Here is a 115,343-nt window from a genome sequence, read left to right on the forward strand (position 1 = left end):
TACACAAATTCAGCCTGAAAAACAATCTTTTACAAAAAAGAGTGCAACAAAAAATGTTCAACTTTCGAGCATTAATACAATTGGCCCTAGTAATCCGATGTTGGGTTCCTTCTCAATTTTGGTTATCGAATCGAATATAAAAAGGCTAGATATGTTTCCACTGGTATAAATCCAGAAAAAGCATCTAGCCTCTTATCGAATCAATTAGTCTCTGGGTGCAAGAAATTTTAGCAACAGGGGTGGCGTTATAGTTCTAGCATTACACCACGGGACGACTTTTGTCGGTCCCCATAGCGACCTAATTTCTTGCTCTTGGAGGTGGCATATTTAACTAGTTAATTTAACTGTTTAGGCCACCGATTTCCGAAGTCTCTTTGTGGTAAGCACGTCAACACAATCAAAGCAATCGCTCCAACAAAGGGAATAATCCCCAGTAAAACCCACCAGCCATGCATTTTAATATCATGCAGGCGCCGAATTATTGCGGTAAAAACAGAGATCCAATAATATCCCAAACTAATTGCCATCGCAACGCCAAGGATGGAACTCCAATAAAAATCATTAACTGGCATTTTTATGATTGCAAATACTAATAAACCAACAATTACGAAGGCTGTGATTGTCATGCCCAAAAAGCCCCACCAAAAGTCCTTCCGACTCATTCGCTTAGCGCCAACAAACAAATCTTGAAAATATAATCTAGTTGAAGAAATTATTCCTGGATGAAAACTTTCATTCCAAACTGATCCATTAATTTGCATTTACCTACTCCTAAATATGAATACCAATCACGAAACCTAATATTCCAAAAACATAAGTTAAAACAAAGTACCAGAAACAACGCCATATTTGATGTTGAAACCATAATTGACTTAACTCCATATTAAAAGTTCCGAATGTGGTGAAACCTCCACAAAATCCAGTTCCTAGCAATAATAATATCGCACCGTTACGAATTTGTGCAGTTAAAATACCTAAGATGATTGCGCCACTAATATTTATCAGCATCGTTATAATCGGAAAGTCGATTTTTATTTTAGCTTGTATTAACGTTAATTCATTTCTAAAAAAGGCCCCGATTGAGGCACCAACCCCAACAATCAAGAAATTTATCACTTTTTACGCCCCTCTCTTTTAACGTAATCATTAAAAGCACGTGACGCTGCCCAATAATTTCCTAAAATTGCTACTAAAAAGCCACCAATCATTGTTATCGTCAGATAAATTAGCAAAAATACCCATTGTCCACTGTTGTAAAGTCGATATGCATCCGCCGTAAAAGTTGAAAAAGTCGTATACGATCCTAATACACCCGTGCTCAAGGTTAAAATAACCCGCTTAGATAAATTAAAACGGTCTTGCAAATAATGAATTAAAAATGGTAACACAAGCGCCCCACTTAAATTGGCAACAATTGTTCCCAGTGGAAAGCCGCTACTTGTTTTAAAAATCAAACTTTCCAAATAACGTAAATCACTACCAATAAAAGCACCAATAAATAAAAATAGAAATACCTCACCTTTTTTTCTCACTCATCACCAAATCCTTTCTAAACAAAACATGGTCAGCTTTCGAGCATTAAGACAAACAAGACCCGTAATCCGATTTTGGATTGCGAGTCTTGTTTGATTTAAACGAAAAAAGCTATGTTTTGTCGCACGTTTACAAGTTTTTCATACTAGTTTATTTTTTGTCAACATCATGTCCGCCGAATTCATTTCGTAAAGCTGCAACAACTTTACCAGTAAATGTATCATCTTCTAGCGAACGGTAACGCATCATCAATGAGGCTGCAATAACTGGTGTTGGAACTTGAAGTTTCAAGGCTTCATCCAAAGTCCACTTACCTTCACCTGATGAATGCATAACACCCTTGATCTCATCTAATTTAGGATCTTTTGAAAAGGCTGATTGAGTCAATTCCATTAACCAACCACGAATAACTGAACCATGTTCCCAAACTTTTGCAACGGCCTCGTTATCATAATCAAATTGACTATGTTCTAATACATCGAAACCTTCCGCAATTGCCTGCATCATACCATATTCAATACCATTGTGGACCATCTTCAAGTAGTGACCACTGCCGGCTTTACCTGTATATAAGTAACCATCAGTTTGAGCGATTCCTTTGAAAATGGGTTCAATATATTCAAAGGTTTTTTCATCGTCTCCACCAATCATGAAGTTACCATCACGATTAGCACCACTCATACCCCCTGATGTACCAACATCGAAGAACTTAATGTTTTTGGCAGTCAAAATTTTGTTGTGTTGCAATGAATCTTTGTAAAATGAATTTCCACCGTCAATAACGATATCATTTTCATCAAGAATCTCACTCAAGGTATCAATGGTTTGGTTCGTTGGGTCCCCCGCTGGTAACATTACCCAAACAATCCGTGGTGCACTCAATGCCGTAACAGCATCTTCTAAGTTATCTTTCACTTGTGCCCCAAGCGTTGAAGCATCATTTCTAGCTCCATCGCTCAAATCAAAAGCAACCACTTCATTACCATTGCGAATCAAATTTTCAGTCAAATTGATTCCCATCTTACCGAGCCCAATCATTGCTAATTTCAAAATTAATCCTCCTAATTTGTCTTATCACAAGTTCTAATTATACATAAAAAAGCCGCACCAAAACCAACATTTTGGTACGACCCGATTGCGTAAGAGGTTGATATCATAAGATTAATTGGCTGACTAGCTCATAAACTTGTTCCACCAATGACCCTTTTTATCATCATTAACTTTTTCATTTACACGTTCTTTGATATTTTCATCTTTTTTAACGCTTGTATTTTCAGCTTTTTCTTCGGCTTGTTGTTTCAAAGTTGTTAATTCAGCCTGAAGTTGTTCTTTAGATTTTTGAGCGTCCGCCAACTCTTGTTGAAGTTCTTTAATTGTTAGCTCACGTTTCTTATTTTCAGATTCCAACTTGGCAACAGTCGTTTGCAATTCAGTGACTTCATCACTTTGCTTAGCCTTACTTTCTGATTTAACGTCAGTTGTTGGATAAATCTGAATGGCAGCAGTTTCAAGGGTCATCTTTGGACCATGACTCAACTTAACCATTTCTTTGAAATCTTCGATATTTTTTTGAGTGTATAGACGGTTGTTTTGACTATTGCGTTCAAAATATTGGCTATTCTCAGTCGTCTTTTCGACTATCAAAGAGTATTTACGTAGCGTTGCAACGCTTATTCCTAAGTCCTTAGCAGCTTGTGCAGGAGTTAATAAATTGTTCGTTTTCACTTTACTCAAAAGGATTCCCCCAAGGTTGTTTCATTCTCTTCATTATAAAAATAATGATTACTAAGTTCAACTACAAAATTGTAGCGTTCCGAAATTAGGAACGTCATAGCTATATTTTAACCATAAAATTGGATATACTAAAGGTGTAAAAAAATAAATTATTTACTCTTGGCCGACACAGTCGGTTTTTCTTTGGTGTATAATTCGTCTTACAAGAATAGAAGGGGAAATCATATATTGTCTAGTTCTGTAATTACAACTAATTTTATTATCATACTGATAACCTTTATCTTTGCCTTCTTCTTCGTTGCTGCTGAATTTGCCCTTGTGCAAACTAGAGCCAGTCAACTGGAAGATGCAATCCAAAAAGGTACTGGTAACAAAAAGAAACTCCAACGAGCATTAATGATGGTCAACAACCTGAACGAGTACTTGTCCACCACACAAGTTGGTACTAGTATCGCTGGTATCATTTTAGGTTGGATCGGTGAAAGTACTATTGAATATCTCTTAGTTGAGGTCTTTGGTTTTGTTCATCTTTCCGCTGGCGGTAGTAGTGGTCTACATGCACTAAGTTCCATTATCGGTGTGCTTCTACTAACATACTTAGAAGTTGTTTTGACTGAAATCGTACCTAAGAATATTTCCATTGATATGCCAATGACAATGTTAATGTTAGTCGTTACACCATTAAGATTCTTCCATTTAGCTGTATATCCATTTGTTTGGTTATTGAATGTGTCAGCTTCCGGAATCGTTCGTTTGATGGGGATGAAACCAGCCGATTCTGAAAACGAAGTCTTTTCACAATCAGAAATTCTTCGTCTTTCCAAATCATCTATTAAAGGCGGTGATATGGAGCCTGATGATGTTATCTTCATGCAACGTGCCTTTGAATTAAATGACAAGGTAGCAAAAGATATCATGGTCGACCGGACCAGTCTTTATGTTGTCGACATAACGGATAAAGTTAAAGATGTTATTAAAGATTATTTACAACAAGGATTTTCAAGATTCCCAGTTGTTGCCGATAACGATAAAGATAAAGTTTTAGGTTACGTTTATGCTTACGATATCGTCCGTCAAAATCAAGTTGATGGTGATGTTGGTATCAGCCGTATTTTAAGATCAGTCAATACCGTTCCCGAAACAATGCCTATCCAAGATATTTTGGATAAGATGATCAAGAAACAAACACCTATCGTCGTTGTTGTTGATGAATATGGTGGTACTAGTGGTATTGTTACCGATAAAGATATTTACGAAGAGTTGTTTGGAACAGTTAAAGATGAAATCGATGATGTTTCTGATGAATATATCGTCAAAAATGACGACGGCTCATACAATGTTTCTGGTAAAACAACCCTTTATGATTTCGAGCGTTACTTTAGAACCGATGTTAAGGAGTTCCAAAAATCAGATATCATTACCGTTGGTGGTTATTTGATTGAGAAGTATCCAAACCTTCAAAAGGGTTCTAAGTTCGATATGGGTAACTTCCACTTCGTCGTTGCTGAATTTGATCACGGTTTTGTTAACTGGTTCAAAGTTTCAGTCGACAAAACAGCCGTTACTAAACAAGATAATTTAGCTTCGTTAACCGACGTTGACGATTTGAAAGAATAATAGTTAGTTTTGGATGCCGCCTCTGGGAGCAAGAAATGTTGGCGCAGTGGGGACCGGTTCGAGCCAAGGTCTCGAACCTAGATTTTGAACTTCGCAAAGTGCGCGAATTTCAAAACTCGTCCCGTGGTGTAATGGCTAAAGCCATAACGCCACCTGCACTGCAGCCAACATTTCTTGCTCCCAGAGACTAATATATTCGTTACTTTTTATATAATGTAACTAACTAATTCGATAAAAAAAGTGCTATGTGATTTTAGATTTAATATAATCAAAAGGCTAGATATTTTTCTGGATTTATACCAAGAAAAATATCTAGCCTTTTTTATACTCGCTTCTATAACCAAAGTTGAGAAAGGACCCGATTTTGGATTGCAGGTCTTATTTAATTTAAGCGGAAAAAGCTATGTTGCTTTGCATGCTTAAGACAAAAACAGCTATATCCTAAGCCCTTCTCTTTTAAATTTCAAAAAAGACAAAACACATTATCACGCCACCCACACTGTATTTTTAAGCCTCTTTAATAGAATAACTGGCCCAAAAGGTTGGAATATTGTAATCATGTAACTTTCCTTCACTGTTAGTATCTTCATACAAGTCAACAATTCGAAAACCGGCTTTTATCTGACCACGTAACTGTTCATTCAATGTATGTGAAAATTGTATTCCTTCTTCTTCAGGAGGAAACTCTTCGTTAACGGAGGGGTCCTTCAGTGGATTATATGGCAAACTATGATAAAGCTTTGTTTCAGTCTTATCAAAAATATAATTAACACCATTATCAAGTCCAACTAACAAACGACCACCAGGTTTTAAAACACGATAACTTTCTTCCCAAACATGTTGAACATCTTCAATATAACAATTGGCAACCGGTTGAATAATCATATCAAAACTGTTATCAGCAAACGGTAAGACCTTCGTCATATCGCCACGAACAATTTCAATTTGATAACCTTCACGGTCAGCCACCATTTTTTCAGCATCCAGTTGTTTTTGTGAGTAATCAAATACCGTACATTCTCCCCCTAAAGCAGACAAGATTGGCATTTGTTGACCACCTCCAGAGGCCAGTCCCAGAATCTTTTGCCCCTTAATTGGATCTGGATACCACTCCTTAGGGATGGCCAAATTAGGTGTTAAGACCAGCTTAAACTCTCCTTTAGTTGCAGCAATATATTCATCATGACTGACAGGTTTTCCCCATTCCCAGCCTTCATTGACCCAACCATAAATAATTTTTGCGTTGTAACTTGTATAATCCTTCATAATTAATACCCCTTTCACAATGCAATTTTTAACATTATAGTCTGAAAATTAACACATCATCAACTAAGTTAAATTCTTTCTCAAATTTGGTCATAAAATCGAAAATAAAAAAGGCTAGATATTTTTTCGTATAAATAAATCAAGAAAAATATCTAGCCTTTTGGGTACAACAAATATCGGCAATAGTGAAAGTTGTATTTGGATTTTAGCTCTTTTAAATTAAAACATAAAAATTGAAAGATTATAAATATGCTTTAAGTCTTGGTGCCCTAGTCGCTATTGGAATAAAAGCAGTTACGAATACAATTTACTTTTCACTGATTCAAAACAAAGAATAAACTAGCCAGAAAAAGCCAGAAAATTAGGTTGCCGTGGGGAACCTAATTTTCTGGATCCTGGAGACTCATCTCCACAGCATATTTAGCTTTCAACCTTTAGTTGTCTCTACTTGGACCGATTAACCTTCCTCAATCCTTCAATTTTATCGAAATCAACTAAGTGTAATTTATTGATAAAAACTATGGCAATAATAATCAACAATGTTAAGAACGAAATTCTGCGACTAGCTTTTTGTGGCAATGTTTCAAAGTAATCAACAATCACTTTACCGCTGCCATTGATAGTTACTTGCGCTAAATTATTATTTTTGGAATCCATTTTAACTTTGGAAACACTCCCCTTTGATTGGGTTGATTGGAATCCATAATAAGAAATGATTGGTAAATCAACTTTAGCATTTTGAGCCTTCTTAAAGTCAAAACTCAAGCGTGTTCCATACTGCTTAAAATCGCTTATTTTGGCTTTACCAGTCATTATCTTAGGTTTATGTGTAGTTCTCTGTAGTTGTCCAAGATTTGTCCCAACGGGTAAATATTCCTGTCCTGCGCCAATACTAAAGGGTGCCTGTTCATTGTACGTGGCATACGTATTGCGTTGTAACGGTGAACCATTAACTAAACGATAACTAGACGATACCGCAAATAGCAGAACCATTGCTATTAAACCAGTTTTTGCATATTTTGACGTGAAAAAATTCAACGGATCAGCCGCTATAACGATGGCTAACAAAATAGTTGCCAACATATCAAAACGCCAAGGGTATTGAATCATCTTCAGCGGAGTATTATTAAAAATCACCCACGGCATAACTTTGGTGCTACAAAGTAACATCAAAATCGCAATGACTGCAAATTGTTTGAGCATCGGATTCTTAATTTTAGTAAAAGATACGATTAGTACAAATGCTGCCACGATAAATAATAAACCAACATTGGGTTGGCCAATGTTATTGTTCAAACTCCAGTTAAGCATATCGGCAACATCTGATGCTCCCTTAGGCAATAAACCACTTGTCTGTGTCAAAACAAACTTGGTGTGACGGACTTGTTCAATCATAGGAACGAAATAAGCTAAGCTTAATAATCCAGAACAAAGTGTTGCCCATAGTAATGACAATAATCGTAACGGATTGTTTTTTAACTCTTTTATTTGGGCAATAGCGATTACCACAATAAAAATAGCTACCAAAATGGGAGAAATGGCATGGGAATAAATAATCCCAGTCATCCCGAAGGCTAAATACAACCAACGTTTGCGATCGCCATAAAAGACTTCATAAATCCCTAAAACAGCTACTGGTAGAAAAATAAGTGCTCCCACTTCACCAATATCTTGTCGAAACAACATATCATGTAAGCGATAAGTCGATAAAGTATAAATAAAACTGAAAACCAAGCTATTGAGATACTTAGGACTGACTTTGTAGTAACAAAGAAAAGCCACCCCAAATGTTAGAAAGTTTAACAGCCAGAAATAACCTACGATTGCTTGAGCACTCGTAAAGCCGGCTAATCGTAAAAAGGCCGCCGGATAAAGCAAAAAATCAGAATAAAAAATATTAACGATATATCCAAAACCATTCATAAATGACATATTTACGAATGGGAAAAATTGGTGTCGTTGAATCGAACGATACAATCCTTCAATTCTCATCATATGGAAACGATTATCGCTTGTTCCCAGATATGCCCAAATTTTTCCCTGACGAATTCCAGTTTGATAAATAGCCAGAAAACTTACTAGTGCAAATAAAGCAATAGTAAAAATAATCACAGCAATTTTTTTAGATCTTTGATTCTTAAAAAGAGTTAATTGCATAAAAATAAATACCCTTCTCTAAAGAAAGTCAAATTTTCACATCATCTGAACTGACTTTCTTCAGACCTTTCTCTGATACATGCAATAACTCTTATTATACTAACTACTTTTGAAACAATGATACTTTATTTTGCATTCTTTTTCTGAAAAGCTATTCCAACCATCAAAATTATAAAACTAATCATCGAAACAATTTGGCTGTCCTTTTGTATAGCCGTCCGATAGTAATTTATCCGAACTGTGCCTGCACCATTGACAATCACTTGACCTAAACCGTTATTAGCTAGATCCATAGTTAATTTTGAAACCTTTCCAGTTGAAACTTTGGCTGAATAACCATAATAACTAATAATCGGTACATCGATTCGGGCCTTATTAGCATTTTGAAACTTAAAACTAAGTTTAGAATCCTGTTGCGAAAAATCACTAATAGTTGCTTGACCTGCCTTTAGCTGGGGTTCATGTGGCGTAGAAATCAGGCCATCCAAACTTGCATCTTTGGGTAAATACTCTTCACCACCGCCGATACTGTAAATATCCAAATCATTAAAAGCTGAATATGTCCGATACTCATCCGGATGTTCCACAATCAAAACTTGCTCCGCTCCGATAACTAAACTTAGAGACACAACCACTAGCAAAACTTTTTTCCATCCCTGACTGAACCATCTGAGCGGATCACTTGCCAAAAAAATCGTAAATAAAATAGAGACTAACATGTAAAAACGCCAAGGGAATTGAATCATGTTGAGTGGTGTATGAACAAAATATTCCCAAGGAAACCACTTTGTAGATAGGAATAACAGTATTTCACCGATAAGGGCAAAATCCCTCAAGGCGGGATTTTTTACAAATTTAATTATGAAGGGAATCGTAATTGCTACGAGCAATAAAATTAAACCGATATTTTGAATATACAAATCATCCGTTACACTCCAATGAATCAAATCTCCCAATTTCATGCCACTCTGTGAAACATCAATTAGTGGCGAATATGTCAATTTAAATTGCGTATGGTGTAACTGTTCAGCCATCGGCAAAAAATAAGCTAATGTCAGCATCAACGCAACTATCCCAGCATAAAACAATGCCAACCAACGTTTAGGTTCTGCCAACAAAACTTTCAAGCGAAAAATTATAACCAATAAAATAAAAACGGCAATTAATATCGGTGATAACGCATGAGCATAAATTACAGCCGTCATACCTAGTGCCAAATACAACCACTGTCGTCTATCACCATAAAATATTTCATAAACGCCCAAAATAACAACTGGTAAAAAAGTTAACGTCAACACTTCTCCTACATCAAAACGACGAACCATATCAAAAATACGATATATCGAAAGTGTATACATTAAACTAAAAACTAGACTCTTATCATATTGATGACTAACATGGTGAAATGCCCAAAATGATAACGATAATGTACAAAAATTCAATAAAATATAAAAAAGCACAAAGGCTTGCACTGCCGTTAATCCTAGCAGACGCATACAAGCAACCGGATATAGCCATAAATTAGAATAAAAAATATTTGAGATATATCCAAAGCCACCCAAAAATGACATATTTACGATTGGAAAATACTGCCCATGTTTCAAAGCTTCATACAAACCTTCAATTCGCATCACATGAAAACGACCATCATTATTCATACCTAAAAAAGACCAAATATGACCATTTAAACTTGTTAAATAAATTGAGAATACACTGACAAAAATAAACAGAACCACCGTCAAACTGAATCTATGTTGAAACATCCATTTTTTCATCATCATTTACCCAGAGAAAAAGGGAACTCAAAGACCATGTCTTCAAGTTCCCTCAATATTTTAAGTTCATTTAACTAAATTGAAATCTTTTAAATACGCCATTAGTCCTAAGACTATGTGTAATTTACACTTGAGCAAGCCAACTATTTATCCAACAAAACAAAGAATAAACTAGCCGGAAGGCGCAAGAAATTTCTGTCGCTGTGCAGGTGGCGTTGGCGCTTTAGCGACTACACCACGGGACGACTTTTGAGACTTGCGGTTTGTGCAAGGCTCAAAATCAAGATTCGAGACCGCCCTTTGGCTCGAATCGGTCCCCATAGCGACAGAAATTTCTTGCGCCTGGAGGCGGAATATCACAATTTAAACAGCATCATAATCAATGATATTGACACTATTATCAATAGTTTCTTTCGTATTAGCAAATATTATCAACTGTGTCTTGGGATTGATCCGTAATGACATTCCCTCATCAAGAAAGTCTTTAGCACTATCTTTAAAATAGATTGTTCCCACAGCACTGTCCAAATGGACTGAATAGTCAGACAAGTCTTCTGAAGAGTCGACCACTAAAATACGAAACTTGGTTAACAAGGCGCAAGTTCCCTCATCTGAAAAGCGTCCAAAGCCATCATCCAAATCTAACAGAAGTTTCTTATCAGCCGAAACATATCGTTCAAGTTTTGCTTGTGCTTCTTTACTTACTTCGATTTTCATTTCTAGCCTCGTTTAATACTTGTATTTGGTCGTACTACCCCACTCTAACAAACTCACGATGAAAACCATGAATATGATAGAAATATAACTGAGTAAAATACCATTTAATACATTATATAGAACATCCCGAATATTGTAATCGATATTGCTTGCGATTAAATCTTGCAGTGGATAATAGGTACATCCCATCAACAAAGCCAACAAAATCGACGTACAAATACCGACAGTTCCTAAATGATGGAAAAAGAGCATATTTGATCCCACCATAATCCGCAAACGAATCGACAATAATACAAAAATCACGGCCGAGACCACCATAAGCACTTTTATCAACCGTTTAATCGTCTGAATCTTGCCAATGACTCGCTCAATTTGTCCTAAGTCATTATTAACAATTTGATTCATGATACCTTCATTACTACGAATGACAGTATCGATCTCACCATCAATATTTAATCCGTATTGTTGTGCTTCTTTTTTTAGCTTAGAACTAATGGTCGCCAAAATAGCACTGCCAACTGTTAATTGAGCATCATCATTGTATACTTCATCCACAGATGTACTAATAATCTTTTTCACGTCATTATTAGTCAGCGTTACAGCTGAAAGGTTTGAAGACACTGAATAACTGTTTACTAAGCGTCCCAACCTTTGATTAGTATAATTTCTGATTAAAGTAACATTAGTTTCGCTACTAACCACTTTTTTGACATAGTTACTGTTCAAAACAGTTGAAAGTGTGATTCCTAGAAAGACGATTACCATCAAGCAAATTGATAGTAAAACTAATGTAAAACCGTGTCTGTTATACGACAATGACTTGCTCATAATATCAATTCTCCATAGCTAGTTTAGCAATCTCCTGTGGATTATTTACGATCCATTCGGAGTTAGCAGCTTTAAGTTCATCATAATCACCAAAACCATATGTAACCCCGATAGCCTTGAGATTATTCTTATGCGCCCCTACAATATCACTGCTACGATCCCCAACCATAACAAGATTCTTTGTATCCAAGTCGACAGATGTTTTCTCTATCCCGTAAGAAATCACATCTTCCTTTAAAGAACGGATTGATTCATCCTCAGCCGCTCCAAAAACGTGTCTAACATATTCTTTCATATTTAATTGATCGATGATTTTTTTCGCAAAAATCTCTGGTTTCGAGGTTGCGATAAAAATCTCTTTATCAGCATGTTTCAAGGACTCCATCATATCATAAATACCGTCAAAAACTTCGTATTCTTCCCAGCCTTCAACTTGATAATACTCACGGAAGGCATTTATACTTTGGTTAATGTATGGGTCGTCTGGAGCAACATGATCATATTTTTCCAACGAAGCACCAATTGTTGGTCCGATAAACGTATGTAACGTTGCATCATCATGTGGAACATAGCCCAAAGTATGATTATACATATACTTCAAACTCTTCATAATTCCCTTTTCGGAGTTAATAATTGTCCCATCCAAATCAAAAAATAAATTGTTCAAATTAAATTCATCCTTTTATGTTAAATTTAAGTTATAAACCGTGTTGTGTTTTTTTATATATTCCGTCTGCAGAGCCGATAATGTTTAACTGGCTGTGCGGACCGACTTGAGCCAAGGTCTCAAGTCTCGGTTTGAAGCCTTGCAAGCAAGTCTCCAAACTCGCCCGGTGGTGTAAGAGCTAAAGCTCTAACGCCACTTTCACTGCCTGTTAAACATTATCGGCTCTTCCGACTAGGTTATTTATTTTTTTTGGTTGAGATTCAACTTTAAATTAAATAGCCAGCAATACAGACATATGATAATTAACAGCTCACACAACTCGTTATGTAAAGAGTATATAGCATTCAGTAGAAAATAACTAACAGTCGTAGGTAGAGTATGGTAAAAATAAAAAAGCCTAATAAATACACCAGTCTCGAATCCGGATTAACTGCTACACAGGTTGATACCAAGGTCAAAGCGGGGCTTACAAACGTCCAAATCAAAAAATTATCACGACCTATTCCCAAAATCTTGGCCGATAACTTATTTACACTTTTTAACTTTCTAAACTTAGTTATCGCTGTCCTAATTTTTTGGACTGGATCATATCGAAATCTATTTTTCTTAGGTCCTGTGATTGCCAATATTATTATTGGTAGTTATCAAGAAATTCGTGCCAAAATAACGATTGATAAAATCAGTCTTGTTAATGCGGCAACTTATACCGTTACCCGCGATGGCACTGAACAAGAAGTTGATATCGCCGATTTAGTTGAAGACGATATTGTCTCCATTAAACGAGGCGATACAATTCCAGCCGATGGTGTTGTCCGCTATTCTAACGGATTACAAACCAATGAATCAAGCATTACTGGTGAAGCCGACACTATCAGTAAGAAAACTGACGATGAAGTCTTTTCCGGTAGCTTTGTCATTGCCGGTCAAGCAAAGATTCAACTAACTCAAGTTGGTCACGAAAGTTTTGTTTCTAAAATTTCGTCAGCTGTCGGTAAGGAAAAACGTTCTGTCAGTGTCTTGATGAAAATTATCAATAACATCATTAAAATTTTAACATATACGATTATTCCTGTTGGGTTAATGTTATTTTTCCGTTCTTTCTTAAAGAGTGGGGATATTTCTAAAGCCATCTTAGGAACATCCGCTTCAGTTATCGGCATGATTCCTGAAGGTCTAGTCTTGTTAACTTCAGTTGCTTTGGCTACCGGAGCTTACAATCTAACCAAACGTCGCATCCTAGTTCGTTCTTTGAGTGCAATTGAAACCTTAGCCCGAGTCGACGTCTTATGTCTGGATAAAACCGGTACTATTACAACTGGTAAATTGACCGTTAAAGAAACTAAAACATATGGTGCCAGTGAACAACAAGTTCAAGCCATTGCACAAAAAATTGTTGACGCAACACAAGAAACGAATGCGACTGCTTTAGCTGTTCAAGCTTTAAATTCTACGCCATTGACAATCGATGTTGAGGAAGTTATCCCCTTCTCATCTGAAACCAAGTATTCTGGTTTTGTTGCAGCAGATGGAGTGCGCTACATTATGGGAGCTCCCGAGTTTATCATCAAAAATCCTTCAACTGAGATTACCAAAACTGTGGAAGACGCTGCTAAACATGGCTTTCGTGTTATCGCCGTCTTAAAAGAAAATCCGCAACAAAAACTTTTGGGATTATTAATGATTTCCGATGAAGTTCGTAAGCAAGCGCCAAGTACATTTAGTTACCTCCGCAATCAGGGTATCAATTTAAAGATTATTTCTGGAGATAATCCCGTAACCGTCGCTAACGTTGCTGCTCAAGCCGGCATTTCATCTGGAAAAGATTACATTGATATGAGTACGGTCACCGAAAAAGATGACTATCACGATTTAGTTAAAACGTATAAAATCTTCGGACGCGTTCGCCCAAGTCAAAAAGCTGATTTAATCAAGGCTATGCAAGATAACGGCTTGACTGTTGGGATGACTGGGGATGGTGTTAACGATGTTTTAGCTATGCGCCAATCCGACTGTAGTATTGCTATTGCCGGAGAAAGTGATGCCGCTGAAGCTTCAGCTGACTTTGTATTATTGAATCGTAATTTTGACTCAATGATCTTTATGCTTAACGAAGGACGCCGAGTTATTAATAACGTTGAGCGAGTCGCCTCATTATTCTTAATTAAAACCATTTACTCAGTTGTACTCTCAATTTTCTTCATCATTTTGGGTACAGGCTATCCTTTCCAACCTTCGCAATTAACCCCAATCAATGCTTTAACCGTAGGAATTCCCACCTTTCTACTAGCCTTAGAACCAAATTACACCCCACCAGCCGGACGATTTATGCGTAACGTTATGGAAATCGCCTTGCCAGCTGCCATTTGTAATATTTTATTGATAATGACAATATCGATTTTGGGAAATCATCTTAACTTTACCTATGAAACAACCTCTACCTTTGCAGTCTTTGCAATCGGTTTGATTGGCTATTGTGCTCTGATTTCAATCAGTAACCCACTGTTCATTAGGAAGAAAGTTATGATAGGAATTTCGATTGCCTTATTCATCGTAACGTTTATCTTTAGTGGCAATACATTTGGATTACAGAGCATTTTAGATTGGCAATACACTTATATTTACGTGGCATTGTTGTTGATCTCATGGCCATTATTTATGTTTATGAGAGAAGTATTAGGTAGAAGAGTTTTCTCTAAGATAAATTGGAAATAGAGAGAGGGCGGAGACAAGGCGGTCAGCTCCCGAGCATTTTCGTAGATTAGTCAATTGCACGCGATTTTGGCGTGTGATTGACTAATCTATGAAAAGCGGAAGGAGTTGCCTTGTCGTAGCCCATTTCAGAGCCACTGCCTATATAAATCAAAAGATATTTTAACAGTCAATGCATACATCAAATAGTTTAGGACAAAACTACTATTGTCTTTAAACATGCAGCATAAACGTGGAACAAAACATAGCTTTTTCCGCTTAAACCAAAAGGTGCCAGCAATCCAAAATCGGATTGCTGGCACCTTTGCTTTAATGCTCGAAAGCTGAACATGTTTTGTTCCACTCTCTATCTCTTAATTCTCCTAAGAACAATCGTACTAACAATCAAAATAATCACCAATGCTGCCCCAATAGTAGTTTGGCTAACATGCAACATACTCAGACCAAAGATGACAATAAAAGCGACGAAGCCCAAAATCATTCCCCGTGTTAATCTGTCCATGGTTTTCCCCCTATTTTTTGAATCTCATAATCAAGGCGATTGCATAGATGACTAGTCCAATCAAAACGGCATAGATAATACTTTGTAAAATACCATTCATTCTCAACGTTGAAATAATAGCAACAACTAACCCAGCTACCATCGCTACAACTAACATTTCAATCATCTGACGCATTCAATCAACCCCTTTACTTTAATACCAAGTGTACACTTTTGTGAAAGCGCAGACAAAAAAATACACTAATAATTAAATTAGTGTATTTTGACAAAACTATTTCAATGTTGAGTCTGATGCTTTAATCCATTCATCAGTTGCAACACGATACATCTTTTGACCTCTAATTGTTGCTGAACGGTCTGTGTACCATGGAGTATTTGTATCTAGGGCACGATCAATGATTACTTGTCCGCGACTGTTATAAACAGGTGTCAAATTTGTGCCATTTGTTGTGGCAACGGTTTGAAGAGGTGTGTATTTATATACATCACTAGCTTTTACATATTCATTTGTAGCGACACGATAGTATTCTACCCCATTGATGGTCAATGATTGATCGATAATCCAGCTTGAACCTTCTGAAAGAACCACATCATTGTTCAATTTACCACTCTTGTCATAAATCTTAATATAACCATTCTTTGGATATCCAGAAACAATGTTATCTTCAGTTTGATCTGATTTTTGAACATAAACAGTTGATTTTGGTGTGTCTTTATCAATCTTATAATTAATATCATCAGCACTGACAAAGGCATATCCTGTTGGGGCTTTAAGAACAATCTTTGATCCATCGGCACCCTTACCAGTTTGAGTACCTACTTCTTTACCAGTATCTTGGTCAACATAAGAAATATTATATGGTGTATCGGCAGCAACGACATACTTAGTTACATTTTGGTTATTCTTCAACAATAAGAATCCATTATCAAGAACTGATGCAAAAGCATAACCATCTGGAGCTGTTAAACCAATATAGTCGCCTAATGCGCCTTCGCTTTTGACTTGTGTTCCCACTTGTTTGCCAGTTGTCTTATCTCTAAATGTTACTGTATATGAAAGATTTCCTACTGTAGTTTGAATTGGCTTTACATAAATATCTTTGTTTGGTTGATCAGCGTTTAATTTTTGTGCAAAGTCGCCTACGTTTACTAATTGATACCCTTTTGGAATACTATTCAAAATAGTAGATGAACCATTATTACCTTTAAGCGTGTCCGTTCCGACTGGCTTACCAGTAATGATACTAATATAGTTAACCGTTGTATTAGCATCTTTAGTAACCTTGAAATCCATTTCAGTAGTGTCAGCGGCTATTTTCTGCGTTTGGTCACCACTAAAGGTATATCCCGTACCATTAGCAACATCTTTATCTATAGTTTCTCCAACTTCGCCTGACTTATCCATAGTGTAAACTGTATTTCCCGTATTAGCGTCCTTAAAGACAATCATATAGTTTATGGCTGTATCGCTGTTATCTGTAACCGTAACATTGCCCTTTCCACTATATGTTATTGCCTCTCCAGTTGCTGAATCATTTACAGTGTTACCCATTGAATCAATGGCAGTAATATTATAATTAACAGATACAGGATTTACTGATGCAGCTGGTGTATCTGTTGTTGTAGCAGAAAATTTTTGACCACTGTTGGCATCTGTAAAGACAAACGGATTTTTAATAGTGGTTGATGTCACAGATTTTCTATCTGGAACTGTTGGCGCACTGTATAGATTAACAGTTCCAGTAGCCGGAATACCATTTCCATAAATATCACTAGGAGTAAACTCTATATCACCACTAGCGGTAATTGAAACAGGGTTTGCGCTCAACTTTGCCGCATTAGTATTTCCATTCGCGTCATCGCCGTTGGTTGTCTTAGCAGTGACTATTTTACTTGAATTATTACCAATTAAATTGCTTATACTCTCATTAGCTTCGTTAGCTGACGTAAAGTTCATCGTTGTTCCTTTACTAAAGGAAACTGTTGGCATGGTTAAATTATATTTTACATTAACTGTTTTTGTTTTATTGTCCGATGTAGTATAGGTAACTGTTTTAGCGAAGCCATGTGAATCTGTGTCACCTATCGTCATAGGAACCAGTTGGCCACTATCATTAACAACATTTAATTCACCTTGTAAAGCTTTCGTAAACTCTGTACTGGATTTCTTACCAAAAATAGGCGCAGCTGTCAGAGTGGTCTCTTTATCAACTAGATCAGAAAACTTAGTCTGTGCATTAACTTTATTTACAGTAGTCTTTGAATCTAATAATTCATTAATTACTTGAATAGCATTTGTAAGTAAACTTTTATCAACAGTCAAAGGACTGTTTGTCGTACTTGTACTTGCAGCTTGAACGACTGAAGTATTTGCCCCTAAAATAGTGCTTGACAGCAAAATACCAGCCAAAACCATTTTCTTATATTTTTTCATAAACACATATCTCCCTGATAAATAATATATATCTACATACCTTAAGAATATCAGTTATGCATAAAAAAAGAAGGCATTTTTTGTCGAAAATGTCTTCTTTTTTCATAAATCTTAAATATTTTTTAAATAATTTTATTTAATAAAGGATTTTATTCTTTGCGACGATGATGCATGAAGTTATCATGGTCTTTTTCCATTCCACATAAATAGACCGCTGACAAGATAACGACCGCAAATAACGCTAATACTGCGTTTGGTTGATTCAAAAAATAGAGTCCAACTCCAAGTACTACTAATACAATGATTGATAATCTCAGCGTGACCCTCGGTATTTTATCTTTCATAAGTAATTACCTCTTTGCTTTGAGATTGTACTACTATTATGAAAGCTTTTTTGACATCACGCAATCACGACGCTCAGAAATTTTACAATTCTTCACCATTTGATTCGATAACTTTTTTGTACCAGTAATAACTCTTCTTTGGTGTCCGGCTGAAATCACCTTTATTGTCATCATCACGGTTAACATAAACAAATCCATAACGTTTAGCCATTTGACCAGTTCCGGCTGAGACCAAATCGATACAGCCCCAAGGTGTATATCCAATCAAATCAACGCCATCCTTGATAGCTTCTTTCATTTGTTCAATGTGACCTTTAAGATAATCAATTCGATAATCATCGTTGATAGATCCGTCTTTTTCAACGGTATCACGGGCACCAAGTCCATTTTCTACAACCATAATTGGAATCCCATAACGACCGTAAACATCATTTAGATACCAGCGAAGTCCTTTAGGATCCATACTCCAGCCCCATTCACTATACTTCAAGTAAGGATTTTTGACCCCAGTTGAAAAGTTTCCAGCCGCTTCACCTTTACTCTCATCGGTCGTCAAAGTATTTGATGAATAATAACTGAAACTATAGTAATCGACCGTTCCTTCTTTCAAAATTTCCGTATCCTCAGCGGTAATATTCAATTTTACATTGTGTTCATTCCAAAAACGTTGTGCAAAGTGTGGATAAGCCCGCGGACTTGAACATCACCACAGTAATAATTATTAATTTCGTTAGCCAATTGCGCCTTCAAAATATCATCCGGATTAGATGTCAAAGGATAGTTGACGTTACCTGCAATCATACAACCAATCATATTATCAGCATTGATCTTGTGACCAATTTTAACAGCTAGAGCACTCGCTACAAATTGATGATGCAACCCTTGCAAATTATTTTGGACATCTTCATCAGACATCTTGGGATTGAAAGGTGCAGCTCCGTCCTTAACTGGCAAGCCCAGTGACATATAGCCACCAAATAACATTCCGATATTGATTTCATTAAAAGTTAACCAGTATTTAACTAAATCCTTATACTCTGTAAACAAAGTTTTCGCATATTTAACATAAAAGTCGATAACTTTCCGACTACCCCAGCCGCCATATGCTTCAGTTAAATGATATGGCATTTCATAATGAGAAATCGTGACCAAAGGTTCAATCCCATATTTATGACATTCCTCAAAAACCTTACGATAAAAATCAAGACCTTTTTGGTTAGGCTTTGCATCGTCGCCATTAGGAAAAATTCTAGTCCACGCAACTGACATACGATAAGTTTTATAACCCATCCCTGCTAATAATTTAATATCTTCTTTATAGTGATGATAAAAATCACTACCTTGATGAGATGGATAATAAGCTCCCTCTTTGATGTCTTTGGTAAAGACACGTGGCTTATCATAAGTTCCACCTAGCAAAAGGTCAGCGGTACTGACACCCTTACCATCAACATCCCAAGCACCTTCATATTGATTAGCAGCAGTGGCACCACCCCATAAGAAATTCTTTGGAAATACACTCATATGCAATTACTCCTTCTTTTTTAACTATGTATATATGGTAACGCTTACCGAAAGAAAAAATAAACAATGAATTTATTTAAAGTAGCAAAACTTACCTGATAATAAACTTTTACCCAAGGCAAAAAGAAACTAACTGGGATGAACAAACATTTCATATACATTGAATTTCAATATATTTATATTGTTTATCGATATAAAATGGCGTAAAATACGTTTAACAAACAACAGGAGTATTTATTATGAAAATCAAAACAACGCTACTCAAATTAGTAACAACTGGAATCGATGCTTTCTTATTATTATTTGCTTTTATGTTAACCATGGGATTAACCTCATCAGTTCATGAACACTCCCTCTTCTTTCTTCAAATTACGACAAGCATTGCACTTTATGCGACCTGTCTCGTTGTTTTTGTCATTAGTTTTTATTTATTTCGTATTTTTCATTTAATTGATCAACGCAATTTCTTTACACAGACGGCCTTGCATTTTGTTAGAGTCGTTCGTTATTTATTCATCACCGCCTCAATCACACTGATGGGTACCTTGCCTTTTGTCTATTACAACGCTGACAAAGGCGATGCCCCTGGCCTAATTTTCATTGCTTTGGCCTTTGTGCTCGTACCTTTGGCCATTGCGGCTTTCATTTCAGTTATGGAAAAAATTCTCATCAATTCTATTAAATTCAAACAAGAAAACGAACTGACAATTTAGGTGACTTATGATAAAAATAAATTTAGATATACTACTCGTTCAACGAAAAATGACTGTAACTGAATTGGCAGAAAAAGTTGGTATTACACAGGCTAATATATCCATCCTCAAAACTGGTAAAGCTAAGGCTATTCGCTTTTCCACGCTCGAAAAAATTTGCCAAGTTTTAGCATGCCAACCGGGCGATATTTTAGAATATGTACCCGACGATTTGTCCAATTGATGTAATTCATTTAACTTCACAAAACTATCACAAATTATTTAAAATATATGAAAACAGCTATGGTAGAATTAATGAAAAGATAAATGAAAGGAGTCTTCAAAATGTCTGAAAAGATAATTGCTGTGGCCCTGGATATCAACAAGATTCCCTATGTTAATAATATTGAAGTTATTTTTACCCCTGGGAAACAAAAAATCTGGTATACATCAAATACCGTTTCCATCGAAATTCCCAGATACATTAAAATTGGTGATAACATTTTAAACAACCTAACTAAAAAGTTTGCAAAAAAATCAAAACGATACAATCGTCTCGAATTTAATTATTTTGCTAAAAAAGTTGCTAAGTCTTTGAGAAAAGCTGAGTATGATGAACTGGTTTTTGAAAATGATCAATTAAAACACCAAGTTATGTCAAAACTCAATAATCAAAAAACATACCGTGTTAGAAATACTAAAAGAGCTTTATCCGCTGAGGGATAAAGCTCTTTTTGATAACTCTATTATTTAATTTCTGTATAGCTATCACGTACTTCAAACAATGAATCAATTGATTCATTCAACTCTGTCATACGAATGGCGTCACCGACTAGGTCTGTCACTGATAAAATCTTTAGTTTATCAAATTTGCATTCGTCAGGAACAACGATTGAATCTGAAACTAAGACGTCCATCAAGATTGAGCTCTCTAGTCTCTTAGCAGCATCCTTAGAAAAGATTGGGTGTGTAGCTGCAGCTGAAATAGTTTTAGCACCAGCAGCTTGGACAGCTTTAGCACTATTAACCATTCTTGTACCTGTATCGATCAAGTCATCAACGATAACACATTGTTTACCGTCAACATCACCGATAATATCAGGAACAACTTCCTCATCTTCAGTTGATCTTTGGTCAACGATAGCAATTTGTGAACCGAAAACTTCAGCTAAAGCACGCGCACGTTTAGTTGAGTTATGATCTGGAGCTACAAAGACGAAATCATCTGGATTCTTGATTTTCTTTTCAAAGTAGCTGGCGAAAATAGGCATAGCACGCAAGTGATCAACTGGGATATCGAAGAACCCTTGGATTTGATCAGCATGCATATCAAGTGCAATCACACGATCAACACTACCTAATTCCAACATGTTAGCAAATAGCTTAGCTGAGATAGGTTCTCTAGAACGAGACTTTCTATCTGAACGAGTATATGCAAAGTATGGTAAGACACAAGTGATTTTGTCTGCACTGGCACGTCTCAATGCATCAACAGCAATCATCAATTCCATAAAGTTATCGTTAACTGGATCTGAAACTGAATGGATAATGTAAACGTCTCGACCACGAATACTTTCATTAATTTGGATGTTAATTTCGCCATCACTAAAGTGTGAAACTGAAGCATCCAATAATGGAATCCCCAAATAGTCAGAAATTCTCTTAGCTAATGGTTTGTTACCATTTAAAGAAAGTAAAGCAATTTTATCTAATGAATTATTAGACATATTGTCCTCCAAAATTATATAAGCACTGGTTTATCAACAGGTTTACCCTCGTTAGCAATAACTAAGCCCATGTCATTATCAGTCAACGGACGGTCTCGATTACGCATTCCCGATTGTGAAACTATTGTAAACTTATACTTTAATTTTACACTCAAACGGAGGTAATTATCCAGTATATATGAATCTATTTTTCCATTTAAATACAGATGATACCCTGGATATTTTTTCATAACGCTTTCAACCGTCGTCTGGTTCTCGGGATTTTTAATTTGTGCAACTGTCAAAGCAATCGCCACGCGTTCCGCAAAATTACCGAGGAACTTGTTCTTCTCATCCGGTTTTAATTGTGGTTTCCCAAATATATTATCTTTGATGTAGTCTTCAACATTAGTCATTTTTTACCCTCCATATGCCATAGTATAGCCGAGATGTCGATGTAATAAAAGAAAGACAAATACTGCTTTATCTTCCGGCAAAAATGTATAATGAACATAAAGAGAAAGGATGTGTTACTTATGGACGAAATGGTATTTTTTAATCCCGGCGATGCAATTGCCAACTCAAAAGACTATGGCGAGGCAGTCCGTGGAGCACAAATTTATAAGGCTAAAGATCCTTATGAATCATCCCTAATTATTGCTGAGGATGTCAGTGACAAGAAGAGTTTTGCTGTTTACTTTGCTAAAGATGAAAAATCAGACGTTAAAGATTCTGATAAGAGTGTGGTTCAATATCACTTGAAGAAGAAGATTTAAAGAACGTGGAATAAGAACGTGGAATAAAGGTTAGATATTTTTTCTTGGTATAAATCCAGAAATAACATCTAACCTTTTTGATTATCTTCAATTTCAAATAATGTGGCTTTTATTTTCTATATCGAATGTTATAATACCTTTTTATTATGTATAAAGAAGGTGTTCAAATGATTTATTCACCACTAAATGAATGTGATGTTCCAACTATCCGTTAATCAACGGGTAGTTCCGTTGATTAATTTCTCAAGAAATTAAATAACGGAAGGAATTTTTCTATGAATTCAAAAAAAGTATTAGGTTCAGTTTTATTAAGTATGTTAGCTTGTATCTGGGGTGGGATGTTTGTTGTCGTCAAGATAATTGTTGACGAAATTCACCCTATCCAATTAGTTTGGTTGCGTTATTTGATAGCGATAATTTTTCTAATGATATTTTCATTATTGAGAAGGGAAAAATGGCATTGGAATTGGTCAGATTTAAGATTGATATTTTTAATTGGACTGATTGGTAATACAATTTCAATTGTTGCTCAAGAAACTGGAACCTGGTTATCCAGCGCTCAAACAGGAGCTGTTATCACTTCAGCAACACCAACATTCATGTTGATCTTTGCTTGGCTAATTTTGAAAGAGAAAATGACTAGTGTAAAAATTATTTCAGTTATTATGGCAACACTAGGCGTAATAATGATTGTGGGACTACACTTGTCTGGAAACTATATTCTTTATGGGGTCTTGTCGCTGATTGTTGCTGCCTTAACTTGGGCCTTAATGTCTGTTTTAGTAAAAAAAGTAAACCATTATAGCTCATTACAGACAACTATTATTTCAACCATGGTGGCTATTGTTTGCTTAACTCCAATAATTATGTTGAATCCCTCAGCATTAGGTAATATTAACTTTTTAAATATTAAAGTAATCCTTTGCTTATTTTATTTGGGTGTTATTTCAACAGCCATGGCCTTTGTAATGTGGAATCAAGGCTTGAAATTAGTTAATGCCAGTTCATCAGGATTATTTTTTCTACTACAACCAATTGTTGGTACATTGCTTGGATGGCTATTATTAGGCGAGAGTATTAGCATTAGTTTTATAGTGGGAACAATTTTAATAATTGGAAGTGTTTGGTTCTCAATTAAATTCACAAAATAGATTCTGCTCTCGAGCATTAAAAAATGGCACCAGTAATCCAGTTTTGGATTGCTGGCGTCATTTATTTTAAGCGGAAAAAGCTATGTTTTGTCCCAAACTCACCATTTAGTTTAAACAAGAAAACTATGTCTGATTATTCATTTACGCCACGAATCTTTAATCACGTTCAATTGAAAATTGTTTGTTAATAATTTGACCAACATCGAGACGTTTACTTGCTGGAACATTTACTGCTCTACCTTTAGTCGTTATTTTATCAAAATTATCCATCCGATAAAGAACGGTTTTATCTTCGTCAATTAAATACATCATGACATAAAAGTGTTGATCCTCATAATGAATACCCAAAGGCACACCAATCTGCACTAAAGAATTATTTTTCTCATTATATTCAAAAGTAATCGATTTTTTAGCAATTATCCATTTAGAAAATTGTTCGACTCTTGGCAAAATTGGACTCGTTACTGATGATGTATAACTTTTATTAGTCATGGCCAGCAACTTCTTAATTTTTGATTGGTCCTCTGTGGCAACTAATTTAATTAGTTTATTTGTCACTTCAGTAAGTTCCTCTTTGGGCATCGCTTGACTATTAATTACAATTTTTAAAATAGCCAAAATTTCGGCTGCATTAATGACGCCATTATCAGTGACGTAATGTTTCTTTTGAGTGCTATCATAATGCAATGTATGATTTTCATTAAAGTACTCATTATCACGAATTGCTTCCAGATCCCGGTGGTAAGTTCGACCTGATTTTCCATAGAGTGCAAGATAACCATCTAAATCAATTTTCTCTCCTTGCAACATTCCCATAAGTACATTAACAACTCTTTCACTAGTGTTCATTTGCTCATCCCCATTTTCTGATACTTAGGATTCATCAAACGGCTTAATGATTAATCCTTATAACAGATTTCAGGTTATCATCATGGTGCGACACATTATGACAATTGACGGTTTTGAGCAAAATTTCTTAAAAAAATGTACTTTTATTTAAAGAAAGACGACTCCAAGGAACTATCCCTCAGAGCCGTCTTTTTAAATAAGCTACTTATTATTCAGAACAATATCTTTCAAAAACCCATTATTAACCATTGTTAAGTTAATAATATTTGGAATTGATTGAAACGCCTCACTCATAGGATTCTTAGCAGTGTTCCATCCCAATCCATCACTTATCCAAACAAAGTCAACATTACTAGCATTCTTTAAACTCGTATTATACATATCACTGAATTCGCCCGCAACGGCTTTTAACTTAGAACCTCCACCATTGTAAAAGTTAGTCTCTATAACAGTGACAATATTAGTATCAGGATTGTAGACGGCCCCATCATATCGCCGACCACCGTTCCGTTTCTTATCCAAAGATTCAGGAACAACTAATCCCCACTTAGACTTTATGCTTCGTGCAGTTGCTTGGGTCGAATATTCAAGATTATTATTCTCTACCAACCGTTTTAAATTTATTTCCAAAATATTTTCATTTTCAGTACCACCACGATTTTTCCGTCCGTTACTATCCAATCCAACTTGAACTCCAAATACGTAATCTACCAGTGAAGAACCAATTTCATTATTTTTAAGCACATCTAACAATCCTGTAGCATCCAAGAATTTAATATAATCATCAATTTTACTTAAATCCGGGTTGATAAAATCAAACTCATTTACTTTCATCTCTCTATCGCCAAAAGAAAATGAGTTCATTTTTTCATCTCTGCTGGCCAACATTATAGGAATAGATCTTAATAATTTAGGTTGTGATAAAAAGAGAGATTTGGCTTCCTCCTTGATATTATTTTTACCCAACAAATAATTCAAAGTGTTTAGGTTTATCTCATGTTCTTTAATGTTATTTCTAACATTTTCCCAATTAACCCAATAAGTAGGTCTTCTATTCGTCGATATCCTTGTATTCATAAAATACTCAAATTTATCATTATTTGATAATTTTAAATATGATTTCAAATTCATTGTATCTTGCCCACTTTCTCATTTCGAAAATCTTCAACCCTATGCTTTGCAATATCCAAAAAATCTTTTTCACTATCTACCCCAATAACTCTAATATTCAAAAGTTTTCCAGCAACTGCAGTTGTTCCTGAACCAACAAACGGATCTAGAACTAAAGATTTATTGTTTGTAGATGCTTCTAACAGCCTAATCATAACCGCCAATGGTTTTTGTGTCGGATGCTTACCAAATCTTTTTTCAGATTTGTTTATTGTCGAAGTAGTCCAGACATCTTTCATTTGCTTATGATTATTTATTTTCCTCATATGATCATAGTTAAATAGCTGCTTACCATCTTTCTTTTTTGCCCAAAGAATTGTCTCAGTGGAATGAGTAAACATCCTTCTACTTAAATTTGGAGCAGGATTAGACTTTTGCCATGTAATATTATTCAATATTTTAAAACCAACTTTTGGTAATAAATATCCAATAATATAAATATTATGCATTGAGCCAAAGATCCATAAAGTACCATTGTCCTTTAAAACACGGTAACTTTCTTCAAGAATCTTGTTATAAAAAGCCTCAACATCCACGTCGCCCTTCTCATCCCATTCTCCTTTATTAACACTAACTTGTTTTCCGCCGCTATTAGACATTCCACCATTGCTTAAAAAATAAGGTGGATCTGTCGCAATCACATCAATAGATTTGTCTGGAAGGCTCGTTAAATATTCAAAAGCATCGGCTAAAACTAGCTTTACATTATTATCCCCGTATACTTGCTCCAATATAAATCTCCTTAACTAATAGCTTGTAATAATTAATTCTCCAACTTTCCCACGTTTACTACCAACAGAATTAATTGCTCGATTTGCCGAAACTTCATATATATTCGCACCAGTATATAATTCTCTAGTTAATTTCGTATCAGAATTACTGAGCATTACTTGAACACCTCTATTTTTTAATTCAAAAAATAGATCACGTAATCTTTTTTGGTCATCTAATGTAAATCCATCAGACGTGTACGAAGTAAAACTAGCGGTTTCTGATAACGGTATATATGGCGGATCAAAATAAACTAAATCTCCCGAAGTAGCCGATTCCACCGCTTTTTCAAAATCACCGTTCTTGAAGGTAATATCGTTTTTATTAAAATAATCACTAATATTAGTAATTAAATCTACATCAACAATTTTAGGATTTTTATATTTTCCATAAGGAACATTAAATTGATTTTTACTATTAACCCGATACAGTCCATTAAAGTCAACACGTAGCATGTACATGACCCTGGCAACTCGTTCAACCTTAGACATCCCGTCAATAGTTGCATCTCTATCATATGCCCTAACTTTCAAATAATACTCTTTACTATTATTTCTTTGGTGAATAGTAAGTAAATCCATCAATTCTTTAGGATCATCTCTAATCACCTCATACATATCAATTAGTGATTTATTCATATCATTTATTACTGCTTTTTGAGGTGCTAAATTGAAGAACACTGCGCCACCTCCAATGAAAGGTTCATAATAACAATTGAAACTTTCCGGCATTAATTCATTTATCTTTGGTAAAAGCTGTCTCTTACCACCAACCCATTTTATGATTGGCTTTAAGTCTACTTTTACTCTATCTTTTTTATCCATTATTTTCCCCAAATTGTAAGTTAATTATCTTACATTCTAAACTACGAAGTTAAAAAATTAAATAACAGGTAAATCCGATTTGAATTTCAGATTTACCTGCTATTTAGTTTTCGCTAATATAATCCAACAATTTATAAAGTGTTTGTTTATTATCATCAGAAATATTAGTTTGTAAAATTTTTTCACTAGTTTGACTTAGCACTGACCCTTCAATATATGGAAAATCATTTACAACCATCTCACGCACATTATCAGCTTTCGGTTCCAAATGAAATTGCAGGCCAACCACTCGATGATTCAAAATAAACCCTTGATTTTCCACTTTATCACTTGAGAAAAGTAATTGAGCATCTTCAGGTATTTCAAACATCTCTTCGTGCCAATGCAAAACGTTCAATTCCTCTGGAATATTAAGGAACTTTACATCACGACGATACACTGGTGCAAAACCAACCTCTTTAGCCGGAGCCTCAGTGACCTGATATCCTAAAGTTTTAACAACTTGTTGTGCACCGTAACAGACACCAAAAATTGGTTTATCTTGAGATAACAATTTCTGAATCAGATCACGTTCTTGTTTGATCCAAGCTAAGCCATCATTGGGGCTCATTGGTCCACCTAAGATAACTAACATGTCGGTTTCGTCAGCGGTTGGTAAATAACCAAATTGATAAGGATGATAAATGAACATTTCATAACCATTCTTTTCTGACCAATCTTGAATCATCCCTGGACCTTCATTAGGCGTGTGTTGTAAAACGTTTATTCTCATAGGAATTCCTTTCACATCAATGGCAATTTTTATTTGGGCATCAGTAGATGAAGTTATTATAGCATGCTTCTTTAACAAGATAATTCAAACAGAAAGAATCTGTTTCATCATATTCTACCCTCACTGCTCATCTGTTATAAATCAAAATTCTTTTCAAATTCACCAATCGCATTATTACTATATGGAATTTCGCAAATAATCGGTGTCGATATTTTTTTCAAAGCAATTGCCCTCGCTTTTATTCTCTCCATTTAATGATACATTCTAGTTACGATAGGTAAAAGTTAGTTTTATTTATATTTTTCTTTAATCAACACTGTATGCCATATTATGACATGATATAACCATATAATTAAGACATTAAAAGATAGCAATGGAGGACAATATCATGAAATTAAATAACATTCATACAAAAACAGTCAAAAATAGTCGCGACTTATTTTTAACTTTACAAAAAGCTAACGAAGCCAATAGCCATATTCAAACAATCATCCTAGAACCTGGCAAATACTTTGCCGACGAAGACAATATTGTCCTATCTGTTAAAAAAAATCTGACAATTAAAGGCAAATATTCTAATGCCAAAGCTACTCATCTAAATTGTGGCTTTTTACTGGGCGATAATAATACTTTGATTCTTAAAAACTTGGCTATCGATTATGATGGCGAAGAATGCAATACCATTGCTCTTTACGATGGTGCTGAATTATATGGCGACAATATTATTGTTGACCGCACAACTGAATCACACTGGGATACGATCTTTTGTAAAGATTCGACACTTTCCTTAAAAAATTCCGAAGTCTTAACTGATCCAACACGTAATATTTGCGGCATTTCCCTTAAAAATAGCCAAATCATTGCGACTCATTCTAATCTGAATGCTCCATTATTAGATAACTCTACTGCCTATTTAAAAGATGTCTTCACTAACTATGCCTTTGCCTTAAAAAATAAATCAAACTTATCATTCACTGACCTAACACTTGATACATCCCAAAATACCGAATTCAGCGATTTCTATGTCGACAACCACTCCACTGTAACTGGCATTAACCTTAACTTACCGAAAAAATATTCTTACATTGATGTAATTAATAGCCATTTTGAAAATACTAATTTTGCCTCTGGTCTCGATAATGTCCGCTGGCGTTTCGATAAAAATTCAACTGTCCTTGCTGATGGCGATGAACCTTTTAACAATTTAGCTTAAAAATAAAAACGACTGTTACGAAAAAAATATTTCGTAACAGTCGTTTTTTATTTTAATCGGTCGTAACAATAACCTGTCCAATCGGACGATCATGTTTCATAATATATTCTTGTGCTGCTTGAATTTCATCCAACTTAAATACTTTAGCGATCGGAATCGTCAAATGATTATCATTGATCAACTTGAACATGTCGTTAACCATTTCATCATTGATATCTACACCATCAAAAGCTGTGACGTACTTACCGGCAATATTTTCAAATGGATCAAAATTATTCCAAATCCATTCTCCAGACAGTAAGCCAATTGTTGTATAGTAACCACCACGTTTAACATGTGACAATGAATCACTGACCACGGGAGCACCGACCATGTCAAGCATGCCATCATAAGAATTATTTGTTTGTAACTTGCCATCTTGGTCAATTACAACTTCATCAGCACCCATATCTAACAACATTTGACTGCGTTCTTTTCGACGAGTAGTTGCGGCAACTTTCAAGCCCATAGCTTTGGCAATAACTAAAGCAGCCATCCCTACACCAGTTGTTCCACCACGAACTAACAACGTTTGACCAGCATGCAATTTAGTTGTCTTCAAGGCACCAAATGCTGTATAAAATGTTTCGGGATAATTAGCAAATTCTACCCATGAACCATCAAAAGTAACCGGATGAATAATTTCATCAGGTACTAAGGCGTATTCTTGTTCACTACCATCAAAGGCACGACCGAAACCACCGTTAACAACCATAATTTTTTGTCCTTTAGCCAATTTACTATTCTTAGAAGGCTGGTAAACTTCACCCACAGCTTCAACGCCAATAACTCGAGGAAATTTAACCGATGGTGACCCACCTTCACGTGTCAAAACCTCATAACGATGAACCGCAAAGGCTTTAATATGAATAACCGTTTGATCCGTAGTAGCTTGGGGAATCGGACGTTCCTCAATTTGCAAAACTTCTGGACCACCAGCTTGGTTAACAACAACTGCTTTCATATTTATATCTCCTCCATATCAAATATTTAATAGCTCTTAATAATATCTACTATAACCCGCAACATTACGTTACTGCCAACGATTAAACCTATCCTTTTTCAAAAAGCTTTTGAAAGCAGCCATCACCCTTAAAATGGTATTCTAAAGGTGTTCGATAGCACAAAAAAAGCCAAGCCTAGACTTGACCTACTATTAATACTAGATATTCTAAAAGATATTACTCAAGGTTGAAGAATTCAAAATATATTCTAAGCCCCAACACTGTAATACTCCAATTACTCAAATCACAAAAGCAGAATAGCTTTAGTTATCAGTATCACAATAATGCTGAAAATTGTTCACTATTGATTTAAAAACAAAGAGTAAACTAGCCGGAAAGAGCAAGAAATTTTGGTTGCTGTGCAGGTGGCGTTAACACTTTAGTGTTTACACCACGGGACGACTTTTGAAACTCGCGATTTGTGCGAGGTTCAAAAGCGAGCCGAAAGACACAAGGCTGTCGGCGGTCCCCATAGCGACCAAAATATCTTGCTCTTGGAGGCGGAATATTTAACTAATCTTCAGTAATTTTCTTAAATCTCGTCTTTTTCACTTCGAGTGCTATCTCGAATTGTTTTATAAACTTTCATTCTCGCAACTCCAACGTCACGGACATTTTCCATCGCAAATTTCTGAGTAATACTGCCTTTGCGGGAAACGTAATGATATAAGGGAATGTTATCTAAATAAAATTTTCTAGCTACTGTCGCATATTCGACATTGAAAACTTGGTCTTCCATCAAATCGAGATCCGTTTGAAAGCCGAGATTATTATCATCAATAATTGAACGGACATAGGCTTTATTCCATGTATAACCCATAACCGTCCCAGTCATTTTAATAATCTGTTTCACGGCCTCATCACGACCAACTATGGAAGTCTGACGCTTAGCAATTTTATTCTTAACTTTGCCATTTTCATTTTCGTTGAAAAAGCCACATGTAACCATATCAACATCATTATCATTAAAGATATCTAAAAAATGATCAACGTAATCGGGTTCAACCCAATCATCACCGTCGATAAAAGTCACTAATTTGCCATCGGCCATTGCAAGTCCGGTATTCCTCGAGGCCGAAACTCCGGAATTTTGTGTATGGCAAACAACAGATATCCAATCATACTTTTTTTCATACAGACGGATTATCTTCTGAGTTTGATCGGTAGAGCAGTCATCCACAATAATTAGATTGAAATTCTGATTAGTTTGAGCAACTACTGAATCAATCGCGCTAGAAATGTAATTAGCTACATTATAAGCTGTCATAATAATTGAAAGTTTATTTTTCACCATAAATCACCTTAGTATTATTTTACTTCTAATGACCTAAAATACGCAACGACTCGGGGAGGAGAAAAAATGAAACGCATATTAAATCTTGAAGGTGCCATAAATTTACGTGAACTTGGTGGATACCCCACTAAAGATGGTACGACAATTAAATATAATAAACTCTTACGTTCAGGGGATATAAGTAACTTAACAGGAAAATCTTTAGCTTACCTTAAAAAATACGGCTTAAAGTATATTGTTGATTTTCGTTCCAACGATGAACAACGTAATTGGGCCGACACCACATCTGATTTCTACAAAATTTATTCTGACCCCGTTTACCCACTCAAAGGCAACGGCGACAAACTTGCAGGCATCCTCAATCGAAATAGTTATAACTATTTAGGCATGATTTATCAAAGCGTCGTCTTAGATGCCCACGGACAACAAGCCTACAAATTATTTTTCGATTTATTATTACATAACGACCAACCAAATACAGCCCTATTGTTCCATTGTGCAGCTGGAAAAGATCGGACAGGTATCGGTGCCCTCTTAATTCTCAAGGCCCTAGGTGTAGACGACGAAACTATTACCAAAGATTATTTATTAACCAATTTAATGTACGAAAGCGACCACGAAATAGACCGCATTTTGAACGATAAATCAGGCAACCAAAGCGTCAACCAAATGAACATGACCGCCGCCGACCTAGAAAGTATCACCTCAGTATTTGATGCCATCGAACATTATTATGGAACCTTTGAAAATTATTTGGACAAGGCACTGGATATTGATGCCGATAAATTAGCTAAGTTGAAGGCTATTTATACGACTAACGATGATAATTAAAACATAACTTCTTGAAGATTATATGTTTTAATCACAATGTTATGATTCTTAAAATATAACAATAACCTACTGTTATTTATCACTCAAAAATAACAGAATACTAGTCGGAAGGAACAAAAAAATTGAGAGTCGCTATGCAGGTGGCGTTAGAGCTTTAGCTCTTACACCACGGGACGACTTTTGAAACTCGCGGTTTTTGCGAGGTTCAAAGTCGAGGTTGGAGACCTTGGCTCCAACCGGTCCCCATAGCGACACTCAATTTTTTTGTTCCTGGAGGCGGCATACCACCAAGCATTTATACCAAATAATCAGCAAGTTAATATCTTGTTATATCAAACTAGGTTGGCAATGGTAATTCCATATTAGTTATAATATTTTTGCAGAGGGGGCAATCTCACCTCTTACAAAAAAATCCAGCTTGTTCCCTCTGCCATTACCAATTTGTACCATTCCCATACCTTACAGTTTGACTAATACAAAACCAACAATCGTTTCCCTCATACATCTTCCCAATGTATGAGGTTTTTTTGTGTCCTTAAAAATAGTATCCTTATACTAACTTAGAGGTCGTCCTAGCAAAAATTTTACCTAACTGCCTGAAGGCGACCCACAATACTCTCTCAAATATTAACCAAAGGAAAATACAATGCACTTTAAAAACAATGCTGGTTTCTACTTACGACTTTTTTCTCTATTGATCGTCATTTCAGAAATAGCTGTCCAAGAACTCACTAATCCGATTAAAGTTTTACTAATGGGAATTGCTCTATTTGTTGCAGTTTCGGAATGTTTATTTTTCAGTCCATGGAGTAATCATCCCAGTGATAAATTTGCGGAATACTTCAGTTACTTTGTTTTTCTTATTTTGGGGATCATTCAATTATTTATTCAACAGTCTTTTCTTATCATCTACTACTACGTCTTAGTTGTGACAACCGCTGAATACACCATTAAACAAAATCCCAAGCCTATACATATTATCGTCATCCAGTTTATTATCTATTTCTCATACTTCGTCATTCCTCGCTCATTGAACTTTAACTACCACTCCTGGGTCGGCTACGTACAAGTGATTCTTTCACCATACACCGTTCAATTCTGGAGTACTTATTTAATTTCTTACTTATACTTAAATCTCTTGACCAAAAATCGTGCTATTGACGGCTTAAACAAAGAATTGATAACTAAAGTCGATCAGCTCCAAGATTACTCCAGTAAAATCAAAGAATTAACTTTAATTGAAGAACGTCAACGTATTTCACAAAATTTACACGACATGCTAGGTCATTCATTGATCGGTCTCAGATTACATTTAGACGCTTTAAACCAAGTTATTGATACCAATCCCGAGAAATCGCACCAGATTCTTGATAAATCTAAGGATATTATTGACCACAGTTTAGTGGAATTGCGTGAAACCGTTAATGAACTAAAGGAAACCAAGGAGTTGGCAGACTTACAAAGCGCCCTCGACGAATTGAAGAACTCTATTTCTGTGACTGAAGAAGTCAAAGTTGATTTAAAAACATACTTCAACGTCAATAAACTAGATATCGCCGTTAAAGATTTAATTTATAAAACATCTCAGGAATTTATTACCAATAGTATTAAACACGGTCACAGTTCACTTATTACTATTAAATTACGTCTCATTGACAATAAAATGACTTTCAATCTTAGTAATAATGGCTTAGATGCCAAAAATATCGTAGCTTCAAACGGTATCAATGGAATTAAAAACCGTGTGGAAAAGCTAAACGGTCAAGTAAACTTTTCTAACAATAAACCAAGTGGATTCAAAACTGACATTACAATTCCGATTGGAGAAAATTTAAATGATTAAAATGATAATTGCCGACGATCAAGCTATTGTTCGTGAAGGATTAAGTTTAGTCCTCGGTTTTGATGAAGAAATTGAAATAGTCTTTCAAGCCAAAAATGGTCAAGAAGCAGTTGACTATCTAGCAGACCATGATTGCGACATTGTCCTGATGGACATCAAAATGCCCGTATTAAATGGCGTTGAAGCCACTAAAGTCATTCATCAAAAATATCCTGACGTTAAAATTCTAGTGTTAACCACCTTCAATGATTACGAATATATTTTCCAAGCCTTAAAAAACGGCGCCAATGGTTACCTCCTAAAAGACACCGATGGCAAGGAATTAATTGCCGATATCAAAAAAGTTCATAACAACGAATCCATCATCGGCAGCCAAATCAGTGATAGCCTAGTAGCCGGACTTCAAAATAACTCGCAACAAAACATGATATCCTCTTTAACACCCCGAGAACTAGAAATAGCCCGAGCCATCGCCAACGGAAAAAGTAATAAAGAAATCAGCACGATACTTTTCTTATCAGAGGGAACCGTTAAGAATTACGTCACAAATATTTTCGAAAAATTACAATTAAGCAATCGCACCGAAGTCGCACTCTTTATGAAAAAATATGATTAAATATGCCGCTTCCAGCTAGTTTATTTTTTATACAGAATAATATTTGACTAAGAGTATATGATGGTTTTAATATCTTTATACTCTGAAAAACTAGAGCACCATAACTTAACTTAAGACTTACTTTTCACCTTTTAGTTGTTAAGTAAAAACACTAATCAAATTGATTGATGTTTTTTTCTATCCTAAAATTAATAATTACAAACTATTAAACTAGCCGGAGGATGCAAGCAACAAAGTCAGCAGTGACAGTGATATTGGGGCTTTAGCCCCTACATCACAGGACGTGTTTTGAAATTCGAGTGGTTTTCTCGAAGTTCAAAACCGAGCCTGGAGACCTTGGCTCCAGGCGGTCCCACAGCAGACTTCGTTGCTTGCATCCGGAGGCGGCACATGACTAAAGTCATATAAATCTTATGACCTATCTCAATTACCCAAAAACAAAAATCATTATATACTTCTAACTGTTGAAAAAATAAATAAACATATTTTACACAAGCAATAAATTTCTAAAAATACAGAAAGAAATTTACAATAAAATGTATATCTAGTTGTGCAAATATGGACAGAACAGGGGTAACTAAATGACCTTACTAGAATTAAAAAATGTAAAGAAATCATTTACGTTAAATAAACAAGAATTTCCAGTTTTAAAGGGTATCGACCTCAAACTTGATCGTGGCGAATTCGTCTCGATTCTTGGTGAGTCCGGTGGTGGTAAAACTACTCTACTAAATACAATTGGTGGCTTGGATTCACAATTCCAAGGGGATATCCTCGTCAATGGTCAATCTTTGAAAAAGGGTTCTGACAAGGCCTTAGACAATTATCGTAGCCACACTGTTGGTTTTGTTTTCCAAAGTTTTCATTTGATCAGTCACTTAACTATTTTGGAAAATGTTATGGTTCCACTTGAGATGTCTTCATTAAGCAAAGCTCAACGAACTGATCGAGCCAAATCATTACTTGCTAAGGTTGGGCTTTCTGAACATCTAGACAAGCATCCCAATCAATTATCAGGTGGTCAAAAACAACGTGTTGCGATTGCTCGTGCCTTAGCTAATGATCCTGAAATCATCATTGCCGATGAACCAACCGGTGCTTTGGACTCCGAAAATACTGAAGAAGTTTTGAAAATCTTGGATGAAATTGCTAAAGAGGGCAAATTGGTTATTGCCGTTACTCACTCACAAATCGTGGCTGATTACGGTACCCGAGTGGTTCACTTGCAAGATGGTAAAGTTGATTCAGATAAAAAGTTGCGCGATTCTTATCAAGCTCCTAACGAGACTCCAAGTGAAAAGAAGATTACTCATTTAAGCTTTGGTGATACTTTCCGTCTAGCTTGGGAACATATGCGCTACACCAAGGGACGAAATATTTTAATCATCTTAGGTGCCGCAATCGGTATTTTCTCCGTAATTTTCATGTTAGGACTGGGCTCTGGTATTACTGGTTATATCAACGGTGAAATGACCAAACAAGTTAATCCCAATGCTATTCAAGTAACTAAAAATGTTTCAAGGGATACAATTGATCCTAACAGTGTCAATATAAGCAATTCTGACGTCAATCGGTTCAAAAAAATCAAGAACGTTAAAAAGGTTGAAAAAGCTTATTTTGCACAATCACCTAAAGTTAATTACAACAATAAGAACGTTGCAGTCCAATTTTTCCAAACTTGGAACGCTACTGAAAAGCCGGACGATATCACTAAGGGTAAAAAACCGGGAAATAATCAAATTATCCTTTTAAAATCTGACGCTCAAAAATTAGATAAAAAGAATTACAAAAACATGGTCGGCAAAACGGTCAAGATGTACGTTACAAGTCTTGATAAAAATAACCAACCTGCCCAAATCACAATGAACTTGAAAGTTTCAGGTATCATCAAATCTGGTTCATCAGCCGTTACATATAACACACTTGAATCAGCCGCTAAAGATGCTAATGTCACTATCAAACCTAACTTTGCGACATTAACAGTTAACAACACTTTAAACGTTAAAACCGTTCAAGAAAAAGTTAAATCTTACAAGACAACAATTGATAAGAAAAAACAAAATCGCTACATAATTACCGGTGTTGGAGCTATTATTGATTCACTAAATACTTACCTCAGATTAGCATTTGATGTCTTAGCCGCTATCGCTGGTATTTCATTGATTGTTTCAGCAATCATGATTATCGTTGTTCTTTACATCAGTGTTTCTGAACGTACACAAGAAATCGGTATTCTTCGTGCCATCGGTGCTAGAAAGAAAGATATTAGAAATATGTTTATTTCCGAGTCATTCTTAATTGGATTACTTTCAGGAGTATTTGCTTCAATCATTGCCTGGCTAGTCCAAATGGGAACCAATTCCATAGCCCAAAACGCCTTTAACGCAACAATTGTCTCAATCTCCCCCGGTAACTTTATCTTCGGTATTGTTATCAGCATTATCATCAGTTTATTAGCTGCTTTAGCTCCATCAAGACGAGCAGCTAAACTTGATCCACGTGATTCATTAACTGATGAATAATAATAAGACGCGTGGTGCTAGTTAAATATGCCACCTCCAAGAGCAAGAAATTTAGGTCGCCATGGGGACCGACAAAAGCCAAGGTCTTTTGTCTCGATTTTGAACCTCGCACAAACCGCGAGTTTCAAAAGTCGTCCCGTGGTGTAAGCACTAAAGTGCTAACGCCACCTGCACAGCGACCTAATTTCTTGCTCTTTCCGGCTAGTTCATTGTTTGTTTTTGAATTAATATTAAATAACTTTAAGTATTATTTTGGCATCAATGACTAGAATTATAGGATATAGAATATGTTCTGAATCTTTTGACTTTAAAGATTATTTCAATTCCATAATCAAAAAACCAACTAGTACCACGAGTGACATAAAGTAACGACTAAGAGAATTTGACAAAATACGGTCACTTTTCTAGCACTAAAAACAAATAGGTTAAGTAATCCAATTTTGGTTATAGAAACGACTAAAGAAATAGGGTGGATAAGTTTTTATTTAATTTTATCCACCCTATTTTTTGATATTATATTCTATTTACAAATCACTTAGACTTCAAATACGTCACATGAAAAATGCTAATACCCTAGTCTCTGGGTGCAAGAAAGGTTGGCAGCAGTGAAGGTGGTGTAATGGCTTCAGCTATTACACCACGGGACGAGTTTTGAAATTCGCGAACTTTGCGAAGTTCAAAATCGAGCCTGGAGACCTTGGCTCCAGGCGGTCCCCACAGCGCCAACCTTTCTTGCACTCAGAGACGGAAGCTAATAACTGATTCTAGATTATTGGCTTCATCAGTTTTAAGAAAAAATAATTATGAGCAAAGTCCCTCAAAATTTTGTATAATTGAGTTTCGGATATACAACATGTGACATTTCTGTGAACTTTCACCGAATGTCTTCCTATAGAATAGGTTGTCTTGTATACTTATTTTGTCAACGTAATGGAGGAATGCTAATGTTTTGTCCAAATTGTGGCCATAAAGTAGACCCAGATCAAAAATTTTGTGATAACTGTGGTTGGGCCCTAAAAAAGAAAAAAGCTGAAGAAACAAACAAAGTAAAAGATGATGACACTGTTCGTTCATTGTCTGAAATTGAAAATGAACTAAATGAAGAAGAACCTGCTAAAGATACTAAATCAGTAGAACAACCTCATTTACAACAGGCACCAGATCAACAACGTGAGTATGGATCATTTGATCATCCTAAGCAAACTACTGCATCAAGGAAGACTACCCCACGTCCAGATCCTGAACCTGCTATGAAGACTTACGAAGGTTCAAATCGTTCTTCTTTCAGTAAATCAAGTGCTACTGAACCAATCGATGATAAGACTCAAGTTTATAGCAAAAATGATTTCAATCCAATTTCCCAAAAGCCTTATAAAAAGGCCGAACAAGTGGAATCATCCAAGAAACCATTTACTGATCCAATTAAAGATCCTATTGGTAATCCTTTCGAACCAACTGAAAGTGAAAAACGTGCTGCTGAAGCTAAACGTAAAGCCGAAGAAGTCGATCCTAATGACGGCTTCATTCATAATATGATGAAATTTGCCAAAAATAATGCTTATATTAGTATTTTGGCAGTTATCATAGCCGCTATTTTATTAGTAGTTAAGAGAAATTACGGTTATATTGCCTTAGCTATCATCATCATTCTATGGTTCCTACTTTCCCAATTGCGTCACGGAAATGAAGTTGGTGCTAACAAAGCGCTTAAACACGAAACTTCTTTGAAGAAAGATTCTAATAACGGTTCTAGTTCCAATACGCAAACATATAACGAACGTCCTGCTCAAACTAAGAAGGAAGCTCGCGATAGATATGAGAATGCCGCTGATCGATTAAAACCAAATCATAAGACAACTACTCAAAAAGTAATTATCTTTTCATCATTTATTGGGTTCATTGCCTCAGTTGCAGGCCCATTCCTTGATGGACTCTCACTATCAGGAACCATTGCCAACGCCGCTAACTACACCGCCAATAACCTAGGTGCACAACCAACTTGGATAACAAATGGATTCTCAGCAATCCGCTTGATCTGTTTCCTTTCACCAGTTATCGCCTTAATTGCAGGTTGTTTCAGATCACGCGGTAGTATACGTTTGGTAAGAATCTTTACTTTCTTACCAACTGTCCTTTACGCCGCATTATATGCAGCCTTAAACACAGGCTTAGTAAACTCATCAGCTATTACTGGCCAAGTAGTAGTAAACGCCAGCCGTTCCTTTGGAATGAGCTTCTACGTCCTACTAGCTACTTCAGTTATTTCATTAATAATGGCTTATACTTTACGTCCTAGAATTAAATAACTTACTCTAAGGCTGACTAAATTCAGGTCAACTTTAGAGTCTTAACTAAAATAGCTCCAGTAATCCGATTTTGGATTGCTGGAGCTATTTTGCTTTAAACAAAGAAGTCATTTGGAAATATCCACTCATCAAATCTAACTATTCATCCAAAACAAAGAACAACCTAGCCGGAAGGAGCAAGAATTTAGATCGCTGTGAAAGTGGCGTTGGCGCTTTGACATAACTATTTTTGTCTTAAACATGCAGCCATAAACGTGCAACAAAACATAGCTTTTTCCGCTTAAACCAAACAAGACCCGCAATCCAAAATCGGATTACGGGTCTTGTTTGCCTTAATGCTCGAAAGCTAACCATGTTTTGTCGCACTCTCTACACCACGGGACGACTTTTGAAATTCGCGGTTTTTGCGAAGTTCAAAATCGAGATGAAAGACCTTGGCTTTCGTCGGTCCCCATAGCGACCTAAATTCTTGCTCCTGGAGGCGGCCATATAATTATTTTATTCAAAATCCACCAAATAATTTTACAAAAAATTACATAAGTGTTTAAACATCTTCCTATATAATTATATTGCTCAGTATATTGGAGGTGCTCTCATGAAACATCGCAAATATGCCAAAACACTTATAAAATTTTTATTCTTATTAATTTTTCCCTTGATTTTACTTGCTCTGACAACAAAATCAACTGATCATCAACTCAAAGCTGATGAAGAAGACGTTGTTGTTACACCAAAATTCAAACCGACCAAAGACCCTAAAAAATTCATTGGAATTTGGCTGACTAGTGGTTACGACTTACAACCACAATCTGATTATTACACGACCGTTGGCGACCCTGTTACCATTAGAACCAACACTGGACGCTCTGTTTGGGCAGTTCTAACTGGAATTTTTGACGGAATCCACTTTCGTTGGTGGGAAACTCCAGATGGTAGTAATTGGTCAGAAGTTGACAAAAGTAATAATGGACAAAAAAAGAATTTCACTGTTACTCCGACCGAAGTTGGAACTACTTGGTATCAACTAGACACACAATTTTATACTTATCTCACTTGGTATTTAAAGACCCACCTTTACTCTCAAGTAACGGCCGTTCACGTGCTCGAAGAAGCAGTTGATGCCATCTCGCTTGATGTTACTGTTGATGATGATTATTTGTACAACACTAGTGATCAACTATCAAACACAACTTACGCTCATGCCAAACCTACCCCTGTTAATGCCACGGGAAAAATAACTTGGTCGATTGATAATCCCGACTTAGCAACCATCGACGAAGATGGCCACATTACCGCCAACAGCAATGGCAATTCAGGTACAGTAACAGTCACAGCCACCATGACTAATAGCAACGGGCCAAATATCGAAGGTTCTAAAGAAGTCGAAATCGGTGGTGGTTTAGACGACCAGACTGTTAAATCCGGTACAAGTGCTACTTATGCCCTCAAAGGTAATACTGGTGGTGATGGAGATGACGACGACGATGGTGCAACTGGAACAATAACTATTGACTGGTATAAATACATGCCCGGCTCTAATAACAAAGTTAAGGTAGCTTCTGGAGACAGTTCTACTTATGTTACCGAACTTGTTAACATGGACGACGACGAATCCTACTATCAAGCAGTTATTACTTTGAAGTCTGGTAAAGTTACCAAAACAATTACTTCTAACAAAGCCAAATTAACCGTTATCCCTTCTGGTGAACCAGACATTGAAATCAACAATACTATCAAAAACGAAACTTATACTGACGATAAAGATACTGATCTGCTTTTGAATAAAGTAATTAATGGCGATAATATTTCCTATCACAACACCTTAACCAATCAAAGTTTGGACGGTATTCTCAAAAATAGTAACTATGTTATTCCTTTGAGAATTGGCACTCAAGTTAATCAAGTTAAACTAAACGACCAAGTCCTAGCAGATGACCAGTACACAATTATAACCGACGAAAGTAGCAATACAGACGATTTAGTTATAAAATCTGGCAATATCAACACGAACCAAACAATTAATATCGATGTAGACACCACCGTTCAAAATGTTTCTAAAAATGATAGTTTCAAAGGTACCCCGTATATTTATGGAACTAATAATGATGGCGAAGTATACCGTCGAGAAACATCCAATGAAATTATCAACTATTTATCTAACCAAATCGAACCAACAATTCAAGATATTGATTACGGCACCATCACCACATACTCCAAAAACGTACTCAAATATCGCCCCGATTCATCCAATAACCCGAATAATATTATTGATATAAGCGACAACCGACGAGACAAAAGTGCCATGCAACTTTACCTGTCACAAGAAAATGACTTTCTCCACGAAAACGGCGAAACATCCCTACCCGTCAGTTTACGTTATTACAATAATGGGTCACACCAAAATATTTTAAATAATAAGACATTAATCTCGTCTTCAAATATCGGTGACGAACTAACTTCAATTAGCTGGCAACGTCAAGAAGGATTGTTACTTTACGTCGACAGTCTGCCGCTATTAGCTGGAAAATATAGTACAACGCTCAACTGGCATTTTGAAAATAGTATTTAGTTCAAAGAATCCATCCATTACTTAATTTATTAAATCCAAATGCAATAGTTTCAGTAATAATTTAGGTTAGCTGTCATCTCTGAGTGCAAGAAATAGGGTAGATAAATTTTAAATAAGATTTATCTACCCTACTTTTGTAGTTATCTCTATAACCAACGTTGAGAAAGAATCGATTCTGAATTGCTGAAACCATTTTTTGAGTGAAAAAAACACTATTTATTCCCAACTCCCTAGCCGGAAGGAGTAAAAAATTTAGGTCGCTGTGAAGGTGGCGTTAGCACTTTAGTGCTTACGCCACGGGACGACTTTTGAGACTTGCGGTTTGTGCAAGGCTCAAAAGCGAGGTTGGAGACGCAAGGCTTCAACCGGTCCCCATAGCGACCTAAATTTTTTACACCTGGAGGCGGCATATATATTTAAAAATCCTTTAATTAAATATTTGAAACTATATTTCTAATCATTTTATTAAAAAATAAGTTTGATTTTCTGTCATCTTTTCAATATCATGTTCTATATGCTCAAAATGGTATAGACGAATATTTAAAGGAGACCGCTCATCTACTCAACAGCTAAATTTAAATCGTTTCAGAAATTTCTATTTTTGTTGTTCATTGTTTCGACCGTTATTCTAAGCTTTTCAAACACAAAAATATTAGCCGCTGACACAAATGAATATCCTGATGGATTCTATGATCCCTCTCCCAATGCTCAAAGAATTGGCCCCATGTACACGACATCAGGAATTATCAAACAAGTTCAAGAAAATTATTACGTAAAATCTGGTGAAACAGTTGAAATCACTGCAGACGGACGCCGCTCGCTTATCGATGTTCGTTATGGTAAAAATCGTGCCCTAACATACGAATGGCGTATGGCCTCAGATAGTGAAGCTTGGCACGTCATTGGTTCTAATTCAAAGCATTTATCCTTTACACCAGAAAAAGACGAAACTTACTGGATTCAATTAAAAATCAGTTATCCTTTTTGGGAATTCATGGCTTTACTAACTGGTGGTGACCCTACGATTAAATACATCTATTCAAACGTCGCCAAAGTTAACATTACTTCTGAATCAACCAAAACAGACCAACTAGAAATCACGACTGACAATGATTATATTTACAATCGTCCCAACTTTTTCAACGGACAATCCACTTATGCCACAGCTCATACCAAGCCTTTCAATACCACTGAACAGCCGACTTGGGCATTGCGAGACAAAGATAGTGAATTAGCCTACATTGATGAAGACGGTAAAATCACGGCCAATGTTTTTGAAGGTGACATTTATAAATCAGGTGAAATTCAAATTTCCGCTACGACTAACCATAACTTTTTTGACGCCGATTTTCTTAATGCCACAAAAACGATTCAAGTTGGTGGCGGACTCAATGATGTGCAATCTGCCGTAGGTAATGAAGCTACTTTTCGATTAATGGGCTTTAGAGAGGATGAACCCCTCGGTAAAGATGTCAAAATTACTTGGCATCGTAAAGAACGAGGAAATACCGACTATGTAGATGTTACATCGGAAAACGCCTCAGAAAATCCTTTATTCTATAAGATTCCGGATGCATCGCCACAAGATGATGAATCATTTTATAAAGCTACTATTGAAACTCAAGTAGATAGAAGACCTTATAGATATGAAACGAATCCGGCCAAATTACTAATAGCTCCTGCTAATAAGTCAGATATTTTAATCGAAACGAGTATTGATAACAACACCTTTACTAGTCACGAAGACACCACTTCTGATTTATACAATGTGGTCGCCAATGACGAAATCAAATACTATTTTAAAATAACTAATTTTGGCAAAAATAAGATTCAAAGTTCTGAACTTAAATTTCACCTAATTAAAGGTTCAGAAATAGTTGAAATCAATGCCAATATGATACCCGAATTTCAGGAACAAGGTGAGCAACAAGAAGTCAGTATTCCCACAGGTTCCTTGATGCCAAAGCAATCTGTTGAAGTTCAAATAAAAACTAGCACGCCTACAATTAACAAACGTCATAAAATAATTACTCAACCAGTTTTTGTCAGTCACTACACGGCTAAAGAACCTTTCATAGTGGAAGGATCAGAATTGAGTTTGAATTATTTAACTAATAACGTTGAACTCGCACCTAAAAATATTACTTTTGAACCAATTCGACCAAGTGATAACAGTTATATAAAATATCGACTTCCTACTAGCGACATTCCTATTCACATTGATGATCAAAGACGTAATAAATCTAAAGCTGTCGGATTATTCCTGCAACAAGATACACCCTTCATCAATCAGGATAATGAAGTCTTACCAGCCAATTTATTTTTCCATCGAGAGAATCATGCTTTCCTAGATATCTCTGAAAAAACTTTGATTTCGACATCAGATCAATTCGAGGCGTTAAAATCAGTCGAATGGAGTCACGATAACGGCTTATTGCTACATCTGAACTCAAATAATAATTTAGTTTCTGGCGACTACCAGGCACAATTAAGCTGGTCAATTGATGATTCAATCTAGAGTCCTATACAAACAGTACGTTTCATCTCAATTAATTGGATAACGTTGCAAAATGTTTATACTTACGGGTAAGAAGAACAGAAATAGAACTTAATTTATTCCTCTTCTTCGAAGTCTCACATCAGTGAGCAACATCCACCGAAACACCCACGATTTAAACAGGTCGCCATGGAGGTGGTTGTGTGAATGGGATTAGTTTTAAAGATTAGATTTGAATCGAGATGAGGCAAAATCAGTAACAATTTAACTTTAGATTTTGCAAAATCGATCCATGTTAATTGATAAAAAATTTGTATTTGGAGTAAGCTTCTGCCCCTTTAAAAACCAGTAAGCTGTTAATTTTCATAATGAATCCTCCGAAAAGACAACTAAGTCTAGACAAAAAGGCCTCGGGATAAAATTCAGACCGTGCTGAATCCCGAGGTTATTTTTGTGCTTATTTTTCTAAGAAACTCATTCGATCGGCGATGTTGGTAATGATTCCATCAACACCCCAATTTAATAATTGTTGGGCACGATTAATATCATCAACTGTCCATACGTTGATCTCATAACCGTAATCTTTCATTTGCTTAATTTTAGTTTCAGTAAGACCGGCACTATCAGGATGAACAATTTTAGCATGGCATGCTTGCATAACTAAATTCCAATCATCACCCAATGTTGCACGACTGAAGAGTACAGCATATTTTAAATCAGGTCTTAATTTATACATTTTTTCTAGCATGATGGGATTGAAACTTGAGATAATCAATTCAACATGTTCATCCAATCGTTCCAATGCTTTAGCAAATTCTTCAACTAAACGATCAGCTAAATAATTAGCATTGTCCCCTACAACACCTTTTAGCTCGATATTAGCGTTTATTTTGTGGATATTAAGAAAATCAATCAATTGGTCCAGTGTAGGAACCTTTTCGCCACGGAACTTCTCAGCGAACCAGTAACCGGCATCAGCATTTTCAACAGTCTCACTATCAACTGTTTCGATTGACCCAGATTGATTAGTTGTCCGATTCAACTTATCATCGTGAATGACAAAAATCTTTTCGTCCTTAGTGATACTTAGATCTGTTTCAATCCATTTCACTTCATGATTAACAACGACATTAAAAGCCGCCATAGTATTTTCTGGGGCTAATGTTGGTATTCCTCTATGAGCAATAATTTTTTCTGCATAGTAATCCTCCAATAAGTAGAGTATACAACAACCCACAAGCATAAAAAAAACCGAGCATACAATATGTATCCTCGGTTTAAGTGGTTTCTTTGATTTTTTTATCGGTTTAAATAATTTTTTGATTTTGGAATTGTGAAATTGATTTGGCAGTGGCTTCAAAATGAGCTACACAAGGGCAACTCCCTCCGCTTTTCATACCTTGATAAATCACCCGCAAAAACCGGCGGGCAATTCATCAAGCTACGAAAATGCTCAGAAATTCCCAGGCCTGCTCTACTCTCTAATTAAGCTTGGTATCTTGAAACACCGTCAAGGTATGTTTCTGACAATGTCATATCGTCATCAAGCACGATGAAATCAGCATCTCTACCGTCAGCGATAATACCACATTTGTCAGCAACCTTTGAACTCTTAGCAGCTGTGTAACTTGCCATTTCTACAGCTTCTTCTTCTGTAGCAACGTTCCAGTCAACAACGTTCTTGATAGCATCCTTCAATAATAAAATTGAACCAGCAAGGTTATGTGTTTCATCCTTTAATCTAGCTGTACCGTTAGCAACAACAACTGGTAATTCACCTAGTACATAGTCACCATCTGGCATCAAACCAGCACGCATACAGTCAGTAATTAAAGCAACGTGTTCGGCACCTTTCTTTTCAACAACAATTCTTGCTGCAAATGGGTTAACGTGATGTCCATCACAGATTAATTCATCGTCAACTAAGTGCATTGAAAGAGCTGCACCAACCATACCAGGCATTCTGTGGTTCAAACCACTCATACCGTTGTATGTATGTGTAAATCCAGTAGCACCAGCTTCAACACAAGCCTTAGCTTGTTCAAATGTAGCATCACTGTGACCTAAGTAAACAGCAACATCATCAGAAGCAACGGCCTTAACGAATTCTGGAGCACCTTTTCTTTCAGGAGCAATAGAAATCTTTTTAATCATACCGTGAGCAGCATCTTGCCAATCTTTGAATTCTTCAGCATCAGGGTCTCTGAAGTACTTAGGGTTTTGAGCACCCTTGTGTTTTTCTGTATAGAAAGGTCCTTCAAAGTGGATACCTTGAATCTTAGCACCAGTGGCTTTCTTATAGTTGTCACCGATTGTTTGACAAATATGTTTTAGTTGATCATGTGAAGCTGTCAAAGTTGTTGGTAACCATGAAGTTACACCAGCTTTAAGCAAACCTTCTGACATTTCGTTCAACTTTTCAAAGTCGTCATCCATAACATCATGGCCAACAAGACCGTGAATATGTGTATCAACAAGACCTGGGGCAATAAACTTGTCTGAATAATCAACAATTTTGCCTTCTGGCTTCTTTTCATCAGCAGTAAAGAATTTACCAAACTTACCGTCATCAGTAACTTCTAGATAGCCACCGTTTTCAGTTGTGTTTTTTAAAAAGAACTTCTTAGCATGAATATAATATGACATTTTCTAGTCTCCTTACTAATTTTAACAATTTCATTATAGCATTAGATAATGGTCTATACCACGGTTAATTATAAATTTTCCTATAAAAGACCACTTTACTTAATACATGAAACCTTAGAACTCTTTGTATCACGCTTACATAGTAACAAAGTTTTATATTTTTAGTTGGATATTTCAAAAAATTTTGAGATACAAAAAAGATGTTAGGATTTTATCCTCAACATCTTTTTTATATATAGACAGTGGTTTCAAAACGAGCTACACAAGGTCAGCTCTCTGATTTAAAACGAGTTCCGCAGGCCAATTTCTTCCGCTTTGCCTAACTTCCCAAATCATCCGCAAAAAACGCGGATCATTCGTGAAGTAATGCAAATGCTCGGAAATTCCCAGGCCTACCCCACTCTCTAATTATGCTTGGTATCTTGAAACACCATCAAGATAAGTTTCTGACAATGTCATATCGTCATCAAGCACGATAAAGTCAGCATCACGACCATCGGCAATGACACCACATTCATCAAGGACTTTTGAACTCTTAGCAGCTGTGTAACTTGCCATTTCAACAGCTTCTTCGTCTGTAGCAATGTTCCAGTCAACAACGTTCTTAATTGCGTCTTTCAACAACAAAATTGATCCAGCTAAACTATGTGGTTCTTGTTTTAACTTAGCTGTTCCATTTGCAACGACAACTGGTAATTCACCTAGCACGTAGTCACCATCTGGCATTAAACCAGCACGCATACAGTCAGTGATTAGGGCAACGTGTTCTGGTGTCTTCTTTTCAATTACGATTCTAGCAGCGTATGGATTAACGTGGTGTCCATCACAAATCAACTCATCGTCAACCAAATGCATTGAAAGTGCAGCGCCGACCATTCCTGGAAGTCTGTGATTCAAACCACTCATACCATTGTAAGTATGTGTAAATCCAGTAGCACCAGCTTCGACACAGGCCTTAGCTTGTTCAAAAGTAGCATCACTGTGACCTAAGTAAACAGCAACTTTATCTGAAGCAACAGCTTTAGTAAATTCAGCAGCACCCTTTCTTTCAGGAGCAATCGAAATCTTTCTGATCATACCATGAGCAGCATCTTGCCAGTCTTTGAATTCTTCAGCATCAGGATCTCTGAAATACTTAGGATTTTGGGCACCTTTATGCTTTTCAGTATAGAAAGGTCCTTCAAAATGAATTCCTTGAATCTTAGCACCAGTAACCTTCTTGTAGTTATCACCAATTGTGTGACAAATACTCAAAAGTTGATCATGAGAAGCAGTCAAAGTGGTTGGCAACCATGAAGTTACACCAGCCTTCAACAAACCTTCTGACATTTCATTGAGCTTGTCAAAATCATCATCCATCACATCGTGACCACAAAGACCATGAATATGAGTATCAACTAAACCAGGAGCAATAAACTTGTCAGAGTAATCAACAATCTTACCCTCAGGCTTCTTTTCATCAGCAGTATAAAACTTACCAAATTTACCATCATCAGTAACTTCCAGATAACCACCGTTTTCTGTAGTATTCTTCAAAAAGAATTTCTTAGCATGAATAAAATATGACATTCTCGTTTCTCCCTTTTTGTTTTTAAATAATTTTTTATATTGAATGATGCCGCCTCCGGGGGGAGAAATTTAGGCTGCTGTGGGGACCGATTGGAGTCAAAGAACGGTCTCCAATCTCGATTTTGAACCTTGAGAAAACCACTCAAGTTTCAAAACTCGTCCCGTGGTGTAATGGCTAAAGCCATAACGCCACCTTCACAGCCGCCTAAATTCTCCCTCCCTACGGCTAGTTTATTAGTTCATTTCAAGCATATCGTCACTCTAAAATTCTATAAATCTAATTCTGATAATTTAATGCATTAATATTTCAGCATTAGTATTAAGGTCTTATTAATACATAAACAACCTAGAGCATAAGAACACATCAAAAAAATTAAATATCCTAGCCGGCGGGCGTGAATGATTCTGGCAGCAGTGACAATGTTGTTAGGACGGCGGTTTCCCGTTCTTACAACATGGACGTATTTTGAGATTCGCGTACCTTGCGAAGCTCAAAATCGAGGTCTGAGACCTTGGCTCAGACCGGTCCCACAGCAGCCAGAAATCATTCACACCCGCCGGCGGCATTTTTAAACCCCACACACAAAAGGCTGAAACAAATTAATGTTCCAACCTTTGAGTTGCGACTACTTATTACTATTCGTAATCGTGAATTGTTACACCTTTAACAACACGGTTAACTGTACCGCTTGCTGATGGTGTATCAGGTGTGTTGTTAACTTTGATTGAATTCATCAATGCAAATGTTTGTGCGAACACTACGTCTGGTAATGCTTGATATAGTTCAGGTAGATTTTTGTCCCCGGATTTAATGAAGAAGTTATCTCCTGAGAAATCATTGTCATCTGATGTACCTACACCAACGACTTTTTCACAGATTTCATCACCCTTGATTTCTTCCAAGATATCTACATCGTATTGACGAGTGTATTTATCGTTGCTCATGAAATCAAAGACGATTGTCTTACCATTTACATATGACTTAGGACCGTGACGGAATCCCATTGATGAATCGAAAATCGTAGTCAATGCTCCGGCAGTTAATTCTAGAACTTTCAATTGCGCTTCACGTGTAAGTCCTGAAAGTGAACCACTACCTAAGTATGTGATACGGTCATAATCTAAGTCTGCATAGGCTTGAATTTCGTCCTCACGGCTGATAACTTCTTGACCCATCTTGATCATAGTATCAACCCAAGCTGTCTTCTTGTCTTCGGCATTTGTATCAAAAATCAATGCAGCTGTTAAAGTCATGCAAGAGAAGCTTCCGGTCATGGCAAATCCCTTATCATTTGAAAGTGCTGGTTGAAGAAGTAGAAGATTGCCGTCTTCGTTTTCAGCTTTCTTAGCTAAATGTCCTTCTGGAGCACAAGTGATAGTGATTTGATACAAATTCTTAACAAGTTTTTCAGCTAATTCCACTGTAGCAACACTTTCAGGAGAGTTACCACTTCTAGCGAATGATACTAAAATTGTTGGATCTTCACTTCTTAGATTATCTAGTGGAGCAGATACAATATCAGTTGTGGGAATGCTTTCAAACACGAAATGTGAAGTGTCCCCAACGCGATTCAAATATGGTCTAAGCGTATCCCCTACATAAGCTGAAGTACCAGCACCTGTGAAGATAACTCTGATTTTTTGGTTTGGATATGTCGAAGTTATTTTATCAAGAAAGCTATCAATTTCTGATTTCTTAGCTGTGTAGTTTTGGAAAGCTTCTTTCCACAAGTCAGGTTGTTGTTGAATTTCACGAGTTGTGATTTTAGCACCCATTTTTTCTAGTTCTTGATCTGATTTTGTAAACATGATATTGGATCCCTTCTCTAAATAATTTTTAACCTAAGAATTTGATGTGAAGCACTGCTAATTCCTTAACATTAAAGTCAACATGATAGATTCCTTTAGAATCTAGCGTCACATCTAAGACTTTGTTTTGAACTGAATTGTCCGCGTCACGATATGTAATAGAAACTTGCTTAACATTTCGATCTTTCAAGAAGAAATTAATTCCGTCAACATCATCAATCGACCAGTTACTAATGATCATCTGTGATTGGCTTTCATCGATGACCATCTTGCAATTGTACATATTGACCAAATGTGGCACGCTTAATTGTTCCTCAAAGAAATGTTTCAAATCTCCCTCACGAATATCAGTATATTGAGCTTGCCATCCATACTTAGGAGAATCAGTAATTGGTAGGATATAGAACTTATCGTCGCTGACAGTTACTGGTCCCAACTTATTCTCTAAGCGGTCGTAAGCTGATGAATGTACATTTACGTGAGCTTTATAATTAATTTTTACGTAGTCACCCGTGTGAGTTAACATCGTTAATCTTGGATTGTTGATACCAGAAATCGTCTCTCCGTCAAATTGTTCAAATGACTGTTGTCCAGAACGATTCTTGATAACTTCAATACTTGTCGCATTTATCAAATCCAATAGATGACGATTATTCAAAATAACTACTGCATCCCCGTCCAATAGAACAAAGTTACATGAAAGCATTTGAGTAATTTGTTCATCTGACAAGGTATTTAAGAAATTACCCGTAATTGCAACACACTTATTTTTGATTTCCTGATCAGTATAATTAAGCGGTTTAGTTGCAATCCCAAGTGTTGAAAGCAACTCAAGCCATTGAGTTTGTGATGCCATCAAACCTTCTAAAGTACCTTCAGAATCAATCTTCGTCTTAGCAACATCTTGATTCATTGGAACTATAACGCCGCTACGTTGTTCAATAGCAATGCCGTTTTCAGACAAGAAATCCAAAAATTCCTTATCGTTTTTTAGCAGGTAGGCATAACGATATGTCGTATTAACGCCATCACCCATCATACTGAACATATTTAGCAAAACGCCGTTCGCATGAACCAAACTGGTTGTATCTAGTTGGAATTGTGTAAATTTATTTGACTTAGCATATGGCGAGTACAAGAAACTTTCCATTTCTGGATAAATCTTGTGCTTAGTGCCAATTTCGGTTCTCGTTGCAACTGTATACTTCTCAAAATCGCGTGCATATTGTTGAGGACTGACCTCGTTATATGCTGGCAAGTGAGGACGTGATACAGCGGGGGTATTCTCACCACTCAATTCATCTAAGAGCTTCTGCCAGTCACGACCTTCAAGGGCGTGAACCTCTGGCCAAGAACTCATCAAACCTAATTTTGTAGTTGGAGAAACTGCATGAACCTTTTGTTCAATCATACGTGCGACATGTAAAATTTCAGCACGTGCAACTTTTAAATAAGCATTACGGTATTTATTTTCGCCACCAGTGAACATTTTTTGGACGAATTCTTCACGTGATAAGTCAGTTTCCAAAAGCTCATTATATTGTTTCATATGATCTTCACAGAAACATCCTAGTTTGAAGGGTGCGTTCTTATAATGTCTGAAATCATCTTCCAACCATAATTCATTGGGGTGAATACTTGCCCAAATAGCATAGATATCACTGATATAATCAGCCCAACCTTGATAGCCGGGACAAGCCATTGAGATACTTTTAACACCTTGATAGTTAACCATTGGCTTGATATCAAGTTTTGGATTGATGTGAATACCACGATCTGAATGATTCATGGTCGTCCAGGGATTCAAACTTACAGTAATACCAAGCTCCTTTAAGGGCTGACTAACTTCGTCAATGTTAGTAATTAATTCTTTAGCTTTTTCTAGAGTTATATGAGCATCTGATAGTTCCTCTTGATTGATGAAAAAGGCAACATCAGAAACATGAGCTTCTTTAACAAAATCAATCAATCGTTGCTTTTTGTCAGCATCATAAATGTTCTTATCTACTGCGAAACGCAGCGTATAACGGTAAGAATTATTCATCTTCTTCATCATCCTCATCAGAGTCAGCGTTGATAAAGGCGTTGACATCGACGATTCCGTCTTTTGCTTCCTTCATCATATCGGCAACTTTGATATCTGAACCAATGAATTTTTGATTAGCGTAGTTAATTACCATTGGCAAGTTTAAACCAGAAATAACGTGCATTTCAGGATAAGTTTGGGTCAAATTAACAGCGACGTTACCTGGTGTTCCACCAAGTAGATCAACGATTAAGTAGACAGGTTCTTTTCCATAATACTTTTTAATTTCTGTTTCAGCTTTTGCCTTTAAGTCTTCAGGACCATCAGATTTTTCAAGTCCTAAAGCTGTAGTTTCAGGTAGTTCACCGATAATTAATTCTGCTGATTTTAATGTTTCGATTGCCATATTTCCATGACTCATCAAGATTAATGCCATAATTTAAATCCTCCTAGATTTTGCCTAGTACGCCGATTGCTGATAGTGCAATAGCGGCAATAATAACAATAAAGATAACCTTTGTTGATGTCATACCCTTCTTACCTAGTAACCAGTAAACAAGACCTACGATACATGCTGGAACTAACTTAGGAAGAATCATATCAATGTTACTTTGAACACTTAGAGTAACTTTACCCATGTGAGCAACAAATGGGACTTGAACGTTGATCATAGTAGCAACCAAAGCACCAACGATGAAGACACCTAGTAATGTAGCGGCGTCAGTTAAAGCATTCAATTGACCTTGCATTTCAGAAACAAGTTTTGTACCTGTCTTGTAAGCAAAGTGAAGTTGTTTCCAACGGAAAACCATGATAGCAATATTAACTGCTAACCATAGGAATAGTCCCATTGGGTTACCTTGAGCAGCCATAGTAGCAGCAATAGCACCCATGATAGTTGGTACCAAAGCAGCGAACAATGAATCACCGATAGCAGCGAATGGTCCCATAAGACCTGTCTTAATACCAGCAACTGTATCTAGTGAATCAGCACCTTCTTTACCTTCAACGGCAAGATCGATACCTGTAATAATTGTGTTAAAGAAATTACTTGTGTTAAAGAATTGGTTATGTGTCTTCATAGCTTCTTTAAGCTCTGGAGTACCATCACCATAAATTTTTCTTAGTTGTGGCAAGATTGTATAAAGATAACCTGAACCTTGCATTCTTTCGTAGTTCCAACCCATTTGGAAACCGAACAAACTACGTTTGTTAATTTGGTTGAAATCTTTTTTAGTTAATTTGTATTCTTTATTCTTCTTCATCACCGTCTACCTCCCCGTTAGCGTCTTCAATTTCATCGTCTTCGTCTTCATCTTCGTCATCTGAAGTAGCTTTTGGACCTGCAGTAGTAGCAGCGTTCAATTTAGCCATTGATTTCTTGTATTCAAGAATAGCAAAGGCACCACCGATTAAGGCAATAGCTAACATTGGAAGTGAATTGAATGTTGTTGTAAAGGCTTTGTTTGCAGCTGTAACACCTGCACCAAGTGCTTGGATGTTTGAAAATACTGTTGATAGTAGAGCTGTAATTGTGAAACCAAGGATCAAGTAAGCGATGTGTTTCTTAACTGGCAAGTAGTGAAGCAAGATAGCAAAACCAACGGCTGGAAGTGTAGCACCGGCTGTTTGTAGACCAGTGTTCAACCATTGTAGGTCACCATTTAGATATGTAACCATTGTCTTAACAACACCTTGACCTAGAGCCAAAGCTAGGAAAACAGGAATACCACGTGATAGACACCATGGTAAGGCACCTAAAATAGTATGTCTTTCAATACCTTTGTAGTTGAAGTTTTCGATATCTTTATCAACTTGGTGTTGGAAGTAAGTGTTAGTAAATCTAGCAAGAATATCAAATGATGTTAGAAGTGCGGCAACTGGAACACCGATAGCGGCAATAGCTGTAGCAGCTTTCATACCTGTACCGATTGAAAAGGCAGTAGCCAAAACAGTACCTGAGTTAGCATCGATCTTAGAAGCACCACCGAAAGTACCAACACCTAGAACTGTCAATTGAAGAGCGGCACCGATAATAAGTCCGGTCTTCATATCCCCCATGATTAAACCAGAAACCATTCCGGCCCAAACTGGTTGACTCAATGATGAATTCATTTGTAATTCATCATAGATGTTATACATAGAATATGCCGTGAGAAGCAATATTTGAACAATTGTAAAACTCATAGTTCTTTCCCCCAAATTTAATTGTTATTTTTTATAATCTTTCAAGATACCTGCAAAGTCCTTGATTGGGTCACTTGGAACCATTTGTGCTGTTACTTTAACGCCAGCATCCAAAAGTTTGTGGAATGCATCGTAATCGTCATCAGTAACGTTGATTGATTGTGTCAAATGTTGTGAGTCATCTTTTTGTGACATATTACCAACATTGATAGTGTCGAACTTAACGCCTTCTTCAACCATACTTACAAGTGTTGCAGGTTTCTTAACAACAAGAAATACTTTTTGTGAATCGTATTTTCCGGCTAAGATATTTGCTGAAGATTTCTTTGTTCCTAAAATACTTAGGTTGACCCCAGCAGGTTTAGCTAATTTAAGGGCAGTTTTTTGAATGTCACTCTTTATAATTTCGTTATCAACTACCATAATTCTTGATGCTTGTAATTTAGTTGTCCATAAATTAGCTACTTGTCCATGAATTAATCTTTCATCAATTCTTACTGCAATAATGCCCATATCTTTATACCTCCAAATGTTTACTCTTCCTTAGGATTTATTACTGATATCGTGTCGAATGTGATATGCAAATTGATCACTTCTGGCAACGCTCAAAGTAAACTCAATAATTTGATTGTGTGGATCATAAGTCTGTCGTCTGAGGTTCAAACAAGGTGCACCTTCTTTGATATCTAAATACTTACTATCATTGGCACTAGTTATGCCGGCAAGAAAATACTCATCAGCATAATAAACTTGTTCATTGAACTCTTCTGAGAAAACTGAATATAATGATCGATTGCTCAACATCGATTCAGTCATTAAATTGAAATGGTCAGCCGGTAGATAAGTCCGCTCTAGCATTACTGGGATTCCATCAGCAAACCGGAGCCGCTTGATCTTGATTATTTGACTACCCACTTCAGTTTCCAAATTCTTAGCAAAATATGCATTGGCCTCCTTTCGTTCAAAACTAAGAATTTTAGTTTGTGGTTTTTTCCCCAGCGATATCATCTGCTTATTGAAACTGTAACTACTATTCAAATCGCTATTTAGATCAACCCTATTAACAAAAGTGCCTTTGCCATGAACCCGACGAATCATCCCAGTAACTTCCAGTTCCATCAAAGCGGCCCTGACAGTTGTTCGTGATAATTCGTACTTTTCAGCTAGTTCCCTTTCGGAAGGTAATTTAGCATTGGCTGGTAAAGTTTGAATGTAATTAGTCAGCAAGTTGATTAACTGTTCTTGAAGAGTAATTTTCATACGAATCGAATCCTTTCTGGTATCAACCACAAGACCATTGTATACGGTTACAGATGATAAAACAACAAAAGGAATAGACCGTTTTCTTGGTGGTTTATTCAAGAAAATCAGTTATATCAACGCTTTCATTAACACCCCGATTGAGTGGTACTTTTTAAGAACGGTTCTTGAAAAGATACCAGTTAAAAATTGGTCTAACCAATTTTTCAAATGTATATTCTTTTTTCATTAATGAATTTATTAAGTGGTTATACCATTTGATATATTAGTAATCAGCAAAAAAGAACGTAGCGTTATGCATGCGTTCTTTTCGATAAAATTTATCTATTTTTTGATTAATTTTTATTTATTGGTTTCTGCTATGGCTTCTATCTTAAGAATCACTTTCTACGATTCCTTCAGGCAATTTACTCTTAATATAATCAGCTGAATATTGCAATTTATCCAATTCTTCTTGTGGCAAGTCTAATTGAATCTGCTTCACAATTCCATCACGGCCCACAATTGCTGGGTATGATAAGTAAACTCCATATTCTTCACGGAAATTAGAAACAGGCAACTCAATATATGCATCATTCAAAATGGCTAATGTCAAACGAACTGCTGCTGTGGAAATACCATAATTGGTATACTTTTTCCCTGAAAAGACTGTGAATCCACCCATTCGGATATCATCATTTAATTTATCCAAATCCAAACCATCTTTTTCAGCTAACTGTGAAATTGATTGATCCAAAACTTTAACTGTCGACCAGGCTGTAAATTGAGAATTACCATGTTCACCCAAGTTATAACCTTGAACTGAACGGGGGTCTACATTCAATGCAGCACCCACGGCACGTTTCATTCTCGCTGAATCTAATAATGTTCCAGTTCCCATAACGTGTGCTTTAGGCAATCCGGTAATCTCTTGATAAATTGAAACCATTACATCGTTAGGATTACTAATGACAACGATTTTCCCATTAAACTTAGTTGCTTTAATCTTGGTAGCTACATCAGTTACGGCATTACTTGTGTAATCTAATTCGGCAAAACGGTCTGGTTCCACGCGATCCTGCAATTTAATCTTTCCCACTGCAGAAATAATTACATCTGTGTCGTCCAACTGAGAGTAATCATTAACGAAAATATTTGTATGAAATGGCAAATTAGCCATCGCATCTTCGAAATCTAAGGCATCGGCCTGAACTTTCTTTTCATTAATATCAATCATGACCAAGTCATCAACAAATCCACTGCTAACGATATAATGGGCACATGCGGCACCAACATTACCTGTTCCAATAATTGCTACTTTTCTTGTCATATCAATCTACCTCTCAGTTCAAAATAAGTTGTGTTGCCATTATACTCTAATATCATTAAAAATTAATTAATAAATCTATTTTTTTCAAAAAGAATTTGGGACAAAACTACTTTTGCCTTGAAACATGCAGCATAAACGTGGAACAAAACATAGCTTTTTCCGCTTAAAACAAATGGTGCCAGCAATCCAAAAATCGGATTACTGGCACCATTTGCCTTAATGCTCAAAAGCTGAACATGTTTTGTCCCACTCTTTTATTCTATTTAAGATTCTTTTTAATGTAGTCAGCTGAAGCTTGTAATTTATCTAATTCTTCTTGAGGCAAATCAAGTTGCAATTGTTTCAAGATACCATTGCGACCAACGATTGCTGGATACGATAAGTAAACTCCGTAGTCTTCACGATAATTTGATACAGGTAATTCAATATGTGCGTCATTTAAAATTGCCAATGACAATCTGACTGCCGCTGTTGAAACTCCGTAGTTTGTATAACCTTTACCATCAAAGACTGTAAATCCACCCATACGGACATCTTCATTAATTTGTTCCAAATCAAGTCCAGAATCTTTAGCCAACTTTTCAATTGGTTGATCCATGACTTTAACTGTTGACCAAGCTGTAAATTGAGAATTGCCGTGTTCACCCAAGTTATAACCAGAAACTGAACGAGGATCGACAGAGAAGGCTTTTCCAACCGCACGTTTCATTCTAGCTGAGTCGAGCAAAGTACCAGTACCGATAACACGTTCCTTAGGGAAACCAAGGATTTGTTGATACATTGAAGTCATGACGTCATTAGGGTTACTAATAACCACCATGATTCCGTTAAACTTCGTTTGCTTAATTTTTTCAGCAACATCAGTTACTGACTCACCAGTTGGTTTTAATTCACCAAAACGGTTCGGATGATCTCCACCAATCAACTTAATATGGCCGACAGCAGAAATAATAATATCAGCATCATCTAATTGAGAATAATCATTTACAAAAATATTAGTATGGTATGGCAAGTTGGCCATCGCATCTTCAAAGTCCAAAGCATCAGCCTTGACCTTCTTTTCATTTTTGTCGATCAAAACCAAATCATCAACAAATCCACCAGCTACAATATAGTGGGCACATGCGGCACCAACGTTACCCATACCGATAATACCAATTTTTCTAGTCATAAATAAAACTCCTCACAATCAAAGATTTTAAAACAACTTCTCTATACATCATACATTAGTCTTTAGAGAAAGTTTAACCCGAGATGTAAGCCTTTGAAGAAAAACTTGGTTCCAGTCGGCTTCCTAGTGGGCTTTTAACAAAGCCATTATTTTCTTTAAATGTGTAGTGTAGATACAAAAATAGCCCCAGCAATCCCAAATTGGATTACCGAAGCCACTTGTTTTAAGACACGAAAGTTGAACTTATTTGTTCCACTCTTGCTTCTAAATAATTAAAGCTTTTCTTCGTAATATTTCATTTTACTCTTAATGATTCTTTCACATAAGTCAGGATATGAAATACCCACAGCTTCTGCTTCTCTTGGCATCAATGATAATGGTGTCATACCTGGCAAGGTGTTGGCTTCCATAACGTACAATTGACCATCACGTAGTAAGAAATCAACACGTCCATAGTTACTCATACCTAAAGCTTCAAAAGTTTTCTTTGTCAAAGCTTGCATCTGAGCATGTGTTTCATCATCTAAGTTTTCTGGTGGTGTGATGAAGTGAGTTACATTGTTCTCTTGGAATTTGTGTTGGAAATCGTACCAACCTGTATCAACGGCGATTTCAACGGCTGGAAGAACCAAGCCATCAACGATAGCGACTGAAAATTCACGGCCCTTGATATATTCTTCAATCAAGACTTCGCTATCAAATTGTAAAGCGTCCGCAACTGATTCTCTTAATTCAGTCGCATTTTCAACGATATGTGTTCCGACACTTGAACCACCATTTGATGGTTTAACTACCATTGGGTAATTGAATGGAATATCTTCAGATAAGATTTTAGCTGTCTTAGTTGTTGTGTACTTGGCTGTTGGAATCTTATCTTGAACAAAAATTTCTTTAGAATACTTCTTATCCATGGCAAGTCCTGAAGCAAGTGAGCCACTACCTGTGTATCTGATATCAAAGACATCAAAAACTGCTTGCATCTTACCATTTTCACCATCTTCACCGTGTAGTCCCATGTAGACAATATCGGCATGTTGGCAAATTTTAAGAACGTTGCGACCTAGTAGACCGCGAGTTCCGTCAGTACGAAGGGCATTGATTTTTTCATCAGTTAAAACTTCATCATCAATGACAAGTTTACTTTCGTTTTCTGGTTCAGTTGTAAAAAGATCATCAATCTTATCTTCATCAACATCCTTACCTAAAAATGAATCAACGTATGCGACTTCATAACCCTTACTACGTAGTGCGTTGGTGATTTTAACTCCGGAAGATAAAGAAACATTTCTTTCTGTACTTCTTCCACCTGAAAGAACGACAATTTTCATTGTGTTTCACCTAATCCTTTTAAATTTATTACTTAAGCGTAATCCTAGAACCTACAGAATAGCACAATGGCGGGCAAAAAACCATTTTGAAATTCAGGTTTTTAAATTTTTTTTGCGAACTTCTCGAATTTTTCACACATTTTTGGTTTAATTGGCATTAAGGAGGGTAACAACCTTGAAAAAATTAAATATCATTTTATTAGGTTTATTATCTGTAATCACGCTGGGAATCTTTTCAGCACAAAGTGTTAAAGCCGATGATCTAAGTGATCAACCAGTTATGACTTTAGGAACATCTTTAACTGCTGACCAACGTCAAGGGACAGTCAATGCCCTATCATCACAAATTAACAATAGTAATTACAAAACCATCACTGTTACTGGTGATACATTAGTTAAATATTTAAATCCTAGTGGAAATTCTTTCACAAGTAACTCTGGTGTTTGGTCATCAGCCTTGATTCAAAAGACATCATCTGGTTCTGGTATCAACGTTAAGATCGTTGACTACAATGGTAAAAATAATATCACTACCATTACAGCTGACCAATATCGTAATGCTGCTGTTACGGCTGGTATTAGCGATGCCAATATCTATGTAACATCAGCTACCCCAATTGATGGCTCAGGTGCCCTAGCAGGTATCTACGCAGCTTATTCAAATAGTGGCGATACATTGAATCAAAGCCAAGTTAACGCCGCTCAAAAAGAAATGAACGTCTTGAGTGGAATTACCGATGCCAACAAAGGTACAAATGGCTATTCTGATAAACAATTAAATAACGCTGTGGCTGGTATTAAGTCAGATATGGCTCAAAAAGGCGATAACATCACCGTTAACCAGATCACAACAATTGTAAATAACAACTTACAAAAGAACAATTTACAAAACATCATCAACGATAATCAAAAACAACAAATCATCAACTTGATGGTTCAAATCAGAGATTCAGGTGCTTTGAAGAACTCAAACTTCAAGGAACAAGCTTCAAAATTGAGCAACGATATCATGAGTAAAGCTAAAAATATTTTTAACAACTTAAATACTCAAGAAAATCGTAACTTCTTACAAAAGATTTGGGACAGCATTGTTTCATTCTTCAGCGGACTATTTAATTAATCCGTTCTTATATTTACCAACTATTTAAACATGCAGCATAAACGCGGAACAAAACATAGCTTTTTCCGCTTAAAACAAATGACCCCAGCAATCCAAAATCGGATTACTGGGGTTATTTGCCTTAATGATCGAAAGCTGAACATGTTTTGTCCCACTCTCAACTATCGTTCATTTTTTAATACAAGCAAAGTTAAATTTTTATATACTACAATCAGAATCATGCTTTCAAAGGCTCATTACCTTTGTTGACTTTAGTCAGAACGTTTAATGGTGCAACACCTCTCGCCTATTCCGTTTTGATGGAGGTGTATGACTTGATAACCAGGATAAGGTCGAAGGTGTGGTTTTGCAGCTCTTAGAGTTTGCAATTAGTGTTTATTACTTGTCGAAAGCATATTTCGTATATGTGAAAGCTAAGACACTAAAAAAGACTAATCACTTAGATTAGTCTTACCCATTAGTAAACCATTTTCCGTCTGATGTTTGAGACTACAAGAACGTCACTCTTGTGGTCTCTTTTCATTTGTCATTATAAGTGATGAACAAATTGAAATCAACTGTTTACAACACTCTATAAGTATCAAACAACACTTATTTTAGATGATATAAATTATTTTATTCAAAATCAATTGATTAATAGCTACTCATTAATCTAGTTGAACGGTAGTCATCAATATAAATGAGATAAATATCCTTTGACAATAGACATTAAGCCCCATATCATAATATACACAAATATAATTATACACACACGGTGCTAGTTAATTTTTTTGACTGTGGATTTAACTTTTGATTTAAAGAACTAGCCGGAAAGAGCAAGAGATTTTGGTCGCTGTGCAGGTGACGTTAGGGATTTATCCCTTACATCACGGGACGACTTTTGAAACTCGCGCTTTCTGCGAGGTTCAAAATCGAGATGCGAGACCGCTCTTTGGCTCGAATCGGTCCCCATAGCGACCAAAATTTCTTGCTCTTGGAGGCGGCATATTTAACTAGCACCACGTGTAATTATACAAATGCTGAGGAACTAAAAGGCATTCGGCAAATAATTGAAAGGAAGTGGGCAAATTGGTCTTCATTGAGCAGATCTATCATAATTTAACAGATAAATACAACTAAATAGGAGTAAACAAATTAAATGTTACTAGAAGAAAGCAATACGAGTTCCAAAGATAATTCCAAAGAACCCCCGAGAAACTCACAAAAATTATGGCAACTAAGTGAGGAAGACGTAGGTAAAACTTTTCAAACTAACACCGAAGACGGTTTGACCAGTGCTGAAGTAAAACGTCGCCTAGATCGTAATGGTCGCAATGAGTTGGAAGTTAAGAAGCAATCGAAGTTTATCCAATTCATCAAACAATTTAACAACAGTATCATCTATATCCTAGCGGCAGCCGCCATCATGACTTTCTTGATGCATCGCTACTCTGATTCCATCGTTATTGGCTTGGTTATTATCGCCAACGCTATTATCGGTTACGTTCAAGAACAACAAGCTGGTAACGCCTTGGAAAAAATTCGAGAAATGCTAGTTTCCAAAAACTTCGTTTTCCGTGACGGTGAAAAGTTGGAGATTGATGCCCGCGAGTTAGTTGTTGGTGATTTAGTCAATCTTGAAGCCGGTGACGCTGTCCCTGCTGACTTACGTCTAATTTCCGCCGATAATTTAAGTGTTCAAGAATCCACTCTAACCGGTGAAACAAACGCTGTTGAAAAAATTGAAGAAGCTATTCCTGATACAAAGTTACCTTTAGCTGAACGGAAAAACATGGTTTATGCTTCAACGGCTGTTACTCACGGTTCTGGTTTAGGAATTGTCGTTGCAACTGCTGGCGATACCGAAATTGGTCAAATTCAAAATTCAGTCGAATCCGTCAAAGAAAAGCCCACTCCTTTGATGCAAAACTTGAATTCATTAGGATTCGGCCTCTCAATCGCCATCTTAATTGCTGCGGTTGCCTTGTTTATTATTGGATATTTCATTGATACTTACAGCTTACCAACCTTATTGATAGCCGTTATAACGATGGTTGTTGGTTCCATGCCTGAAGGTCTCCCCGCTAGTACCTCTGTCGTTTTAGCTATGGGAACTCGGAAGATGACCAAGCGTAACGTAATCGTCAAGTCATTACCCGCTGTAGAAACTTTAGGTGCTGTTGATATCGTTAATACCGATAAAACAGGTACTTTAACTAAAAACGAAATGACCGTTAAAAAGGTCGTCACACCAACCCATGATTTTGATGTCACTGGTGTTGGTTACGATGCTGACGGCGGAGTCGATTTTGAAGGTAGCTTAAAACTCGCCGGTCAAACATATGACTGGCAAAGTGATCCAAGCATGAAATGGTTAGTTGATATTGCTGGTCAAACTACCGATGCTCAACTTCATTTTGAAAATAATCGTTGGGAACTAAATGGTGAACCAACTGACGGTGCTTTAACAACTTTGTACCGTAAAATGACTGGTGTTGACCCTGAAGTCGACGAAATTGATTCTCTACCATTTGATTCAGCCTTTCGTTTTTCAGCTCGTCTAGCCAACTTAAATAATCAACGTGTTTTAATGGTCAAAGGTTCACCAACTACAATCATTAACGCTTCAACTAATTCAACTGACGAAGATTATTGGAACAATAAAATCAAAGAACTTTCATCTGAAGGATTACGTGTCGTCGCCTTAGCTTACAAATTAGTTGATGACGACGTTGAAGAAATTCAGTCCGACCAAATTAATGGTTTAACTTTAGCCGGAATGGTTGGTATCATCGACCCTCCTCGTGAAGAAGCGCGTAAATCAATTCACGAATTACGCATGGCCGGTATTAAGGTCAAAATGATTACTGGTGATCATCCTGATACTGCTTCAGCAATCGCCAAAAAATTAGACTTAGACTCAGTCATCCGTGCAGTCACTGGTCCCGAAATTGATGCCATGTCTGATGACGAACTAAATGCTAAGATCGATAATTACAACGTCTTTGCCCGAACTACTCCAGCTAATAAACTGCGAATCGTGCGTGCTCAGCAAGCTAATAATCACGTTGTTTCTATGACCGGTGATGGTGTCAATGATGCTCCAGCCTTGAAACAAGCCGACATTGGTGTTGCTATGGGTATTAAGGGTACTGAAGTTGCCAAAGAATCAGCCAACATGGTTTTAGCCGATGATGACTTTGCTGATATCGTGGTAGCTGTTCGCGAAGGACGACATGTTTTCGATAACATTCGTAAAACCATTCGTTTCTTACTGCCAACCAGTTTTGCGGAAGGATTGATTGTAGTAATCAGTATCCTTCTAGGACAAGATTTGCCACTTTATCCAGCTCAATTGTTATGGATCAACATGGTTTCAGCTTTAACAATCCAGTTTGCTTTCATCTTTGAACCACCAGAAGCAGGCATCATGGCTCGAGGACCTAGAAATGTTAAACAAGGATTACTGACGAAATTAGATACCTTTGAAATCGTCTACGCTTCCTTGCTAATTTCCGGACTAGGAATCTGGGCATTTGATCTCTTAACAGGTAAAGGTATGCCCGAAGTAGTTGGTAGTACGATGGCATTAAATATCATCATCTTTGGTAAAATCTTCTACCTATTCAACTTACGAAATGACCATCCCGTTATTTCCAAATACTTCTTCCAAAACAAGATGGCCTTCTACATCATTGGAATCTTGATTGTCTTGCAGTTAGGAATCATTTACCTTCCATTCATGCAATCAATTTTCCACACAACCAACATCAACTTCACCTATGGTTGGCTCATCCCAATCATTGCCGGGGTTATTGTCTTGATTGTAACTGAACTTGGGAAATTCATTCGTTTCCATTTGTTACAACGAAATATTAAATAATTTAAAAAGAGTGGAACAAAACATGTTCAGCTTTCGAGCATTAAGGCAAACAAGACCCGTAATCCGATTTTGGATTGCGGGTCTTGTTTGGTTTAAGCGGAAAAAGCTATGTTTTGTTCCACGTTTATGCGGCATGTTTAAAGGCAACAATAGTTTTATCCCAAACCCTTTTTTTATTTTTTACCATTAAATTCTAAAGTTAAATGCCTTAGCCGGAAGAATCAAGAAATTTAGGTCGCTGTGAAGGTGGCGTTATGGCTTTAGCCATTACACCACGGGACGACTTTTGAAATTCGCGTACTTTGCGAAGTTCAAAATCGAGACTTGAGACCGCTTTTTGGGCTCAAGTCGGTCCCCATAGCGACCTAAATTTCTTGATTCTGGAGGCGGAACTCACATCTTATCCATGGTCTCATTCAACAATTCATCAACCCGATTATTTCCTATATTAGTAGCATGACCCTTAGTCCACTCAAAAGTTTTTTTCGGAACAGTTGGCAATAAACTATCCAATTCCTTCCACAATTCAACATTGGCTGGAACACTGCCATCAGCCTTTTTATAGCCACGTTTTTTCCAACCTGTCAACCAATTTTGGGTGATTGCATTCAAAACATACTTCGAATCTAAGACAAATATCGTATTTTGTTGATTGATTTTTAATTCATTTAATCGTTTAATACTTTGAATCAGGGCCAATATCTCCATGCGGTTATTTGTTACCCCAAATTCGCCTGCTGTACCTTCAAAAACTTCGTCATGATTACTGATATGATAGGCCCAAGCGCCTTTATCTGTCTCTTTTACATGACCACCCTTATAGTTACCATGGTTTCTAGAACCACCATCAGTATAAACGACCGTTTCAAAATCTTTTATATCTGACACCGTTCGTTTTGTTGCTTTTGTTTGTGGCTTAGATTTTTGATTCGTTGTACTCTTTACGTAAGAATCCTTGCCACCAAGAAACGCTTCAGCCTGGGCTCGATCAGGAAAACTTTTATATCTAGCACCGGCAAATCCATCGACTTGTGCCTTACATTCTGGCCAAGTTAAATAGATTCCAGGTTTCTTTCCACGTCTCACTGCATAATATTTTTGCAATTGTCATACCTCATTTGGTTAAAATTTCTCAATAATAATTATATAATAATATCTTGTTGGGGTGAATTTATGAAAAATGGGCAATGGCCGATACTCTACATCCACGGATTTCGTGGTGGAGATTATACGACAGAAAAAATGATTGAATCTGCTTTGGAATGTAATGGTAAGAAAAAAGGCCAATTTCTCAAAGCAATTATTAATTGGCGCGGTAAAGTAACATATGAGGGAACTTGGACTGATGATGAACATCCTATCGTTCAAGTTGTTTTTCAAAACAAGTGGGTTGGCAGTAACCAAATGGAATATTGGTTAGTGAAACTCTTATTTGATTTGCGTTTAAAACATGAATTTACTACATATGACGCCATTGGACACTCTTTAGGTGCTGTCGCTTTAGTTCTAGTCAATCTAAGGGAAAAAATGCGTCCTTATATGCCTCGACTTAAAAAATTAGTACTCATTGCTGGACCGTTCAACGGTATTTTAGGATTAGGTGATCTTCCCAACATCAACCGGATCAAGCCAAATGGACGTCCTGCTTTTATGAGTCCAACATATTTTAGAATATTTATGAATCGTAACAATGTATCCGATGATCTCCGCGTTTTAAATATTTACGGTAACGTCGGCGACCATTCGAATAGTGACAAATATATCTCCGTTACATCAGCAAAGTCAATTTCTTACATTCTCGCACCACGAGCAAAGGAATATACCGAATATTCAATGAAAGGTACTAACGCTGAACATTCGATGTTACATGATGATTCTGAGATTTTAGATACAGTCAACGGGTTCATTTACTACAATCCGTTATCATAACGTTATATAATGACAATACGTCATGCACTTTTACACAGAGAGTTGGAGGGGATTTCTATCAAAGCTTGGGAGCTATTCAGATTAGATATAAAAAGGACCTTGCAGTCAAAGCCCGCAACATTGTTAATGTTAGCTTTGATTATTTTGCCATGTCTTTATTGTTGGTTTAATGTTTGGGCCTTATGGGATCCATATTCCAACACAAGTGACTTGAAAGTTGCTGTTTATTCAGATGATCAATCAGTTAAACTTGAAGGTCAAAAAATTGAAATTGGTGATCAACTGATCGATAACCTAAAAAAGAACCACAAGTTAGGTTGGACCTTCGTTGATTCCAAAGCACAACTAGACCAAGGAGTTAAGGATGGTTCATACTATGCTGGTATTTACATTCCTAAAAACTTCTCAAAGGATATCGTTAGTTTCTTATCAGGTAATATCAAGAAGCCAGCCCTGGTCTTCAAAGTTAATCAGAAAATAAACGCCATCGCCCCGAAGCTGACTGAGACAGGTGCGACGACGTTACAAAATACTATCTCAGATGAATTTATTGGGACAATCAGTAAGACCGTTACAAAGGTTTTGAACAAGTCTGGTGTTGATATTGAGCATAATTTACCAATGTTAAGACGTCTTTCAGCATTGTTGGTCACAACTGATGACAACTTGCCTGAACTACAAGATATCATGGACAAAGTTCAACAAGCCAACACAATTGTTCCTAATTTGAACCAAAAATTACAACAAGTTAATGATATGTATGGCTACATGCCACTACTAAATCAAGATGCCCAAAAACTGGTCAATTTGAATAACTTCCTACCGCTAGCCGATGCTGGTGGTACTGCTGCCAAGGATTTACAAACGAAGATTCCACAAATCCAAAGCGCTGGTTCGCAAGTTAACGAAATTGATAATGATTTTGGAAAGATTTCTAATTTAATGGACAACAGTATCACTCAAGTTGAAAACGGAATTAACGTTGTCAACAAGGTTCAAAACGTTATGCCAGATATTCAACAACTGGGACAAGACGCCGAGAACGCTACTAACAAAGTTAACAATGAATTGATTCCAAAGATCCAACAAGCATTACCAGTTATTAAAACAACTGTTGATACTGGTCTATCAATGATTATCACAATTGCTAAACAAATCAGTACGTCAATGTCAAACATCAATACTTTGATCGACAAAATCAAGGCTGATCCTAAGAACCAAGAATTGAAAGAACAACTCAAACAAGTTATTCAAAACGTTGCTGATGACGCCACACAAATGTCTAAAGTAAGTTCTCAATTAGCTTCATCACTAACTGACCTGCAAAACTTCTACAACAGATTGGCTGAACAATTAGGTCACGATCAAACAACTATCTTCAATAAGCCTATCAGTCGTTTGAATGACCTAGCAGCACTTAACGATGCCCTAGCAGCTAAAGCAAATGATATCTTGGACAACTATACTGACCTTGATACTACCGCTTTACAGGACAAATTAGCCGACTTACAAACACAGTCAGATAAAATTGCTGATGGTGTAAGTGCAATTAAAGATCTTAACGTCATGGACAGTGTTTCTAACACAATCAACGATGTTTCAACACTTCTAAAAGATGCTAGTTCTACTTTGAATCAAGTTAATAACAATATCATCCCAGCCATCCCAGGACTTTTGAACAACACTAAGGGTGTCCTCGAGACAGCTTTAACTTACCTTCAAAAATATCAAAAACAATTGCCTGCTGTCGGTACTGAAATTCACAGTGCTAACCAATTGCTTAATGGTAATATGAGCAACATCATCACTGGTATTAATCTGGTCAATGATTTCTACAATACTGACTATCCACAATTGAAGAAAAAGATGGCTACTGCTACCTTCTTCGTTCAATATCAATTGCCACAAATTGAAAACGAGTTGACGACAACGTTAAACTTAGTCAATTCCAAGACACCTGAACTTGAAAAAGCTCTCTCAACTGCTAATGACTTCGCCGTTAACGACTGGCCACAGTTGAAGAAAGACGTTCATCACTCAGCTAAACTATTGAAGAAGGGCGAAAAAGACGTCGACCTTGGTGCTTTGATTAAGTTAATGAAATCAGACGCTAATAAGGAATCTGACTTCTTCTCTAACCCAGTTAAGTTGAAACAAGAAAACCTTTATGATGTGCCAAATTACGGATCTGCCAGTGCCCCATTCTACTTGGCATTGTGTATCTGGGTTGGTGCTTTACTACTATCAAGTGTCTTCACAGTTCATTTCCAATTGAATGACCGTCAAAAGTATCGTTATTCATTCAAGCAACGTTTCAATGGCCGTTACCTAACCTTTGGTTTCTTAAACCAACTCCAAGCCATTGCCGCTGCCCTTGGTAACTTATTTATCCTTCACGCTTATACGAAGGAAAAAGTTTGGTTGGTACTGTTCTGTATGCTGGTCAGTTTCGTCTTCATCTCGATTCTGTACTCACTCGTGCAAATGTTTGGAACGGTCGGTAAGGGACTAGGAATCATCATTCTGGTGCTTTCGATTTCCGGTGCCGGTGGTAACTTCCCTGTCGTCCTATCTGATGGTTTCTTCCGTATCATTAACCCATACTTGCCATTTACTTATGCCGTTAACCTGATTCGTGAATCAGTCGGTGGAATATATTGGCCTAACGCAACCAAAGATATTATTATATTAGTAGCTTTTGGTGTCGTCTTCTACTTACTAGGCTTACTCACAACTGAGAAGATCAAGCCATTCATGCACAAGTTACATAAGAGTGCTAAGAAGAGTATGATCATCGAATAATTTGGTTTGAAAGAGGGAGAAATTATTTTAATGTCTGATATAAAAATGAAATCTTATCGACCTTTCATAACTGAGAATTTTTTCTGGGATTTCCCAACACACTTCAATTTAAAAGAAGTCAGTGAATTTCTTGGCATGGAGATTGATCCAACGACCCACTACATTTCTGATACTGCCAAAACAATTATGCGTAACGATGGCATCTATTGGTTCATTCAAAGAAAACATCACGACGAAATTGTCGCTGCCATTTCGTTAAGCGATGTCGATTTAGAAAAGAAACATGCTGCTTTAATCGTGACTTTCGCAAATTTAACCACCGCAGAAAAACAAGAAATTTCACAACGATTATTAGTCTTTTTAAAAGACCAACTACATTTAGAAACAATTGAAATCAATCAACTAGATCGTATTATTCAAGAAAACTTCACAAATAATGGCTATAATATTGCTAACAACAATTTATTAAAGAGGAGTTAACATCTATGTACGGATATGGTTATGGTTTTGGTCCCAGCTATCTGTTGATAATCATTGGTTTGGCTATCAGTATGTGGGCATCATGGTATGTAAATCATAATTTTAAAAAATATGATCAATTTACAAGTCACCGTGGCAAAAGCGGTGCGGATGCTGCGAGATATATTTTAGATAGTGCCGGACTACAAGATATTCAAATAAATAAAGTTAGCGGGAATTTGACCGATAATTACAATCCAGGTAATAAGACGTTAAATTTATCCGAATCAACTTACGATTCCACCTCAGTAGCGGCTATCGGCGTTGCAGCCCATGAATGTGGACACGCAATCCAAGATCAAACAAGTTACGTTCCCATGCGCGTCAGAGCTGCATTAGTTCCAGCCGTTAACCTCGGTTCAAACGCATCAATTCCATTGATTATTATCGGTGCTCTATTAGGAATGAACCACACACTAATTACCATCGGAATTTGGCTATTTGCCTTAGTAGTCTTATTCCAAGTCGTAACATTACCAGTTGAATTCAACGCTTCAGGCCGTGCCATCAAGATCTTAGGATCAGGTGACATCCTCGATAACGATGAAGTACCAATGGTAAAACAAGTCTTGTTCGCAGCCGCTTTAACATACGTCGCTGCAGCAATTTCAACAGCATTACAACTCTTACGTTTAATCCTAGTCTTTGGTGACAATCGTAATTAAAAAAGTCGCGTAAGCGGCTTTTTTATTTTTGGGGTTGTTATTAATTTATAGAACGATTTAAATATCTTTTTTTGCACTTAACGGTAATTTATAACACTAGAGTATATCAATAACACTGCCCATTTAAAACAAACTAGCCAACAGAAGAGTGGGTGTCTGCCAGCAGTGACAGTGGTGTTACGGCTTTAGCCGTTACAGCACAGGACGTATTTTGAGATTCGCGTACTTTGCGAAGCTCAAAATCGAGACCTGAGACCTTGGCTCAGGTCGGTCCCACAGCAGGCAGACACCCACTCTTCTGTTGGCGGCCCCCACCAAACAATAGATTTTATAATGATTTTGAAGTAAACTTTCAAGTATGAATAATAGAGGGGAATTTATTTTATGATTGATATTTGGATCATCTGGCTAATTCTCATTATCTTAGTAGTCAATACGGTTTCAGCACTGATCACTGTTTTCCATAGACCACGTAATATCGTTACTACTTGGGCGTGGATCTTAGTCCTTGTCTTATTGCCAATTGTAGGATTCCTTATTTATGCGTTCCTCGGTCGTGGAATTGCGCAGGAAAAAATCTTCAATATCAGTAAGCAAGAGCATTACAGTTTAAGTCAGTTGAAACGAATGGCGATTGCTGCCCAGAAACGTCCTCAAAACGCTTCTAGATACGACGAAACACGTTATGCTGATCACATCATTCGTTTTTTCAACGAAACCGAAGAGGCTCCCTTAACACGCCATAATGAGATTGAACTTTATTTCGATGGTAAAGAAAAATTCAGAGATATGTTTGAAGATATCCGCAACGCCAAAGAAACAGTTCACGTTGAATATTATGCTTTCATCAAAAGTCATATTGGGGACGAGTTTTTAAAACTCTTAACGCAAAAAGCTAAAGAAGGTTTGGAAGTCCGTTTACTCTATGACCCATGGGGTTCTGGTGGTACTAAGCCACGTTATTTCAAAGAATTTCAAGCTGCCGGTGGCGAAGTCTTGCCATTTATCACGTCCAAAAACGTTATCGCCAAAACACGTTTAAACTATCACTTGCACCGAAAAAATGTTGTTATTGACGGTCAAATTGGTTGGATCGGTGGTTTTAACGTTGGCGACCAATATGTCAATACAACTGAAAAATTTGGTTATTGGCGTGATACACACTCACGAATCTTTGGTGCAGCTACATTGTTGTTGCAGGAGCGCTTCTTTAGAGATTGGAATGCTTCACTTGATCGTAATGCCAAACCTTTGGCTTTCTTAGAAAAATATTTTCCATCCGATAAGTTCAATATAGAAGCTAACCTACCTATTCAAATTATTTCTGACGGACCGGATAGCCGTGAGGAAATTTTGAAAGATGGATTCATTGATATGATAGTTAGTGCTAAAAAGAGTGTTTGGATTCAATCGCCTTATTTGGTTCCAGATGATGCGATGTTTACTGCCCTAACAATTGCCGCCCGTTCTGGTGTCGATGTCAGAATCATGATTCCTTGTATGCCTGATCATCCCTTCATTTATCGGGCCACCCAATACTATGCCAATTTATTAACAACTTATGGCATCAAAATTTATAGTTATCAAAAGGGCTTCTTGCACTCAAAAACTTCCGTTTTCGATGGTAAAATTTGTTCAGTTGGTTCTATGAATCATGACTTTAGAAGTTATTCATTAAACTTCGAGGCAAATGCCTTTATCTATGATGCGAAAGTTTCTCATAAATTGGTACGAGCTTTTGAAAAAGATATGGAAGATTCAATCTTCTTAACACCAGAAATTATTAAAGAACAAGGTGCTTGGTTACACTTCAAACAACGATTCTCCAGATTGTTGTCACCTATTCTTTAAAATCAATATTAAAAGAGTTTGGGACAAAACTATTGTCGTCTTTAAACATGCAGCATAAACGTGGAACAAAACATAGCTTTTTCCGCTTAAAACAAATGTCCCCAGCAATCCAAAATCGGATTACTGGGGACATTTGCCTTAATGCTCGAAAACTGAACATGTTTTGTCCCACTCTCTTATTTTGGAAGGAATTACACATAATGACATATTTTTTAGTTGTTTTAATTGCCCTTTTCGGTGCTTTAATGCGAACTGTTTTCGGATTTGGCGAAGCACTAGTCACAATGCCACTACTTGCTTTAATCTCCTTTGACCTTCAAACGTCAACTGCCTTAATCGGAGCCTTGGGTTTATTAGTTGCCATCCCCGTCGCAATCAAATATCGGCAACACATAGACCTCGCTACTTTAAAACGATTAGTCTTAGGTTCTATTTTGGGTATTCCTGTCGGTATCTTAATTATCAAATTAGGCTCACCAATCATAATCATGCGTGTCTTAGGCATTTTTATCATTGTCTATGGCGTTTATAACTTATATACACTCAGACATCCCAGAACCAGTCAGTTGCATCTCAGCGACCGCTACGACTATTTGGCCGGTATCGTGTCTGGAATTCTCGGAGCTTCATTCAATAGTCATGGTGTACCAATCGTAGTTTACGGTACAGCTAAAAAATGGGATGCGGATAAATTAAAGGGTATCCTGCAAGGACATTTTGTCTGCGTGGGAACTTTGGTTGTTTTGAGCCAAGTGTCTTCAGGAATGTGGAATATCGAAGTTGTTAAATTACTGGCAATTATCATCCCATTGCTGTTTATCGTTGTTCCTTTAGGCAATTGGATTGGTTCTAAAATCGATAGCCAACATTTTACCAAGTATGTTTATGCCATTTTGATTATCTTTGGTTTGATTTTGCTTATCAAACACTAAATTTTTAAAGGTATGCTGTGGGATTCCGCCTCCAGGAGTGATGATTCGTTTTTTTGAATATACGTAGTTATTATCTTTAAACTTTGAAAAACTAGAACAACATAACTTAAAGTTTATTTTGGAACTTTCAAATTTAGACAATCCTGTAAAAAAGTTCAGATATATGCCCACTTTGGCATAATATCTGAACTTTTTTTATCCCCAAATTTACTTTATGTATTAATTTTTCTAATATTAAAGGCTCATTTTTAATGAAAATTAAATATTTTTTAATATTAGGACAATTATCATTAAAAACGGTGCTATAATTACTCCCATAAATCTAAAAAGATGGGAGTCCTAACTCATGGAATACCTTAAATTAATCGGAATTATTATAATTATCTTAGGATTTGCCTTTAAGTTGGACACAATTGCCGTGGTTGTTGCCGCTGCTTTAGCAACCGGTCTGGCATCTGGCATGTCGATCGATCATATTTTGACTATTCTTGGAAAAGGCTTCATGGATAACCGGATGGTTTCGCTATTCTTCCTCACCCTTCCCATGATCGGTGTTGTTGAAAGTCACGGTATGAAACAAGCGGCTGTCAACGGGATTAGTAAGATTAAGAATCTCTCGGCTGGGAAAATTTTCAATATTTATCTAGCTATTCGTGAAATTACTGATGCCTTTGGTATTGCTCTTTCTGGTCAGGTGCAGTTCATCAGACCTTTGATCAATCCTATGGCTCAAGCTGCCGCTAGTGTTAAGCACAATTTAACCCCTAAGCAAGTTGACTTGATTAAAGCTCGGGCCGCTGCCACTGACAACTTTGGTAATTTCTTTGCTCAAAATCTTTTCATCGCTTCTAGTGGTGTCTTATTAATGGCAAGTACCATGAAGTCACTCGGACATCCCGTTTCTACAACTAGCATCGTTCTCTACTCTATTCCTGTCGCTATCATTACCTTCATCATCGTTGGTTATTACAATATGAGATTCGACAAACAATTCAACAAGTAGGAGGTTAGAAATATGAGTGTTAACAATATTTTGGAAATTTTTTATATTTTAATGGGAATCATTATGATTTTTGCCAGTATTGAGTCTTTTCGTGACAAAGAAAATTCTGCACGCATTGGGACTGGACTTTTTTGGTTGATATTGGGACTGATCTTCTCAATCGGTAAGTATTTACCTAACGTTGTCATTGGTTTATTGATTGTTTTTATCGGTATTTTGTCACTGCTCAAGCAAATTAAAGTTGGTAAAATCAAAGAAGTTAACAAAGAGATTGCCGAAAAATCAGCTAAAAAGCTCGGTGGCTGGCTGTTCTTCCCCAGTGTCGTTTTAGCCGTTTTATCTATTTTAATTAGTGAATTCACTAATTTGGGTGGTCAAGTTGGTATCGGGATTGCTTCAGTTGTAGCCTTAATTATAGCGATGATTATTTCAAAAACTGATGCCAAAACAACTTACCATGATAGTGAAAGAATGGTTCGTTCTGTTGGTACCGCTGGTATTTTGCCCCAGTTGTTGGCTACTTTAGGCGTTATTTTTACCGCATCAGGTGTTGGTGAAGTTACATCTAAAACTATTTCCGGCATATTCCCTGTCGGCAATCATCTTTTAGGCGTTGTCCTTTACTGTGTCGCCATGGTTATTTTCACAATGATTATGGGAAATGCTTTCGCTGCTTTTGCCGTTATAACGGCTGGTATCGGCGTTCCATTTATCGTTGCCCAAGGTGGAAATCCAGCAGTGGTCGCTGCCTTAGGTATGACAACCGGTTATTGTGGAACCTTAATGACTCCAATGGCCGCCAACTTTAATTCACTACCAGTGGCCCTGATGGAGATGAAAGATAACCTTGGGGTTATAAAGCAACAAGTCCCAATCGCATTGAGCATGTTAGTGATTCAAATTATTTTGATGTATTTCTTAGCATTTTAAGGAGGAAAATTATGAAAATTTTAGTTACAGGTTTTGACCCATTCGGAACAGATAAAATTAATCCGGCAATTGAGGCAGTCAAAAAATTGCCCGATGAAATTGAAGGTGCGGAAATTGTTAAGCTTGAAATTCCTACCATTTTTAACAAATGTGCCGAAGTCGTCCACCAAGCAATCCTAGATAATAAACCAGATTACGTTTTAGATATTGGTCAAGCTGGCGGACGCTATGCCTTAACACCAGAACGAGTTGCAATTAATTTTGACGACGGAAGAATTGCTGATAACGCCGGTTTCCAACCACGAAATCAACCAATCCATGAAGACGGTCAAAACGCCTACTTCACCCAGTTACCAGTCAAAGCCATGGCTCAAGCTGTTTTAGATGCCGGATTGCCAAGCTACGTTTCAACAACCGCCGGAACCTACGTCTGCAACCACATCATGTACCAAGTTCAATACATGATCGACAAAGAATTCCCCGAACTAAAAGCCGGTTTCATGCACATCCCATTCTTACCAAACCAAGTCGTAAGTCGACCTGATACACCTTGTTTATCACTCGCAGATGATGTAACAGGAATCACCGCCGCTATTGGAGCAATTGTTAAACAAGATGGCAAAGGTGATATCGAAGCAATTGGTGGTTCATTAAATTAAAATCATGTTCAACTCGCAAAAAAGACTCTTATACTTGAAAGAGTCTTTTTTGCTATGATTAAAAACAATATTTATAAATAACTAATTTATTAATAATCAATAACTGAAGTTTTAGATAACCTAGCAGGTAGGCGAGCATGAGGATATCAGCCGTGAAAGTGGCGTTAGAACGGTGATTTTCCGTTCTTACACCACGGACGTATTTTGAGATTCGCGTACTTTGCGAAGCTCAAAATAGAGCCTAGAGACCTTGGCTCTAGGCGGTCCCACAGCAGACATCCTCATGCTCGCCTACCTGCGGCAACAAAAAAAGAGCACCGAAGCTTAACGCTCCAATACTCTCTTAGTTACAACCTTTTGATGATAAAGGTCACTTCCCTGTCCCCAGAAAATAAAGCTTAGTGATACATAGACAATGGCCAATATTATATTGAAAACATCGAATTTCATTTGGTCAGTGAACATCATCCAACCGATAAAAATAATCGATGAAACAGGAATGATAGCACCTAACCAAATATGTGAGTTATTCCCTAGCACATATTTCTCAAGGATTAAGGAGGCTATTGAACCTATAACAAAAATAATACCTAACATAATTACACCCCCATAATTAATTCAGCGTATATTATGGTAACACTAATAATTTTCTGAAATAAAGGGAAAAGTGTTTGAAAACGTCTCCAAAGGATAATTTGGTCCTCAATTACGCTTATACCACAATTCTCAAGACATCCAACTGCTATCTGAAACAGAGAATAGACTAGCCAGAAGGAACAAAAACCTTAAGTCGCTATGAAGGTGGTGTAATGGCTTTAGCCATTACACCACGGGACGAGTTTTGAAATTCGCGTCCTTTGCGAAGTTCAAAATCGAGACTTGAGACCGCTCTTCGGCTCAAGTCGGTCCCCATAACGACCTAAAGTTTTTGCTCCTGGAGGCGGCATCGGAGACGACTTATTTTACTAAACTCAGTATCTTATTGGATAATAACCTTCAGGGGGATTTTTATTTTGTACAAACAAATTACTATTTACGACCTATTAGAAATTTTATCAAACAAGCTCGGACCCCAAAATTGGTGGCCGGCTGAAAATAACGAAGCCATGCTTTCGGGCATGATCTTAATTCAAAATACCAATTGGAAAAATGTCGACCGGTCATTAGCTAATCTAAAACAGGCGACCAATTTTGAGACAGATAAAATGTTAGCTTTATCAACAGAAGAAATGGAACAGTTAATTCAACCTAGTGGTTTCTTTCACAACAAGGCTATTTATTTACGCTCAATCTTGACCGCCTACCGCGATAATTTTGACGAATGGTCTAAATTGCCAACACCAATGCTACGTAAAAGACTCATTGCAATGAAAGGTATTGGTAATGAAACGGCTGATGTTTTATTACTCTACTACTTCCACCGTCCAACCTTTGTTGCTGATAATTATTCGATGAAATTATTCACTAAATTACATACCTTTACGGAGAAACCAACTTACATTCAATTAAAAAATGCCGTTCAACACGATTTCAAATTCAATTCTAAGCAAGCTGAAGAATTACACGCCTTAATTGATGAATTCGGTAAATTAAAGAGCGATTATTTCGACGATTACCAGCTACGTTTGCCTTACTTAACGGCCCATAACACCGTAAAAGAATAAATGCATTAAATCCTTTTCATGATTCTTAATTTCAATTGCGCTATGAGCATTAACTGGATTAGGATTCATCGCATAATTAACAAACATATCTAAATAAATTATGGCACTCTCATCTGATATATCTGGATTAACCGCGCCTTCTTCACGTCCTTGATCCAACAACCTTTTCCAAAAGCCATGTTTGTATTCGTTATAAGTTTTCATAACGCTGTCGTCACCATTTTTACCACTGAATTCGTTATACATGAAGACGACAAAATCATCATGTATAGCATCAGCAACGTTCACCCCATACGACATCATCATTTCCATTTTTTCCGCAAAAGTCCCATTGGAACTATCCAGAGTATCTTCGCACGCTTTGTATCCATCAATAATTTGTTTAATGATAACTGCACGTGCCAAAGCAACCTTGCTTGGAAAATATTTATATAATGTCACTTGTGATGAGTGAGCCTCTTTCGCAACTTGCGCGATTGAGGTTTTTTTGTAGCCTTGTTTAGTAAAAGTCTGAAGTGCCGTCTCCAAAATTAACTGTTTCTTTTCTTTTTTACGCTGTAAATTATTAGTCATTATAATTACCTCAAATTTTTTTATAACAATAGTTCAGTTTTTTGATTGGTCTAATAAGACTTTCTAAAAAAGCCCTCTAAATAGTTCAATATCAACGTTTTTCTCAGTTGACTTTGACATTTCCCAGACCTAATATACTCGGTAAATAGTGAACTATTCAAGAAAAATATTTCATTTTAGAGGTAATTATTATGTTGAACGAAAATGTACCAACCTTACATATCGATCATTTACAAAAGAAGTTTGGTAAATTTCAAGCTCTAAAAAATATCACTTTTGATATTTATCCCGGGGAAGTTTTTGGTTTCATCGGACCTAACGGCGCTGGTAAATCGACAACTATAAGAACTATTTTAGGAATTTTGCGAGCTTCAGGTGGTAAAGCCACTATCTTCGGCAAAGATGTCTTCAAAAGCTCCGTTGAAATTCACAAACGTATTGCTTATGTACCAGGTGACGTTTATCTTTGGCCTAATTTGACTGGTGGTGAAATCATTGACCTCTTCTTAAAACTAGGTCACAGTCACCATTCCCGTAAAACTGATCAACTGATTAAACTATTTCAACTCGACCCCACGAAAAAAGCTCGAACTTACTCCAAAGGTAATCGACAAAAAGTGGCTTTGATTGCAGCTTTTTCGACTGATGCTGACTTTTATATTTTTGACGAACCAACTTCAGGACTAGATCCACTTAATGAAGAAGTTTTTCAAAATGAGGTTCTTAAATTGAAAGTAGCCGGTAAATCCGTACTTTTATCTAGTCACATTCTTTCAGAAGTTGAAAAAATGTGTGATCGTATCGGAATCATTCGTAATGGTGTAGTCGTTGAAACAGGTACCCTTGATGAGATGCGTCATTTGACTAGAACCGTTGTTAAAGTCAAAACGGTTCAACCTACACCTGAACTTGAGACTTTACCTGGTGTTCATAACGTCGTTATGGAAAATAATCAGTCTCTTACACTTTCAGTCGATTCCGAATATCTTGAAAATACAATGAGCTACTTGTCTCAAAAGCAAATCATCTCTCTTCAAGCAACCCCACCAACACTAGAAGACTTGTTCATGCGTTACTACGATTCTACAAACGGGGGCACTCGTCATGAAAAGTGAAAGATTTCAAAGAACGTTTTTCCTAACACGTTTTAGTTTTAAGCGTGATTGGTCTAAATTAACAATCTGGGCCCTTGTCCTAATTGGTTTGTTCGTCGGTGTAGCCGCTAAATTCACTGGTCTTTATGGTAGTAAATCAGCAATCGACCAAATTATTAAAACACTCAAAACACCAGCTATGGTTTCACTCTTTGGTAAAATGCCCGCTGGTCCTTATACAACGGCCGATGTATTTGCTTCCGAGATGACCATCTTTATGGCCATTATCGCGGCAGTAATGAATTTCTATTTCATCATCCACAATACTCGCGGTGAAGAAGAATCTGGTATTTTGGAAATGATTCAAGCCCATTCTGTCGGTCGTCTATCTAATTTAACAGCTGCTTTATTAGAAAGCTTTGTGTTTAACTTCGGTATTGGTTTGATTTATGCGGTCGGCCTACAATTTGCCAATTTAACTGGAACCAATCTCAATGGTAATTTTCTCCTAGGTCTAGGCTTAGGTGCTGCTGGTTTCATGTTTGCTTGCATTGCCGCCGTTATAGCGCAACTGACAGACAATTCCCGAACAACCACTATCTTTTCTTATTTAATCTTCGGCGTTATGTATATTGCCCGGATGATTACTGATGTATCACATCCTAAATACACTTGGTTTATTCCCATGGGCTGGGTCGAAAAATTTTCAACTTACAAAGATAACAATTGGTTACCCGTCTTCTTAATGTTGGGCTTATCTTTAATTTTGATTCTACTAGCTTTTTACCTCAACAATCACCGTGATATCGGTTCTGGTATGATTGCCACGAAACCTGGACGTGCGACTGCTTCAGTATTTCTTCATGATCCTTTATCACTATTTTGGCGTTTGAATCGTGTCAGTATCATCGTTTGGATTGTCGGTATCATGATCCTCGGCGCAACTTACGGTTCAGTATTCAATACCATTGGCGATATTTTGAAAACTAATCCAATGTTGAAACAATTATTAAACACCCAAGCTATCAACGCTGCTAACGTTTTGATTATTAAAGAATTCCTAGCCATCTTAATGATTGTTTTTGCTGCTTTAGCCTTAGTTCCCGGAATCTCACTGATTAATTATTTGAAATCAGGTGAAGCTAAAGGTTACTTAGAAATAATTCATTCTAAAGAAACCAGTCGTTTCAATCTATTCTTCTCTATTTTCGGACTGGCAACCGTTACAAGCATTGCGGTTTTATTTGCTGGAATTTGTGGTTTGTACGCAGGTGGTAACGCCGTTATGAATCATCATATTGCTATGTCAATCTTCATGCGAGGCTTCTATGGTTACCTATCACCATTACTTTTAATGCTTGGAATTTCAGCTTTCCTACTCGGCTGGTTGCCAAAATTAACTACACTAAATTATGGCTATCTAGTATTAGCATTTTTCATTCAATACTTCGGTAAGTTATTGAAATTACCTGATTGGACGGAAAAATTAACTCCATTTGGATTCATTAACCATGTACCGGTTAAAAACTTTGACGTCGCTACTTTCTGGTGGCAAATTGGCATTGCCGTTACCTTAATCATTGTTGGTTACATCGGTTATCGGAGACGTGATTTGATTATAAACTAACCAAAAAGGGGCTGTGACATAACTATTCTAGTCTTAAACATGCAGCATAAACGTGTAACAAAACATAGCTTTTTCCGCTCAAACCAAACAAGACCCGCAATCCAAAATCGGATTACGGGTCTTGTTTGCCTTAATGCTCAAAAGCTGACAATGTTTTGTCACACTCGCTTTTATTAATCATTACTTATAAAATGTCTCGCGAACTGCTTGTGCAATTGCGATTTGTACATGAGCATATGACAATCCACCTTGAATATATAGTGAATATGGCGGTCTTATTGGACCATCAGATGATAATTCAATGGTTGAACCCTCAACGAAACTACCTGATGCCATAACGACGTCATCTTCGTAACCATCTTGGTGACTAGGAATTGGGTCAACGAATGAGTTCATTGGTGAATAATGTTGGATAGCGGCACAGAAAGCAATCATTGGTTCTGGCTTACCAAAGGAGACTGTTTGCACGATATCAGTTCTAGGAGCGTCCCATTTTGGTGAAACGTTCATTCCCATTTCTTCACAGAGTGCTGATGTAAAAATCATACCTTTCAAAGCTTCACCAGTTGTATGAGCTGCCATGAAGAAACCTTGATAGAAGTCACGTAAGTAACCCCAAGTGGCACCCTCACCTTTACCAGCACCAGGAACCGTCAAACGTGAACCAGCACCTTCAACTAAATCTTCTCGACCAACGATATAGGCCCCACTCTTAACGATTCCGGCACCGGCATTTTTGTAAAGTGAACCAGCCATGATATCAGCACCATAGAAAGTAGGTTCTTCCATTTCGGAAAATTCACCGTAACAATTATCAATAAAGACATTAACATCTGGGCGAATTGACTTAACAAATTTAATCATTTTAGCAATTTTTTCAACAGTAAAGCTATCACGAACCGCATATCCACGGGAACGTTGAATGGCTACAACTTTAATCGAATCATCATTCTTCAAAGCTTTTTCGGCATTATCATAATCAACCGAACCATCGTCCAACAATTCCGTTGTCTTAAAATTGATGCCGTATTCGCCCATATTTCCTGGCTTATTACCAGCTAGACCAATAACTTCTTGAATCGTGTCATAGGGTGTTCCTGTTAAATAATAAAGCGTATTGCCTGGACGCAACATACTAAACAAAGCAGTTGAAATAGCATGAGTACCAGAAGCAAATTGCGGACGAACTAGTGCATCGTCAACTTTAAAATAGTCAGCATAGATTTGTTCGATTTTATCTCGACCAATATCATCATATCCATAGCCCGTTGAAGGAACTAGGTCTTCTTCACCGACATGGTGTTTTCTAAATAAATTCAAAACACGTTGTTGATTGTAAAGCACCTGTTGATCAATTTCGTCTAAACGGGGACGAATCATTTTTTCCACTTTATCAATTTTTTCACTTAAATCTTTAGGTAAATCTTCTTTCCATGATAATGCCATTATTAAATTTCCTCTTTTTTATTTTACTTTGAATGCCGTCTCCGGCCACAAGCATTGAATCCTGCTGTGAGGACCGTCTCGAGCCAAGGTCTCGAGTCTCGATTTTGAATTTTAAAAATACAAGAAACCTTACTTATTCTTCAAAACTTCCGCTTGGACTGAAATACTGCCGTCTGCTGCTTGATTCCAATAAACGCCCTGAATTTCTGGCACAAAGCCTGGGAAGCGTTCGATGGCTCCGACTAGGACTTCGAAATAAGTCTGATCTATATCAGCCCACTTTTCACCCGGAGCTACGATAAATACCCCTGGAGGGTATGGGAGTGCTCCTTCAACAGCAACTCGTCCTTTGATATCTTTCAAGTTGACTAGCTCACTTTGATTACGCATGAACAACTGGTCGGCTTGAGCTGGGGTCATTGTATAATCTTGCATGTCCTTTTTAGCAAAGAGCTCTTTTTGGAGGGTAAAGGTCTTATTTTTACGATAATACTCGTGCATTTCCTGACACAATTGTTTTAACGTATATTGGGCATAACGCTTTGGATATTGCTTAGCTAACTTAGGTAGAACTTCGGTTAATGGTGCATCTGCCTGATAGAAGTTTTCAAATTCCAAAAAGGCCTCTAACAATGTATCTAATTCCGCTTCAGTGTCTCCTGGTGTCAACAAGAATAAGAGTGAATTCAAGTCATCTTTAGCCCGAATAATGCGCTTTTCCATTAAAAATTCTGCTACAACTGGTCCTGGAATACCGGTTTCTTGATATTGAGCATTTTTAACATCAATCCCCGGCGTTATAACGGTGATTTTGAGTGGATCAATCATCGCTTGACCTTTAGCTATTTCATTAAATCCATGCCAAGTATCTTCGGGATTCAAAGCCCAATATTTACTGTTTGTAGCCAATTCATTTGTACTAATTTCTGCAAAATTATCAGGAACTAATGGCCGGAATAACTTAGATTTCTTCAATAATTTCTTGCGCCATTTGATTCCCGTTCGCAAGGTTTCGTCCCACCAATTACGATTACCTTGACCGGCTGTTAAATAAGCATTGACGGTCAAAGAAGCATAGATTGGATAAGAATAACTTGATGTCACAAATTTTAAGTAGGCGTTATTGAAATGTTTATGGTCGACATAACGATCTTGACCTTTCAAATGCGCATCTTTCTTCAAAATTTGGGAAGTTTGAGCTAAACCGGCTTGTTGTTTGTGTAACGATTGCGTCACTAAGATACCAGGGTCATCTGGACCATACTCTAATGATAATGGTGACAAGTGTTTCATGATTGGCACAAATTGTTCAAAACCGCCCCATGCACAATCGAATAAAATATAATCACACAACTTACCAATTTTATCGATCATCCATTTAGCATCGTAAAAGACACCATCATATGTTTCTAATTGCACAATAGCTAAACGGAAAGGACGCTTAGCTTGGGCTTTTTTAGGATCAACCTTGGCAATTTCTTTTCTAATATTAGCTTCATCCAAAGCCTCAGGATTCATTTCACCAATCAAGCCCAATGGGTTGCGGTCTGTCGGAATATAAACTGGCTTGGCACCGCTCATAACTAAAGCACTATTATAAAGTGATTTATGATTATTACGATCAAATAAAACTAAATCATCTTGGGCCAACAAAGCACTAGCACAAATCGAATTGGCGCTAGTCGTTCCGTTAGTACAAAAATAAACTTTATCAGCATTATAAGTTTTAGCAGCCTTTTGTTCAGCCGTTAAAGGTGTCCCACCGTGAGTCATCGTATCACCCAACTCATCGACAGTATCACTCGTATCAGCGAACATTAAATTTTTACCAAAGAAACGATTAAAGACAACACCAGCGGGATGTTTTTCGTAATATTGACCGTTATGGTGCCCCGGAGTCGTAAAACTAATCGGACGGTCTTCAGCAAAATTAATCAAATCAGTCAAAAATCCCGGCACCATTTTACTCTGATAAGCATTTGCTTGTGGACTGATTTCTTTTTCAGAAACCTCAGTCGTATTGATTTTAATAATAGGGATACCAAGTCCTGATGTTTTTTGTAGATTCTTAGCAATCTCGATAGCAGTCGTATCGTGTTCATTTAGAACAATTGCAGCTAGTTCGGCGACATCGATGTCACTGGTAAAAGGTACCGTTGACCACTCGATAGCGTCGTTAATTCTCACATCATTACCAATGGCAATTTTCAGAAAATTCATAATTTCCCCCTATTTTTGAATTATTTTCATAAAAAGTATTGCAAATGACATATAAACACCTATAATTTTTTGGGTATGTTTTTTTTATAATGCAATATAAATTACGAAAGACATCACAGAATTGATTATATATACATATTGAGGTTATGCACAAGTGAAAATAAACAGTTCTTTATTAACATTAAAACCCCCAAACTTTGAAACTAGCATTTAAAGTCAAAAAAAAAGAAAATATGCCTTTCATATATTTATTCGTTAATAACATTATTATCTCAATCAACGAATACACTAGCCGGAAGGAACAAGAAATTTAGGCAGCTGTGAAGGTGGCGTTAGAGCTTTAGCTCTTACACCACGGGACGAGTTTTGAAATTCGCGTTTTTTGCGAAGTTCAAAATCGAGATTGGAGACCTTGGCTCCAATCGGTCCCCACAGCAGCCTAAAATTTCTTGTTCCTGGAGGCGGCATATTAAAAAACACTCGGGGGAAATACAATTGGAATCATTAGAACCAAATAAAAAACACTATTTAAGCTGGCCGGTCATTGCCTTGATCGACTTCGTTACTATCATTAGTTTTGAAAACATCTTTTACCCTTTTCAAAACCAAGGTCTATCAGTTGTTATCTCATGGATCTTCCTACTCTTCGCCTACGTTATTCCTTATGCATTAATTTCTAGTCAAATGAGTTTAACTTTTGACAATCAAGCTGGTGGACTTGCTTCATGGGTCCGTCACAGTAGTAACGATACTTTAGGTTACTGGACTTCATGGATGTACTGGGTTCAAAGTGTGCCTTATATCGTCGACGTTTCCAACTCGGTTATCGTTTCATTCAGTTGGATGTTTCTTGGTAACAATACTTTGGATGATAAAATGTCACCTTTCTGGTTCGGTATTTTAACATTCGTTATTATTTTGCTTTTCATTCTTTTGGAAAATGTTATTAAAAATTCACTAGAATTGCTTTCATTGATTGGTGGGGGTGCAATGTTCATCATGTCTGCCCTCTTCGTACTATTAGCAGGTTACGCCGTTATGCATGGTCACCACATCGCTACCCAGCCATTTAACTGGGGTGCTTTCAAACCATCGTTTAGCTTGAAATACTTCTCAACGACCGGACTATTGATTTTCGCCATGTCTGGTGCTGAATTAGCTGCTCCTTATGTTGTGCAAATGCGTGATCCTAAACATGAATTTCCTAAAGCTATGTGGCTTTTGGCTATCATGACTGGATTCTTAACTATCTTTGGTACCTTGGCCTTAGCAATGTTCTTCAATGCTAACCATATTCCACATGATTTCAAGATGAACGGTCCTTACTATGCTTTCCAACTTCTTGGTAATAGTTTGGGTGTCGGTAAATTATTGATGTATATCTTCGCCGTTGTACAAGCAATCTTTATGATGGCACAATTGGCTGTCCTCTTGGATGCTTCAAGTCGTGTCTTTGCTGGTGATGTCGCTGACAAATTCATGCCTAAGTGGTTAACTAAGAAAAACAAAAACGGTCGTCCAATTCACAGTTACACAATGACAACTGGTTTAAGTTTGTTCCTACTGTTATTGACCGGTACTTTGCCAAATATCAATACCATTTATAACTGGTTACTAAACATTAACGGAATTATTTCACCATATAAGACTTGTTGGGTCTTCTTCGCCTTTGTCGCAATGCGCTGGCAACAAGATAAGTTCCATTCTGATTACACATTTATCAAGAATAGAACCGGTGCCCTTTTAGTCGGTGGCTGGTGTTTAGCCTTTACCTTTATCTGTGCTACTTTAGGATTCATCCCTCAAGAAGCTAAGTTTGGTACAGGAGCATTTAACCATCAATTACTATTGAACTTCATTACAGTTATCGTCTTGTTCGGCCTTGGCTTTGTTATGCCTTGGTTGCGTAAACGTGAACAACGTCGCGCTGGTTTAATTGATTAAAATACAAAAAAGCAAGTAGCTATAAATTAGGCTGCTTGCTTTTTTTGTATTCTCAATTAATAGATTTATTTATCTCATCCGTTAACTTAAAGAGCGATTTAAATTTAGATTTTTCTTTCTCATCTAGATTTTGAATCAATTTATCATTTATTACGTATCTTTTCATTTTAGAATTATAGACCCAGTATTCTTCCTCAACATTTAACGGATCAAATTGTTTAATATTATCTGTTTTACCACCGTAATCTATCTTACTTTTCTTCAAGGAAATAATAACTTTTCCACCGATGGCAAGTAACGGATATTTAGACCTTGTTACATACACCATTTTGCCATTGTTTTCTGGTGACTGACCATCCGGAGTAGAATAATTATTTTTAGGTATTAGACCACCTTCAGTAAAAAACTTCAGATTAGTATTCAAGAGTTTCTTATCACCTGACAAAACGTTATCCACATGAATAATTATCTTAGTTGTTGGGATTATAGATTGATTTCCTGTTTGGAGATTCAATACTGTCCCTTGAACTAAAATAACTTTATTCTTCCTATACTCATCTAAAGATTTCAGCGTAATGTCATGCTTTTGAAGTTCTTCAGTATATTTAAGCGGTTCTCTTTTTTCGGCAGATGCAACTTTATGGTTCCAAGCAGTTCTGTTGGAATGTATACTCTTGACTTTAGATTCCGTGTAATAGCTTTGATTGGCAGATTCATTATTCATTTTAGAATTTCTTGAACAACCAATTAGCGTTAAAACGCAACTAGATAACAAAAAAATGGTTTTTATTACAGCATGTCTATTAAAAGTAAAATTCATCATATTAATTCCACCTTTTACATATATTTAAAATCTTGAAAATGATTAACTTTACTTCAAATAGACACTCAGACTGCTTTCGTAATCATATACTCAATATTAATTTCATTTAATGATTCGACTTTTTGATCAATGCATACGTCATTTGTAACAAACTAGCCAGTATCAAAAGATCAGTTACACTGTTAAAGTTAAATTTCAAAAATGCATGAATAGCCAATATCATTAATATTATTGAGAAATAAAAGCTTCCATTTCTATAAAACGTTCTATCAAGTTCAAATTTCAATTCAGGTCCCCCTTTCGAATAATCTACTTATATTCTATTAAAAATTACTACTCATCAATTATTTATATCTTGAATCACTATTATGATTGTCTTGAAAAACGATATACTCGTATTCATTTCATTAAGGAGATATATTGTCACATTCACGATGTATTTTAATTTTAATAACCAAAATATGTGATAATTAATAGTATACGCATTTGATTGGGGAAATTATGATTTATATTAGTGCACGGCTTTTGATTATAGAAACGGCAATAACACGACTATTTTTAATGTTAAATTTCATTTATCTTTATAGAAAATTTCCTAAGATAAAATTAATGATTCTGCCAATCTGTTATTTGACCATATTAACAATAGATTTTTTATGAACCCCATTATTTTAGTTCCCTTCATCTTTATTATGTATTTATTATTAAAAGAAAAGGGACAAAAAGATTACTTTTTACTCAATACCATAATTACCAGCTTTCTAATCAACATACTATCAGACATAATATCGTCTTCCATTATTTCTATTTTTTACAAATCGAATAAAGGCGATGCATTTATCGTAATAATAGAACTTATTTCGGTATTCATCATAACTTTACTTTTAAATCTTGTTCTTATTAAATCTCCAATACTACGAATAATAAAAAGTGCAAAAACACCAACTTTTAGTATTATCGAAATTTATTTTTATACCGTCACAATCTCATTCATCTATTTCATTCAAAAATTCAAAGCCTATACGACTTTAATATCAGGAATTCTCTTATTTTTAATCATTCAAGCCATCATAGTAATTTATTTCTATTTATATACAACCAAACATCAACAAGCAAAATTTGAAAAGAAACTAATGCTTGAGCAATTAGATAACCTCAGCCAATACACTAAGCAACTGGATAAAGATCAAAAAGAAATGCATAAATTTAAGCACGACTTTAAAAATATTCTCAGTAGTCTTAATACGATTGCCCTATCCAATGACAATCCCAACTTAAAAAAATCTTTAACCGAACTGGAGGGATATTCTTCCCAATACTTCAGTAATATCTCTATGGATGATTTTAAAGATTTGGAGTATATCTCAAATATTTACATCAAGTCGCTACTTATAAGTAAATTGAAGACTATCAAAGCTAACGGAATCACTTGTTATTTCGAATGTAAGAATGATATTTCCCATATTGATTTGAATATCTTTGATCTAATCAGAATTCTTGGAGTATCAATTGACAATGCAATCGAAGAAACAGCCCACCAGGCCAATGGAAAAATCCAAATTATTTTAATCAATAAGAACAATCAGATTGATATCATCATAAAAAATACTATTACTAAATCAATTCCTATCAATCAAATCCAACAATATGGCTTTTCAACCAAAAAGAAACATGAGGGCTTAGGAATGGTCAATATTCAAGACATCAAGCAAAAATATCGAAACCTATTAATTCACTACAACGTTCTTGATAAATGGTTTTACACCCAAATTTCGATTATCAACAAAGGAGTTATAAAATGAGTTATCCCATTATTATTTGTGAAGACGACACAGTCCAACTGAAAAATTTACGTACCTTAATTGAAAATTATCTATTATTCCATAATGATTTCTTTCAATTAGATTTATCAGTCCAAACGCCTAACGAAGTTCTCGCATACATGAATACTACCGCCCCAACAGATGGGACATATATCTTAGATATTGACCTCCAAGCAGCTATCAACGGTATCGACCTAGCCGAACAAATAAGGAAGTTAGATATCAATGGTAACGTCATCTTTACAACAACTCACGATGAAATGGCGCCTACAACCTTAAAAAGAAAAGTTGCAGCAATTGGTTTCATCGAAAAAGACCAATCAATTGAAAGTTATCGCGATGAATTATACGGGACATTAACTTATATTGAAAAATTAGCTAATAAGTCTCACGCATATCAACAACAACACTTTTCGTTCGAAGTTGGTAATCAATTATTCAACTTTGATCAAGATGAAGTTTTCTCAATCGAATCATCTCCAATCCCTCATCAACTAGTTTTCACTTCTAAAACTGGTCAATATGAATTTTATGGCAAATTAAAGGAACTGGAAAAACAGTATACTTTCCTATTTCAATTAAGTCGTTCTTGTTTGATTAATGTTGTTAACGTCCGTAAAGTAGACTTTCCTTCACGTTCAGTTTTATTGAAAAATGGTACGACCAAAAGATTCTCTATCGGTAAAGCTACAAAATTAAGAAAAGCCATAAATGCATTGTAGAAATTATTTAAAAAACTAGAGGGTGGGACAAAACATAGCTTTTTCCGCTTAAAACAAATAACGCCAGTAATCTAAAATCGGATTACTGGCGTTATTTGCCTTAATGCTCGAAAGCTGAACATGTTTTGTTCCACTCTAGTTTTTTCATGAATATTACCATTAGAGAAAAGCAGAAATCCCTAAAACCGTTAAAGCAACTCCAACCACTATTGATGACCACATTGCTATTGGAGCAAATGGGGATGTACTTTTATTCGCATTTTTCTTTAAATTTTTAACATAAACAATTGTGATAAATATCTGCCAAATACCAATGACCAAGAATAGAATGGCTGCTATTATATCGATTTTGCTCATTATGATGTCACCTCTATATTTTTTTCTTAAATAAAATGTTGTGCCAGCTTTTTCTTGAATCCATGAAGTTGAACTAAAGAAATAAGGCAAGCAATTAAACTAATTACCACTACTATCATTAATAATGAGTAGGTTTGAGAATTGGTAAGTGTCGTAGCTGATCCACCAGAAGCTAATAAAGGCAGGTCACTCAGAAAGTGCAGTATGATAACAAGCGATAAATTCTTTGATTTCAAATATAAGGTTCCAAAAAGCATCCCTGTTCCGAATGCTAAAATTATTTGAGATAAAATCATTAAAAACGACCCATGTTCAAAATTGACTATATGAGCAAACGCAAAACCAATACTACTAATCAGTACCGATATGAATAATTTATTATTCGTTAATTTTAGACTCAAGGGTACTAGAACTCCCCTATATATGTATTCCTCACAAATGGCAATCAATAGTATAGTTATGAGTCACATGAGAACTGGTCCCTTAATGGAAAGTACGAAGGGATTCTTTGTTAACAGTAATAATACAATCGCTGGAATAGCATTAAAAAATTGATAAAGTGGTCTTTTGTCGGAAAAGATATCAACTCTAACATTCAGCCAGATTTTATTTAAGATTATGATTACGATAAGTGCAAACAAATCGCAACTTATTTGTTGGTAATTTTTTGGAATCCAGAAAGTTAATGATGGTATAAAAAAAGACATAGTGGTAATAAAATAAAAACCGCAAAAACTTTCTCTAACTTTTTAGACATTATTCTTTTTGCACACTTTCTGTTTTAGATTTTAGCTTTGAAAACCAATTCTTCTAGAATTCAAATTAGTTAATACAATTCTTTTACTTCATTGGGATTCCTTTTATAGATTTATTGTACGCTTTTAAGGAAAACGCTTTCAACAGCTTATGATATTTTCTTTTAGCATGTAACTTTCAAATACAAATAAAAAATCCCCAACTCTTGAGTTGTCTCAGGAGTTAGGGGTTTTTTTTAAAAAACGTATTGACGAATGTACCAACCGCCGTTTTAGTTATCGTATATTGATTAACAGAAATATTATACTGACTCAAAAATTCAGTTATTTTTGCTTTGAATTCATCATCATGCAATTTAGTTCCAATATACCAAGTGTCATTATTAACTGTACGACTGCCAAAAGTATTATCGTCGTACTTTGCCATGGTCGAATCATAGATTGCATGAGCTGTATCTCTGTCCTTGAATTCAATCGCCCAAGTGACTGGAATCATATCGTAAATTGACTTTACCATAATAAATTCTCCTATCATAAATTGCTTAATTGGGCACATTGTAACCTCGTCACATGACAAATTCAAAATATAAGTATTCGTTAACTATTAACGTCATAGACATTAACGTGTAATTTATTACTTTACACAAGACACATATTAACGGTATTCAGGATTATCCGAACTATATGTTTCAAATAATTGATACGATAGAAGCATCAAAATAATTACTTAAGGAGGCACTCCATCAAAAAAACAAAAAAGCTAGCAGAAATAAAACACACTAATTTTATACTCCAAGAATTGGACAATTCAATGAATAATGTTACTTTAAATAATCCTGCTAAAATTGCGGTTAAGCACGCTTATTTCATCATAAATCAATCAACTAAGATCAATAAAAAGTACAGAGAAATCCCCCATACAATATCTAATCTAAAAACTTCATTACGATTAATTTCCATAAACGGGGAGTATTGTTTTACCCCAAAACAAAATGATTTAATCCATAAATTAAGTCACATTCACCATAGGTCTTGGTTGCATCAATTATCGGCTGTCATCAACGGACCTGCTTTCTTTCATTCGTAAGATATTCACTCGAAAGGATGGCAACACAAAATGAAAAATACAACTTTATTCAATTTAATAGATGCTTCATATAACGAAGATCTTTCACGCCAACCAATTGAATACAAAAAATGCCTCCTGCAAGCAGCTCAAGAACTTAACAGTGGCAAAGATGAAATTAGTATCTGTGTAACTATTTACAAGGGGTATCATGATAACTTCATTGTTCCTATGACTCTACCGACTAAAAATCGACAACTATATCAATATATTAAAGACAAGTTGAATAATCCTAGTCAAAAAACACTGAGTGATGCTAATCTTGGTTACGGTTTAATCGCAACACACTTTACTTTTGGACCCTTTAATTAAAAAATCCCATCAAAAATGATGGTTTTCTTGTAATCACCAATACTAAAATCAATTTATCACTGTTTAATCGATAGACTACATCCCAGTTATCGTATTGTCCGTAAGCGTCGTACGATCAAGTAAAGTGACTATTTTAACTCCTCTAGTCTTCTTGATACTAACGGAACGTAAAATATTTGATAAGTGTACAAATAAATGATGAACTGTTTGGTTAAATTGTTGAAGAATAGACATGCACACTCCTTGTATATTTCCTTAATCATACTGATGTGAGTAAGTTCATGTCTATTTTTGTACAATAAAGCCTCAAAATGCTGGACTTATTGCAGTATATTCAATTTTCAACCTTTAGCTAAATTAGAAAAGCATCGTGAATAATGCCAGGTGACGTCACAGAAACATTTTTAACAATCGTCATCGATTCAAGATGAATATTAGTGCCTTTCAAGATATTTTATTCTCAACATATGGCCATCGACATATTATTTAGATAAGCAAAACAACAATTGCCGCTATAAGAAAAGAGATTATAAATAATGAAAGAAGTGATATCTGATGATGATGTATCCGTATATAAAATTAGGTCCTAGAGATGGTGTCTTGATAATTTCAATTTTTATTATGTTAGTCTTAACACTAATTTTTAAGTGGTCGGTATGGGAATTTTCGTTTTCTGTTATTGCAGTAATAATTTCGTTCTTAGCAGGAAACATGAAACCAAATAAGAAGAATGTACTTGCCTTCTTGAAAAAATAGTTTGAATTGGAACAGGGTATCCTGAATTCTTGTAGATTTCAAACCCATTCTTAATCATTAAAGTTTCAAGTACATTATTGAGTTGAATTAAAAAAATCCATCAAAATTGATGGATTTTTTGTTTACCGATCAAATATTTCATGTGCTCCAGTTGCTACTAATACCAAAATCAGTTTTTCATTATTTTATTAATAGAATCCACGATATCCTCGTCACTTACCTTTAAGTGTATAATCTTTAATTTGTTTCAATGCAACACCATCTCATTCAACAATTGCTATTAAACAAGGCTTAATATTTTAACTGGAAAATGCTTTTTGAGTAATTTTTTAATTGTCATTCAAACGACATTGTTAATTTAATCTGTATCTATTTTATCAATCCAAGCATCAAAGTCATTTGATGATCCAATGGTACTTACTTGACCTGTTTCGGCTTCATTTTTAGCCTTTATAGCTTCTGGAGAATCCAAAAAGCTTACCAAACGAACCTCATTATTAGCAGCTTTAATTAAAGATAAGCGAATATACTCGGAAACAGTCAATCCTTGTTTAGCTAAATTGTCCTTAGCTTTTTCACTAATATCTTCAGTAACGCATGTCGAAACTGTTTTATTTTTAATAACACTATTACTCATTACAGTCGCCTCCAAAAGTTTACCATCGTATTGCATCGTTAAATTTTATCTTTAAATTTCTTTCAACTAATTACCTCAAATATTTTTTTACAGCAAAGTAATTAACAATAACTGTAATCACAATAAGTAACATTAAACTTAAAATATTATTTAAAATCGAAAAAAATAGACCCCACACGAGGTCTATTTTTTATATTTGTCCAACTTCAACTGATGCGTCATTAGACAATTTCTTCTGTAAATACTTTTCCATTTCTTTATAGGAAATATTAAAGTTCATTTCCACTTGTTGTGGTCGTTTCGTATTAAAAATCACTGCTACTTTAGGTTTTCTACCTTCAATTTCAATTGGAATTAAGGTTACGTGGACAACTTGGGCATAGTCTAAGACACCGGAATAGAAACCGTTTAAAACGATTTTTCTTTCACCGACTCCACCGACACCATTCATGATGTTCAACAACATGAATAACGCCACCATAACGATGTAAGATAATTGACCGGTTGGTGATACTAACAGCCATGCGCCAATAAAGGCCGCAAAGATTAATGATGAAACTTTATAAATCGATCTGATTTCAATCTGTGATTGCCAATAAACGTTAAAGACAGCACCGAGAAAAAAGATGACATCTACTATTAATAGTATTGTGCTCATTTTATTTATCCCTTTTCTAGTAATTATATTTAAGATGCTTTTAATTTCAAACTTTATTTACTACCTATATTGTATCGTACTTAGGTCCTAAATTCATGAAAGCAATCTTTTATTACCTAAATGCTTAAATTTATCGCGTGAAATTCATATGATGGCATAAAAATCCTTGTTAAGAAATCTTTGAAAACACTTTTATGACGCCTTTTTCAAGTTTTTTATTAGGTTACCTTAATTTTTTTGTTTCCGGGGTTTAATGTTAGTCTCTAACATGATATTATATCTTGAGACAAAAAAAGGGGGATATAAGCTTGAGTGAAAAAAATAAAAAGCACGAAAGCCTTATTCATTATGCTAACGGCCCTTCCTTGGAAGAAATTAATGATACCGTTGAAGTGCCAACTGACGCTGGTTTCTTTAAAACTCTGTTAGCATATAGTGGTCCGGGGGCACTAGTTGCCGTAGGTTACATGGATCCAGGTAACTGGGTTACATCAATCGCCGGTGGGGCACAATTTAAATACAAATTACTATCTGTTATCTTGATTTCTAGTTTGATTGCGATGCTTTTGCAATACATGGCAGCTAAACTAGGCATTGTGACCGGAAGAGATTTGGCCCAATTAACTAGAGATAGAACTTCCCGTGTTGGTGGTTTTATCCTATGGGTAATTACTGAGTTAGCCATTATGGCAACTGATATTGCAGAAATTATTGGTTCCGCAATTGCGTTAAAATTATTATTCAATATACCAGTCCTTTGGGGTGTTATTATCACCGCATTTGACGTCTTATTACTACTGGTACTAATGAAATTAGGTTTCAGAAAAATCGAAGCTATCGTAGCCACATTAATTATGGTTATCCTCTTCGTCTTCTTATACGAAGTTATCTTGGCCAAACCTGACATGGGTCAAATGGTCGTTGGTTTTGTACCTGATCCAAAGATCCTTCAAAACCAAAGCATGCTTTACCTTTCATTAGGTATCGTTGGTGCGACAGTTATGCCACATAATTTGTACTTACATTCTTCAATTTCACAGGCCAGAAAATATGACCGTAACGATTCCAAGAGTGTTCATCAAGCAGTTCGTTTCTCAACTTGGGATTCAAACATTCAATTAACATTAGCTTTTATCGTTAATACATTATTATTACTACTTGGTGCGGCTTTATTCTATGGTACAAACAGTGATTTAGGACGTTTCGTCGACTTGTTCAACGCTCTGCAAGATCCAAAAGTTGCTGGAGCCGTTGCTAGTCCAGTCCTAAGTATCCTCTTTGCGATTGCCCTTTTGGCTTCTGGTCAAAATTCAACAATCACAGGAACACTTTCCGGACAAATCGTCATGGAAGGTTTCGTCCACATGAAGATGAAACTTTGGGCACGTCGTGTTATTACACGTTTGATGTCAATCATCCCTGTTATCACATTCGCCATCATTTATAATGGTAACGAAGCTAAGATTGAATCACTTTTGACATTCTCACAAGTATTCTTGAGTGTCGCCTTACCATTCTCAATCTTCCCATTGATCAAGTTCACAAGTAATAAAGAACTAATGGGCGAATTTGCTAACAATAAAGTAATCGAATACATTGGTTACTTCATAGCAATCGTGCTAACCATCTTGAACATTTGGTTGATCTATACTACATTCGTACCCGCAGCTTAATTAATATTCAAAAATACAATTATAAAAGTAATCTTCAGATTTCTCTAATCTAAGATTACTTTTTTTATTTACGGCATAAACAATGGCACAATTAGTAAAATTTTGAACCATTGTTGTAAAAAATTAGGACGATTAACGTACTTTTTAGTAGGGACAATTAATTGATAAAGTTTAATAAACATTGTCATTCCCAACGAAACAATCACCCAAATACCCATCCACATAGCTATAATGACAAATTCAGCTAACATAATTAATCCTCCCATATATATTTTTTAATTATTATATATGATATTAAACGAACAACTAAAGAAACTTTCAAAAAGAGTTTAAATTCTGTCATTCTAGACGTTCAGAAAATAAAAATGGTAAATTATCTATTTTCAATATATATTAAAAAAACACCGAATAACCTAGCCGGAAGGAGTAAGAAATTTGAGTCGCTGTGCAGGTGGCGTTGGCGCTTTAGCGCCTACACCACGGGACGAGCTTTGAAACTCGCGTACTTTGCGAGGTTCAAAGTCGAGGTCTGAGACCTTGGCTCAGACCGGTCCCCACAGCGACTCAAATTTCTTACTCCTGGAGGCGGCTCATTTATCCCCATCAAAACTGTCAACATATGATATAATCTGGTATTATCGAAATAAGAAATCAAATAGAAAGCAAGGAATACTGATTGAATGCACTTGTAAATATGTATGGTCCATTCTTTGATCTTCATAACTGGGCAACGGTTATCGAATCGGGGGAAGATTGGTTAATTATTTTATCGTTAGTCGTTATGGAATGTATGTTGTCAGTTGATAATGCCGTCGTTTTGGCCGCGCAGACACAATCATTGCCTAACAAAGTAGAACAAGAAAAGTCGCTTTTCTATGGACTCTTCGGTGCTTACATCTTTAGATTTTTAGTTATCGGAATCGGAGTTTACTTAATCGACTTCTGGTGGATTAAGGTGCTAGGCGCCGGCTACTTATTCTATCTCTTCTTAAAACATTTCTTCTTTAGCAAGAAACAGCCTACCGAAGCTCCAACTAAGCATAAAGAAAATGCTTTGGAAAAGCATCTGCACATTTCTCGTTTTTGGCAAGTTGTTATCTCAATTGAATTAATGGATATCGTCTTCTCAATTGATTCTGTTTTAGCTTCATTAGCCGTTTCAAGCAACCCAGTTATCGTTTTGATTGGTGGTATGATTGGTATTTTAGCAATGCGTGGAATCGCTGAAATGATTATGGGACTTATGAGTAAGATTCCAGAATTAAACGGTATGGCTTACTTTTTAATTCTCTTCATCTCAATCAAATTGTTCCTATCAATTCCCGCAATTGATATTGAAATTCCGAACTTAGTCTTCGTTGGTGTCTTAATTGGAGCTATCATTGTAACTTTGATTATTCACCAAATTAATAATAACCGCGCTCCAAAGAGCAAAAAATAAGGCTGTAACAACAATATTATTGCCTTTAAACATTCACTTTTTCCGCTTAAAACAAAAGGCGTCAGCAATCCAAAATCGGATTACTGGCGTCTTTTGCCTTAATACTCGAAAACTGAACATGTTTTGTTCCACTATCATTTTTTATTTTGTAATTTTGAATGTTTTAATCCATATGCAAAGTAAACGACAATTCCTATTGCAATCCAGATACCAACACTAATCTTAGAAATAGTTGGCAACATCAATAAGAAATACAAGCTGGCTAAACCAGCTAAAATTGGTAAAAATGGATACCAAGGCATTTTGAATCCGTCATTTGGAATATCTTTTCGCTTACGTAATTTGATAATACCAAAGGAAATGAAAACAAACGCCAACAGGGTTCCGGCATTGATAAGTGACGTTAATTCCGTCAAAGGTACTAATCCAGCAAAGAATGCTTGGACAATTGTTGCTACCCAAACGGCATTCTTAGGCACAGAGAATTTAGTATCGACCTCACCCATTTTCTCGGGTAACAAGCCATCACGTCCTAATGCATAAACCAATCGAGAGCCACCAAAGAACATGGTCAATAATGATGTAAAGATACCAACTAAGGCACCAACCGTAATCAACTTATTCCAAGTGTCTAGATGCACAACTTTTAACGCATAAGCCGCTGGATCATCAACGTTTAAATCTTTATAGTTAACGATACCTGTCAAAACAAATGAAAAACCAACGTACAAGATTACAGCAACGACGACTGTTCCCAAAACTCCACGGACAACATCTTTTTTAGGATTGATTGTTTCCGCCGAATTGGCAGCCAAAGCATCAAAGCCGACAAAGGCAAAGAAAACGGTGGCCGTAGCTGTTGAAATACCACCCATGCCGAAAGGTTGTGTATGGAACTGTTTAGGATAAAATGGAACATAATTTTTAGTATTAATGTAAAAAGCCCCTACAATGATAAACAAAATAATAATAGCAACTTTAATTAATACGGCGACATTTTCTACCTTCTTAGAAAGGCTAGCTCCCTGTAAAATAATGAAAGCAATCAATAAAACAATCAAGGTAGCTGAAAGATTGATCACACCACCTTCAAGTGGTCCATTTGCCAAAAATTTAGGCATGTTTAAACCAAATGCACCTAAGATATTATTATTAAAATAAGATGCAAACCCAACTGCTTCCGCAGAAACAGTCAAAAAATATTCCAGAATTAAAGCCCAGCCTAGAATCCAACCAATAATTTCTCCATAAATAACTGCTCCAAAGGAATAGGCTGATCCGGCAACTGGCATTGCTGATGAAAATTCAGCGTAAGCCATCCCCACAAAACCAGAAACAATCGCGGCAATCAAAAAAGCAATCGTTACAGCCGGTCCGGCATGAAGTGCAGCCTCATGTCCGGGTAAAATAAAAATACCTGTACCAATTACAGCACCAATTCCCAAAGAAAGCAGATCCTTGGCGCCAAGTGTTCGTGTCAATCTAGAATCAGCTTCTAAATACGTATCGACCGATTCTTTTTTAAAGACGTTCTTCATGAGTTTTTCTCCTTAAAACTGCATAACCTAAATTACACTAAGTCTAAAGTCTACTACAAATTTTTTTATGAAAAAAGGTATTTTGTGCAGAAAACGTAAACAATTGTTCAATTTTAGTTCACATAAACAAGTGTATTGAGTTATTCCTCAACTAAGAATATAAAAATGGTTAATAAAGCAACTGGTTTCACAAAACTACCACTATCTTTAAACATGCAGAAACATGCAGCATAAACGTGTGACAAAACATAGCTTTTTCCGCTTAAACCAAACGAGACTAGCAATCCAAAATCGGATTACTAGTCTCGTTTGCCTTAATGCTCGAAAGCTGACCATGTTTTGTCACACTCTCTATCTACCATCCGTCCGAAATTTGGTTGGTGCAACGCCGGTATATTTTTTAAACGTTTGGCTGAAATAGCTTAGCCGGGTGAATCCTAAAGCATCGGAAATATCGTTGACACTTTTATCAGACTCTTTCAAAAGAATCATCGCCTTTTGCACTTTTCTGGCATTCAGATACACTGAAAAACTCAAACCAGTTTCGCGCTTAAACAATTTGCTGAAATAGTAGTCTGATAAATAAACCTTACTAGACACTTGATCAAGCGTTAGTCGTTTATTAAGGTTGCTATCAATATATTCGATTGCAGAAATAATGGAACTGTTCGACGTTGACATTACTTTAATTTGTTGCAAAGCGTGTCCTTCACTATCAGATAATTCATCGATCGCGTCATTAACATCTATAGCATACCTGATTACAAAGTTATCGATACCGCGATCCTTAATCACTAGTTTAGAAACACTTTCCACCATATTTCTCAAAAAGAAAACATGTTCTTGCAGTTTCTGCATTATTTGCAAATGTTCATTATTAGTTCCCTTTTTGATATCTTGTGCAACGCAAACTTTGCCGACCCGTTGATTAATACTGGCTATTCTCAACGGCGCGTCGGCATATTCGATATTATACTTAAATTTATTGACACTCAGTTTGGACAAATCAGTCATTTTATTCATCCTAGTTAACGCACTGCCCTCTGCCAATTCACCAAAAATCCCCGCCTGCAAATGATCGTCGTTGCCTAGAACAAAGACTGCAATATCATTTGTCTGCGCATAGGATTGCAATAGGTGAATAATGACCTTTTCGTTACTAGATAATAACGACTGCAAATCAAATTCTTCCATAATCACTAGCCAACCAATCTACAATATTTAAATTTTTGAATTTAGATATTCCATTAGGACTACTGCATCATTGTGTTCCTGATCTTTAGCACTATACAAGATAAGAACATCTTGTGTCTTTAGAGCTTCTGTTAGGCTTGTCAAAAACTCATCTGTATAAGGATTAGTTTTGATTTCTGCTAAATACTTGCTCTTGAATTCAGCATATTTCTCGGGGTCATGTCCAAACCACTTTCTCAAGTCAGCTGATGGAGCAATTTCCTTGGCCCACAAATCTAAATCAGCTCTTACTTTAGACATTCCACGAGGCCAAAGTCGATCCACAAGAACTCGGTAGCCTGATGGCAAATCTTTATCATAAATCCGCTTCAAAATCAATTTAGTCATTTTAACTAACCTTCTTTTCACCAATTTAATTGTATCACATCAATTACCGTTTGCTTTTTGTTAATTTTTTGCCAAATTTAGCACTCGACAATTAAGAGTGCTAAATTCTTGAACTTCCGTTCGAATGGGTCTTATAATGTATTTGTAATGAAGGGAAAGGAAGTAACGATATATGACAAATGAAATTATGGATCGTAACAATTTGATGAGAAACTGGTTCAACAATGATTCTTGGATGAACAATTTACCATCTATATTTGACAACAATTTCCCAGAAGATTCAACACTAAAGACAGATATTAAGGAAACAGATAAAGACTATGAAGTTCATGTAGATATGCCCGCTTTTGATAAGAAGGATATCGACATCAACTATAATAACGATGTTTTAACGGTTAGTGGTCACCGTGACAGTTTCAATGATCACAACGACAAGAATGGCGACATGATCATGAGTGAACGTTCAAGCGGCCGTGTTATGAGACAATATCATTTACCAGCAGTTGATATGAATAATATCAAAGCAAATTATGATAACGGTGTTTTGAAGATCAACCTTCCAAAGATGGAAAAGAAGACTGATTCAGGCCATCACATCGATATCGACTAATATGTCGCTTTAGATTAGTTAAGATTTCATTCTTAAACTACATTGATGAAATCTTAACTAATCCACAGCTAGATATTTTCTAACTGGTATAGAAATTAAGCTTGTTTTGTCACAACACTTTTAAACTTGCGACTTTAAAATATTGATTTAACTTCGACTTTTTAAAATAAGCATTTTTTAAATCCGATTTTTCAGATGTTATCATTTGGAAAACCGGATTTTTTTAATTTTATTTTTAAAATATTAAATAAAAATGCAATTGTTTTAAATATGATTTTGTTCGAACTTATATATATATGCCGGCAGCGAGAGTAAGAAATTTGGGCTGCTGTGGGGACCGCCTGGAGCCAAGGTCTCCAGGCTCGATTTTGAACTTCGAGAAGACCACTCGAATTTCAAAACTCGTCCCGTGGTGTAGGTGCTAAAGCACCAACGCCACCTGCACTGCTGCCCAAATTTCTTGCTCTCGTTGCCTAGTGTATTTATCCTTGGGTATTTCTTAAAGGATATGGAGTGACTACTAATCATCGATAATTTAACCATTGTATTCATTTGAGTTATAAAACAAAAAAATACAACTAATACTCTAGACGGAGGATGGGAGTGATGGAGGTCAGCAGTGAAAGTGGCGTAAAGGTTTTAGCCTTTACACAGTGGACGTCTTTTGAAATTTGCGATTTATGCGAAGTTCAAAAGCGAGTCTGAAGACCTTCGGTCCCACAGCAGACCTCCACCGCTCCCGCCCAGAGTCAGCATCCTATAAAACCAACTTCACAGAATCTTCACATTTTCAGAATAGTTAATTCATAAAGATTCAGTAGTATAGACATTGTAGATAAGAGATATAAGTAATCCCTTTTCTCACCCCCTATAACATATATATTTAATCCCCTAAATTAAAAAACACCTTTCCCCGAGGTGTTTTTTTATGCTTTTTAAGTACCTGCCGGTAGTAGTTGAGCAAAAAATAAGCTATACTAATAAATGCAGAGTGGATTTTTTCCACTCTCATGGGATGCAGTGAATTTTTGCTGCAAAAGGACAAAAGAATTTATAAACTAAAAAAAGACTTATCAAAACTGGGCTATCCAAGATTCAAATAATTTTTAATTTAAACAATAATAACTTCATGATAAGCCTGTGATTATAAACCGTAGATTAGAGACAACGACTCTATTCTCATCCCCCCTATCAACAATATTCAATCCCCTTAAAAAGGCATCCTTCCCCAAGGATGCCTTTTTTGCTGTCTTATTTAAGATTCAATTTACTTATTTGCGTGATGCTAATTTATCTCTTGACTACAAATTTAAAGTTACTTTTAAAATCAAAACATACTCCATCTCTTATAATCCCGGTTATTAATGACATAATAATACTTAAAATTATTCACTCTCGATTCAAAATAAAGAGTAAATTAGCCGGAAAGAGTCAGAAATTTTGGAGGTGGAACATTTAACTGCCACACGTTTATATATTACTTAATCAACGTCCCTCGTAAAATAAATTCAGAAGGAATCGATTTTTTAACAACATCTTTCTCAAAAATAGACCAAAAAGCATATTCACCAATTTCTTTTAACTTATGATCAATCGTCGAAAAATTCATCAAATGACTATAGTCTAAGTTTTCTTGACCAATAACGGGTATTTCCAAATTCATAAGTTGCAATTGTTTTAAAACACCAGCTGCAATTTGGTCACTATTAGCGAAAATCACTTGTAAATCAGGGTCTCTTTTAACCAAATACTTAGCTGCTTTAATACCCTCATCATATCCTTGGGCACCCATGTACAAATGCTTAGCATCCATTTTTCGACCATAAGCTTTTTCAAAAGCCTCCTTGGTTTGCTTTGTGGATTGGCTATATTTTTCACTGCGACTGAGCGTAACGCCGATATGCTGAAATTTTAATCGCTTTAACAAATCAAAAACCTTCAAATATGATTCTTCACGGTTTGTATAAGCACAAGAAATCGGATAATCAAACGTATCTTCACAGCATGTAATGGTCCCATATTGACGATATTCTAAAATCTTATCAAAAGAAATAGTCCGTGATGTAAAAATCAAACCATCAAACGACTGATGTTTCAACATTTCTAAGTATTTTATTTCATCCTTAGCGTTATAATCAGATGGCAACAAAGTGACCTGATAATTCTCCCTAAAAGCCGCCTTAGTAATGGCCGAAACTAATTTTTGAAAATAAGGAATATCAATATATGGCAAAACGACACCAACCATATGTGTCTTACCAGTACTCAAAGCACGAGCCACATCATTAGGATGATAGTCCAATTCTTCCATTGCACGAATAATCTCTTTTTTAGTATCATCAGCAACATAACTGCGATGATTAATAACCCGAGAAACCGTTGAAACAGAATGACCAGAAAGTTTGGCAACATCACGAATATTTGACATAAATTTCACTCCCATATTTAATTTGTTTTCGCATATCGTAACAATAAGTTTTAAGCAAAATTTGAGGATAGTATATTATTAGATGATAATTTCAACGACCAAAATTTAAATAATCAATTTCAAATCTCTGTATCATTGTCATTTACGGTGTCACATTAGATAAATCAATTTATCATCTATTACTTCTAAAACAAACTAGTCACTAGGAGCCAGAAATTTGGGCAGCAGTGACGGTGGCGTTAGGGCTTTAGCCCTTACGCCACGGGACGACTTTTGAAATTCGCGTTCTTTGCGAAGTTCAAAATCGAGACCTGAGACCTTGGCTCAGGTCGGTCCCCACAGCAGCCTAAATTTCTGGCTCCTAGTGACGGCATAACACCGTTACAACCAAATTATTTACTTTTTAATGAAAAAAATCAAAATTCATAATTTCTTCACATTTTCAAAATATTTGATTCACACTTATTCAGTATAGTATTAGTTGTAGATGAGAGATAAGAAATCTCATCTCATCCCCCCTATAACATATATATTTAATCCCCTAAAAAATTAAAAGAACACCTTCCCCGGGTGTTCTTTTTTTGTGCTATTTTTCAGCAGCATGAATGGCAGCGGCTTTAAACATCAAATCATCAACGGTAATATTTTTAAAACCTACCTCCCGCATCATTTCTACTAACCGTTTAATACTGACAAACTTGTTCACTGAATCATCCAAATATTGATACTCGGATTGACTCTTAGCAAAAACTCTTCCCATTAATGGCATTAATCGATTGAAATATAACTGCCAACCGATTTTGATAACTGGCGTTTCGACTTTATACGCCTCTAAACAGATTAGCTGTCCACCAGGTTTTAAAACTCGATAAATTTCTTGCAAAACTTTGTCCGCATCGGGAACGTTTCGTAATCCAAATCCTATAGTAACAACGTCAAAACTCGCATCTTGGTAACGTAAATTCATCGCATCACCAATTTCCAGATTGATGTTAGTTGCCTCAGAATTACTTACTTTGTGTTGAGCAATCTTCAACATTTCTTGACTAAAATCCATGCCCACAACTCGACTGTGAGGATATATTTTAGCCAACATGATGGTCCAATCGGCTGTTCCGCAACAAAGATCCAAAATTTTATCTGGACCTACTGTGATTTTAGCAGTTGCTTTTTGACGCCATTTTTGATGAGTTCCCAAACTCATTATGGTGTTCAACTTATCATAATTGCCAGCAATCGTATTGAAAGTCTTTTTTACGTTTGCTTCTGGTACTTTATTTGTCAGTCCCATAATTAACCTCTAATCGATGTTATTTACTCGTCCATAGTAATGAAGATATTTTACACCACTATCAGAAATAACAAACTTCGACACGCCAGCATTATCTGGTTGGATAATTTGAGAAATATTTTGTGCACCTGTCACAACCTTCATAAATGAACGGCTAACGAAGCCATGGCAAACGACCATAATTTTCTCATGACCTTTTTTAGCCATATCATCCATAAAATCTTCGACACGTTTATAAACATCAGAATACTCTTCGCCATTTTTGGCATACTTAGTATAACCTGGTAATAAGTAGTGGTTCTCATCAAAAACATCAGGGTATTTTTCGCGCAATTCAGTTTCTTTAACACCATCCCATGAACCATAATCGGCTTCATAGAGACGTTTGTCTTGTTTAATTTCATGCACACCTTGATTCAAAATCTCAGCCGTTTGCATTGCACGTTTCATTGGGCTTGAGTAAATTTCATCAAATTTATTTATATCAATATATTTTTTTAATTCTTCAACTTGTTGGATTCCTTTGGCGTTTAGCGGCTTGTCGGTAGACATACCATTGATACGTCCTTCATAGTTGGTATCTGTTTCGCCATGTCTTACAATGTATAACTCGACCATAAAAATCTCCTCTTTGTTAGCGCTTTAATTTAACACCTTTTTAGTATTTCATTATTGACTTTGCTTTGCAACTCAATTATAGTGAAAGCAATCAAATACAGTCCTTTAAATATTGGTCCCGTGAGGCTAATAAGGAAACACGTTCAGTCTTTTATTTCGCATACACGGGATGAAGGGCTATTTTTTTGCAAAATTTCGTACGGGGGAGATGTTGATTTTGGATCCAAATAGTAAAGAGTATCGCAATCCAGATGCCGTTTTAGACGTCTACGAAAAACCACCATTAAGTAGTTGGGCTTTTCTATCATTACAGCACTTATTCTCGATGTTTGGTGCCACAGTTTTGGTACCACTGCTTGTCGGACTTGATCCTAGTATTGCTTTATTTAGTTCAGGTGTCGGCACAATTATTCATATTTTAATTACCCATCGGAAAATTCCAGCTTATATGAGTTCAAGTTTTTCTTTCATCGTGCCAATGGTCGCACTGATGAAAACTGTCGGTTACGCTGGAGTCGCGCAAGGTACTATCGCCGTTGGTTGTGTTTATTTAATCGTTTCCTTGATTGTTGGTTTCGTCGGCTCTGACTGGATCGACAAAGCTTTGCCTCCTATTGTTGTTGGTCCAATTGTTATCGTCATTGGTATGTCAGTTGCCGGAAGTGCTGCTAACAACGCTATGATGAACGGTTCTCATTATGACTTGAAATACTTCGGAGTTGCTATGTTCACATTATTCCTTACCGTACTTTTGAACATGTATCTGCGCGGATTTTGGAGTAATATCGCGATTCTTCTAGGTATCGTCGGTGGCTATATTTTATCAGTTGCCTTAGGTATCGTTGATTTCTCAAAAGTTATTTCTACACCTTGGTTCAAATTACCTGCCTTTGATTTGATGTTCGTTAACTATATGCCTAAACAAATTTATTGGGGTGCTATCTTGAGTTTTGCGCCTATCGCTTTTGTTACTATGGCTGAACATTTAGGACACATTATGGTCCTTGATGAATTGACTAATCGTGATTTCTTCAAAGATCCTGGCCTTCACAAGACCTTAGCTGGTGATGGTACAGCTTCAATCGTGGCTGCTTTCCTTGGTGGTCCTCCTGTTACATCATACGGTGAAAATATCGGTGTTATGGCCGTTAATAAGATTTTCAGTGTTTACGTTGTTATCGGTGCTGCTGTCTTCGCTGCTTTGTTTGGATTCGTTGGTAAATTGAGTGCCTTGATTCAAACAGTTCCTGGCCCTGTTATCGGTGGTATCAGTTTCGTCTTGTTCGGTGTTATCTCTTCAAGTGGTTTAAGAATCTTGGTTGATAACAAAGTCGATTTCAATGAAAAACGTAATTTAATGATTGCTTCCGTTATCCTAGTTATCGGTATCGGTAATGCTTATCTTCAAATCGGTACTTTCCAGTTTACTGGTGTCGGTGTGGCAACAGTTATCGGAATTGTTTTGAACTTGATTTTGCCTAAGTATGCTTTGTCTGAAAATTGGGATGATGATAAAGATAAGTGGGAAAAAGATAAAAAGAAGGCTTAATATGACTGTAGGCCGCCTCCAGGAGCAAGGAAATTAGGTCGCTGTGGGGACCGACTGGAGCCAAGGTCTCCAGTCTCGATTTTGAGCCTTGCACAAACCGCAAGTCTCAAAAGTCGTCCCGTGGTGTAATGGCTAAAGCCATAACGCCACCTTCACAGCGGTCTAATTTTCTTGCTCCTTCCGGCTAGTGTATCTTTTATTTTGAATAAATTGTTTGTAAATCGGGGTATGCTATTTTAAAGCTGATTACTTTTTCATAAATAGTGATTTGAATACTAGATTATTTTAAATAAAACAACATCAAAAAAAACTAGATACTTTTTCTGGGTTTGTTATACCTGGATAAAATATCTAGCTTTTTTGTTTCTAGAGATGGACGTTCAACTTAATTCTGACATTAACAATTCAATTTGTTTTTTTATTTTTTTACCGTAATCAGTATCTTTAATTGTCTTTCGTTCTGCCGAATGTTCCACGATTTGCTTATCTAACACAACGTCTGACATTTCTTCAATAGAATCTTTGCGTGATCTGAAGGCTTTCAATGTCTCCAGGCGCATTCCATAAGAATCAAACAACAACGCATATCCACCTATATTACGGTCTTTATTATCAATCTCTGACAAACCATTAACGACCACGATTTTCTTATTGGCCTTAACTGGCTCATCTGTCTTTTCTGGTGTATGCCCATTGATGATGTGTCCACGACTATTTAACCCGAATTCCTTCATTAAATTGTCAGCAAACCATTCCTCATTACACAACTTGAAAAATGGATTGGAATGTTCCTTTTGCAATTCTGGCTCATCGATAAAATAGCGCTCAAAGGTTGCCATTTTATCCTTACCAAATAATGGTGAATTCTTTCCTTCCCAGAGATACCAAATAAAATCTGAATTAAAACAGTCTCCTGTTGTCGGGTGTCTTAATCCGTCTTTTAAAATATATTCTGAATAATCACAGAGTTCACGGCCTGAATAACTTTGACCATCGATATGTAACGATAAAAGATCACCTTGTTCATCGACTGGTACACAGCCATGGAACAACAAGTTACCGTTATGTTTAAGATACATCGAACCATGGTCCAACATGAACCACATATGTTCATTCAATTGTGTTGAATGGGTGAATTGATTAATCAAATCAATAATGACTGTTTGTTCACTATGAGTTATTTGGTATGGACTGGCTGGATTAATCGTTTGGAAACACCCATGTTTAATTTGATAAGTTTTTTTACCAATCGTGATTGACTTCTTATCCAGATTAATCTTATCAAGTAACAACCGATCATTCATATCAAACTCTGGACGACGTTTAATGGCTTGACCTTCTAGCTTAAACTGCATAATAGCAGCCGCTTGTTGCACACAGTTATCGATATTTTTTTCTTCATCGGTCATTCCTGCAAAGTTTACTTTAGCTTCAAAATTGGGTATTGGCACATACGCATGTGTCGCAAACTTAATCATGGATGTTAAATCGATATTATAGACGTTCTCAAGTAATTTTAAATTATTATAGCGGGCACAAATACGAATCAAATTTAACATACATAACTTTGAGCCCGCTAAACTACCCATCCACAAAATATCATGATTACCCCATTCGAAATCAAAATTTTGCCAACTTTCATTCAAATGTTTAATAATTGCTTCGGGATGTTGACCACGGTCATAAACGTCTCCAATAATGTGAATTCGTTCAATTGCTAACTTTTGAATAGCGTGACAAATAGAAATAATGAATTCATCACTCATTTTCAAATTAACAACTGTTTTAATCATCTCGCGATAATATTGTTGCTTATCTTGGGCGTTTAAATCACCAAAGACTAATTTCTTCGTAATTTCAAACAAGTCATTATCTAAGGCCTTTTCAATAATATGACGTGGATATTTACTAGAAACATAACGTACTACTTCGACAACACAATTAATCGTATCCATATACCATTGTTTAGCTTCGTCTTGGTCAGTCAGTTGTTCGCTCGTCTGGGCTAAAACTTCTTCTGGATAATAAATTAAGCAGACTAATTTTCGTTGATTCAACTTCGTCAGCCTACCATTAAAGACTTCTTCTACCTTGCGACTGACATTACCCGCACCACTACGAATAATATTTAAGTATTTATCATCGTTCCCATGAATATCACTAATAAAAGCTTCCGTTCCCTTAGGCAGATTCAAAATTGCTGATAAATTTACGATTTTAGTTTTTATGTCATTCTTAGTTACTATTTCATTATCCATATTATATGTTGTACCTTCCCCAGAAAGTCCGCCACTATCATTTTGATAGCGTATACAAATGAACTATACCAAATCCTGTAGTGCTAGTAAACTATCAATCCTAATTATTATTTTGAAAAGTATCCACAAAAAAGTTAAATCTAAGTATCATAATTATATTTGAGTTAAAATTATATCTATAGGAGGAGTTTAATATGAATTTAAAATTAGATTCTACAGTAACTTTGAATAACGGCGTTAAAATGCCTCAACTTGGTTTGGGTGTTTGGAAAGTTAACAATTCCGGCGCTTCTCAATCAGTTCAATGGGCATTGAAACATGGCTATAAAGCTATTGATACTGCTAAACAATATGGTAACGAAGCTGGTGTCGGCGATGGATTACAAAAAGGTTTAGCAGAAAATAGTCTCAAACGTGAAGATGTCTTTCTCACAACTAAAATCTTTAATGGTGATCAAGGTTACCAATCAGTTCTTGATAACTTCGAAGGTCAATTAAAGAGATTACAAACAGACTATGTAGATCTACTATTGATTCACTGGCCTGTAGATGGTACATATCTTGAAACTTGGCGTGCTTTGGAAACAATTTACAAGTCAGGTAAAGCTCGTGCCATTGGGGTTTCTAACTTCAATGTCACTCGCTTAAAAGATATCCTACAAATCTGTTCTATCAAACCAGCAGTTAACCAAATGGAATATCATCCACTTTGCCAAGAAGTTGATATTAAGAACTTCTGCGACGAAAACAATATTTACCTTGAAGCATGGTCTCCACTTGGTGGCGGTGCCGTCTTGAGTGATTCTAGACTTAAGAAGATTGCTGATAAGTATAACAAGTCAGTTGCCCAAGTTATCCTGCGTTGGGACTTGCAAAACGGCGTTATAACGATACCTAAATCTGTTCATGAAGCTAGAATCGTTCAAAACTCAGACGTTTACGACTTTGAAATTAGTGATGACGATATGGAAGAAATCAATGGCTTTGATGCTGATAAACGTAGCCTTTGGTATGGAGACTTCTTCTGGAGCGGTAATCCTGATGGTTATAAAGATTCAGTTGATGTTTGGGACGACGAAGCTCAATTTAATAATTAAAAGAAAAATTCCGACAAAAAAGAGACTTGATAAATTTTATTCCAATTTATCGAATCTCTTTTTTTATTTCGAGTATTTAATTCAAAGCATTTTATCCTTTAATCTTTTTAATTTCTATAATTGAACCAAGATTAAAATTGATTTCTTCCTGACCATTTACTATACCCGTTAAGTTATAGTGTGCTACAAATGGCATGAATTCATCCATTGTCACATTTGAACCAACTAACGACCAAATACCAGCCTCTACTAAACTACTACGGATAATAGTCGCTTTTTTATCATTACTCTTATCACTAGCCACGGCCCCATTTTGCAAATAGTAAGTTGTTGTTATTTCTTCGTCACTCAGTGGATTAGTAACGTCAATGGCCCAACGGAAATCAACCCCTTGTTTCGTTGCAAATTTGGAATTACCATCACCAGCTATATAAATAGCTACAATATCAGATGTCTGTAACAGTGGCTTCAAATCGTCATTAAAAATTTGTTCAACTGCCCAATTTTTAACAATACCTGACGGGTCAAACCTACCTGCAAAATATGGATGGTAAATATCATTGGTCATTTGCTGTGCCAAAATGGCTGAATTATAAATCGTCTTAAATTCATTTGAAGAAGTTAATGGACTCTGATCACCTCGTTGAAATTTGGAAACCAGTGAATCATATCGAAACGGCGAGAAAGCTTTATCAATTTGTTTTAGATGCTCATTGACCCAAGCCACGACGACTCTCATTTGCTCCATCACTATGGGACTAGAACTGAGTGCGACTAGTTTTAAAACAAAGTTCATATTCATTTGATTAATTTCATTTTTTAAAATTACTTGTTGATTATTTTTCATAAGTTAATACCTCATTGTTCATTAAAAGTTGCTTATTATTCTTTAATACAACTTAAAGTATACGGACCAACTTTGAATGTTTCATGAACAAGTTTTGAATTAAAGATGATTTAATTTAAACAATAAAATATGTCTTTAAATATACCGTCTCCAGAGTAGATAAACAGTCTCTAAATTATGATGTTCTAGCTATTCATAGTATACAAATGGTAGCCATTGCCTATAAATTTCCATATCATTATTTATTAGAAAACAACGAATACCCTAGCCGGAAGGAACATTTCTCATTTAGACATCTCTATTTTATCGGAAAATCCATCGCGAAAATTTTCCATACCAGCATATTCATCAACTAATACTCCAGTTAAATGATACTTAGAAACAAACTCTGGAAACTTATTCGTTCCGGCTGCAATCCCTGCGGAAGACCAAATATTGGCATCTAAGGCATTATTGCTAACAATTGTAACTTGTTCAACATTACTCTTTTCTTTACGCAAACTACGCTTTTCATTTGATGTTGAAATAGCACCATTTTGCAAGTAATAAGTTGCTAACAAAATCCCTAAATTCTTAGGGTCATTAATGGCAATCCGCCATCTGAAATCAATATTAGGACGGCTGGCTAAACGAACGTCTTCTCCACATCTGAGCGAAATACCATCAATTCCTTCGCTACTTAACAATGACAATAAATAGTGATTAAAAATTTGATCAATCATCCAACCATTCAACAAGCCGATTGGATCATATTTGCCGTTAAAGTAGGAACTAAAATAATGATGTGTCATTTGCTCGGCGGTAATAGTCTGCTCATATACTTCTCGAAAAATTTTGGATGTCATTAATCCTGTTTCTTCACCGTCTTGAAATCTTGATAGCAAAGAATCATGATTCTCTAATGAAAAAGTTGCATCATATTCTTTAATATTTTCAGAAATCTTTTCAATTGTTTTATCTACTAAATTTGTATCGATCAAGTCCGGATCAACCGTAGCTAATTTTATCTCAAATGGTAGGTCAAACTTGTTTACTACGATACTTAGATATTTATATTCAGGCATATTTATCACTCCTTTTATCTAAAAAAAAATACGTATACTTATCTAACTTTTCGATAAGTATACGTACCAAATGTGATGAAAATATGACCAAACTTTGTAATTGCTTTGAAAATGTTTAAACTAGTTAATTTGTCTCTTTATTAGAATTCAATAGTAAATTCAAGATAATTGCTGAGAAACTTCCGACAACTAATCCGTTATTTAAAATCGTTTGAACGGTTGATGGTAGGAAGTGCAATAGTGTTGGTTGAACCGTTACACCAAGTCCCAAACTGATAGAAACAGCCATAATCATGATGTTGTTATTAGTCATTTTAACTTTTGTGAGCATCTTGATTCCTTCAATACCAACGGTACCAAACATAATCAACATGGCTCCACCTAAAACAGCATTAGGAATCAATTCAGCAACTGCTCCGACCTTAGGTATTAATCCCAAGATAATCAACAAGAAAGCTGAGAAATAAACTGGCTTATTCTTTTTAATACCAGACAATTGCACAACGGCAACATTTTGCGAGAAAGTTGAATATGGGAATGTATTAAAAATACCACCCAAGATAGCGGCCAAACCTTCTGAAGCATAGCCACGTTGTAAATCATCTTCACTTAATTTGTCACCCGTCAATTCTGCTAAAGCATAATACACACCAGTAGATTCAATCATACAAGTTAAAGCTGCTAGTAACATTACTAAAATAGATGACCATTCAAATTTTGGTGTCGCAAAGTAAAATGGTTGTGGAATTTGGAACCAATGAGCTGAGCCTACTGTTTTAAAGCCAATTTCACCCATTCCAATTCCGAGTAAATAACCAGCTACGATACCAATAAGTACCGCAATTTGTTGAATAAAACCACGACCCCAAATACTAACAACGACAATAATTAATGCGGTTGTAAATCCTAAAATCAAGTTAGTTGGATTACCAAAACTTTTGGCAGCGACGTTTCCACCACCGATATTTTGAAAAGCAACAGGTATCAAAGTAAAACCAATCAATGTGATCAACGAACCAGTAACTACTGGAGGGAAGAACCGCTTTAAACTGGCAAATAGCTTTGAAATCAACATGATAAAGATACCGGCTGCGATAATAGCACCATACATATAGGCAATTCCGAAGTGGTGCCCAATGTTTTGTAACGGCGTTACATATTCGACGGCTGATCCTAAAACAACTGGCAAACCAATCCCAGTTAATGGCGTACGCTTAATCTGTAAAAGTGTTGCCACCCCACACATAAAAATATCAACTGAGATTAAGTAAGTCATTTCTTTAGCACTGAATCCAAGTGATGCTCCAATCAAAATTGGAATTAAGATATCACCAGAATACATGGCTAATAAATGTTGAAACCCTAAGAGCAGATTTTTAAGAAAAGAATCGCTCTGATTTTTTGTATCAAGATCCATATTGCCCCTCCTATTATTTAGAAAATTATAGCATTGTTTTCAGAGGTTATTAAAGCAGAAGTTTTTTGTTTTTAGTTTGCTGCCGCTTTCAAGGGTAAGAAATTTAGGATGCAATCTCGTTTATTTTTTACTATATTATATTGAAATTTAAATATTCAATTATATTTAAGTCACGGTGAAGGTGGTGTAACGGCTGCAATCATTACTTTTGAAATTTTTAGGTTTGTACTCGAACTCGAAGGTTCAAGGCTTTCAGCAGTCCCCATAACGACCCAAACTTCTTGTTCCTGGAGGCAGAATATTAAAAAATACATATTGAATAACTATCATGACAACATTGCTTCACTTTTATCAGCATCATTTCCAATCTCTCAATTCAGATATGCTAAAATGAAATCAGTATAAAGAGGAGGAATTCTTAAAGATGAAGAAAAATCATTTGGATGATGCTTGTACTACAATTTTAGTTGGTAAAAACGCCAGTTTAGATGGATCAACAATGATCGCCAGAAATGACGATACATTCTTTGCTGTTGCCCCACACAGCTTTGTATTAAACCCTGCT

99 protein-coding genes and 1 pseudogene (1 of these 100 only partly in view) are annotated in these 115,343 nt (G+C 36.2%); 40 read left to right on the top strand and 60 right to left on the bottom strand.

Annotation, left to right across the window (positions count from 1 at the left end; all coding sequences use genetic code 11):
* Positions 1–335: 335 nt before the first annotated feature.
* The 5 genes from D1B17_RS10920 to D1B17_RS10940 form a co-directional block, all read right to left on the bottom strand.
* Entirely contained in the window at positions 336–761 is a 426-nt protein-coding gene (locus D1B17_RS10920; protein ID WP_120141699.1) for a DUF805 domain-containing protein, read from the bottom strand.
* Between the two features lie 10 nt (positions 762–771).
* Positions 772–1,116: a fluoride efflux transporter FluC gene (locus D1B17_RS10925; RefSeq protein WP_240704407.1), complete on the bottom strand. Its 345-nt coding sequence runs from the start codon at positions 1,114–1,116 to the stop codon at positions 772–774.
* Complete coding sequence (locus tag D1B17_RS10930; protein ID WP_120141698.1) at positions 1,113–1,532, bottom strand: fluoride efflux transporter FluC; 420 nt, start codon at positions 1,530–1,532, stop codon at positions 1,113–1,115. The genes D1B17_RS10925 and D1B17_RS10930 overlap by 4 nt, the downstream gene beginning before the upstream one ends.
* A gap of 151 nt (positions 1,533–1,683) precedes the next feature.
* Positions 1,684–2,583: a phosphogluconate dehydrogenase (NAD(+)-dependent, decarboxylating) gene (gene gnd / locus D1B17_RS10935; RefSeq protein WP_120141697.1), complete on the bottom strand. Its 900-nt coding sequence runs from the start codon at positions 2,581–2,583 to the stop codon at positions 1,684–1,686.
* Between the two features lie 123 nt (positions 2,584–2,706).
* A complete protein-coding gene (locus tag D1B17_RS10940; protein WP_120141696.1) occupies positions 2,707–3,267 on the bottom strand; it encodes a hypothetical protein in 561 nt (186 codons plus the stop codon).
* A 228-nt stretch (positions 3,268–3,495) separates the two neighbouring features.
* On the opposite strand from D1B17_RS10940, the gene D1B17_RS10945 reads away from it, so the two are divergent.
* Entirely contained in the window at positions 3,496–4,884 is a 1,389-nt protein-coding gene (locus tag D1B17_RS10945) for a hemolysin family protein (protein ID WP_120141695.1), read from the top strand.
* A gap of 507 nt (positions 4,885–5,391) precedes the next feature.
* Here the strand turns inward: D1B17_RS10945 and D1B17_RS10950 are convergent.
* From D1B17_RS10950 to D1B17_RS10975, 6 genes are all read right to left on the bottom strand, one after another.
* On the bottom strand, positions 5,392–6,150 hold the full coding sequence (locus tag D1B17_RS10950; RefSeq protein WP_120141694.1) for a class I SAM-dependent methyltransferase: 759 nt from the start codon (positions 6,148–6,150) through the stop codon (positions 5,392–5,394).
* A gap of 444 nt (positions 6,151–6,594) precedes the next feature.
* Entirely contained in the window at positions 6,595–8,307 is a 1,713-nt protein-coding gene (locus tag D1B17_RS10955) for a glycosyltransferase family protein (RefSeq protein ID WP_120141693.1), read from the bottom strand.
* A gap of 125 nt (positions 8,308–8,432) precedes the next feature.
* Positions 8,433–10,088, bottom strand: coding sequence for a glycosyltransferase family protein (locus D1B17_RS10960; protein WP_137432128.1), 1,656 nt, complete (start codon positions 10,086–10,088; stop codon positions 8,433–8,435).
* Between the two features lie 357 nt (positions 10,089–10,445).
* Positions 10,446–10,799, bottom strand: a complete 354-nt coding sequence (locus D1B17_RS10965; RefSeq protein WP_120141691.1) for an iron-sulfur cluster biosynthesis family protein — start codon at positions 10,797–10,799, stop codon at positions 10,446–10,448.
* 12 nt (positions 10,800–10,811) lie between these two features.
* Positions 10,812–11,627 (bottom strand): hypothetical protein, encoded by an 816-nt coding sequence (locus D1B17_RS10970; RefSeq protein ID WP_120141690.1) that lies wholly within the window; start codon positions 11,625–11,627, stop codon positions 10,812–10,814.
* A 4-nt stretch (positions 11,628–11,631) separates the two neighbouring features.
* Positions 11,632–12,294 carry an HAD hydrolase-like protein gene (locus D1B17_RS10975; RefSeq protein ID WP_057892288.1) on the bottom strand — a complete coding sequence of 221 codons (663 nt, stop codon included), beginning with the start codon at positions 12,292–12,294 and terminating at the stop codon, positions 11,632–11,634.
* A gap of 378 nt (positions 12,295–12,672) precedes the next feature.
* Between D1B17_RS10975 and D1B17_RS10980 the strand changes: the two genes are divergently transcribed.
* On the top strand, positions 12,673–15,006 hold the full coding sequence (locus tag D1B17_RS10980; protein ID WP_120141689.1) for an HAD-IC family P-type ATPase: 2,334 nt from the start codon (positions 12,673–12,675) through the stop codon (positions 15,004–15,006).
* Between the two features lie 343 nt (positions 15,007–15,349).
* On the opposite strand, the gene D1B17_RS12660 is transcribed toward D1B17_RS10980, so the two are convergent.
* The 4 genes and pseudogenes from D1B17_RS12660 to D1B17_RS10990 form a co-directional block, all read right to left on the bottom strand.
* Positions 15,350–15,505, bottom strand: coding sequence for a hypothetical protein (locus D1B17_RS12660; protein ID WP_166806676.1), 156 nt, complete (start codon positions 15,503–15,505; stop codon positions 15,350–15,352).
* 10 nt (positions 15,506–15,515) lie between these two features.
* Entirely contained in the window at positions 15,516–15,680 is a 165-nt protein-coding gene (locus D1B17_RS12665) for a hypothetical protein (protein WP_166806677.1), read from the bottom strand.
* 96 nt (positions 15,681–15,776) lie between these two features.
* Positions 15,777–17,939, bottom strand: a complete 2,163-nt coding sequence (locus tag D1B17_RS10985; protein ID WP_120141688.1) for an SLAP domain-containing protein — start codon at positions 17,937–17,939, stop codon at positions 15,777–15,779.
* Between the two features lie 426 nt (positions 17,940–18,365).
* Positions 18,366–19,807 (bottom strand): annotated as a pseudogene (locus tag D1B17_RS10990) (glycoside hydrolase family 1 protein).
* Between the two features lie 239 nt (positions 19,808–20,046).
* Between D1B17_RS10990 and D1B17_RS10995 the strand changes: the two are divergent.
* The 3 genes from D1B17_RS10995 (at position 20,047) to D1B17_RS11005 (ending at position 21,225) form a co-directional block, all read left to right on the top strand.
* Positions 20,047–20,520 carry a DUF2975 domain-containing protein gene (locus D1B17_RS10995; protein WP_120141686.1) on the top strand — a complete coding sequence of 158 codons (474 nt, stop codon included), beginning with the start codon at positions 20,047–20,049 and terminating at the stop codon, positions 20,518–20,520.
* 7 nt (positions 20,521–20,527) lie between these two features.
* The gene (locus D1B17_RS11000; protein ID WP_120141685.1) at positions 20,528–20,743 is read left to right on the top strand and encodes a helix-turn-helix domain-containing protein; all 216 of its coding nucleotides are present in this window, start codon (positions 20,528–20,530) and stop codon (positions 20,741–20,743) included.
* 101 nt (positions 20,744–20,844) lie between these two features.
* Entirely contained in the window at positions 20,845–21,225 is a 381-nt protein-coding gene (locus D1B17_RS11005) for a hypothetical protein (protein WP_120141684.1), read from the top strand.
* Between the two features lie 20 nt (positions 21,226–21,245).
* On the opposite strand, the gene D1B17_RS11010 is transcribed toward D1B17_RS11005, so the two are convergent.
* Together D1B17_RS11010 and D1B17_RS11015 are read right to left on the bottom strand one after the other, a co-directional pair.
* On the bottom strand, positions 21,246–22,226 hold the full coding sequence (locus tag D1B17_RS11010) for a ribose-phosphate diphosphokinase (protein WP_120141683.1): 981 nt from the start codon (positions 22,224–22,226) through the stop codon (positions 21,246–21,248).
* A gap of 14 nt (positions 22,227–22,240) precedes the next feature.
* On the bottom strand, positions 22,241–22,621 hold the full coding sequence (locus D1B17_RS11015) for a YueI family protein (RefSeq protein WP_120141682.1): 381 nt from the start codon (positions 22,619–22,621) through the stop codon (positions 22,241–22,243).
* A 120-nt stretch (positions 22,622–22,741) separates the two neighbouring features.
* On the opposite strand from D1B17_RS11015, the gene D1B17_RS11020 reads away from it, so the two are divergent.
* The gene (locus D1B17_RS11020) at positions 22,742–22,981 is read left to right on the top strand and encodes a hypothetical protein (protein WP_120141681.1); all 240 of its coding nucleotides are present in this window, start codon (positions 22,742–22,744) and stop codon (positions 22,979–22,981) included.
* 275 nt (positions 22,982–23,256) lie between these two features.
* Positions 23,257–24,132: a DMT family transporter gene (locus D1B17_RS11025; protein WP_120141680.1), complete on the top strand. Its 876-nt coding sequence runs from the start codon at positions 23,257–23,259 to the stop codon at positions 24,130–24,132.
* A gap of 156 nt (positions 24,133–24,288) precedes the next feature.
* On the opposite strand, the gene D1B17_RS11030 is transcribed toward D1B17_RS11025, so the two are convergent.
* From D1B17_RS11030 to D1B17_RS11050, 5 genes are all read right to left on the bottom strand, one after another.
* Positions 24,289–24,981, bottom strand: a complete 693-nt coding sequence (locus D1B17_RS11030) for a WYL domain-containing protein (RefSeq protein ID WP_120141679.1) — start codon at positions 24,979–24,981, stop codon at positions 24,289–24,291.
* Positions 24,982–25,182: 201 nt separating this feature from the next.
* Entirely contained in the window at positions 25,183–26,112 is a 930-nt protein-coding gene (locus tag D1B17_RS11035; protein ID WP_120141678.1) for a type II restriction endonuclease, read from the bottom strand.
* The gene (locus tag D1B17_RS11040) at positions 26,109–26,882 is read right to left on the bottom strand and encodes a DNA-methyltransferase (protein WP_120141677.1); all 774 of its coding nucleotides are present in this window, start codon (positions 26,880–26,882) and stop codon (positions 26,109–26,111) included. Before D1B17_RS11040 ends, D1B17_RS11035 begins: the two co-directional genes overlap by 4 nt.
* A gap of 15 nt (positions 26,883–26,897) precedes the next feature.
* Positions 26,898–27,746, bottom strand: a complete 849-nt coding sequence (locus D1B17_RS11045) for a DNA adenine methylase (protein ID WP_120141676.1) — start codon at positions 27,744–27,746, stop codon at positions 26,898–26,900.
* A gap of 103 nt (positions 27,747–27,849) precedes the next feature.
* A complete protein-coding gene (locus D1B17_RS11050) occupies positions 27,850–28,518 on the bottom strand; it encodes a type 1 glutamine amidotransferase (protein ID WP_120141675.1) in 669 nt (222 codons plus the stop codon).
* A 388-nt stretch (positions 28,519–28,906) separates the two neighbouring features.
* Between D1B17_RS11050 and D1B17_RS11055 the strand changes: the two genes are divergently transcribed.
* Positions 28,907–29,731 (top strand): hypothetical protein, encoded by an 825-nt coding sequence (locus D1B17_RS11055; RefSeq protein ID WP_120141674.1) that lies wholly within the window; start codon positions 28,907–28,909, stop codon positions 29,729–29,731.
* Between the two features lie 52 nt (positions 29,732–29,783).
* Here the strand turns inward: D1B17_RS11055 and D1B17_RS11060 are convergent, their stop codons facing one another.
* Together D1B17_RS11060 and D1B17_RS11065 are read right to left on the bottom strand one after the other, a co-directional pair.
* The gene (locus D1B17_RS11060) at positions 29,784–30,734 is read right to left on the bottom strand and encodes a zinc-binding dehydrogenase (protein WP_120141673.1); all 951 of its coding nucleotides are present in this window, start codon (positions 30,732–30,734) and stop codon (positions 29,784–29,786) included.
* A gap of 572 nt (positions 30,735–31,306) precedes the next feature.
* Complete coding sequence (locus D1B17_RS11065) at positions 31,307–32,068, bottom strand: glycosyltransferase family 2 protein (RefSeq protein ID WP_240704408.1); 762 nt, start codon at positions 32,066–32,068, stop codon at positions 31,307–31,309.
* Positions 32,069–32,134: 66 nt separating this feature from the next.
* Between D1B17_RS11065 and D1B17_RS11070 the strand changes: the two genes are divergently transcribed.
* The 7 genes from D1B17_RS11070 to D1B17_RS11100 all read left to right on the top strand — a co-directional run bounded on the left by D1B17_RS11070 (position 32,135) and on the right by D1B17_RS11100 (position 45,273).
* Positions 32,135–32,899: a tyrosine-protein phosphatase gene (locus tag D1B17_RS11070; protein WP_120141672.1), complete on the top strand. Its 765-nt coding sequence runs from the start codon at positions 32,135–32,137 to the stop codon at positions 32,897–32,899.
* Between the two features lie 646 nt (positions 32,900–33,545).
* Positions 33,546–34,742: a sensor histidine kinase gene (locus D1B17_RS11075; protein ID WP_120141671.1), complete on the top strand. Its 1,197-nt coding sequence runs from the start codon at positions 33,546–33,548 to the stop codon at positions 34,740–34,742.
* The gene (locus tag D1B17_RS11080) at positions 34,735–35,358 is read left to right on the top strand and encodes a response regulator transcription factor (RefSeq protein ID WP_120141670.1); all 624 of its coding nucleotides are present in this window, start codon (positions 34,735–34,737) and stop codon (positions 35,356–35,358) included. The genes D1B17_RS11075 and D1B17_RS11080 overlap by 8 nt, the downstream gene beginning before the upstream one ends.
* 581 nt (positions 35,359–35,939) lie before the next feature.
* On the top strand, positions 35,940–37,880 hold the full coding sequence (locus tag D1B17_RS11085) for an ABC transporter ATP-binding protein/permease (protein WP_120141669.1): 1,941 nt from the start codon (positions 35,940–35,942) through the stop codon (positions 37,878–37,880).
* Positions 37,881–38,824: 944 nt separating this feature from the next.
* Positions 38,825–40,186 (top strand): zinc ribbon domain-containing protein, encoded by a 1,362-nt coding sequence (locus tag D1B17_RS11090; protein WP_166806678.1) that lies wholly within the window; start codon positions 38,825–38,827, stop codon positions 40,184–40,186.
* 595 nt (positions 40,187–40,781) lie between these two features.
* Positions 40,782–42,755: an Ig-like domain-containing protein gene (locus D1B17_RS11095; RefSeq protein WP_120141667.1), complete on the top strand. Its 1,974-nt coding sequence runs from the start codon at positions 40,782–40,784 to the stop codon at positions 42,753–42,755.
* Positions 42,756–43,356: 601 nt separating this feature from the next.
* Positions 43,357–45,273 carry a hypothetical protein gene (locus D1B17_RS11100; RefSeq protein ID WP_120141666.1) on the top strand — a complete coding sequence of 639 codons (1,917 nt, stop codon included), beginning with the start codon at positions 43,357–43,359 and terminating at the stop codon, positions 45,271–45,273.
* A 436-nt stretch (positions 45,274–45,709) separates the two neighbouring features.
* Here the strand turns inward: D1B17_RS11100 and D1B17_RS11105 are convergent, their stop codons facing one another.
* The 13 genes from D1B17_RS11105 to D1B17_RS11165 all read right to left on the bottom strand — a co-directional run bounded on the left by D1B17_RS11105 (position 45,710) and on the right by D1B17_RS11165 (position 60,557).
* Positions 45,710–46,465 (bottom strand): glycerophosphodiester phosphodiesterase family protein, encoded by a 756-nt coding sequence (locus D1B17_RS11105; RefSeq protein WP_240704409.1) that lies wholly within the window; start codon positions 46,463–46,465, stop codon positions 45,710–45,712.
* A 272-nt stretch (positions 46,466–46,737) separates the two neighbouring features.
* Complete coding sequence (nagA, locus tag D1B17_RS11110) at positions 46,738–47,898, bottom strand: N-acetylglucosamine-6-phosphate deacetylase (RefSeq protein ID WP_120141664.1); 1,161 nt, start codon at positions 47,896–47,898, stop codon at positions 46,738–46,740.
* A gap of 408 nt (positions 47,899–48,306) precedes the next feature.
* Positions 48,307–49,467: an N-acetylglucosamine-6-phosphate deacetylase gene (gene nagA, locus D1B17_RS11115; RefSeq protein WP_120141663.1), complete on the bottom strand. Its 1,161-nt coding sequence runs from the start codon at positions 49,465–49,467 to the stop codon at positions 48,307–48,309.
* A gap of 636 nt (positions 49,468–50,103) precedes the next feature.
* Positions 50,104–51,276: an SIS domain-containing protein gene (locus D1B17_RS11120; protein WP_120141662.1), complete on the bottom strand. Its 1,173-nt coding sequence runs from the start codon at positions 51,274–51,276 to the stop codon at positions 50,104–50,106.
* 28 nt (positions 51,277–51,304) lie between these two features.
* Positions 51,305–53,332: a hypothetical protein gene (locus tag D1B17_RS11125; protein ID WP_137432129.1), complete on the bottom strand. Its 2,028-nt coding sequence runs from the start codon at positions 53,330–53,332 to the stop codon at positions 51,305–51,307.
* Positions 53,313–53,738: a PTS sugar transporter subunit IIA gene (locus D1B17_RS11130; protein ID WP_120141660.1), complete on the bottom strand. Its 426-nt coding sequence runs from the start codon at positions 53,736–53,738 to the stop codon at positions 53,313–53,315. The genes D1B17_RS11125 and D1B17_RS11130 overlap by 20 nt, the downstream gene beginning before the upstream one ends.
* Positions 53,739–53,751: 13 nt before the next feature.
* Positions 53,752–54,567, bottom strand: coding sequence for a PTS system mannose/fructose/sorbose family transporter subunit IID (locus tag D1B17_RS11135; RefSeq protein ID WP_120141659.1), 816 nt, complete (start codon positions 54,565–54,567; stop codon positions 53,752–53,754).
* Positions 54,554–55,489 (bottom strand): PTS mannose/fructose/sorbose/N-acetylgalactosamine transporter subunit IIC, encoded by a 936-nt coding sequence (locus D1B17_RS11140; protein ID WP_120141658.1) that lies wholly within the window; start codon positions 55,487–55,489, stop codon positions 54,554–54,556. The genes D1B17_RS11135 and D1B17_RS11140 overlap by 14 nt, the downstream gene beginning before the upstream one ends.
* Before the next feature lie 24 nt (positions 55,490–55,513).
* On the bottom strand, positions 55,514–56,002 hold the full coding sequence (locus D1B17_RS11145; protein WP_120141657.1) for a PTS sugar transporter subunit IIB: 489 nt from the start codon (positions 56,000–56,002) through the stop codon (positions 55,514–55,516).
* Positions 56,003–56,032: 30 nt separating this feature from the next.
* The gene (locus tag D1B17_RS11150; RefSeq protein ID WP_057892439.1) at positions 56,033–56,749 is read right to left on the bottom strand and encodes a GntR family transcriptional regulator; all 717 of its coding nucleotides are present in this window, start codon (positions 56,747–56,749) and stop codon (positions 56,033–56,035) included.
* Between the two features lie 373 nt (positions 56,750–57,122).
* The gene (locus tag D1B17_RS11155) at positions 57,123–58,058 is read right to left on the bottom strand and encodes an L-lactate dehydrogenase (protein ID WP_120141656.1); all 936 of its coding nucleotides are present in this window, start codon (positions 58,056–58,058) and stop codon (positions 57,123–57,125) included.
* Positions 58,059–58,317: 259 nt separating this feature from the next.
* On the bottom strand, positions 58,318–59,229 hold the full coding sequence (locus D1B17_RS11160) for an L-lactate dehydrogenase (RefSeq protein WP_120141655.1): 912 nt from the start codon (positions 59,227–59,229) through the stop codon (positions 58,318–58,320).
* A 272-nt stretch (positions 59,230–59,501) separates the two neighbouring features.
* Positions 59,502–60,557 carry a D-alanine--D-alanine ligase family protein gene (locus D1B17_RS11165; RefSeq protein WP_120141654.1) on the bottom strand — a complete coding sequence of 352 codons (1,056 nt, stop codon included), beginning with the start codon at positions 60,555–60,557 and terminating at the stop codon, positions 59,502–59,504.
* Between the two features lie 190 nt (positions 60,558–60,747).
* Here D1B17_RS11165 and D1B17_RS11170 point away from each other — a divergent pair, with 190 nt between their 5' ends.
* Complete coding sequence (locus D1B17_RS11170) at positions 60,748–61,677, top strand: DUF1002 domain-containing protein (RefSeq protein ID WP_240704476.1); 930 nt, start codon at positions 60,748–60,750, stop codon at positions 61,675–61,677.
* Between the two features lie 1,138 nt (positions 61,678–62,815).
* Complete coding sequence (locus D1B17_RS11175; protein WP_120141652.1) at positions 62,816–65,539, top strand: HAD-IC family P-type ATPase; 2,724 nt, start codon at positions 62,816–62,818, stop codon at positions 65,537–65,539.
* Between the two features lie 393 nt (positions 65,540–65,932).
* On the opposite strand, the gene D1B17_RS11180 is transcribed toward D1B17_RS11175, so the two are convergent.
* Positions 65,933–66,643, bottom strand: coding sequence for a ribonuclease H family protein (locus D1B17_RS11180; protein ID WP_120141651.1), 711 nt, complete (start codon positions 66,641–66,643; stop codon positions 65,933–65,935).
* A 69-nt stretch (positions 66,644–66,712) separates the two neighbouring features.
* On the opposite strand from D1B17_RS11180, the gene D1B17_RS11185 reads away from it, so the two are divergent.
* From D1B17_RS11185 to pcp, 9 genes are all read left to right on the top strand, one after another.
* Complete coding sequence (locus D1B17_RS11185) at positions 66,713–67,468, top strand: alpha/beta hydrolase (protein WP_120141650.1); 756 nt, start codon at positions 66,713–66,715, stop codon at positions 67,466–67,468.
* 9 nt (positions 67,469–67,477) lie between these two features.
* A complete protein-coding gene (locus tag D1B17_RS11190) occupies positions 67,478–70,270 on the top strand; it encodes a YhgE/Pip domain-containing protein (RefSeq protein WP_120141649.1) in 2,793 nt (930 codons plus the stop codon).
* 30 nt (positions 70,271–70,300) lie between these two features.
* Positions 70,301–70,750, top strand: a complete 450-nt coding sequence (locus tag D1B17_RS11195) for a hypothetical protein (RefSeq protein ID WP_120141648.1) — start codon at positions 70,301–70,303, stop codon at positions 70,748–70,750.
* Between the two features lie 5 nt (positions 70,751–70,755).
* Positions 70,756–71,454, top strand: coding sequence for a zinc metallopeptidase (locus D1B17_RS11200; RefSeq protein WP_120141647.1), 699 nt, complete (start codon positions 70,756–70,758; stop codon positions 71,452–71,454).
* A gap of 384 nt (positions 71,455–71,838) precedes the next feature.
* A complete protein-coding gene (gene cls / locus D1B17_RS11205; RefSeq protein WP_120141646.1) occupies positions 71,839–73,305 on the top strand; it encodes a cardiolipin synthase in 1,467 nt (488 codons plus the stop codon).
* Between the two features lie 200 nt (positions 73,306–73,505).
* Positions 73,506–74,237 (top strand): sulfite exporter TauE/SafE family protein, encoded by a 732-nt coding sequence (locus D1B17_RS11210; RefSeq protein WP_120141645.1) that lies wholly within the window; start codon positions 73,506–73,508, stop codon positions 74,235–74,237.
* A gap of 346 nt (positions 74,238–74,583) precedes the next feature.
* Complete coding sequence (locus D1B17_RS11215; protein ID WP_120141644.1) at positions 74,584–75,240, top strand: DUF969 domain-containing protein; 657 nt, start codon at positions 74,584–74,586, stop codon at positions 75,238–75,240.
* A gap of 12 nt (positions 75,241–75,252) precedes the next feature.
* Positions 75,253–76,170: a DUF979 domain-containing protein gene (locus D1B17_RS11220; RefSeq protein ID WP_120141643.1), complete on the top strand. Its 918-nt coding sequence runs from the start codon at positions 75,253–75,255 to the stop codon at positions 76,168–76,170.
* A gap of 11 nt (positions 76,171–76,181) precedes the next feature.
* Positions 76,182–76,829 carry a pyroglutamyl-peptidase I gene (gene pcp, locus D1B17_RS11225; protein ID WP_120141642.1) on the top strand — a complete coding sequence of 216 codons (648 nt, stop codon included), beginning with the start codon at positions 76,182–76,184 and terminating at the stop codon, positions 76,827–76,829.
* Between the two features lie 324 nt (positions 76,830–77,153).
* Here the strand turns inward: pcp and D1B17_RS11230 are convergent, their stop codons facing one another.
* Positions 77,154–77,426 carry a hypothetical protein gene (locus tag D1B17_RS11230; protein WP_120141641.1) on the bottom strand — a complete coding sequence of 91 codons (273 nt, stop codon included), beginning with the start codon at positions 77,424–77,426 and terminating at the stop codon, positions 77,154–77,156.
* Between the two features lie 416 nt (positions 77,427–77,842).
* Here D1B17_RS11230 and D1B17_RS11235 point away from each other — a divergent pair, with 416 nt between their 5' ends.
* Positions 77,843–78,493, top strand: a complete 651-nt coding sequence (locus tag D1B17_RS11235; RefSeq protein WP_120141640.1) for an endonuclease III domain-containing protein — start codon at positions 77,843–77,845, stop codon at positions 78,491–78,493.
* Here D1B17_RS11235 and D1B17_RS11240 read toward each other — a convergent pair.
* Positions 78,464–79,066 (bottom strand): TetR/AcrR family transcriptional regulator, encoded by a 603-nt coding sequence (locus D1B17_RS11240; RefSeq protein WP_120141639.1) that lies wholly within the window; start codon positions 79,064–79,066, stop codon positions 78,464–78,466. The two genes, D1B17_RS11235 and D1B17_RS11240, sit on opposite strands and share 30 nt — an antisense overlap.
* A 191-nt stretch (positions 79,067–79,257) precedes the next feature.
* Between D1B17_RS11240 and D1B17_RS11245 the strand changes: the two genes are divergently transcribed.
* Both D1B17_RS11245 and D1B17_RS11250 read left to right on the top strand, forming a co-directional pair.
* On the top strand, positions 79,258–80,181 hold the full coding sequence (locus tag D1B17_RS11245; RefSeq protein WP_120141638.1) for an ABC transporter ATP-binding protein: 924 nt from the start codon (positions 79,258–79,260) through the stop codon (positions 80,179–80,181).
* Positions 80,171–81,787: an ABC transporter permease gene (locus tag D1B17_RS11250; protein ID WP_120141637.1), complete on the top strand. Its 1,617-nt coding sequence runs from the start codon at positions 80,171–80,173 to the stop codon at positions 81,785–81,787. Before D1B17_RS11245 ends, D1B17_RS11250 begins: the two co-directional genes overlap by 11 nt.
* A gap of 180 nt (positions 81,788–81,967) precedes the next feature.
* Here D1B17_RS11250 and D1B17_RS11255 read toward each other — a convergent pair whose 3' ends face one another.
* Together D1B17_RS11255 and D1B17_RS11260 are read right to left on the bottom strand one after the other, a co-directional pair.
* A complete protein-coding gene (locus D1B17_RS11255; RefSeq protein ID WP_120141636.1) occupies positions 81,968–83,233 on the bottom strand; it encodes a methionine gamma-lyase family protein in 1,266 nt (421 codons plus the stop codon).
* A gap of 129 nt (positions 83,234–83,362) precedes the next feature.
* Positions 83,363–85,453 carry a putative ornithine decarboxylase gene (locus D1B17_RS11260; RefSeq protein ID WP_120141635.1) on the bottom strand — a complete coding sequence of 697 codons (2,091 nt, stop codon included), beginning with the start codon at positions 85,451–85,453 and terminating at the stop codon, positions 83,363–83,365.
* 495 nt (positions 85,454–85,948) lie between these two features.
* Between D1B17_RS11260 and D1B17_RS11265 the strand changes: the two genes are divergently transcribed.
* Positions 85,949–87,397, top strand: a complete 1,449-nt coding sequence (locus tag D1B17_RS11265; protein ID WP_120141634.1) for an APC family permease — start codon at positions 85,949–85,951, stop codon at positions 87,395–87,397.
* 52 nt (positions 87,398–87,449) lie between these two features.
* Here D1B17_RS11265 and D1B17_RS11270 read toward each other — a convergent pair whose 3' ends face one another.
* Positions 87,450–88,220, bottom strand: a complete 771-nt coding sequence (locus D1B17_RS11270) for a hypothetical protein (RefSeq protein WP_120141633.1) — start codon at positions 88,218–88,220, stop codon at positions 87,450–87,452.
* A gap of 1,133 nt (positions 88,221–89,353) precedes the next feature.
* Here D1B17_RS11270 and D1B17_RS12670 point away from each other — a divergent pair.
* Both D1B17_RS12670 and D1B17_RS11280 read left to right on the top strand, forming a co-directional pair.
* Positions 89,354–90,022: a GHKL domain-containing protein gene (locus tag D1B17_RS12670; protein ID WP_166806679.1), complete on the top strand. Its 669-nt coding sequence runs from the start codon at positions 89,354–89,356 to the stop codon at positions 90,020–90,022.
* On the top strand, positions 90,019–90,765 hold the full coding sequence (locus D1B17_RS11280) for a LytR/AlgR family response regulator transcription factor (RefSeq protein WP_120141630.1): 747 nt from the start codon (positions 90,019–90,021) through the stop codon (positions 90,763–90,765). Before D1B17_RS12670 ends, D1B17_RS11280 begins: the two co-directional genes overlap by 4 nt.
* Positions 90,766–90,924: 159 nt before the next feature.
* Here the strand turns inward: D1B17_RS11280 and D1B17_RS11285 are convergent, their stop codons facing one another.
* The 3 genes from D1B17_RS11285 to D1B17_RS11295 form a co-directional block, all read right to left on the bottom strand.
* Positions 90,925–91,122: a hypothetical protein gene (locus D1B17_RS11285; protein ID WP_120141629.1), complete on the bottom strand. Its 198-nt coding sequence runs from the start codon at positions 91,120–91,122 to the stop codon at positions 90,925–90,927.
* Positions 91,123–91,148: 26 nt separating this feature from the next.
* Entirely contained in the window at positions 91,149–91,571 is a 423-nt protein-coding gene (locus D1B17_RS11290; protein ID WP_166806680.1) for a CPBP family glutamic-type intramembrane protease, read from the bottom strand.
* Between the two features lie 529 nt (positions 91,572–92,100).
* A complete protein-coding gene (locus D1B17_RS11295; protein ID WP_120141627.1) occupies positions 92,101–92,394 on the bottom strand; it encodes a hypothetical protein in 294 nt (97 codons plus the stop codon).
* Positions 92,395–92,994: 600 nt separating this feature from the next.
* On the opposite strand from D1B17_RS11295, the gene D1B17_RS11300 reads away from it, so the two are divergent.
* Positions 92,995–93,315: a bacteriocin immunity family protein gene (locus D1B17_RS11300; protein WP_120141626.1), complete on the top strand. Its 321-nt coding sequence runs from the start codon at positions 92,995–92,997 to the stop codon at positions 93,313–93,315.
* A 75-nt stretch (positions 93,316–93,390) separates the two neighbouring features.
* Here D1B17_RS11300 and D1B17_RS12675 read toward each other — a convergent pair whose 3' ends face one another.
* The gene (locus D1B17_RS12675; RefSeq protein WP_166806681.1) at positions 93,391–93,549 is read right to left on the bottom strand and encodes a hypothetical protein; all 159 of its coding nucleotides are present in this window, start codon (positions 93,547–93,549) and stop codon (positions 93,391–93,393) included.
* Between the two features lie 321 nt (positions 93,550–93,870).
* On the opposite strand from D1B17_RS12675, the gene D1B17_RS12800 reads away from it, so the two are divergent.
* Positions 93,871–94,071 carry a hypothetical protein gene (locus D1B17_RS12800; RefSeq protein ID WP_120141625.1) on the top strand — a complete coding sequence of 67 codons (201 nt, stop codon included), beginning with the start codon at positions 93,871–93,873 and terminating at the stop codon, positions 94,069–94,071.
* Positions 94,072–94,429: 358 nt separating this feature from the next.
* On the opposite strand, the gene D1B17_RS11310 is transcribed toward D1B17_RS12800, so the two are convergent.
* Positions 94,430–94,708 carry a RelB gene (locus D1B17_RS11310; RefSeq protein ID WP_120141624.1) on the bottom strand — a complete coding sequence of 93 codons (279 nt, stop codon included), beginning with the start codon at positions 94,706–94,708 and terminating at the stop codon, positions 94,430–94,432.
* Between the two features lie 190 nt (positions 94,709–94,898).
* Positions 94,899–95,366 (bottom strand): hypothetical protein, encoded by a 468-nt coding sequence (locus D1B17_RS11315; protein ID WP_120141623.1) that lies wholly within the window; start codon positions 95,364–95,366, stop codon positions 94,899–94,901.
* A 308-nt stretch (positions 95,367–95,674) separates the two neighbouring features.
* On the opposite strand from D1B17_RS11315, the gene D1B17_RS11320 reads away from it, so the two are divergent.
* A complete protein-coding gene (locus D1B17_RS11320; RefSeq protein ID WP_120141622.1) occupies positions 95,675–97,039 on the top strand; it encodes an Nramp family divalent metal transporter in 1,365 nt (454 codons plus the stop codon).
* A gap of 68 nt (positions 97,040–97,107) precedes the next feature.
* Here D1B17_RS11320 and D1B17_RS11325 read toward each other — a convergent pair whose 3' ends face one another.
* Entirely contained in the window at positions 97,108–97,290 is a 183-nt protein-coding gene (locus D1B17_RS11325; protein WP_120141621.1) for a hypothetical protein, read from the bottom strand.
* A 443-nt stretch (positions 97,291–97,733) separates the two neighbouring features.
* Here D1B17_RS11325 and D1B17_RS11330 point away from each other — a divergent pair, with 443 nt between their 5' ends.
* Entirely contained in the window at positions 97,734–98,480 is a 747-nt protein-coding gene (locus tag D1B17_RS11330) for a TerC family protein (protein ID WP_337248832.1), read from the top strand.
* A 134-nt stretch (positions 98,481–98,614) separates the two neighbouring features.
* On the opposite strand, the gene D1B17_RS11335 is transcribed toward D1B17_RS11330, so the two are convergent.
* The 3 genes from D1B17_RS11335 to D1B17_RS11345 form a co-directional block, all read right to left on the bottom strand.
* Positions 98,615–100,018: an APC family permease gene (locus D1B17_RS11335; protein ID WP_120141619.1), complete on the bottom strand. Its 1,404-nt coding sequence runs from the start codon at positions 100,016–100,018 to the stop codon at positions 98,615–98,617.
* A 351-nt stretch (positions 100,019–100,369) separates the two neighbouring features.
* Positions 100,370–101,212: a helix-turn-helix transcriptional regulator gene (locus D1B17_RS11340; RefSeq protein ID WP_237389359.1), complete on the bottom strand. Its 843-nt coding sequence runs from the start codon at positions 101,210–101,212 to the stop codon at positions 100,370–100,372.
* 27 nt (positions 101,213–101,239) lie between these two features.
* Positions 101,240–101,599 (bottom strand): DUF488 domain-containing protein, encoded by a 360-nt coding sequence (locus tag D1B17_RS11345; RefSeq protein WP_120141618.1) that lies wholly within the window; start codon positions 101,597–101,599, stop codon positions 101,240–101,242.
* 172 nt (positions 101,600–101,771) lie between these two features.
* On the opposite strand from D1B17_RS11345, the gene D1B17_RS11350 reads away from it, so the two are divergent.
* Positions 101,772–102,209 (top strand): Hsp20/alpha crystallin family protein, encoded by a 438-nt coding sequence (locus D1B17_RS11350; protein ID WP_120141617.1) that lies wholly within the window; start codon positions 101,772–101,774, stop codon positions 102,207–102,209.
* Positions 102,210–103,686: 1,477 nt separating this feature from the next.
* Here the strand turns inward: D1B17_RS11350 and D1B17_RS11355 are convergent.
* The 3 genes from D1B17_RS11355 to D1B17_RS11365 all read right to left on the bottom strand — a co-directional run bounded on the left by D1B17_RS11355 (position 103,687) and on the right by D1B17_RS11365 (position 106,546).
* Complete coding sequence (locus D1B17_RS11355; RefSeq protein ID WP_166806682.1) at positions 103,687–104,637, bottom strand: LacI family DNA-binding transcriptional regulator; 951 nt, start codon at positions 104,635–104,637, stop codon at positions 103,687–103,689.
* A 586-nt stretch (positions 104,638–105,223) separates the two neighbouring features.
* Positions 105,224–105,928 carry a bifunctional demethylmenaquinone methyltransferase/2-methoxy-6-polyprenyl-1,4-benzoquinol methylase UbiE gene (ubiE, locus tag D1B17_RS11360; RefSeq protein ID WP_120141615.1) on the bottom strand — a complete coding sequence of 235 codons (705 nt, stop codon included), beginning with the start codon at positions 105,926–105,928 and terminating at the stop codon, positions 105,224–105,226.
* A 9-nt stretch (positions 105,929–105,937) separates the two neighbouring features.
* Positions 105,938–106,546, bottom strand: a complete 609-nt coding sequence (locus tag D1B17_RS11365) for a histidine phosphatase family protein (protein ID WP_120141614.1) — start codon at positions 106,544–106,546, stop codon at positions 105,938–105,940.
* Positions 106,547–106,763: 217 nt separating this feature from the next.
* Between D1B17_RS11365 and D1B17_RS11370 the strand changes: the two genes are divergently transcribed.
* Positions 106,764–108,095: a uracil-xanthine permease family protein gene (locus D1B17_RS11370; protein ID WP_120144159.1), complete on the top strand. Its 1,332-nt coding sequence runs from the start codon at positions 106,764–106,766 to the stop codon at positions 108,093–108,095.
* A 380-nt stretch (positions 108,096–108,475) separates the two neighbouring features.
* Here the strand turns inward: D1B17_RS11370 and D1B17_RS11375 are convergent, their stop codons facing one another.
* The gene (locus tag D1B17_RS11375; protein ID WP_120141613.1) at positions 108,476–110,353 is read right to left on the bottom strand and encodes a fructose-bisphosphatase class III; all 1,878 of its coding nucleotides are present in this window, start codon (positions 110,351–110,353) and stop codon (positions 108,476–108,478) included.
* A 194-nt stretch (positions 110,354–110,547) separates the two neighbouring features.
* On the opposite strand from D1B17_RS11375, the gene D1B17_RS11380 reads away from it, so the two are divergent.
* Entirely contained in the window at positions 110,548–111,450 is a 903-nt protein-coding gene (locus tag D1B17_RS11380; protein WP_120141612.1) for an aldo/keto reductase, read from the top strand.
* A gap of 91 nt (positions 111,451–111,541) precedes the next feature.
* Here D1B17_RS11380 and D1B17_RS11385 read toward each other — a convergent pair whose 3' ends face one another.
* The 3 genes from D1B17_RS11385 to D1B17_RS11395 all read right to left on the bottom strand — a co-directional run bounded on the left by D1B17_RS11385 (position 111,542) and on the right by D1B17_RS11395 (position 114,778).
* Positions 111,542–112,297 carry a hypothetical protein gene (locus tag D1B17_RS11385; protein WP_120141611.1) on the bottom strand — a complete coding sequence of 252 codons (756 nt, stop codon included), beginning with the start codon at positions 112,295–112,297 and terminating at the stop codon, positions 111,542–111,544.
* Positions 112,298–112,581: 284 nt separating this feature from the next.
* Positions 112,582–113,361, bottom strand: coding sequence for an FAD:protein FMN transferase (locus D1B17_RS11390; RefSeq protein WP_120141610.1), 780 nt, complete (start codon positions 113,359–113,361; stop codon positions 112,582–112,584).
* A gap of 124 nt (positions 113,362–113,485) precedes the next feature.
* Entirely contained in the window at positions 113,486–114,778 is a 1,293-nt protein-coding gene (locus D1B17_RS11395) for a nucleobase:cation symporter-2 family protein (RefSeq protein ID WP_120141609.1), read from the bottom strand.
* Between the two features lie 424 nt (positions 114,779–115,202).
* Between D1B17_RS11395 and D1B17_RS11400 the strand changes: the two genes are divergently transcribed.
* Positions 115,203–115,343, top strand: partial view of a C69 family dipeptidase gene (locus D1B17_RS11400; RefSeq protein WP_120141608.1) — the start only. Its footprint extends 1,296 nt past the window's final position; 141 of the gene's 1,437 nt are visible here — the first part of the coding sequence; it begins with the start codon at positions 115,203–115,205; the stop codon falls past the right edge of the window.

It is taken from the genome of Companilactobacillus zhachilii (assembly GCF_003606365.2).
In the GTDB taxonomy this organism is placed as follows: domain Bacteria; phylum Bacillota; class Bacilli; order Lactobacillales; family Lactobacillaceae; genus Companilactobacillus; species Companilactobacillus zhachilii.

Coding starts and splice junctions, on each gene's coding strand:
- D1B17_RS11280 (WP_120141630.1), top strand. CDS start 90,019: ATGAGTTATCCCATTATTATTTGTGAAGACGACACAGTCCAACTGAAA.
- D1B17_RS11130 (WP_120141660.1), bottom strand. CDS start 53,738: ATGGCATTAATCTTGATGAGTCATGGAAATATGGCAATCGAAACATTA.
- D1B17_RS12660 (WP_166806676.1), bottom strand. CDS start 15,505: ATGGACAGATTAACACGGGGAATGATTTTGGGCTTCGTCGCTTTTATT.
- D1B17_RS11120 (WP_120141662.1), bottom strand. CDS start 51,276: ATGTTTACAAAATCAGATCAAGAACTAGAAAAAATGGGTGCTAAAATC.
- D1B17_RS11190 (WP_120141649.1), top strand. CDS start 67,478: ATGACAATACGTCATGCACTTTTACACAGAGAGTTGGAGGGGATTTCT.
- D1B17_RS10960 (WP_137432128.1), bottom strand. CDS start 10,088: ATGATGATGAAAAAATGGATGTTTCAACATAGATTCAGTTTGACGGTG.
- D1B17_RS10995 (WP_120141686.1), top strand. CDS start 20,047: ATGAAAATCAAAACAACGCTACTCAAATTAGTAACAACTGGAATCGAT.
- D1B17_RS11330 (WP_337248832.1), top strand. CDS start 97,734: ATGTATGGTCCATTCTTTGATCTTCATAACTGGGCAACGGTTATCGAA.
- D1B17_RS10965 (WP_120141691.1), bottom strand. CDS start 10,799: ATGAAAATCGAAGTAAGTAAAGAAGCACAAGCAAAACTTGAACGATAT.
- D1B17_RS11215 (WP_120141644.1), top strand. CDS start 74,584: ATGGAATACCTTAAATTAATCGGAATTATTATAATTATCTTAGGATTT.
- D1B17_RS11220 (WP_120141643.1), top strand. CDS start 75,253: ATGAGTGTTAACAATATTTTGGAAATTTTTTATATTTTAATGGGAATC.
- D1B17_RS11025 (WP_120141680.1), top strand. CDS start 23,257: ATGAATTCAAAAAAAGTATTAGGTTCAGTTTTATTAAGTATGTTAGCT.
- D1B17_RS11145 (WP_120141657.1), bottom strand. CDS start 56,002: ATGGGCATTATTGCAGTAAGAATTGATGAAAGATTAATTCATGGACAA.
- D1B17_RS10950 (WP_120141694.1), bottom strand. CDS start 6,150: ATGAAGGATTATACAAGTTACAACGCAAAAATTATTTATGGTTGGGTC.
- D1B17_RS11055 (WP_120141674.1), top strand. CDS start 28,907: ATGAAATTAAATAACATTCATACAAAAACAGTCAAAAATAGTCGCGAC.
- D1B17_RS11035 (WP_120141678.1), bottom strand. CDS start 26,112: ATGAATTTGAAATCATATTTAAAATTATCAAATAATGATAAATTTGAG.
- D1B17_RS11010 (WP_120141683.1), bottom strand. CDS start 22,226: ATGTCTAATAATTCATTAGATAAAATTGCTTTACTTTCTTTAAATGGT.
- D1B17_RS11395 (WP_120141609.1), bottom strand. CDS start 114,778: ATGGATCTTGATACAAAAAATCAGAGCGATTCTTTTCTTAAAAATCTG.
- D1B17_RS11390 (WP_120141610.1), bottom strand. CDS start 113,361: ATGCCTGAATATAAATATCTAAGTATCGTAGTAAACAAGTTTGACCTA.
- D1B17_RS11325 (WP_120141621.1), bottom strand. CDS start 97,290: ATGTTAGCTGAATTTGTCATTATAGCTATGTGGATGGGTATTTGGGTG.
- D1B17_RS11030 (WP_120141679.1), bottom strand. CDS start 24,981: ATGAACACTAGTGAAAGAGTTGTTAATGTACTTATGGGAATGTTGCAA.
- D1B17_RS11085 (WP_120141669.1), top strand. CDS start 35,940: ATGACCTTACTAGAATTAAAAAATGTAAAGAAATCATTTACGTTAAAT.
- D1B17_RS11020 (WP_120141681.1), top strand. CDS start 22,742: ATGGACGAAATGGTATTTTTTAATCCCGGCGATGCAATTGCCAACTCA.
- D1B17_RS11345 (WP_120141618.1), bottom strand. CDS start 101,599: ATGACTAAATTGATTTTGAAGCGGATTTATGATAAAGATTTGCCATCA.
- D1B17_RS11300 (WP_120141626.1), top strand. CDS start 92,995: ATGAAAAATACAACTTTATTCAATTTAATAGATGCTTCATATAACGAA.
- D1B17_RS11340 (WP_237389359.1), bottom strand. CDS start 101,212: ATGGAAGAATTTGATTTGCAGTCGTTATTATCTAGTAACGAAAAGGTC.
- D1B17_RS11375 (WP_120141613.1), bottom strand. CDS start 110,353: ATGGATAATGAAATAGTAACTAAGAATGACATAAAAACTAAAATCGTA.
- ubiE (WP_120141615.1), bottom strand. CDS start 105,928: ATGGGACTGACAAATAAAGTACCAGAAGCAAACGTAAAAAAGACTTTC.
- D1B17_RS11270 (WP_120141633.1), bottom strand. CDS start 88,220: ATGATGAATTTTACTTTTAATAGACATGCTGTAATAAAAACCATTTTT.
- D1B17_RS11045 (WP_120141676.1), bottom strand. CDS start 27,746: ATGGATAAAAAAGATAGAGTAAAAGTAGACTTAAAGCCAATCATAAAA.
- D1B17_RS11160 (WP_120141655.1), bottom strand. CDS start 59,229: ATGACTAGAAAAATTGGTATTATCGGTATGGGTAACGTTGGTGCCGCA.
- cls (WP_120141646.1), top strand. CDS start 71,839: ATGATTGATATTTGGATCATCTGGCTAATTCTCATTATCTTAGTAGTC.
- D1B17_RS11250 (WP_120141637.1), top strand. CDS start 80,171: ATGAAAAGTGAAAGATTTCAAAGAACGTTTTTCCTAACACGTTTTAGT.
- D1B17_RS11015 (WP_120141682.1), bottom strand. CDS start 22,621: ATGACTAATGTTGAAGACTACATCAAAGATAATATATTTGGGAAACCA.
- D1B17_RS10970 (WP_120141690.1), bottom strand. CDS start 11,627: ATGAGCAAGTCATTGTCGTATAACAGACACGGTTTTACATTAGTTTTA.
- D1B17_RS11355 (WP_166806682.1), bottom strand. CDS start 104,637: ATGTCAAATATTCGTGATGTTGCCAAACTTTCTGGTCATTCTGTTTCA.
- D1B17_RS12800 (WP_120141625.1), top strand. CDS start 93,871: ATGATGATGTATCCGTATATAAAATTAGGTCCTAGAGATGGTGTCTTG.
- D1B17_RS11310 (WP_120141624.1), bottom strand. CDS start 94,708: ATGAGTAATAGTGTTATTAAAAATAAAACAGTTTCGACATGCGTTACT.
- nagA (WP_120141664.1), bottom strand. CDS start 47,898: ATGTCATATTATATTCATGCTAAGAAGTTCTTTTTAAAAAACACAACT.
- D1B17_RS11285 (WP_120141629.1), bottom strand. CDS start 91,122: ATGAGCAAAATCGATATAATAGCAGCCATTCTATTCTTGGTCATTGGT.
- nagA (WP_120141663.1), bottom strand. CDS start 49,467: ATGTCATATTTTATTCATGCTAAGAAATTCTTTTTGAAGAATACTACA.
- D1B17_RS11385 (WP_120141611.1), bottom strand. CDS start 112,297: ATGAAAAATAATCAACAAGTAATTTTAAAAAATGAAATTAATCAAATG.
- D1B17_RS11090 (WP_166806678.1), top strand. CDS start 38,825: ATGTTTTGTCCAAATTGTGGCCATAAAGTAGACCCAGATCAAAAATTT.
- D1B17_RS11295 (WP_120141627.1), bottom strand. CDS start 92,394: ATGGTAAAGTCAATTTACGATATGATTCCAGTCACTTGGGCGATTGAA.
- D1B17_RS11245 (WP_120141638.1), top strand. CDS start 79,258: ATGTTGAACGAAAATGTACCAACCTTACATATCGATCATTTACAAAAG.
- D1B17_RS10985 (WP_120141688.1), bottom strand. CDS start 17,939: ATGAAAAAATATAAGAAAATGGTTTTGGCTGGTATTTTGCTGTCAAGC.
- D1B17_RS12670 (WP_166806679.1), top strand. CDS start 89,354: ATGCTTGAGCAATTAGATAACCTCAGCCAATACACTAAGCAACTGGAT.
- D1B17_RS11095 (WP_120141667.1), top strand. CDS start 40,782: ATGAAACATCGCAAATATGCCAAAACACTTATAAAATTTTTATTCTTA.
- D1B17_RS11165 (WP_120141654.1), bottom strand. CDS start 60,557: ATGAAAATTGTCGTTCTTTCAGGTGGAAGAAGTACAGAAAGAAATGTT.
- D1B17_RS11380 (WP_120141612.1), top strand. CDS start 110,548: ATGAATTTAAAATTAGATTCTACAGTAACTTTGAATAACGGCGTTAAA.
- D1B17_RS11350 (WP_120141617.1), top strand. CDS start 101,772: ATGACAAATGAAATTATGGATCGTAACAATTTGATGAGAAACTGGTTC.
- D1B17_RS12665 (WP_166806677.1), bottom strand. CDS start 15,680: ATGCGTCAGATGATTGAAATGTTAGTTGTAGCGATGGTAGCTGGGTTA.
- D1B17_RS11315 (WP_120141623.1), bottom strand. CDS start 95,366: ATGAGCACAATACTATTAATAGTAGATGTCATCTTTTTTCTCGGTGCT.
- D1B17_RS11070 (WP_120141672.1), top strand. CDS start 32,135: ATGAAACGCATATTAAATCTTGAAGGTGCCATAAATTTACGTGAACTT.
- D1B17_RS11075 (WP_120141671.1), top strand. CDS start 33,546: ATGCACTTTAAAAACAATGCTGGTTTCTACTTACGACTTTTTTCTCTA.
- D1B17_RS10980 (WP_120141689.1), top strand. CDS start 12,673: ATGGTAAAAATAAAAAAGCCTAATAAATACACCAGTCTCGAATCCGGA.
- D1B17_RS11175 (WP_120141652.1), top strand. CDS start 62,816: ATGTTACTAGAAGAAAGCAATACGAGTTCCAAAGATAATTCCAAAGAA.
- D1B17_RS11005 (WP_120141684.1), top strand. CDS start 20,845: ATGTCTGAAAAGATAATTGCTGTGGCCCTGGATATCAACAAGATTCCC.
- D1B17_RS11185 (WP_120141650.1), top strand. CDS start 66,713: ATGAAAAATGGGCAATGGCCGATACTCTACATCCACGGATTTCGTGGT.
- D1B17_RS10920 (WP_120141699.1), bottom strand. CDS start 761: ATGCAAATTAATGGATCAGTTTGGAATGAAAGTTTTCATCCAGGAATA.
- D1B17_RS11200 (WP_120141647.1), top strand. CDS start 70,756: ATGTACGGATATGGTTATGGTTTTGGTCCCAGCTATCTGTTGATAATC.
- D1B17_RS11210 (WP_120141645.1), top strand. CDS start 73,506: ATGACATATTTTTTAGTTGTTTTAATTGCCCTTTTCGGTGCTTTAATG.
- D1B17_RS11065 (WP_240704408.1), bottom strand. CDS start 32,068: ATGGTGAAAAATAAACTTTCAATTATTATGACAGCTTATAATGTAGCT.
- D1B17_RS11335 (WP_120141619.1), bottom strand. CDS start 100,018: ATGAAGAACGTCTTTAAAAAAGAATCGGTCGATACGTATTTAGAAGCT.
- D1B17_RS11080 (WP_120141670.1), top strand. CDS start 34,735: ATGATTAAAATGATAATTGCCGACGATCAAGCTATTGTTCGTGAAGGA.
- D1B17_RS11000 (WP_120141685.1), top strand. CDS start 20,528: ATGATAAAAATAAATTTAGATATACTACTCGTTCAACGAAAAATGACT.
- D1B17_RS11150 (WP_057892439.1), bottom strand. CDS start 56,749: ATGAAAATTACTCTTCAAGAACAGTTAATCAACTTGCTGACTAATTAC.
- D1B17_RS12675 (WP_166806681.1), bottom strand. CDS start 93,549: ATGTCTATTCTTCAACAATTTAACCAAACAGTTCATCATTTATTTGTA.
- pcp (WP_120141642.1), top strand. CDS start 76,182: ATGAAAATTTTAGTTACAGGTTTTGACCCATTCGGAACAGATAAAATT.
- D1B17_RS11125 (WP_137432129.1), bottom strand. CDS start 53,332: ATGATGAAGAAGATGAATAATTCTTACCGTTATACGCTGCGTTTCGCA.
- D1B17_RS11135 (WP_120141659.1), bottom strand. CDS start 54,567: ATGAAGAAGAATAAAGAATACAAATTAACTAAAAAAGATTTCAACCAA.
- D1B17_RS11240 (WP_120141639.1), bottom strand. CDS start 79,066: ATGACTAATAATTTACAGCGTAAAAAAGAAAAGAAACAGTTAATTTTG.
- D1B17_RS11140 (WP_120141658.1), bottom strand. CDS start 55,489: ATGAGTTTTACAATTGTTCAAATATTGCTTCTCACGGCATATTCTATG.
- D1B17_RS11155 (WP_120141656.1), bottom strand. CDS start 58,058: ATGACAAGAAAAGTAGCAATTATTGGAACAGGTAATGTTGGTGCCGCA.
- D1B17_RS11230 (WP_120141641.1), bottom strand. CDS start 77,426: ATGTTAGGTATTATTTTTGTTATAGGTTCAATAGCCTCCTTAATCCTT.
- D1B17_RS11060 (WP_120141673.1), bottom strand. CDS start 30,734: ATGAAAGCAGTTGTTGTTAACCAAGCTGGTGGTCCAGAAGTTTTGCAA.
- D1B17_RS11255 (WP_120141636.1), bottom strand. CDS start 83,233: ATGGCATTATCATGGAAAGAAGATTTACCTAAAGATTTAAGTGAAAAA.
- D1B17_RS11365 (WP_120141614.1), bottom strand. CDS start 106,546: ATGGTCGAGTTATACATTGTAAGACATGGCGAAACAGATACCAACTAT.
- D1B17_RS11195 (WP_120141648.1), top strand. CDS start 70,301: ATGTCTGATATAAAAATGAAATCTTATCGACCTTTCATAACTGAGAAT.
- D1B17_RS10955 (WP_120141693.1), bottom strand. CDS start 8,307: ATGCAATTAACTCTTTTTAAGAATCAAAGATCTAAAAAAATTGCTGTG.
- D1B17_RS11050 (WP_120141675.1), bottom strand. CDS start 28,518: ATGAGAATAAACGTTTTACAACACACGCCTAATGAAGGTCCAGGGATG.
- D1B17_RS11260 (WP_120141635.1), bottom strand. CDS start 85,453: ATGAATTTTCTGAAAATTGCCATTGGTAATGATGTGAGAATTAACGAC.